Genomic DNA, 115,343 nt, shown 5'->3' on the forward strand with positions numbered 1-115,343 from the left:
ACAGTTGGCTGCATTGCTAAGTCAAATCGAAGTAAAGCTGATCGATGAACCAGCTTTAAAAGCGCAATATGATTATTTAAAAGGCTTTGAAATGATTTTTAATGAAGCTGCGATTACCGATGTCCTGTTTCAATTCGATCAGTTATTGATGAATGAAACGGCGGAGGAATTGTTTGATCTCTTAGCGTATACGGGGATCGGTTTGGTGTATGCCAGAGAAGAAGAATGGGCAAAGGCCGAGTTTTATGTGACGAAGGTCTTTGAGAAAATTTATACCTATCCGATCAAAACGATCGAAGACACGTGGCGGGTATTGAACATCGTCTTTCATTGCGGCGTCTTTTATGCCAAAGTCGATGATTTGGAAACTAGTGATACCTTGTTAAATTATGTGTTGGCGATTTGTTCCGACAATCATTTGACCTACTACTTGGCTCGCGCGGCAGCCCAACTGACCGAAAATGCCATTCGCGAACAACAGCCGAAAGAAACGATTTTGGAAATGTTACACGATGCACGAGCATATGCCAAAATCAATAAAAACGTAAAATTACTGGCGCATTTAAAAGCGGTCGAAGAAACGATCGAATAAAAATATATTTTCGACAAAAAAGATTTGTTGCGCAAATGCTTGATAACTAGCAGTACTTTCGACGACGGGACTGCTTTTTTGAATTTTCTTTATATAAAAAAATATATAATCGTGTTGACAAAAAAATATATCGGGAGTATTCTTTAATTGTGAAAAAACTAACATAATTTGAGATACATCGTTTTGGGGAGAAGGGATTTTATGAAGGCAGCAGTGAGAGAAGCCGCTCGCACGATTCAGCGGATGGGCACGTCCATTGAGTTAAAAGTCGCTCATACAAAACCAGAAAGTGTACTGGACGAGCTGGAGAATCAGCTGAAAGGATACGACCATCGCTTTAGTGCCAATGATCCGCGATCGGAATTGAATCAGCTGAATCAGTTGGCAGGACAAAAGGGGCTTGTGCTTGATCCAGAATTGTACCAGCTGATCGAAATCGGCAAACATCATAGCTGTGCTCCCCACAGTCAGCTGAATATTGCCATCGGTCCACTGGTCCAAGCATGGCGCATCGGGTTTGAAGATGCTCGCATCGTATCAGAGACGCAGGTCAAAGAATTGCTTGCGCTAACAGACCCGCAACAGATCCAATTGGCAGCAGGCAAGGTTTTTTTGAAAAAAGCTGGAATGAGGATCGACCTCGGAGCATTAGCAAAAGGCTACATCGCTGATAAATTACGCACCCTTTGCCAAGCCCGTGGCGTAGCGTATGGATTGATCAACTTAGGCGGAAATATTGTCTGTTTCGGTCCTGCACCAAATCATGCGGACGGGCATTGGCGGATCGGGATCCGAGATCCCAAAGGCGGTCGGGCAGACACCTTGGGCATTCTGCCAATCAAGGACCAAACCGTCGTCACTTCGGGGATCTATGAGCGGGTCTTGACCACCGCTGAAGGAACGTATCATCATTTGATTGATCCTCAGAGTGGCTTTCCCATCGAATGTGGGTATTTGTGCATCACGATCGTTGCAGCGACATCGTTACTGGGGGAAATCTGGACTTCGCGCTTGTTTGGCAAGCCCATTCCAGTTGTTTTACAAGAGATTCAGCAGCAGCCAGAAATCGAAGGAATCATCGTAACCAAAGAAAATGAAGTCATCGCCTCTAAAGGCATTCAGGCAAGACTTTTAAGATAGCCCAACCAGAAAGGAAGAGACAGGATGAAATTTATCGGATTCGTGGGAACCAATGCCACTCGTTCCACCAATCGCACGTTGTTGCAGTTTATGAAAAAAATGTTTGCCAATGAGGCAGAGATCGAACTAGTCGAGATCAAAGATCTTCCAATGTTCAACAAACCAGAATCAAAGGAGTTGCCCGTACAAGTAACCCAGCTTGCCGAAAAAATCGCGGCAGCAGACGGTGTGATCATCAGTACACCAGAATACGATCATGCCGTACCCGCAGCGTTGATCAATGCCCTGAACTGGTTGTCCTATGGAATTTTCCCGTTTGTTGACAAGCCAGTGATGATCACTGGTGCTTCTTATGGGACGTTAGGTTCTTCTCGTGCCCAAGCCCATCTAAGACAGATTCTGGATTCTCCAGAGTTAAAAGCACGGATCATGCCTAGCTCTGAATTTCTCTTAGGTCATTCGCTGCAAGCGTTTGACGAGCAAGGCAACTTGATCGATGAAGAGCAGATCCAAAAACTGCAAGGACTGTTCAACGATTTTCTATTATTTGTAAAAATTACCAGCCAGTTGCAGCACGCCCATGCCGCCAATCAAAAAGAAGCTGCTGAATTTTCATGGGATACCATCTAATCGCAAAAGATAGGAGCGTAAAGACAATGAAATTGATCGGAATCGTCGGATCAGCCGCTGAAGTCTCCACCAATCGTCAGCTGCTGAACTTTATCAAAAAGCAATACAAAAAGGAATTCACGTTAGAACTTGTAGAGATCAAAGACTTTCCTCTCTTTAATCAAGAGGAAGATCAAACTAAAAGCCCAGCCATCCAGCGTTTGAATCGGCAATTATTGATGGCAGACGGTGTGATCATTGCTACACCAGAGCACAACCATACCGTGACGGCAGGATTGAAAAGCTTGTTAGAATGGCTTTCATTCAAAATCCATCCTCTGGAAAACAAACCAGTAATGATCGTGGGTGCCTCTTACTACGATCAAGGAACTTCAAGGGCCCAGCTGCATCTGCGCCAGATTTTGGACGCACCGGGAGTCAATGCTTTAGTGATGCCAGGGAATGAGTTTTTGTTGGGAAAAGCCAAAGAAGCTTTCGATGAAGCCGGTGATTTGATCGATGCCCGAACGGTTGCTTTTTTAGATGCGACGATCAACAGCTTCTTGCAATTTATCAAAGTCGTTTCTGCCTTAGCGGGTCCCAAACAATTGCCGCCCGAAGACCTCTACGCCACAGGGAAAATCGCAACCACCGTGGAAGGGGTGGATATGTATGATGATCAATGGCTGGAAAAAGCCGCTGAAGCAGTCGGTGCCGTTTCTGGCAATACCTACGTCAAACTAAATCGCGGCTTGCTGACAGTCGATCAGATCAATTACTTCTTAGATTCGATGCCGATGGAATTGACATTTGCCGATAGCAACAACCAATTCTTGTATTACAATCTGCGGGAAGAAGCCCAAAATATGCTGGCAGCACGTGTGCCAGGACAAGTCGGCAATCCATTAGCAAAATGCCATCCTGAAAAATCCTTCAAAAATGTTGAGTGGGTGATCCAACAGCTGCGCAGTGGGGCGACCGACGCGGTTCGGGTCCATGTGCCGAAACAGGTGCCAGAAAAATACATCGTCCACAATTATCAAGCGATGCACGATGAAAACGGCGAATATGCGGGGATCAACGAATACATCCTTGATTTCAAGCCAATCATCGAATGGTATTTGCAACAAACCGGTCAAAAACTTGTCGGCAATGAAGACGCCATTTCCAGTGCTTCTGTGCACCAAGAACCGACCGATGCGGTCACTAGTGCCAGTACTCATGACGCACCTGCAGCAGATGCGGTCACCAGCGCTTCAGTGAAATAAGGGGTGTCTAAAAGGATAGAAGGAATCGCTAGAAGCATTCGCTTGCAATCAGTTGCCAAGCGAATGCTTCTCTTTTTGCTGCTTTTTTATGAATGAACGGTTTTCTATGAGCGATTGAGTTGATCAAGGACATCGTTGCGAGGATTTCACAAAGTTTCTGAAAAAAATTTGCATATTCATCTTTTGCTTCGTATACTAGTTTAGGACGTTGCTTATAAAACGGCTGTATCATCGTACATATTTTGTGATAGGAGGAATTGCATGAAAGACAAACGAAAAGTCTTGCGTCCGTTAGGATCAGGGTTTGCGATGGCGGTTCCTTTGTTTATAGGGATCCTCGTTCAGGACCCTTTGATAAGTTCTGTGGGGGCGATGGGGGCTTTTTCCTACTTGGCTTTTCAACATCGGTCCCTTTTTTATAATCTGCGCGCCATTTTGACCCACGGCGCTGCGCTGCTGCTGGCATTTATTTTAGGCGCTGGGACAGCACTGATTCCTTGGAGCGCGCCTTTTATCATCGGTGCGTTATCGTTTTCTGCTTTTTTGTTGTCAAAAGTGATGCGGATCCCCAAGCCCGATTATTTCTTCGTGTTGATGCTTTATGCCACCGGCTTTAATTTTCACGCAGCGCACCTTGGAGAGATCTTGCACCACAGTTCCTATTTGCTTTATGGCATCGCAGGCTCACTGCTTGCTGGACTGGTGATTTCGTTGGCTGAACAGCTGCCGTTGAAAGAAGAAAAAACGGCCTTTCAACAACTGAGCTTGCACGAGAAATATTCGCTAGCATTATCTCAGCAACCAGAAATGGTCATCAAGGCGCTGCACTTTTCTTTGATATTGTTCATTGCGACCTACATTGCCTATCTGTTGCGGGACAGCAACGGCTATTGGATCTTGATTTCTGCTGCTGCCGTCTTGGCAGGAGAACATATGGAAAAAATCAAAAATCGCACGATCGGCAGGGTACTGGGAGGAATCGTGGGGCTGCTGCTGGGTTTCTTATTGATGTCCTTGCATATGCCCCTTGAAGCAATCGCAGTGGTATTGATCATTCTAAACATATTGACGGAGTTTTTTATGCCAGTCAATTATACCGTTGCTAATTTTTTTACCAATCCGCAAGTCCTGCTGTTAATGACTATCGGTACTAGTTTTACGCCGCTGAAATTGATCCCATTGCGTTTTTCAGGGGCATTGATCGGCAGCGTGCTGGCAATGCTGTTGATCTTTCTAATGGATTGGGCAGTAAAGCAAATGGAGCAAGCACTGGGAAACAAACCAGAAGACACGATGGATCAAACAAAATAGAATGCACCATCATCGATAAGCAAGAGCTGTAGCTCTTGCTTTTTTTGCCTTTGATCCGCTATCTAAACGTTATCTCCATCGGATAGGAAAAATAAGGGAAATATGAAATAATCGAGCAAAGGTTCCTATTTCGAAATAGAAGCGTTTACATTTTTGCGAACTAAAGTGGCAGAAACATCTACTTTTTTTGTTGTAAGCGAAATCATATACTCAAATCAGAGAAGGAGAGAAAGTTGTGAAAAAACGAATCGTAGATATTTTGCATCGCCTGTTGGTGACTGATTATCCACTATCCATCGAGCAACTGGCAGAAGAGACCGCAGCCAGTGGGCGGACGATCCGCAATGATTTGAATGAGATCAACACGTTTCTTGCTGACTTACACATCGGACCGATCCAAACCCTTCGAGGAAAGGGCATCCTTTTGAAACTGACCTCGAAACAGCAAGCCATTGTTTGGCAGGCATTACACGCACAACAGTCGGAATATATGACCCGTGAAGAGCGTCGTTTTGATCTGCTGCTGCATCTGACCTTTTCAAAAGAGATTCTGGTGTTGAATAAAAAAGAAGAAGCGTACCAGATATCAAAAAGCAGCATGGATGAAGACATGCGCCGTTTGCGGGCGGACATCAATAAATATGGCATTGAGATCATTAGCCTAGGAAAAAAAGGACTGCGGTTGAATGGATCGGAACGAGCGATTCGGACGATGATTTTTGACATCATCAATCAGCGGATCGGTAGGTTGCCACTTGATAAACAGACCCCAGATTTAGTCTTTACGAAAGTGCTTTATCGCTATTTGCCGCAAAAAGAAATCAAACAGATCCAACTAGTGATGCAAGCAGTGTTGCCGCCAAATCAAAATGAGTTGTATAGCAGCCAAATTTTATTGTTTACCGCCATTTGGCTGATGCGTATCAGAATGAAGGAATTTATCACTCGCATGAACTGGTCTACTTCCAGCAATCCGCTCCAAGGGTCAGCCTATATCCAGGCGATCGCTGAAACCTTTTCGATCCAGCCACCAGAAATCGAAGTCAACTATCTTTCTTTCATCATCGAGTCACTGAACTTTAAAGATTTGTCCAATTCCATCGAATGGGCGCATGCGCAACTTTTGTCGCTGCAGCTGATCCAATTTGTCGAATGCCAAACCAAGATCCCTTTTAGTAAAAAGGAAGAAGAGCTGTTAGAGGGATTGTATAAACATATGGCCGCGCTAATCGTTCGAGCCAAGAGCGGCATTCAAGTACCCAATCCGATCAAAGAGACCGTTCGCAAAAATTATGGACAAATCTACCAAGCCGTCAAGGGGTTCGCTCCTACGATCGAAGAGATCGTCGGTCAACCACTATCAGAAGATGAACTGACATTTCTCGTGATACATTTTTCTACAGCCCTAAGTTCATTGAACCACGAAATCATTACGAGCTATAAGGCGGTCGTCGTCTGTAACCATGGAATGGCAACCGGCAATCTGCTGGCAGCCAGCCTCAAGGAGAAGTTTCCAGAAGTAGAAGTTGCGGCAGTCTTGAATTCACAAGAAGTCAATTTGATTACGAAATTCGATGTGGATCTGGTTTTTTCAACCTTTGAGATCGATTATCGAGAAAAGCCGGTATTACTGATCCCACCGATCATCAATGAAGAAAATCACCAAGTGATCCGCCGTTTCTTAAACAACAATGAACAATTCAAGCGGATAGCCTTTGACCAAAAAAATGCCACGCTGTTCTTCAATCAGTTGCTTACAGTGATTGAAGAAAGCGGCGGGACAGTCGATGCTGCCGCCTATCGCAAATTGACACACTTGTTTGAACAAAATCAATTAGTCATTAATGCAAGGGAGATTCAGCCAATGTTAAAAGATGTTTTATCCGCTAATCATATTCAATTAAACGTTCCTGTTCAAAATTGGGAAGAAGCCATTGAACGCTCTGCGCAGCCGCTAGTAAAAGAACAGATCATCGAAAAACGCTATATCGAGGCAATGGTTGCGGCGGTGGAGGAATACGGTCCCTATATCGTCATTGGCAAACATTTGGCGCTGGCGCATGCACGACCAGAAGATGGCGCCCAGCAGTTGGGTGTGAGTGTCCTCACCTTGGCGCCGCCAGTCGCATTTGGGAACCCAGAAATGGACCCCGTCAAAATCATTTTTTGCTTGGCTGCGGTGGACTCCTACTCTCATCTTGCCATCATGAAGGAATTGATCGAACTGATCAATGATGAAGAAAAAGTCACGCAGTTGCTGGCTTGCTCTACGATTGAAGCGTTTCAATCATTGCTATTTTCATAAAAAACAAGAAAAGGGGAAAAAATCATGAACAAATTATCGATCTTATTCGTATGCGGTGCAGGTCTTGGCAGCAGCTTTGCGGCTCAGATGTCAACAGAAGATGTCTTAACGAAATTAGGAGTGGAGGCGAAATTGGATCATGTCGATATCTCATCAGCGGTATCAATGAAACCAGACATCATCATTACAGCAGAGAATTTCCGAACGCAATTTGAAAAGTTTGCTTTGGACCCGACAACCGCAATCATTTATTTACGCAACATCGTTTCAAAACCAGAAATCGAAGAAAAAATCACCCCAGTATTAACGGAAAAAGGCGCACTGTAAGGAAGAGGCATGACGAAGGGAGTTTGAAAAAATGGGCATCATCAATTTTATCATTGATAATATTTTAACGCAGGCATCGATCACGATCGCTTTGATCGCGATGTTAGGGCTGCTGCTTCAGAAAAAGTCAGCAGGTCAAGTCATTTCAGGAAGTTTGAAGACGCTATTGGGCTTCCAGGTTTTAAGCGCTGGTTCTAGCATCATCGTCGGTAGTTTGACCTATTTCGGCGAGATTTTCACAGAAGGATTCGACATGCAAGGCATAATTCCTTCCATCGAAGCCATCAACGGGCAAGCGATGAATGAGTTGGGCTTGGGTCGGGACATAGCGCTGACATTTTTAGCCATCTTTGTTTTTAATATTTTATTGGCACGCTTTACAAAATGGAAATATATCTTCTTAACGGGTCAAGCCATTTTATGGATGGCGACCATGACGACGGTCTTTGGCTATTTCGCTGGTTTACGGGGCGTTGTCTTGATTCTTGTCGGTGGGTTGATTGGAGCGATCTTTGCCGTAGCGATGCCAGCGATGGCTCAGCCCATCATCCGCAAAGTCACTGGGTCAGACGACATTGCTCTCGGACATTTCTGTACGATCGGCTACCTCTTTGAAGCAGGCGTTGCCTATCTGTTTGGAGAAAGAGGCGAGAAGAAAAAATCGATCGAAGACATCAAACTGCCACGTTCTTTTGAATTTTTACAAGATACCTATCTTTCTGTCATGGTCGTGATGGTTCCACTGTATATCGTGACGGTCTTGTTTGCTGGAGAAACCTTTGCTTCTACGCTCTCTGGTGATCAAAATTACATCATGTATGCCTTCTTGCAAGCCATTCAATTCGTGGTTGGGGTCTATGTTTTGCTAGCTGGCGTTCGGTTGCTCTTAGGCGAGATCGTCCCTGCGTTTCGTGGGATCGCCATGAAATTGGTGCCTGATGCAAAACCAGCACTCGATTGCCCAGTATTCTTCCCATATAGCCCAAATGCAGTTATTTTAGGCTTCATTACTACAACGATTGGGACAGTCATCGCCATGTTCGTCTTACCAGTCTTTGGCTTGGCGATGATCTTGCCAGGGATGCTGACGAACTTCTTTGCAGGCGGTACCGCCGGGATCTTCGGCAATGCGGTCGGTGGACGTCGAGGGGCGATCATCGGAGGGATCTTTCACGGCTTCTTCATTACGTTACTGCCAGCCCTACTTGTAACGATCTTCAATGAAATGGGCTTTGTTAACGCTACGGCAACTGATGTGGATACCGTTACGGCAGCCTTGCTATATGCTTGGATCATCAGTCCCTTATTGAAAAACTTTTAATCGCTAGGAGGAAGACGCATGTTCTCTTTTTTCAAAAAAGAAAAAAAGCCCACAGAAACACCAGCGGTTGTTTTGACCGCTGAAGAAAGCCAAGAGGCAGAAGCGCTTATTGCAAATCTAGAAAGTCAGTTGCAAGCAGAAACCGACATCGACGAACAAGCAAAATTGTATGAAGCGTTAGGCTTAGCGCAGGCAAAACTTTCCCGCACAGAAGAAGCGATCGACGCATTGGAAAAAAGCTTGCAGGCGAAAAAATCGATCGGGGACGGCTACAAAATACTGATGTCCCTTTACAATGCTCAGCGTGCCGCCGCCGCACGAAACGGCGACGATGCAAAGATCGACTATTACATGGACAAAATGGAAGAAATGCGGCAAATCGCCAAACAACTTATGATCAGCGGCAATTAAACTAGACGAGGTGGAATCAAGAATGTATACAACATTAAAAGAAGTAACGAAAACAGCAGAAGCATTGAATTTTACAGTGGGGGCTTTTAATACCCATAATTTAGAAATGCTGCCAAGTATGCTGCGGGCGGCCAAAGAGATGGGGGCACCCATCATCATTCAAACAAGTATCGATACGGCGAAATACATCGGCTATGATGTCTTGGTCAATGTCGTCAAAACGATTGCCGACCACGAGCTAGTAGATGCTGTCTTGCATTTGGATCATGCCAGAGATTTCGATGAGATCAAAGCGGCGATTGATAGCGGCTATAGCTCGGTGATGTATGATGGCTCGCATTTGCCCTTCAAAGAAAACATTTTGAAAACGCGCGCAGTCGTCGAATACGCTCATGCCCATGGGGTGTCCGTCGAAGGAGAACTAGGAACGATCGGCGGCACAGAAGAAGGCATTCATGTGGAAGAAGACGATAAAGTCTTCACACGCCCAGAAGATGCGGTAGAGTTTGTCGCTGCTACTGGCGTCGATGCGCTAGCCATCGCTATCGGAACCAATCACGGTCAATTCCGCTCCAAAACCGAAGTGAATGTTGAGTTATTGAAGGAGATCCATGCAGTCGTCGACGTGCCGCTAGTCATTCATGGAGGAACTGGCGTCAAAGAAGAAGATTATCCTGAATTGATCAATAACGGCATTCGCAAGTTTAATGTAGGTACTGAATTGTTGGTCAATTGGACGAAGATTGCGAAAGAAAATTTTGGGGCAACGGAAGTCAACAAATCTTTGCGCCACAACGTGATCCCATCCAATGAAGCCATCAAAGAAATCGTCAAGCACAAGATCGGCCTTTTCATGAATACGAAAGCGCCGACTGCGATCGGCAAATAGATGGTACGCAAAAAGATGCTTGTTTTATTAGCAGGCAGCCCTGGAACTGGAAAAAGTTATTTACTGAATCTGTTGAAGAAACGTTTTCCTGATCTTTTCGCTCTTACGCCAGATGAAATCAAAGAGTGCTATGCCGAATCCCTTGGCTTTGATTCATTGGCAGAAAAAGCCCAGATCGAAAAGCAGTATGTTTGGCCTTTTTACTATCAGGCATTGGGCTTGTACATGTCTTTAGGAAAACGGTTGGTGGTCTCGGAATACCCTTTTAGTGAAAAACAGAAGCCATTGCTAACTTTTCTCGCCCAAAGCTATGGTTATGAGTGCTTGACCATTCGCTTGACTGCTTCTTTTGAAACCTTATGGGAAAGACGTTACTTACGTGATCGAGCGGATGACCGCCATTTGAGTTTTATTATGGAACGGTACCATTACGGGGATGTACTGGAAGATAGACAAGCTGCAACCAACCATATAACCAAAGAAGCGTTTCGGCAAATCATCACTGATCGCCGTTACGATGACTTTCAGTTAGGAGCGCTTATCGAAGTCAATGTGGAAGATTACGAGCAAGTGGATTATCGCCCGTTGATCGAGAGAATCGCTGAACAACTCAATGACTTAAATTGAAGAAAAACAGGCGCTACACCTGAAAAGGGCAGCGCCTGTTTTTTTAGTCTAAGCCCAAAAATTTCGAAGTTCCTTGGTTTTGGACTTGGAGGATTTCGGCTAATACTTTGGCATCAAATTGACCCTCTTTATTGGCAGAATAGACATTGACCTTGAGCTGGTAGTCGGGCAAAGCATAGTTTTCAAGACTTGCTTCAAGCTGCGCGACCGCTTGTTTCGAGAGTGGTTCACCGACGAGTTTTAATTCAAGGGATTGTTTCTGCTCATTAAGTGTTTGCTCCAGCAAATAATGTTCCCCCAGTTTGGCTTCTACAAAACGCTTGGCATGGTATTCCGCGATGGTCGTTTGGATCGTCGTATAAACGAAGAAACTCCCAATGACCGTGATCGGTAAGGCAACCACGGCAAACTTCCACCATTTTTGGTGACGGAAATCTCCATACTGCAACAGCCAGATGGTAATGAACAAGGAAAAACAAATCAAAAAGGAATTGGTGAAGAAGAGTTGAGCAGACTCCCATGAAATCGAATAGTCTTTGATCGACAGCCCATAACCCGTCACACAAAGCGGCAAAATCAGGGACGTCCCGATGGAGACACCGATAATGACATCGTTGTCGCGGCCTCTGACTTTGGCAAAAGCCAGTGCGGAACCACCGATCAATGCGATGCAAATATCCCAAATCGTCGCAGACGTCTGGGTCATGATTTCAGGTGTTGTATCTTTGACTGGCGTGAGTAAGAAAAAGGCAAATGAGATGATAAGTACGATGATGACTTGGATGCTAAAGACCAGCAGCCCTTTTTTGACTAAGCGCAAGTGGGAAAGACCTAAACCAAAGCCGATCCCGTTGATCCCATTTAAAAGTGGCGAAATCAACATCGCCCCGATAATCGTTGTCGTAGAGTTGTAGTTCAAACCAATCGAAGCAATCAGCGTTGCACAAACTAAAAGTGCATAGACGAGCATCGTTTGGTCCATATCTTTTTGAATTTTTCCAATCAATTGTTCTTTGGAAACTAAATCAGGCGTTAAGTTCACATTCATCATCCTTTCTGAGAAAAATCGTTCTGCTCTTTTCATTGTCCCTTAAATCGGCTGATTTTACAAAAATCTGCGTCTATCAGGTGATGATAGCAACGAGAATTCAATGATTGGGTTGCCAATCTTTTGCAAAACCGCCGATTTCCTCTAGAATATGAAGCATATCAGATAAATGGAAAAGGTGGGGAATGGATGAAAGACTATTTTGCGCAATACAAACGCCTGTTATCGATCGCTGAAGCAGGTTTGTACTATGGCAAAGATGTGTACGATAAGGAACGTTACCAAGAGATCAAAGAGTTGGCATTGCATTTGATGAGTACCGTCGTGGATCAAGACGCAGCTGCGTTGACCCTTTTAACAGAAAAAAATGAGGGCTATCCTACGCCCAAAGTCGATGTACGAGCATTGATCCAAAAAGACGAAAAAATCTTGCTGGTGGAAGACAGCCTGACGAAAGAATGGTCACTGCCAGGAGGCTATGCAGAAATTGGCTTGACGCCACGGGAAAACATCAAAAAAGAAGTGCTGGAAGAAACTGGCTTACTCGTTGAGGTCAAGGAGCTGCGAGCAATTTTTGATACGAATCTAAGACCAGACATTCCGCAAGTGTTTCAATACTATAAGCTGGTCTTTGCCTGTGATGTTTTGGCAGGGGACTTCATCAAAAACAGTGAAACCTCCAACAGCGATTACTTTTCGTTGAAGGAGCTGCCGAAGCTTTCCATCAAGCGCACCACCAAGGAACAACTGGAGCAATTGGTGAATGAGAAGTCGTTACACGTTGATTAAAAACAGCTAAGGGTAAGATGTTGGAAAAAGCGTTTTATTGGTTTTTTTAACTGGATAATATTTACTTGCAGATAAAGTTGGTTTATGATTGATTTCGTCGTTTTCATTATAAAAAATCAAGCAATGGCGACACCTTTGCTTGATTGCTGGAGGAGTAAAAATGAAGAATCAAATCAATTCCTTTTTTGGGCTGGATGCCTTACAAACAACGGTCAAACGAGAAATCTTAGCTGGTTTTACCACCTTTATCTCGATGGCCTATATTTTATTCGTCAATCCAACGGTCCTTGGGGCATCTGGGATGGACGAAGGTGCCGTCTTTACGGCAACGGCGTTAGCCAGCGCATTGGGCTGTATCTTGATGGGGGTTTTAGCAAAATACCCGATCGCTACGGCACCCGCATTAGGGATCAACGCCTTCTTTTCTTATTCAGTCTGTATTGGAATGGGGGTTCCATGGCAAACAGCATTAGCGGGTGTGTTTGTGGCATCACTGATTTTCATCGTGATCACGATCTTCAAATTACGGGAGCTGATCATTGATGCGATCCCTGCTGATTTAAAATACGCCATCTCTGGCGGGATCGGTCTGTTCATCGCCTTTTTGGGATTGAGCGAAGGCGGGATCATCGTTTCCGATGATTCGACCCTTGTGGCACTAGGCTCATTGAGTGTCGGTACGACGTGGCTGACGATTTTTGGTTTAGTGATCACTGCCGTCTTGATGGTTCGCAGAGTTCCTGGTGGAATTTTTATCGGGATGGCCGCAACAACTGTTTTAGGTCTTTTGACTGGCTTGATCCAAGCACCATCCAGTATCGTTTCTGCTGCACCGAGTATTTCTTCCACATTCTTAGTGGCGCTAAACCATGTAGGAGACATCAACTCCCTGCAAATGTGGGTCGTAGTACTGACTTTCTTACTCGTCACTTTCTTTGATACGGCAGGCACCTTGGTGGGACTTGCCAATCAAGCGGGCTTTATGAAAGACAACAAAATGCCGCGGGTCGGCAAAGCACTTGCTTCTGACTCCACCGCCATGCTCGCTGGTTCTTTATTAGGGACCTCACCAGTAGGCGCATATGTCGAATCCTCCGCTGGGATCGCCGTGGGCGGTCGCTCTGGCTTGACTGCCGTGACGACTGGAGTTTTCTTCTTGTTCGGCTTGTTCTTTTCACCATTGCTATCCGTTGTTACTTCCCAAGTGACGGCACCAGCACTGATCGTCGTAGGCGTGCTGATGGCACAATCGCTACGAGAAATCAAATGGCACGAAATGGAAATCGCAATCCCAGCCTTCTTGATTCTACTAGGCATGCCGTTGACCTACAGTATCTCCGATGGGATCGCCTTGGGCTTCATCTTTTACCCAATCACCATGTTAGCAGCCAAACGGGGCAAAGAAGTCTCACCAATCATGTACGGCTTGTTCTTTGTCTTTCTTGGGTTTATGTGGATTTTGAATGTGTGAGAGAGACGTTTTAATGTAAACTTAGGATAGGATTTCAAGTAATAAAAAACCAGTTAAGCGTGGCTTAGCTGGTTTTTTATTATATGTCGCTTGCTATAAAAATGTTCAGAATTGAATAAGGATTTACTATCCGTGGTTTATATGCCGACGAATCAGGGCGTTGTATTGCTTAAAAAATATACTCAATGATCTGATCGATTTTCGCCATATCTTGTAAAGGGAGGTTTTAGTTTCTCTACCATTCATTGATTGTAAGATTACTTTGAAGTGAAACTTCATTCCAAAACCGCCCATCCCAACAATTTTCACGCAAAACCTGCGCTTTTCTTTCTGTTATTGTTATAATAAAAGAAAACGCAAAGGTGGGAAATCATGACAACGATCAAGGACATTGCTGAAAAGGCGGGAGTAGCGAAAAGTACGGTTTCCCGCTATCTGAACAATGGCTATATCAGTGAAGAAAAGCGCAAAAAAATTGATCAGATCATTGCTGAAACTGGCTATCGCCCCAATACATTTGCTCGTTCGCTGAAAGCCCAAGACACGAAATTGCTGGGCGTGATCATTCCTCGACTGAATTCACCATCGACAAATGATGTGTTGAAAGGGATCGATACGACGGCACGGGAAAACGGCTATCAAATGCTGATCACCAACTCTGATCAAAGCGATGAACGGGAATTAGAAAATATCGAAATGCTGGTTAAACAAAAAGTAGCAGGGATGATCCTGTTTGCGCGCAAAATCACACCGCAGCTGCAAGCGGTGCTGGCAGAGGTTCCTATGCCTGTTTTATTGTTAGGTCAACAGTTAGCTGGCATTCATTCCATCGTCCATGAAGATTATCAAGCTGGCAAAACCATGGCAGAATATGCAGTCAGCGCTGGCCACCGACGTTATTTATTTGTTGGTGTCAGCGAAAATGATTATGCGGTAGGTGTCTTGCGGAAAAAAGGGTTTCTTGATGTCTTGGCACAAACGCCCAACGTCAAAGTCGACTTTATCGAAACGTCCTTTTCAAGAAGAGAAACGTACCAAAAAGCCCTTGAGTTCTTGAAAGATCAATCGGCAACGTACATCGCCTGTGCTACCGACAATATTGCTGTTGCTGTATTGAAAGCCGCCCATGAACTAGGGTATCAAGTGCCGCAAGACTTTTCCTTAAACGGCTTTGGCGGCTATGATTCGACGGATTATGTCTATCCGACCATCACAACGACCCAATATCCCTATGTCCAATTAGGCATCGATGCCGTCTTAACGATCCAAAAACTGACGCAAGGGGAAGAGGTTCCTGAGGTGATCGAATTACCGAATAGATTAGTGGTCAAACAGTCGACTGCCAAGCTTGACAAGCAGGAGAAATAAAGCAAACATTTTTAGAGAAAACAGGACGTCCAGTCGCGGCGTTCTGTTTTTTTATTTTCTTTGCTTGCAATTGCAAACGGTTTCTGTTAATCTACAAATGTAGAACCGGTTCCACAAATGAACCGACGATCAAAGGAGTGGGAAAAATGAAGGAACAAAAAACGATCGACCAAGTGTTAGAAGCTGTTGGCGGCAAAGAAAATGTCAAAAACTTTGAACACTGTGCCACACGTTTGCGCTTGATTTTGAAAGACGATCAGTTAGTAGATAAAGACAAAGCGGAAGCAGTTGAGGGCAGCAAGGGCTATTTTTTCAACACGGGACAGCATCAGTTCATTTTTGGAACAGGGAAAGTCAATGAAGTTTATCAAACCTTCGCAGCAGAAATGGGCAATGACGCCTCCGCTGATAAAGCTGGCTTCAAAGACGATGTCTATTCGAATCTGTCACCCGTCCAAAAAGTTGTCCGCACGTTGTCAGATGTCTTGGTGCCATTGATTCCAGCTTTGGTAACGACGGGGCTTTTGATGGGGATTCGGGGATTATTGACCGAGTTGGGGGTCACTTATAGTGCTGACTGGTTAGCTATGTTTGAAATGTTAACGGATACAGCGTTTGCCTTTTTACCTGTTTTGATCGCCTATAGTGCGACGAAAAAATTCGGCGGTAATCCGATCATTGGGATCGTGGTAGGATTGATGATGGTGGCACCGCAATTGCCGAACGCTTGGGCAGTTGCCAGCGGGGATGCAGATCCATTGCACTTATTCGGTTTATCGATCTCTGGGTATCAAGGGTCGATTTTTCCAGCAATTATTGTCGGGCTCTTAGTTTCTAAGCTAGAAAAATGGTTCCGTAAATTTGTTCCGCAAATGATGGACTTGATTGTGACACCATTCTTAACGATTGTCATTACTTTAGGTTTGATTTTGTTTGCGTTAGGACCAATCTTGCAAGTAGCTGAAAGAGCAGTCATCAACAGTATCGTCTACTTGGTGCAAGCACCATTGGGCATCGGTTATATCATTTACGGAGGGGTTCAGCAAGTGATCGTGATCACTGGATTGCACCATTCGTTAAGTATTATTGAGTTAGGGTTATTGAATACGACAGGCGAAAACGTCCTACAAGTCTTAGGTACAGCAAGTATGGCGGGACAATTTGGGGCAGCGATTGCTGCGGCATTTATTTATAAAAACAAAGTCAAACGCTCAAATGCCATCAGTGCGGCGGTTCCAACCTTATTTGGGATCACGGAACCTTTACTATTTGGGGTCAACTTACGCTCGATGCGCATTTTTGGCGCAGGCATGCTGGGAGGCGCAGTCGGCGGGTTTGCGACGTATGTCTTCCAATTAGCTGCCACTGGGATGGGCATCACTTTTATACCAGGACTGTTGTTGTATACTGGAGATTTCGGTGCCATGCTGAAATACGTTGTCGTGATTTTGATTGCCTTTGGTGTCGGTTTTGCTGGTGTCCAATTGCAGCGCAAACCGCTAGCCAAAGAGTTGAACCAATAAATAATCCCTTGCTGTTCATCGCAAGAGAAAAGAGGTACCACATTGTTAACGAAGGAATACTGGGCACAGCTTGCCCAAACCCAAAACGATTTAGCAGAAAAAATCAGTGCTGATGCGTGGCGCTTGAACTATCATTTGATGCCAGAAACAGGATGGATGAACGACCCGAATGGTCTTTGCCAATTCAAAGGCGTGGTTCATTTTTACCATCAATATGTACCGCAAACACCCCATGGCGGGGAACCACCCCACTGGGGACACAAAACGTCGACGGATTATGTCACGTTTCAAGAAGAAGCGCTGTTTCTTTCTCCCGAACACGACTATGACAAAGATGGGGTCTACTCGGGTTCTGCCTTTATCGAGAATGACACGATCCATTTCTTCTATACTGGGAATGTCAAACATCCTGGTGATCATGACTATACCTTTAGTGGACGAGAACAAAACACGGTCCATGTAATCAGCAAAGACGGCTATACCGTCGAAAAGCAAGAAGTCGTGATTCCTCATGAGGACTACCCTGAAGGATTTACCGATCATATTCGTGACCCAAAGGTTTTTGCCCACGAAGACACCTACTATATGCTGCTAGGCGCGCGTACGTTGGAAAACGAAGGCAAAATTTTGATTTATGAATCGACGGATTTAAATGATTGGACCTATCGAGGAATCTTTTTCGGTGAGGACTATGCTCTAGGCTACATGTGGGAATGCCCAGACTACTTCCATTTAGATGGCAAAGATGTGTTGGTCTTCTCACCGCAAGGCTTGGCAGCCAAAGAACATGCCTACCAAAATATTCATCAATCAGGGTATCTGATTGGTGAGGTGGATTGGGAAACCCTGACGTTTAAAGAAACTTCTGCGTTTCGTGAACTTGATTATGGGTTTGACTTCTATGCCCCGCAAACCTTTGAAGATGAGCAGAAACGTCGGATCTTGTGGGGCTGGATGGGGCTAGGGGATACCAGTCCTGAATACAGCAATCCTACGATCCCTCGCGGATGGCAGCATGCCGCAACGCTGCCAAGACAGCTTTCTGTCAAAAATGACCAGTTGTATCAACAACCTTTGCCAGAATTCCAAAAATTACGAGACAAGCAAGTCAGCCAAAAAATTGTGCTTTCAGAGAAACCGCAGCACTTGTCTTTCGATGAATTGGCATATGAGTTGCAAGTTACGGCGGAAGCCCCATTGCAGCAGTTCCAGCTGGGGCTTTTGCAAGATACGACTTTGGCTTATGAAGCTGGTGTCTTCACGATCCATCATGGCGTTTCTGGCTACGGTCGTAAACAGCGCAGTGTCAAGGTCGATGAACTGACGCAGCTGCAGATTTTTGTCGATACGTCTTCGATTGAGATCTTTCTAAATGGCGGGCAATATTGTTTGACCTCTCGCGTGTATCCCAAACGGACCGAGGCGATCGCTCTCAGCGGAACCGGCACGGTTTGTGTCAATGCTTGGGCATTGGCGAAAAATTAAAGCAACGATCCGAAAACGACAGCAAACAGTTGGTTTTTCTTGTTGCACCCCCAAGAGTCAGCTTTTTCTCTGGCTTTTAGGGGGGCATCATACCAACTATTTTGCTGTCGTTATTTGCTTGTTACTGCTTTTGTTGGTTTTGGATAAAGGTCTGCAGCGCAGGCGCATCGATCCGATAGCCGTCTGCAGTTTTTGTGACTAGTTTTTGCGTTTTGAAATCTTTTAAGGTATACGTTAAATGGCGATAGCTCACGCCTAAGTATTCTGCGGTCTCCGTCAATTTTTCTTGAAAAAGATCATCGATCGAAGCTTCCAACAGTAGATGAGCAAGGCGCCAAGCTAAGGGATAGGTTTGATTGACGGAAAAATGATCCATACGCAGCAGCAATTTTTCACCGATAGTTTTGCCTAGTGTTTGTACGAAAGCCAGGTCTTGCATGAGCCCGTGAGCTGCTGCTTGCATCGGAATGCCCAGACATGTTGTTTCACCGATCGCAACCACGGTTTTCGGTACTGTTTCGGCGCCAATCAACGTGAGATCGCCAATGCAATCACCAGGATGGAGAAACTGCAGCAAGGCACGTTTGCCGTTTTCTTGTGTTTGAATGATCTTGGCTTTGCCAGTCAATAGGACGAAAAAGACCGACATCGGCACCGTTTCTTTTTGGATCGCTTCTCGATGATCAAAGGTCCAGAGGGCACTTTGTTGTAAAATCTCCTCAGGAATCGGCAAAGGGCAGTTTTCTTTGATTGGTACCTGCTTTATTGCCAAGGCATAAGCGGTTTTTTTCACTTTTTTCCTCCGAACTAGGAGAAATCTCCTATTTGTTTTTAGCCAGTATAGCACATACTTAGAAAAGCAAAAAAGAAAGTGTGAGAGAAAAAATGAATAAAAAGCAATGGATAGGATCAGGGATTTTTTATGGGCTGAGTGCATTCGGGATCAGCTTGACCATTAAAGCAAGCGTTGGGGTCAGTAGTTTTAATGCCTTGAATGTTACGCTGGCAACGATGTCAGGAATCAAAGTCGGCACCATCACAACAGCCATCAACTTGGGCTTTTTAGCTGCCTGTTGGCTATTGGATCGGCGGCAGACATCCCTCAAACAAAAAGGCAGTGAGTACTTGATTATGTTTTTTGCTTTGCTGGCATTCGGCTATTTGATCAATGGCTTTGTTTACTACTTCTTGGCATCACTGCACTTGACGAATTATTGGAGCCAACTAGCTGCTTTGATCGGTGGGATCTTGATTTCTGGAACGGCGACGGGGCAAGTCCTACGGTTGCAGGTCTTGAAATTTCCAATCGAGCACTGGTGTCATTTGCTGGCGCAACGCAGTCGTTGGACATTTAAGCAGTACCGTTATGGCGTTGATGCAGTCTGTATTTCGGGGGCACTCTTGCTAGCGATCAGTTTGGGCTTACCGCTAGCGGTGAGGGAAGGGACGGTCATTAGTTTCTTTTTGCTGTCAGGTGCTATCGCTTGGTCGAAGGAACGTGATTTGGCAGCGGCTTTACCCATTTGGCAAAGAAACAGTTAGCCAGTAGTATTCTTGGAATTGGGAAGGCGTCGAGTGTTCTAAAAATGCAGAAAGCGTTTTTTATGCTACTCTTATTAAAAAAGCGAGATATTTAGTAGGAGGAGACAGGATGAATCGGTTGATTGAAGGGTTTCAGGAAAATTTTGCACCAAAATTGGTTAGGATCAGTGAAAATCGGTTTTTAGTTGCCGTGCGCAACGGAGTCGCCGTTACGATGCCGCTGACGATAATCGGCAGTCTCTTTTTGATTTTAGCCAATCTGCCTTTTCCTGGCTGGACCGAGTTTGTCGGGGAATTTGGCGTCAAACTAGGCGCCGCCAGCAATTTTACATTTGGAATTTTGGGACTGGCCGCTTGTATCGGGATCGCCTACTATTTGGCGGCTTCGTATGAGATCGATCGGATCGGTTCTGTCGTGTTGGCAGTCTGCGCGTTTTTGCTGCTGCAGGCGGGGGAAGAATGGACGATCGATCCAGCTTCTTTGGGGGCGTCTGGTCTGTTTACAGGAATCGTCACAGCGATTGCGACAGTAGTGATCCATCGCTTTTTTCTCAAGCGCCGCTTAGTGATTCGGATGCCAGCAGAAGTGCCGCCCGCAGTTGCCAAGAGTTTTTCGGTCTTGCTTCCTGGAGCTGCCATCATCACTGGTGCCTGGGTGATTCGGGTCTTGTTGGAATTTAATGTCAATCAATTCGTGCAAGCCATCTTTTCACCGCTGGCAGTTGGTCTAAACACATTGCCTGGGATGCTGTTGTATACCTTTTTGATTTTGTTGCTTTGGTGCTTAGGGATTCATGGCAGCAATGTGATGGGGAGTATCGGCGATCCGATTTTTCTAGCTTTATTAGCAGCCAATACCGAAGCCTACACTGCAGGCGAACCGTTACCGAACATTTTTGCAGGCGGGTTTTATATCATGTTTTTGTGCTATGGAGGCACTGGTTCAACACTGGGGCTGATCATCAACATGTTAGTTTCAAAGAAAAAAGCCTATCGTTCCCTAGGGAAGATGGCTTTGCCCTCTGCTATTTTTTGTATCAATGAGCCAATCATTTTTGGGTTTCCGATCGTGATGAACCCTATTATGATGATTCCTTTCATCCTGACACCCCTTGTATTATGTGTCGGAACGTATTTCTTGTCGGTCACCAATGTCATTGGGCGAATCATGTTCAATCCACCGTGGACCACACCGCCCTTTATCAATACTTACCTTGCAACCGGCGGCAATATCCCTGCTGTTCTTTGGAGTATCGCTTCCTTACTGATTAGTGTGGCGATCTACTATCCATTCTTTAAAATCAGCGAACGAAGTTTAACGGAAGAAGAAAAAGGCGTTACCGACGCAGTTGCCGCGAAGGGGGAGAACTAAACGCTTATGATTGGCACGTGGTGCGTTGTTTTGTCTGGCAAAGAAAACAGTGGCTGCTACTCATCAAATTGCACAGTGATCCCAGATTTCGTCAATTGTTCACATTCACGGATCGTTGGCAAGCGGCCTTGGCAAAATAGCTGATCGTCGACATACACGAGTGGCAGACAGCTGCGGCCATTGCTTGCTAATTGCTGCTTGACGGCTTGATTCGTATGAAAAGGGGCAGGATCTTCTGCAAAAAAATATTCGTCGATTGTTAAAGGTTCGTTATGAAATGTTTGATGAGCCTGGGTCCTTTCTTCATTTATTTTTAACTGGTGAGTCAAGTGTGCTTCCCAAGTATCTTCTTTCTGCTCGGTATAAACAGCAATCGTTGGCATTGCATCAAATCCTTTCATGGCAGCTGATTTGTCAAAAGTATACCTGAATTTCTTGCTACGAGCAAAAAAGAGTATCAAAAAGAAGTGAAACAACAAAAAAAGACGCAAATGCGTCTTTTTTGTTGTTTCTTATTCGTCAGCGGGTAAAAAATCGAAATTGGTCAACTCGTTGTAAGAATACGCTTGGTCGATTTGACCCTTGTCTTTCGTCCAAGCAATGATTGCGTCGAATTGCTCTTGCGGCACTGCCTGGGCATACGGATAGTCTTCCTGGCTGTCTAAGTAGGTACTCATAGCATCGGGAAATTGATAGTCTGCCAAGATGTCGGCATAGTCTTTTGCTGAATGAGCATTCATGTAATCGATGGCTTCGTTGTAAGCAGTGTAGAATGCTTTTAGGTCTTGCGGGCGATTTTGGATAACTTCGTCCATAAATTGCAGTGTGCCGCCTTTGATGCCAGCATCTTTAGAGCTGCCTAAAACAATCGCCCCTTGGGCAGCCAACATGCTGGCTTGCGGTTCCGTATAAACAGCGCCATCGACTTGGTCACTGAGCAATGCTTCGGAACGGGCAGAAAAAGAAGCGATATCCACGATGTCATAGGTAAAATCATTTTCCTGTGCAAATTGGTCCATGATGTATTCTAAAATGAAATTCGGTACAAGGGTGATTTTTTTATCCGCTAACCCTTTCATCTCAGTGATCCCTGAATTCGGTGAAGCGAGAATCTTGAAGTTTTCCAAAATATCAGAAGTGATCGTCATATCAATGCCGTTTTGCTTAAAGGTCGCTTCTGTCATGACATCGCTGATCGTACCATCCAGCTCGCCTGCCTGCACCGCCACATTGCGGTCATTCGGGGAAGTGAAGGATTTGAGTTCCACAGTCAATCCTTGCTTTTCGAAAAAGCCTTCTTCTTTTGCTAGAATGATCGGAATCGCTGATTCTGCTGGTAACACCCCGATCGTCAATGTTTGATCTGTGACCGCAGCTTCTGTACTGCTAGTGCTGGAATTGCTGGTACTTGCTGTTTCGCCAGTGTTACCGCATGCGGCAGCGCCAACAGCGAATAGTGCTAGGATACTTGCTAAAATCGTTTTTTTCATTGGTTCATTTCCTCGTTTCTAAATCGTTGTTCAAAAGCAGCCATTGGTAGTGAGAACGGGATGACTGCCCGATGGAGTTCCATTGGCTTGGTTTGTGCCGTGTTGATACCTGGTTTGGTGGTAAATGCTAGAACAAAGCCTTCCTTTTCCAAGGTAGCGATCGTCTGCGGATCATAAAAACCAAAGGGATAGGCAAAAACATCCTTGATGGCCACGTGCTGATTGCAGCTTCGTAAGTCTTGCGCAAAGGCTGCTGGTGTTTCCCACATTGAACGCCCTTGCTGGTCCTTGCGTTCGTGAAAATGATCGGTATGGTTGGCATATTCGAAGACATCGCTCATTTCGGCTAATTCGGAGCCGCTCAATGTCCGCGAAACTTCTGGCTCGTAAGGCTGAGGGGCATCAAAAAGCCAGCCAGTCACGACAAAGGCTGTTGCCTTGAAACCAGCTTCTTTCAACAGTGGGTAGGCATATTCTTTCATCGATTGATAACAGTCGTCAAAGGTCAGCAACACGGATTTTTCTGGTAGCGGCTGCTGCTGGAAATAAAAATCTTTGACTTCTGCAAGGGTCAACGTATGGTAATTTTCTGCTTTCAAAAAGTCGATTTGTTGTTTAAAATGAGAAGTGCTACTGAATAAGGGCAGAGGCAAGGCATCTTGATACCCGTCTGCGACTTTGATCGGGCGGACCTGATCATAAAGTTCTGCTTCGGGACGTATTTCATGAAATACGAGGGTCTGAAACATCATAAACCATCCTTTCTTGTCAATCACGCAAAAAATAGTATAGCATAAAATGTGAAAACCAACACAAATAATTTGAAGAAAGAAGTTTATTCTCTGATGAGTATTCTATTCGATTCCGTTTCCTTTACCTATGGAGACACCGCCATTTTTAAAAACCTTTCGTTTTGTTTTGAACAAGGCGCGACTTATGTGCTGCTGGGAGAATCGGGGATTGGCAAAAGCACGCTTTTATCCTTGATCAAAGGGTTGCAGCGACCGCAATCAGGCACGATCACTTACCAAGGCTGTTCCCCTGACAACATCGAGGTCGTTTTCCAAGAACTGCATTTGTTTCCTTGGCAAACAGTCTACCAAGCACTGGAAATGCCGCTACTCATCAACCAAATCCCTAGTGAGAGTCGTAAAAAACGGGTCGCCAGCTGTTTGGCTGAGTTGGGATTGACGCAGGTGCAGGACCGCTATCCGCATCAGCTTAGCGGCGGTCAAAAACAGCGGACCGCCATGGGGCGGGGACTGATCACACAGCCCGATGTTTTATTATTGGATGAGCCGACTGCTTCGCTGGACCAAGAAACCAAAGCAAACGCCCAAGCCATGATCGCTGCCCAACAGCAGCGCAGACAAAACAGCTTGATTGTGGTGACCCACGATCCAGAAGAGGCAGTGTTTTTGGGGCAGACGATTTTGCTGCTAAAAGATCAGGGCGTTACGCCGATCAGTAATCCATTTTACGGCAGCCAGCAGGAACGAGATTCGTTGGCTTTTTATGAAGTCGTCTTGCAGTTGAAAGAACAAATGAGGGAGGCGAGGCAATGAAACCCATCAAATCTTTTGCTTGGGGCTTCTGTTCGTTTGTCGTGGTTTGGTGGGGCGTAAGCTGGGTGACCAACAATCGCTCACTGCCTAATCCTTTAGAAACGGCCGAACGTTTTTGGGCACTGCGAGAAGTCTTACTGATCCACGCAGGTGCCAGTTTGCTGCGGGTATTTGCGGCGTTGAGTGGGGCGTTGCTAGTCGGGGTGCCGTTAGGAATCTTGATTGGGCGATCCCAAAGAGAGGATCGGCTGCTTGGTCCACTGCTTTACTTTTTATATCCGATTCCTAAAGTTGCGTTTTTACCCGTCTTTATGATTTTCTTTGGCTTAGGCAATCTCTCAAAAATTCTCTTGATTTTTGCGGTGATCGTCATTCAAGTGATCGTCTCGATTCGTGATGCAGTCACGAAGATCCCACCAGCGTATTTTCAGGTCATGAAAAATTATACCAACCAATGGCGCCATGTCTTGCGCTTCGTTATTTTGCCCGCGCTCATGCCCGCGCTTTTTGCCAGTGTGCGGGTCAGTATCGGGATCGCGTTGGCTTCCCTCTTTTTTGCCGAAAATTATAACACGACGTATGGTGTCGGCTATCTGATCTTAAGTGCGTGGTCAAAAATGGACTACCCACAAATGCTTTCGGGTATCCTCCTGATTGCTTTGATGGGCTATCTGCTTTTTGCCAGTATCGATTGGTTGGAAAAAGTGGTGTGCCGTTACCGACAATCTTAGAAAAAAATGATCGATTGATGAATGTTTGCGGCAGTTCGTGTATTTTTGAACAAAATGATTTATACTAAGGATATCTTATTGAGAATCATTCTCACTGAAAGGAAGACCTTACTATGAAAGAAATCGATCTGTCAAAAACGCTCTATGAACTTGTGGCACAATACCCTGAAATACAAGAAATCATGAGTCAACTAGGGTTTACGGCGATCAATCAACCAGGGATGCTGCAAACTGCTGGACGTTATATGACAATACCCAAAGGTGCTCAGATGAAGAAGATCCCCTTGGAAATGGTTTGTCTCGCTTTCGAAAAACAAGGGTTTCTTGTGAAAGGAGCGACGAAATGAAAACTAACAGTCAAAGACAAGAACGGATCGTCGAAATACTGAGTTTGCTTCACCAAGGCGGTTCCTTTGAAGAGGCTAAACGCTTGTTTAACGAAGAATTTGATGGTGTGGATGTGACGGAGATCACTGCTGCTGAAAAAGCTTTGATCCAAACGGGGTTGGACCCTTCTGAGATTCAGCGTTTGTGCAATATTCATGCTGCTGTTTTCAAAGGATCGATCAATGAGATCCATCACTCCAATGAAGAATATGGGCAACCAGGCCATCCTGTTCATACCCTGAAATTGGAGAACCAAGTCCTGCAATCCCTGTTGACCGATGAGATCGACAGCCTCTTAGCCAAAATCAAAACCGGTGACTGGACGCCTAAAAAGCGGCTACAAGCTGCCTGCAATGATTTAATGCAGATCGACAAACACTATGCGCGAAAAGAAACGTTGATTTTTTCTTACATGGAGAAGTACGGCATCACTGCGCCGCCAAAAGTGATGTGGGGTGTTGATGATGATATTCGGGTTATGATCAAAGCGCTCAATGAGCTTTTGGCATCCGAAAAAGCTGCCTATAATCCAATCGCTGTCCAATGGGAAGCAGTCAAAAACGAGATCGAAGAGATGATTTTCAAAGAAGAAGAAATCATGGTGCCCATGACGCTGGATGTCTTCAGTCTTAAAGATTGGGAACAAATTGCGGCTGACAGCTTTGACATCGGCTTTGCCTTTATCCCAGAACCGCTTCCTTGGAAACCGAGCCAAGAAGCCCTTGAAAAGGAACAGGCGGCAGAACCCGCACGGCAAGCGGCGATCAAACAAGCCCAAGAAACAACCGCTGGCATCGCAGCCGGTTTAGGATTCAATGACTTTCAAGTCACAGAATCGGAAGATTCGCCGCAAATTGCTGAACAGCCGACCGTTTCATTGCCTACTGGTAATCTGCAATTTGAGCAATTGGTGGCCATTTTTCAAACGCTGCCAGTGGACTTGACCTTTGTAGATAGTGAAGAGCGGGTGCGCTTTTATTCAGAAGGCAAGAGTCGCGTCTTTCCACGAACGAATTCGGTTTTAGGTCGTGAAGTCGTCAACTGCCATCCACCGAAAAGCATGCATCTCGTGCAACAGATTTTGGATGATTTTCGAGCGGGTACAAGGGAGACAGCTGAATTTTGGATCGATATGCGGGGCCGTAAAATCTATATTCGCTACTTTGCATTAAAAAATGAAGCAGGCATCTATTTAGGTTGTCTAGAAGTCACGCAAGACATTACAAAGATCCAAAAAATCGAAGGGCAAAGCCGTTTGCTGGACCAGTGAGCAGTTTGGAGAAAGCCTGATCCGTGTCTATTTGAAACGAAGCAAAAAAAGAAAAATCAATAAAACGCTTGCAACGTTTCTAGAAAAATAGTATAGTAAAGGCAATCAAATGGGTAGTTACTGATAATGCAGGCTATACCTTTTTACGTGTGTATGGATCCTACACATGTATTAAGGTATCGCCTTTTTTCATTTTAAGGAGGTGAGAAGCGTCTTGAAGATCAAAAAAATCTTAAACAACAATGCAGTTTTGGTCGGACAAGATGGCAAAGATTTTATCTGGATCGGTACCGGCCTTGGCTTCAAAATGAAACCAGGACAAACCGCCGATGAATCAAAAATTGAAAAAGTGTTTGTGCTTCATAAGAACAAAGTTTCCGAGCGGTTTTTAAGTTTATTGTCATCCATACCAACAAACTATGTGTCTTTAGCGGATGATATTATCTCACTTGCAAAAGCGGAAATAAAACAGGAGTTAAGCGAGACGCTGTATGTATCACTTACCGATCATCTGTATAACCTGTTCAAACTGCATGAACAAGGAATCACAGTTACGAACCGATTATCATGGGAAATAAAAAAGTTTTATCCGCAGGAATTTGAAGTTGGTAAAAAAGCATTGGAAATGATCGGACAAGAAACAGGGGTCGTCTTTGAGGAAGAAGAAGCAGGAAATATAGCAATGCATTTGATCAATGCACAAGTAACAGATGAGGTTGATCAGCCAAAAGATGTCCAATCGATTGCAAAAAAGATTCGCGATATTATTTCACTTATACGATTTTCAAACAAGATACAAATTGATGAAAACTCTTTGGCATTCGATCGATTTATCACCCATTTGCGCTTTTTTTTCCAACGATTGAAGGCTCGACCAGATGTGGTAAAAGCAAATCCACTATTGGGACACGTGAGTGGACAGTATGCAGACGCTTATAAGACGATGCTTTTGATTGAAAAGTATTTAGATGTTCCCTTGAACGATGATGAAAAGCTGTACTTAACATTACACATTCAAAAGTTAATAGAGAACGAATAAAGGTTGTTACTGATAATGCAGGCAAGACTGATAATTATTCCATCAAGGAATAGTTATTTGTCTTGCTTTTTATTTTTACATTGAAAGGATGAGAACGATGGCATATCAAGAATTGGTCGATGAAATTTTAAAAGGAGTCGGCGGAAAAGAAAATATCAATGGGGTGACCCACTGCATCACAAGACTGCGTTTTGATTTAAAACATGAGGAGCAAGCAGACACCGAAACACTGAAAAAGACGAAAGGGATCGTGACAGTCGTTCAAAGCGGCGGTCAATACCAAGTCGTGATCGGCAATCATGTGCCAGAGGTGTACCAAGAATTTGTTCAACATGCAGGATTGGCAGGAAATGATGCGGCACCTTCGGGAGAAAAGAAAGGACCGCTGGATGCTTTTATCGATGTGATCTCCAGTATCTTTACACCTGTATTGGGTCTTCTAGCTGCCACAGGAATGATCAAAGGATTAAATGCGCTATTTGTTTCTTTGGGATGGATTGAGAATACGTCAGGAACCTATGCGATTTTGCAAGCAGCAGGCGATTGTTTCTTCTACTTCTTTCCAATCTTTTTAGGATATACCGCAGCGAAAAAATTTGGTTTAAAGCAATTTGTCGGTATGGCGATCGGTGCTGCCCTTGTTTATCCAGCCTTGTCTGGCTTGACAGCAAATGCCGAACCGTTGTATACCTTGTTTGCAGGAACTGTTTTTGAATCGCCTGTTTATGTCACTTTTTTAGGAATACCAGTCATTCTAATGAGTTATAGTTCCAGCGTTATTCCAATCGTCATTGCTACCTATTTTGGTGCCAAATTAGAAAAAGGCATTACAAAAATCATTCCTAGTATTGTACGGAGTTTCTTAGTTCCTTTTCTAACCGTCTTGATCATGGTTCCGCTGACTTTCATTGTCATTGGTCCGATCGCGACGTGGATCGGCAATTTGTTGGGTGCGGCTGTGTTGGCGATCTATAACTTCAGCCCAATTATTGCAGGGATTGCAGTTGGTGCTGTTTGGCAAGTGTTGGTCATGTTTGGTCTTCACTGGGGAATCATTCCGATCGCAATCAACAATATTGGTGTTCTTGGTTACGACCCAGTGATGGTCTTAGGACAAGCGACTCCATTTGCGACCGCAGGAGCTGTGCTGGCAGTTATTATTAAGTCTAGAAATAATTCTATTCGGGCAATCGGGATTCCCGCATTTATTTCCAGTCTGTTTGGGGTATCGGAGCCATCCTTGTACGGTATCACGTTGCCTAGAAAAAAACCATTTATTGCGACCTTGATTTCAGCCTCGATCGGCGGATTGATCATGGGTGCCATGGGAACAAAATCTTTTATTATAGGTGGGATGGGTATCTTTAGTTTACCCAACTACATTGATCCGACAGAAGGCATCGGAAGCGGGTTTTATGGGTATGTATTAGCGATCACTGTAGCATTCGTCTTATCATTTATTTTAACGATTACCTTCTTGTATGATCCGCAAGAGGATCGGCAAGAAGCAACAGCTAGTGATAATGAAGCCTCACCTTTGATCCAATCAGAAAGAGCAGCGAAAGAAATCACTTTTTCGCTACCATTAACAGGCATCGTTTTGCCTTTGTCGGCAGTAGAAGATCAAGCATTTGCAAATGGACTATTAGGAAAAGGCTTAGCAGTTTCACCAGATGAAGGACTGGTTCGAGCACCTTTTGACGGAGTAGTTGAAACACTGTTTCCAACGAAGCATGCGATTGGCTTGAAGTCGGACGATGGCGTGGAAGTGTTGATTCACATCGGCATGGATACAGTGAACTTAGATGGTCGTTTTTTCGAAACAAAAGTCAAGCAAGGGGATCAGGTCAAGCAAGGAGAGGTATTGCTTACATTTGATAAAGAAGAAATTGAAGAGGCAGGATACTCGTTAGTGACGCCGATTGTCGTTACGAATACTTCCGCATACTTAGATGTGATCGCTGATGATAATCGAGGGGCGATAACGATCGTCAAGTAGTCGCAATGACCAAGAAAAGGAAAGAAAAGAAAGAAGGAAAGAATGCTATGCGAGCAATTATGCTGATGTTTGATACTCTGGCTAGAGATTTTTTATCAAACTACGGAAACGATTGGATCAACACGCCAAACTTTGAACGGCTAAGAGAAAAAACGATTACGTTTGACAACTTTTATGGTGGCAGCATGCCTTGTATGCCAGCAAGAAGAGAACTTCATACAGGTCGTTACAATTTTATGCATCGTTCGTGGGGTCATTTAGAACCGTTTGATTCGTCAATTTTTGATACGCTGCAGCAAAATGGTGTCTATTGTCATTTGGTAACCGACCATTCCCATTACTTTGAAGATGGCGGTGCCACTTATCATAACCGTTATTCCACATGGGAAGGATTTAGAGGACAAGAAGGTGACCGATGGGTTCCAAGAAAACAGGCAGAGAATCATCCACCGCTGAATCCGTTAAATAAAAGTGGTATTTCTGTGGAACAGCATTTTGCGAATCGAACACGGCAAGCAGTAGAAGAAGACCTGTCCACGGTTCAAACGATCCAAGCCGGCTTGGATTTTTTGGAACAGTACAAAAATGAAGATCAATGGTTTTTGCAAGTCGAATGTTTTGACCCCCATGAACCATTTTATGTGCCAGAAACCTATCGCAAATTGTACCAGGAGACACCAAATGAATCACCTTACTTTTGGCCAAAATATGGTCGTGTAACAGAAGACGTTGGCGAGCAGGATTTGATTGAGCTGCAAAAAGAATACGCAGCGTTGATCAGTATGTGTGACCATCACTTGGGACGAGTGCTGGACTTTATAGAAAAAAATAATATGTGGGAGGATACCTTGATCATTGTGAATACCGACCATGGCTTTTTGTTAGGGGAACATGACTGGTTAGGAAAAAATGTCGCACCGATGTATGAAGAAATCATCCATCTGCCCTTTTTCATCAGTTACCCACAGGCTGAATCGGGAACCCATACTCAAGTATTGAGTCAAACCATCGACATTCCAGCAACTTTATTGGATTATTTTGAAATTGAGAACACCTTAGATATGGATGGCAAATCTTTGCTGCCTGTGTTGAAAAAACAGCATTCGCAACCGCTCCATCAAGAAATTATTTTTGGTACAAACGGCGGTCATGTCAATATCTACGATGGTCGTTATGTGTATATGCGTGCATCGGTTCACCCTTCGAATGGACCAATCACCATGCAGACGCTTAGTTATGCTTCATTGCGTGGTTTTTTGAATAAAGAGGTCTTAGACAGCATGGTCTTGAAAGAGGGCAATCGATTTACAAATCATTTTCCTTACACAGAAGTTGAAGTTTCCACCTATATCGATTCTTATTCAGTAGGCCACTTGCTGTTTGATCTAAAGAATGATCCAAAGCAGTTAACACCGCTTCATGACCCACTGATTGAACAAGAAATGATTCAGAAATTGATTAAAGTAATGGATCAGATTGAAGCCCCTGAAAGCGAGTATCAGCGCTTAGGTTTAAGCAATAGTCAGAGGCAGACAATTGCACAAAAGAATTAAAAAAGCGAGGAACAACACATGAAACACATCTCCGTATTGATCAAGCCAGCATCCTCTCTTTGCAATCTGCGCTGCACCTATTGCTTTTATGCCAACGTCAGTTCCTTGCGCGAAGTGCGTTCCTTTGGCAAAATGAAAGAGGATGTAATGGAAAAGATGATTGCAAACATTTATGCAGACTTAGAAGCTGGCGATCATTTGACGTTGGCATTTCAAGGCGGAGAGCCGACGATGGCGGGGCTGAGTTATTTTAGAAAACTAACGGCTTATGTTGCGGCGCAAAAAAAGCAAGTGACAGTGCACTATGCGATCCAGACCAACGGCATGGTGATCAATGACAAGTGGTGTCGTTTTTTGAAAGAGCATCGCTTTTTAGTCGGGCTGTCGATCGATGGGCATCCGCTTGCGCACGATCGGCATCGATTAGACGCCAAAGGGCGGGGAACCTTTGCGCGGGTTTTACAGACCAAGCGGTTATTGGATGCCTATCAGATCGAGTACAATGTCTTGTGCGTGTTGACAAATCCGTTAGCAAAGGAAGCCCAGCGTGTGTTTGACTTTCTCAAGGAAGAGCAGATTGCATTTGTGCAATTCATTCCTTGTTTGGCTGATTTGGATGCCACATCAACCAACGACTATGCCTTGACACCAAGAGCCTTTTCTGGCTTTTATCAGCAGCTGTTGGCGTTTTGGCTGCAGGAATTGAAGCAAGGGCGCTACCTAAGTATCAAGCTGTTCGATGATTTACTGAATCTATTGGTGCGGCAGCAAGTAACTGCCTGCGGGATTCTAGGCAATTGCCAAGTGCAGTATGTGATCGAAGCCGACGGCAGTGTCTATCCTTGTGACTTTTATGTATTAGATGAGTTTCGCATGGGCTATATCCAAGAGCAAACGTTACGGAAATTGTTTTCTCAAGACTGTTCACAGCAGTTTTTGTGCCAGAAAAAAGACATGCCTTCGAAGTGTACGCAATGTCCTTTCCAAAAAATGTGCCGAGGAGGCTGTAAACGAATGAAAGATGCAATGTACGTGGATAGTGAGGGTTTTTGCGGTTATCAGGAGCTGTTAAAAGACTTCACACCTAGAATCAATGAGATACTGGGGCTTTTGCAAGGGGTGAGACAATGATCGGACTGATTTATTTTCTCGTGATCGTCTTAGCAAATGCCGTAGGGGCAGTTTCGGGCATGGGGGGCGGCGTGCTGATCAAACCGATTTTCGATTTTATCGGCGCCCATTCTGTTGCTGCGATCTCTTTTTACTCGGCGACAGCGGTCTTCACGATGTCCATCGTTTCGACAGCTAGACAATTAGCCAGTGGACGGAAAATCAATTGGTCGATTGCCTTGTGGGTTTCTGGCGGCGCTGTGTTAGGCGGTGTTTTAGGCAATGTTGCCTTTGAACGGTTATTGCTGGTCTTTCGAGATGACAAGATGGTTCAGCTGATCCAAATCCTTGTGACCGTGCTGACACTATTGTTTGCTTTTTTGTATACAAAATATAACTGGCGCGGGTTTGCGTTGGAAAAAGTCGGCTGGTATGCAGCTTGTGGCTTGATTCTCGGCTTTCTAGCCAGTTTGCTGGGGATCGGCGGCGGACCCATCAATGTTTCTTTATTGATGCTGCTGTTTGCCATGCCGATCAAAGAGGCGACAATTTATTCAATTTGTACGATTTTTTTCTCACAGCTGGCAAAAATTTTGACGATCGCTTTTTCGACAGGTTTTGGTGCGTATGATCTGCAAATTTTGTGGTTTGTTATTCCAGCCGCGATCGTGGGAGGACTATTAGGCGCCAAGGCCAGCAACGTCCTGTCACCGCAGCGAGTGACACTGGTATTTCAAACTGTGATCGTGCTGGTGTTACTGATCAATCTGTACAATGGCTATCAATTATTGTAAAAAGGAGGCAAACAGATGCCCACGATTCCAGCAGGAACTTATCGAATCGGCACGAATACGATGGACGGCTTTGCCGAGGATCTTGAGGGACCGCAAATCAGCCTCGACAGCCCAGCATTTGCCATTGATGCCACGACGGTGACGAACCAAGCTTTCCAAGTTTTTGTGGAAGCAACTGGATATGTCACAGAAGCCGAACGCTTTGGCTGGTCGTTCGTTTTTCACTATTTTTTAAGTGAGCAAACGAAACACCGCAGTCAAAAGATACCGAATATGGCTTGGTGGTACGCAGTTAGTGGCGCAGATTGGCGTCATCCTGAAGGACCTGATTCAACGATTGCCCAGCGGATGGATCACCCAGTGGTTCAGGTGTCTCGCAACGATGCGATCGCCTATTGCCAATGGGCAAAAAAACGCCTCCCGACAGAAGCAGAGTGGGAGATCGCTGCAAAAGGCGGGACAAGTTTTGAAAAATATCCTTGGGGAAGGGAATTTTTGGCAGAAAATACCTATCATTGCAATATTTGGCAAGGAGAGTTTCCAAAAAGCAACACGCGAGCAGACGGCTTTGCCAATACAGCGCCAGCGAAATGGTATGAGCCCAACGGCTTTGGTCTCTATCAAGTGATCGGCAACGTCTGGGAATGGTGCGTCAATCCTGCCCGCATCCCGCTGACACAGTTTCAACAACAGACGGGACAAACCTTTTGGGCAAGGAATCAAACACAAGATGATCAACTGTATGCGACTCGCGGTGGTTCGTTTTTGTGCCATGAATCCTATTGCAAACGATACCGAATTGCCGCTAGAAATGGTAATTCTGGGATGTCGGCAGCCAATAATTTAGGGTTTCGGTGTGTCAAAGACTTGGATCCGTAAACCGATAAAAGCAAAAGCGGCACCTATTCACGAAGATAGGTGCCGCTTGTTTTATTGCCATTCGGATTGATAATTTCCTTTGAGATCATAAACATAATTGATCTCAGTGCGATTACGAATCCCATTTAAACCAACGGTCCAAGTCCATTCACCTTGGAAGCCGTTTAAAATGACGATGCTGACGCCAGGGACATAGTGATCCAGCTGAGCTGCTCGTGCCTCAGAATCCTTGATGATCTTGGGAATGACGCCCCAATCGATGGCATCAAAGGCAATGGTATCTTCCATCGAAAGCTCGATCGTATCGTCGTCTTTTTTCCATTTGGTCAACAGATTTTCTGGGTAATACCAATACTCGTCTTGCAGGCCTGTGTTTGGATTGATCACTCGCGCAACTGCATAAATGCCGCTTTTTAGCGGGACATTTCGGATGTGAAAACTATAGCTGACCAGTTGCAGCTCTTTGTCCTTGAGTGAGGATTGATTCGGCAGCGCAGCCATAATTTCTTTGGCACTGGCTTCTTCTCGAAAGAGTTGGCGGTCTACAGGTAAAAAGGTGGAAACTACGCCAATACAAAAGAGAATCACTGGCAGCAAGAGCAATGAGAATAACCAATAGAATGGCGATTTTTTGCGTTTCTTGATGCCGATGATCAGACCGATCAAAAAGACCAGCAGGATCCCTGCTACCCAAAAGTAGGGGAACAAACGAATGATCTGATGCCTGGTTTCAACGACTTGGTATTCATTCAGACCAAACCAATTTTCTGCGATGGTGAGGTTATTTAAAACAATGATTCCGCCAATAATACTTAGAATAAATAAGAAAATCAATAGCAAAAGTATCCGGCCGAGTATCCGACGTATCAGTGAGGGTCTAGTAGGTGGGGTCATGAGTCACGTCCTTTTTATTTTTTCGAAAATAGTAGGTTAAATACAAGAGTAGTACAACTAGTGTTTTTTTTCAATGATTGTAGACAAAAAAACTGCATCCACAGATGCGACCTCAAAACGTTAGACCAAAAATCTAACTTTTTAGGGTCAGGATACCGCAGATGCAGGTTTTATTTTCATTTAGTCGAGTGTTTGTTGGCGGGCGATAGCTGGAAAGAATTTCAGGCTATACAAGGCGCTGATCCCAACTAGAATATAAATGACGCGGGCAATGATCGACGTGCTGCCGCCGGTGATCGCTGCGACAAGGTCAAACTCGAAGGCGCCGACCAGCAGCCAATTGATACCGCCGATGATCATTAAGGTCAGTGCGATCCCATCAAATGTTTTTAACATAGGAAACTCCTCTCTAGTTGTCGTCCCATCAACGTTCATCGTCGGTGATGGTGACATCTTTTTCTTTCTCGCCTTCTTGATTGCGCTCATTATAGATATAGACATGGCGAACGATTTTAATCAGTGGGCGAATGGTCAAAAAGACTCCGCCGATCAAATAGGCGATCGTTCCGTATATCGCAGGCAAACTAGTTAATGAAACGATACTTCCGAAAATATAAAACAAGCCCGTCAAAATATCATTCGTAAGTGAGATCAACATGTAGCGATTTTGAAAATAGATGCGAAAGCGACTTGCCTTGATGATCACATCTTCTTCTTTTCCCGGATCGAATTGATGTTCACTCCGTTTGATTTTTGGCATAGGTGCCATCACTGCTCCTTTATTTGTACTAAGGTTTCAAGACAACTTTGATGTTCTTGTCTTCTTTTTTGTCAAAAATGTCATACGCTTTGGCAGCATCTGCTAAAGGCATCGTGTGGGTGATGATCTGTGACGGGTCAAACAAACCGTCTGCAATCATGTCATAAATTTTTGGCATCAAATGGATCACAGGTGCTTGCCCGTGTTTGACATCGATGTTACGCATAAAGAATTCTTGCAATGGATAAGAAGAAGCTGGTGTCATGTAAACGCCAGTGATTTGGACGGTACCAAATTTTTTGACTGCTTTGGCGGCCATCTGGATCGGTGAGATCGTTCCACTTTGCAAGCTGACTAGGTTTTTGGCTTTTTCTTTGACGGGTTCTAAACCATCCATCCCAACACAGTCGATGATCACATCAGCGCCACCTTTGGTCAGCTCATACAGTTCATCAGCACTAGTAGCCAAATCATCCAATTGGAATGTTTCGACTTGATTGTAGCTGCTGGCTTTTTCTAAGCGATGAGCAACAGGGTCCACGGCAATCACCCGCTTAGCGCCTGCCATCACGGCAAATTTTTGGGCAAACAACCCAACTGGGCCTGAGCCTAAGACGATCACGGTATCATCCTTTTTGACGCCAGCATTTTGGACACTCCAATACGCTGTAGGTAAGATGTCAGATAAAAACAATACTTTTTCATCAGGGATCGTTGATTCAGGTACGATAAACGAGGTGAAATCTGCGAAAGGAACCCGCAAGAATTCGGCTTGACCGCCCCAGTGGTTACCGTTCATTTTTCCGAAACCGAATAAGCCACCATACAATGTATCTTCTGAAGAGTTGTCACATTGACTTTCCATTTCATTTTGACAAAAGTGGCAATGGCCGCACCCGATATTGAAAGGGATGACGACACGGTCGCCTTTTTTTAGTTTCTGTACTTGACTGCCAACTTCTTCGACAATACCCATTGGTTCGTGACCAACGACATAGCCTTCTTCCAAAACCGAGCCGCCATGGTGGTAAAGGTGGAGATCAGAGCCACAGATTGCGGTTGCGGTGATTCGGATGATCGCATCCGTCGGTTCTAAAATCGTTGGATCTTCTACACGACGAACGTCCATTTTTTGATTTCCTTGCCAGGTTACTGCTTGCATCATTTTTCCTCCTTGCTTGTTCAGATAAGTTCGGACAATCACTAATTTTTTCAACAACACGTTTTTACTTTTTTAGTAACAGATAATTTAATTCTGCAAGGATTTTAACGATTTGACAACGAAAACGCTCAAAATGGTTGATTTGTTTTTTCTTCATCAATGGTTTGAAAAAAGAAAAACAGATGATTTGCTAAAAAAGTGAAAGCGTGACACTATTAAAGGGAAGCATGCATGCGTTACGAGTATCTAACGGAACCTGCATCAACCAGTGACAAGAAATGAGGAGGGATGATCATGGATCTAACGATTCGAGGAAAAGCTTCCTGCACCAATTGCAATGAAAACTTTGATGGGAAGCTGGTCGTTCATTTACAAGAAGACAGCGAGGGGCAATTAACCATGGTACCACCGTTGGAAACGAATGAATTGGCAGAAGATGAAATCGCTATTCATTATGCTTACGGGGAAGTGAAGGAAGCCATCGAAGGAACCTTCGTATGTCCAAACTGTCAGACTGAAAATGAGGTTCGGATTGAAATTCCGACCGAGCTATTAGATGGCTCAATGAATTAAATGAATAATCAAATTGAAAAAGCTCTCTGTTCCTTGAACAGGGAGCTTTCGTTACCTATTGGTCATTGGTTTGTTTTGTGCCATCAATGATTTGGACATTGAAGTCTCGTAAGATGTCGAGTCCTTGTGACTCGTGGTTTTTACCAGCGACTAATGTTTTATTGATAGTAAAATCAGCGTCAGGAAAGGCGCTTTGGATCTCGATGGTATTGGAAAGGACACAGATGTTGGTTTCAACACCGGTGATTTCGATTTTCTTTTCTTCTTCAGGTTCAAATAGATTTTTCTTAATGTCTATCAATACCTCAGGTGGAATACTGTAATAGTATTTCTTGACGACTTTTTCATTTTCGAGAGGCTTAAGTTCTGGGATCAGCTGCAGGGCATCGGCTTCTTCATCAGGTGTTCCTTTGACTTCGATTGGAATGTCGCGGGTGTGTAAGATGTACTCCCCATCCGCCCGTGCTTGTTCTAGGCGCTTGGCGATTCGTTTGACGAGAGCGGCGCCATCTGGCACATACGCTTCGTTCTCTTCATCGAGAATTTGGTTTTGCATATCGACAATGACTAGCATGTGGTTACTCCCTTTCTATAAACATCGTTTGTCAAATGGACTGACGTGAGGTTGAAAAATAGGTGCTATTTCTATGATGCCCCACTTTTTTTATATTTTCAAAGAAAACGCTCTTCTTGTCGAGAAACGGTAAAAACGTTATTTTTTTATTCGAATCACGATGCTTTTTGTTTGCTGAAAAGAAGAAGTAGTGATAGCTTTTAAATAGTACATTAAAAATAAATGAAAGTAGGTTAGGTTAAATGAGAAAGTTATTTTATATGGGGACTTTGCTTTTTTCAGTTGGTGTACTGGCGGCAGGATGCGGCAACAGTGAAACCGCTGATTCCTCGGGGAATGAGTCAGCAGATGGCAAAACGACGTTGGACTTTTGGTCCTTCTGGGGGTCTGGTGCAAGACAAGAAGTAATTGAAGAAATTATTGATGATTTTAATGCGTCACAAGATAAAATCGAGGTCAAATACAGCTACCAGCCTTGGGGCGATATTTGGACAAAATCACTGTCGTCAATCACTGCTGGCAATCCACCTGATGTTATTGTACAAGATATCAATTCTGTTGCTCAGCGGGCAGAAGCGCAGCAAGCAACGAATTTAAGCGAGTATATCGAAGAGGGCTTTTCTGATGAATTTTATCCGCAATTATGGGATACGGTGGAGTACGAAGGGGATGCCTATGCCGTTCCATTCAATACAGATACGCAAGTGATTTTCTACAATAAGACACTCTTTAAAGAGGCTGGTATCAGTGAAGAGCAACTGCCACAAACGTGGGAGGAGTTAGAAACAGTTGCTCGTAAATTAGATGTCAAAAACGGTGATGACTTTGAGCGGATCGGCTTTTACCCATTGTGGAATTTAGGCGCTGACGTGTGGGCGTTGAATGCCGACGATGGCGTCAGCTGGTTTGACAAGGACGAGAACGTCAAAATCGATACAGACAACAAAGTGGAAGCGTTGGAATGGATCTTAGACTGGCAAGAGTATTATGGTCAAGATACCATCAATCGCTTAGAAGCTGAATTTGGTTCAGGGGTTGCCGATCCATTCATTTCTGGATTAGTGGCGATGCGTGCGCAAAACATCAACTACTACTCAAGTTTGGCGGAAAATGCACCAGATGACTTTGAATTTGGGGTCATTCAAATTCCTGAAAAAGAAAGCGGCTCTGGTCACTGGTCATGGGGCGGCGGGTTCGTCCTAGAAGTGCCATACGGTGCCAAAGATCCTGAAGCGTCCTATGAGTTTATCAAATACTTGTCGACACCAGAAGTTCAAGAGAAATTTGGTGAGAAGAGCTTTGATATCATGGCGAATCGGACAGCCAACGAAAACTTGGTCAACAACGACAATCTAGATGAAAACGGCCAAATGATCTACCAAATGGCGGATGAAAACTTTGCCAATACGGTGATCACGCCTGTGCCATTGACAGCGCCTGACTTCAGCAGTCTTGTCAATGAACAGATCGACCAAATCATGCTAGGCAGCAAAACACCGGCTGAAGGGTTGGCAGATGCGCAAAAAGCGGTGGAAGATCTTGTTGAGCAAAACAAATAAACCTCAAAACGAGCGTTTTTAAAAAAGAAGGAAAGTCCAGTCGGTTAGCGGACTGGGCTTTGCTTTCTGCTTTGCGAAGCGGACATGTTTTCTTGAACAAACAATGAGTAAAAATAGAATGGAGTGGAAGGAATGCCAAAGAAGCGTTCAAAAAGTAAACGGCAAGAAGCTCTTTGGGGCTACTTCTTCGTAGCACCATTTTTGCTTGGGTTCGTGGTGTTTATGTTAGGGCCCATGCTGTTTTCCTTCGTAGGAAGCTTTACCGATTACAATCTGACTTCGAAAATGAATTTTATCGGCTTTAAGAACTTTACCCGCATGTTCACGCAAGATACCCTGTTTTGGAAATCTCTCTATAACACGGCGTATTTTGTACTCTTCAATGTTCCCTTAACCACGTTGTTCAGTGTCTTTCTAGCCACGTTATTGAATCAAAAAATCCGCGGAATCAGTTTTTTCCGAACCACCTTTTACTTGCCAGCGATCCTTTCAGGGGTTGCCGTCTACGTCTTATGGATGCAATTATTATCTCCTTCCGCAGGATTGATCAATACCTTCTTGAGCTGGTTCAATATCAAAGGTCCAGCATGGCTGTTTGATCCTGAATGGACGAAACCAGCGTTGATTTTGATGAAGATTTGGAGTTCGGGGGGCGCGATGCTCTTGTATCTAGCTACCTTGCAAAATATTTCACCGACGCTGTACGAATCGGCTGAGATCGATGGGGCGGGAGTCTGGGCGAAATTCAAAAATATTACGATCCCTTTGATCACGCCAATCATCTTCTATGATGTGATTACTTCAACGATCGGTTCTTTTCAAATTTTCCAAGAAGCATACGTGATGACCAAAAATGGTACCGGCGGTCCTGCAAATTCGCTGCTCTTCTATAATTTGCATATGTGGAACAAAGCCTTCGTCGCCTTTGATATGGGCTATGCGATGGCCATGTCGATGATCTTGTTCTTGATCGTCTTAGTCTTGACCTTTATCAATCTCAAGCTGGCACCACGCTGGGTTCACTATACCGGAGGTGGCAGCTAATGGAAATGACGACAAAAACACGAAGCAAATCAAGCCAACAGCGAGTCAAAAAAATCATCAGCTATGTGGTGATGTCGATCATCGGGATCGTGCTGCTGATTCCGTTGCTGTGGATGGTCTTTACGTCATTGAAACCGATGGAGGAGATCGTGCGCTACCCGCCGACCTTTTTCCCAGAAGAAATCAATCTTGGCAATTATTTGGAGACTATCAACGCCTTTCCATTTTGGCAGTATGCAAAAAATACGTTATTCATTACCGTCTTAGTGGTCTTCGGGAATGTCTTATCAAATTCCTTCATTGCTTATGGGTTTGCAAAATTGGCCTTTCCAGGAAAAAATCTGATCTTTGCCCTCGTCTTGTCTACCATGATGATTCCTGGCTTTGTGACGATGATCCCGCAATATGTCTTGTTTTCCAAAATCGGCTGGGTCGGCACCTATCTGCCGCTGATCGTTCCAGCGTTTTTCGGCAACGCCTTTAACATTTTCTTGATGCGGCAGTTTTACTTGTCCGTCAACAATGAATTGATCGAAGCCGCTAAGATCGATGGCGCCAATCATCTTTATATTTGGAGCCATCTAATGATCCCATTGACGAAACCCGCGCTGATCACGATTGCCATCAACTCCTTCAATGGGGCGTGGAATGATTTCTTAGGACCATTACTGTATATTCAAAACCAAGAAAAGTACACGCTGCAGATTGGCCTGCAAGTTTTCCAAAACCAATCAACGACCCAGTGGAACTACTTGATGGCAGGAGCAACGCTTGTGCTATTGCCAACGATCTTGCTGTTCTTCCTCGCTCAACGCTACTTTATTGAGGGAATGGATCTGACGGGAGGCTCCAAAGGATGAGAACAAAAGTTACCCCGCAACGCTTAAACCAAGCGCTGTTGACTGGCATCAACTGGCTTCCGCATTTACTGGTTTTACAAGGCATGTGGCTGTTGTATTCCTTGCCTTTGATCACGAGTACCACCGCTAGTCGAGCATTGATCGAGACGTTGACGGAACTGCGTAACGATGGCTTGGAGGCAAGCAGCAAAGCTCGTTTTCAGCAAGCATTTCATCAGCAGTGGGCAACAAGAAAAGGGCAAGACCGTTTGCTCAGTCTATTCTTCTTGCTGCTTTTAGCGGACAGCTTTGTCTTTAGCCGTCTGCAGCACCCGCTGTTTCAAATCGCTAGTTACGCGTTAGCGTTCACCTTTGGCTTGTTTTGCTTGGTCTTACTTTATCAAACGAGGCTGCTTCACACCTATCCGCAGCAGTCCAGCTCATTGTTTTATAGTTTTTACCAGTTTGCTCGTTCACCCAAACGAGTACTGGCGCATCTTTTAGCAACAGTGACGCTTGTCTTGACCTTTTTGCTGTTTGGTCCAGTCTACTTATTGGTCTTAGGGATCAGCACCTTGTATTTGGTCAATGTCTTGCTCTGTGACCAAGCGCTCAAATAGAAAACAAACGGGTATCCCGAAACTTCCTTAGTGAAAAGCTAAGGAGTTTCGGTTTTTTGTGAAGAGAAGGTTGACAGGGTCAAAAATTATGCCTATGCTGAATGTAAATTTAGTAAACAGTAAACAGATGAGGTGTAGCTATGGCAAGTATGAGAGATATCGCGAAATTAGCCGGGGTGTCGGTAGCAAGTGTTTCTAGAATCCTTAACAATGATGAAACATTCAGTATCAATGAACACACGCGTCAGCGAGTCATTGAGATCGCCAACCAAATGAATTACTCAAAAGAAAAAAATCAACCCCATTCCCGTGAAGTCGGCGACCAAAACACGATTGCCATCATTACCCGCCACGATCGAGAGTCGGAAAGAAATGATCCGTATTTTATGATGATCCGCAATGGGATCGAAAAGGAAGCGGCGAAGTGGCGCTTAAAAACGATTCGGGCCTTTTCCATGCGGGAGCCTCAAAAAGATTTGGCACAATTGGCGAAGTATGGCGCAGTCATTATTATTGGAGAGATGACCAGCGATGCTTTGGCAGAGATCAGTCAGCAAAATGCCAATATTATCCTGGTGGATAATTATAGTGAAGCACCCAGCTACGATTGCATCCAAACCGATTTTGCCCAAAAGACTCACCAGATCCTCACGTTGTTAAAAGAGAAGGGCCATGAGAATATTGCCTTTGTGGGCGGTGTTGCCAGCCGAGTGACGATTTCTGGCGAAGTCGTTTACGATGAACAAGAGATTCGAGCAGGAAACTACCGCCAATGGATGCTGCTCAATAAATTGGAAAAGTTCACAACCGTGCTGCAGGGGAAATGGTCACCAGAGACTGGGTTGCATTTTGGTCAGCAGATCGCGCAAATGAATCCTCGCCCCACAGCGATCGTCGTTGCCAGCGATCCTATGGCTGTCGGGGTATACAAGGCACTCGCTGAAGCGGGGCTATCGATTCCTAAAGATGTGTCAGTCGTTAGTTTTGATGATATCGAAATGGCGCAATTTATGACGCCAGCACTGTCTTCCGTCAAGATGAAAGCTGAAGAGATGGGGCAGATGAGTGTCGAATTAGCGAAAAATAAAATCCTTGGGGTGCGGACGATGCCTGTTCGCGTCGTTTGTGGCAGTGAATTGATTATTAGAGAATCGATTGCCAAAAAAGATCAGTGACGTCTGATCTTTTTTTATTTTAGGGGTTGTGTAAACATTAACTAAACAACTATACTGATTGTAGTAAACGTTTACAGTTAAAAATAAAGGAGAAAACGAAATGAAGTTTATTGATAAATTAGCCGAAAAGATGGTGCCTTTTGCTCAGATCATTGCCAACAACAAATACTTGTTAAGTCTGCGTGATGGGTTTATGGTCGCTTTTCCTGCAACAATGTTTGCGTCAATTATGATTATTATTCAGAATCTGCCTGCTACTTTCGGACTCTCGGAAAAACTTCCAGAGGGATTCATCACGTTTCTAAACGACTTTTTTGGTCCTATCGGAAATGCGACCATGAGTATCACCGCTATTTTCGTTGTTTTTGGGATCGGCTATCAGTTGGCTGGCAAGTATGGACAAGCCAAATTATTTGCGGGTGCCATCTCACTGTCTTCGTTTTTGATGCTGCTGCCTTTTGGCTCATCCGAAGAGTTAGGTACAGTGATCCCCTTGTCGAAATTAGGGGCTGAGGGAATGTTTGTCGGAATCATCACGGCCATTATCGCTACGCAGATCTATTGCAAAATCAGTGCGGCTGGACTGACGATCAAAATGCCAGATTCGGTTCCGCCAATGATTGCAGAATCCTTTGTCGCCATCATTCCTGGGGCGGCACCGTTGTTCCTTTTCAATTTGATCCGCTACTTGTTCACCTTTACTTCATGGGGCAATGCCGTTGATTTCGTTTATGAGATTTTGCAAAAACCATTAATGGGCTTAGGCGGTACGTTGCCAGCAGTACTGATCGCCGTCTTGTTCACCCAATTTTTCTGGTGGTTTGGGATTCACGGAACACTAGTGGTCAATGCGGTGATCGATCCAATAATGAATGCGTTAGCGATCGAAAACTATGAAGCTTACAAAGCAGGGGCGGAACAACTGCCCCATATCATTAACACTACGTTTATGGGCGTGTTCGTCAATCAAGGAATGCAGCTGGGGATCTCGATTACAATGGCCTTCTTTATCGCTCGTTCGATTCGGATGAAAAAATTAATGAAGACGGTGATCGCTCCATCTGTTTTCAACGTATCTGAACCGATGACCTTTGGTTTGCCGATCGTCTTGAACCCGATCGCTTTTGTCCCATGGATCTTAGCGCCATTAGCCAGTACGACGATCTCTTACTTTGCGATTGCCGCCGGCTTAGTGCCAAGACCAATTGGAGCAACGGTTGTTTGGACGACCCCTGTTTTCTTATCTGGTTGGTTAGGCACGGGTTCTGTTGCCGGCGCAATCTTACAGTTAGTGACGGTTGCCGTAATGACCTTGATTTGGGTGCCATTCTTGATCGTAATGGATCGCGGGTACTTGAAAGAAGAAAAAGCAGAAGCGGCATTAAATGAACAAGCGGCATCTGAAATGATCAATCAAAGGGTAGAAGAAAGATAAGCCCAGAAACAGAAAGGAATGCAATAGCGCACCCTTTAGAAAGGAATTTGTGATGAGAACCGATACATTGTCTTGCAGTTATCAAATGAATACCACACCTACGGACTTTTCCCGTGTGTTATTGGTGGAACAAGAGAAATTCTTTCTAGCCAAACAAGCCCAAGAACCGTTCGGGGAAGGCTGCCGTATTGAAACGATGATCCAAACCAAAACCGCCCCGCGGTTGGTACCTGCCGTCATGACGGTCAAAAAAATTGCCGCGGATGAGCTGTGGCTTCGTACGACCCATGAAGAAGGAGTGATCGATCAACGGTACAGTTTTGCTCCAGGACGAAAAGGGAAGCTGCAAGTCACGTATTCGGAACAAAGCCGTTTTGCGCAGCAGAAAACAACCTACAGTTTTATGCTGGCGGCGCTGTTTTACAAATTCTTTTTCAATCGCGGCGTCAAAAAACGCTTGCGTTATCTTGAAGCAGCTTGTCAACGAGCAGGGACAAATGAAAAAAATGGGGAAAATTGAGGATAGCAATGATAGAAATTAGGAATGAACAACTCTTTCACTTATACAATGAAAAAATCAGTTATATCATCAATGTGTTACCAAATCAGCAACTGGGTCATGTCTATTTTGGGCCATCTCTAGGCACACTGGCGCCGTTTGATCAAGCATACCTTGAGAAAAAAGAGAATAAATCGGCAGGAACCGTCAAATTTTTTGAAGCAGACAATCTTTTTACCTTGGCGGACCGTTTTCAAGAATTGCCAACGTATGGGACTTCTGATTTTCGAGAAGGGGCAGTGTCGGTCTTTGAGGAAGAAACCCCTCTTTATGTTGATTTTAAACTTGTGGCTTTTCACTGTTTTGAGGGCAAAGAACGAATGCTGGCGCAACCAGCCAGCTTTGCTTCTGCCGATGAAAGCCAAAGCATCGTCTTTGAATTAGTAGATCAAGAGAGGCAGCTGGAAATGGCGATCACCTATACGATCTTCAAAGGATCAGGAACGATCACGCGGCAGCAAACACTGACCAATACGGGGAGCAAGCCGAGAACCATCCAGCGCTTTTTGAGTGGTGTCTTGGAGCTGAAAAATCGCGATTTTGAACTGCTGCATCTTTCAGGCGCATGGCTGAAAGAACGGCATATCAAGACGGTCCCTTTGACCCAAGGGACGATCAGTGTCGGCTCGTTAAAAGGAGCGTCTGGTCATCAGCACAATCCTTTTGTCGCCTTAAAAGAACAGCAAGCCACCAATGACACTGGTCATGTCTATGGTGCCAACCTGATTTATTCTGGCAACTTTTTGGCGCAAACGGAAATGGATGAGTGGGACAACGTTCGATTGATGTTGGGGATACATCCTGAGCATTTCAGCTGGCAGCTTTCACAAGGAGAAACCTTTGAAGCCCCAGAATGTCTCTTCACCTTCACCGCTGATGGTCTGAATGGCTTGAGTCAAGAATCCGCCCAATTTATCGAAAAGCATGTGATTGCCCCTTATTGGCAAAAGCGGCAGCGGCCGATCGTCTTTAATAATTGGGAAGCGACTTATTTTGATTTTAATGAAGAAAAGCTGTTGACCTTAGCCCAAGAAAGCAAGGCATTAGGGATGGAGTGCTTTGTGCTGGACGATGGTTGGTTTGGAAAACGCAACGACGACCGCAGTTCATTAGGCGATTGGGTAGCGGACCCTGCCAAATTTCCAAAAGGAATCGGGTCTTTTGCTGAGAAAATTCATGCCATGCAGCTGCAACTGGGGATTTGGTTTGAACCAGAAATGGTTTCGCCGGATAGTCAGTTGTACCAAGAGCATCCTGAGTGGGTAGTCAAGCATCCTTATGAGCGGATCTCTGTGGGGCGCGGGCAATACGTGTTGGATTTTGCCAATCCAGCAGTGGTCGAGGCGATTTTCGAAGCGATGCAAAAAGTGATCCTTGAAACCAAGCTAGATTACATCAAATGGGATATGAACCGCAATATCACGGAAGCTTACTCTCCCTATTTAGCAGAACAGGGATTTTCTCAGACGGAGTTTTATCATCGCTACATTTTAGGTCTTTATCGCTTATATGAAAAAATCTTAGCTGCGTTTCCGACCCTTTTGATCGAAGGCTGTGCTGGCGGCGGGGGCAGATACGATTTAGGGATCTTATTTTACAGTCCGCAGATTTGGCCTAGTGATGATAGTGATGCAGTGGAACGTTTAGCCATCCAAAGCGGAACGTTGTTAGGATATCCTTTGTCCTCTTTCAGCAATCACGTGTCGGCGGCACCAAACCACCAAGTCGGCCGGGCAACGTCTTTAGCCTTTCGGCAAACCGTCGCAATGTTTGGGCCTTTGGGGTATGAACTCGATCTCTTTCACTTGTCTGAAGCTGAAAAGCAGGCAATCAAATCCCAAATCGTCTTTTATAAAAAACAGCGGCAATTGCTGACCTTTGGCACTTTTTACCAGCTGCAACAGTTGGACCATGCCAATGAAACGACTTGGGCGGTGTATGATCCGCAAAACGAAGAAGCCTTGATTGCTTTCTTTCGCGTGTTGGCACAAGCCAATCCGACGGCGGAAGACTTTTTACCCGCAGCCTTTCTCAATGCCCAACAGGTGTACCAGGTCAATGGCGAAACTGTCTCTGGTCAGCTGTTAAGGCAATTAGGGTTGCGTAAACCCTATCAGTTTAATGCCGTCAACCATGGAACAGCACAAGTCACTGGCGATTTTCAATCATTTGTCTACCAGTTACAAGCCAAAAAAGGAGTAGAATGATGAGCAATCAATTGTTTGATCAGCAGTTTATGCATGGCGGAGATTACAACCCCGATCAATGGCTGGCTTATCCAGAAATCTTGCAAAAGGATCTTGCCTACATGCAGCAAGCCCATGTCAACACCGTCACATTAGGGGTGTTTGCTTGGAGTGCCTTAGAGCCGCAAGAAGGCGTTTATCAGTTTGACTGGTTGGATCGTGTGTTTGATCAGATCCATGGCATCTGCGGCAAAGTCATTTTGGCCACTCCTAGCGGTGGGCGGCCTCAATGGCTAAGCCAAAAGTATCCTGAAGTCAATCGGACCAACGCCCAAGGGCAAAAACATACCCATGGGTTTCGCCACAATCACTGTTACTCTTCACCGATCTATCGGGAAAAGGTGACGCAAATCAATCAGCAGTTGGCAAAACGTTACGGCAAGCATCCGGCATTAGCCATGTGGCATATTTCCAATGAGTACTCTGGGGAATGCTTTTGCTCCTATTGTCAGGAAAACTGGCGCAGCTGGCTGCAAAAAAAATATGGTGATTTAGCCACGTTGAATCATGCCTGGTGGACTTCTTTTTGGGGCGGTACGTACTCTGATTGGTCGCAGGTTTTACCGCCTTCACCTTTAGGGGAACACAAAGTGCATGGCATGGATCTTGATTGGAAACGATTTGTCACAGATAGGACGATCGATTTTTATTTGCATGAATGTGCGCCGATCCGTCAACTGACACCGGACATTCCTGTGACGACGAATTTTATGGCGGAAGGACATGCTACCCAAGATTTTATTCCTTTAGAAGGCATTGATTACAGCAAGTTCGCTCGTCATGTGGATATCGTTAGTTGGGATAGTTACCCTGATTGGAACAACAACTTTGAATCCTTGGCAGCGACAGCGATGAAATCCGCCTATGTGCATGACCAGTACTGGTCATTGAAGAAACAGCCCTTTTTAGTGATGGAATGCACTCCGAGTTTTGTTAACTGGCATTCCTTCAATAAAGCGAAAAAGCCTGGTGTCCATCAGTTGAGTGCCATGCAGCAGATCGCCCATGGCTCAGATAGTACCTTGTATTTTCAATGGCGCCAATCCCGCGGCAATTCAGAAAAATTCCATGGGGCAGTCGTGGGACATGATGATTCCACAGAGAATCGGGTCTTCAAAGAAGTTGCGGCTTACGGCAAGCGCTTGGAAAAAATCAAAGAGATTCAAGGAACCACAAGAAAAAAAGCAGTGGCGATCCTATTTGATTGGGAAAGCAACTGGGCATTGAAGCGAGGCGGCGGGTTTGGGCGACCAACAAGACGGTATCCGCAAACGTTGCAAGAGCATTATCGTTATTTCTGGGAACAAGACATCGCTGTCGATATTTTGACGCCAGAGCAAGATTTTTCTGACTATCAGTTGGTGATCGCTCCGATGCTTTACTTGATGACATCAGAGACGATGGCAAAACTTTGCCAGTACACGGAAGCTGGTGGTACCTTGATTTCCAGTTACTTTAGCGGCATGGTCAATGAAACCGACTTGTTGTATCTGGGGGGCTTGCCACAGCCGTTGCGAGCATTATTAGGCATCAACGTGCTGGAGCTAGAAACTCTTTTTGACACTGAACACAATCAAGTGGTTTTTCAAGGACAGCCCTTTGAAACACGGGACTATTCTGCAATCATCGAAGCCGAAACAGCGGAGGTACTAGGGGAGTATCAAGCGGATTTTTACCAAGGAACACCTGCGATCACCAAAAATGCCTTTGGTGCAGGCACCGCCTACTATCTGGCGGCTCGCACCAACTATGACTTTTTCGAACAGTTTTATGCCTCTTTGGTCCGTGAGCTGTCCTTGGCAGAGGAAAGGATCGCGCATGCCAATCCTGCAGTCTCGATCCAAGGCAGGTTCAGTCCAGAACGAACGTACTTTTTCATCATGAATTTTTCTGAGAAAGAGCAGACACTACACTTGATCAAAGAAGTCGTTGATTTAGAGACCAATCAAGCAGTCCCTCAAACAGCAACCTTAGCGCCGTATGAAGTGCGAGTGGTTTATTTTAACAATTAGCTGACCATTGGAAAAAACGTCCCTTTCGACAAATGCAGAAAGGGACGTTTTTTTGATGAATGGTTTATCAGAAATCATTCTGAATCGGCTGCTTGGTGCTTTTTCATCCATTGAGGCAATGCGGCACTGATTTGTGTCGGCAAAACGACATAGTGCTCTTTTGCCAGTGCTTCGCCAATCAGGCTATGGAGATAGACAGCCGCTTGGATCGTTTCCTCTGTTTTTTCAAACTGTGCCAAAAAGCTGGTGATCATGCCTGCCAGCGTATCACCCATCCCACCAGTCGCCATTGCGGGTGTTCCGAGGGGATTTTGGGTGATGCTGCTGCCGTAAATTTGTGTGCGATGGCTTTTTAAGACTACCAGACTTCCGAGTTTTTGTTGGGCTTGCTGATTGTTTTCCTCTGTCTGGTCGTCAATTGCCAGTCCGCTGAGCCGTTGCCATTCCATCTGATGCGGCGTGAAGACGACTTGTTCAGGAAAGGGAATGATCAGCGGATATTTGGCAGCCAAATTGATCGCCGAACCATCGATCACCAACCATTGGTGTTCTTTTTGGGCAGAAACAATCCGCTGCAGCAGATCAAAATTGCTTTTTCCTTCGCCTAATCCAGGACCAATCAGTAGGACGTCTGCCGATTCGGTGACCGTATCGATCAGTTCTGTTTGCTGCCAATCGACAAACATCGCTTCAGGCAAGCGGGCGTGCAGGGCGGTTCGGTTGACGCCATCGGAGATCACGGTGGTCAAACCAGTTCCCCCATACACACAGGCTTGCGCAGCCATTAAGATCGCCCCACCGAATTGGCGGTTGCCCCCTGCTAAAACGGCTCGGCCAAAAGTGCCTTTGTGGCTTTTTGTCGGGCGCTGTTGGATCACTTTGGATAAAATTGCAGAATCAAGTTGCTCCATGCAATGACTCCTTTCGTTAATCAAAATCGAGTTATATTTATTATACCTGTTTCCTAGAAATTTCATAGAAAAGACCCATGGAAAAAGGCGCAATTTTTTTTCCTTTTTTGGTTTAAGAGTGTTATCATAAATAGCGAGAACAGAAATGGAGGGAACACTATGACAATCGATTGGAAAAAAGAGGTCGAAGCCCGCAAAGACGATTTGCTGAACGACTTGATTGATCTATTGAAAGTGAAAAGTGAAAGAGAAGATGATAAAGCGACTGCGGATGCGCCATTTGGTCCTGGACCTCGTGATGCGTTGCTACACATGCTAGCTTATGGCGAACGTGATGGCTTCACAGTCAAAAACGTCGATAACTACGCTGGTCACATCGAATTTGGTGAAGGAGACGAAACATTAGGGATCTTCGGCCACATGGATGTTGTTCCTGCAGGTGACGGCTGGTCAACCGATCCTTATGATCCAGTCATCAATGACAACAAAATCTATGCTCGTGGTTCTTCTGATGATAAAGGTCCTTCAATGGCTGCCTATTATGGGATGAAGATCATCAAAGAATTAGGCTTGCCATTATCGAAAAAAATCCGTTTTGTCGTTGGTTCTGATGAAGAAAGCGGCTGGGCAGATATGGATTACTACTTTGAGCATGAAGAAAAGCCTGATTTTGGCTTCTCACCAGATGCCAATTTCCCAATCATCAATGGAGAAAAAGGAAATGTGACATTAGGGATCCATTTCCAAGGCAACAATGAAGGAGACTTCACGCTGCAAAGCTTTACTGCTGGCTTGCGAGAAAATATGGTACCAGGAACGGCAACAGCAAGCTTCATTGCTCCATCAACAGAAGAAGCATTAGCGATCGAAAAAGCCTTTTTCGATTACGTTGAAGCCAATCCAGTGACGGGCACGATTGAAACAGAAAATGAACAAGTGACGATTGAATTAGTCGGTAAAGGTGCCCATGGTGCCAGCCCACAATCAGGAATCAATGCGGGGACTTTCTTAGCAGTCTTCTTAGATAACTATGCCTTTGGCGGCGGCGCAAAACAATTCATCCATGCAGCAGCAGCCTATGTCCATGAAGATTTCTACGGTGAAAAATTAGGTGTGGCGTACGAAGACGAAAAAATGGGTAAATTGACAATGAATGCTGGCTTGTTTGCTTTCAAAGCGAACCAAGCAGGAACGCAAGCAGACAACTTTATCGCATTGAACTTCCGTTATCCTAAAGGCGTAACTGCGGAAGGACTTGAAATCGGTGTGGAACGCACCGTCGGTATGGAAGGGGCAACCGTTACCCGCAATGACCGCAACATGGAACCTCACTACGTGCCAGCAGATGATCCATTGGTAGAAACTTTATTGGCGGTTTATGAAGAACACACTGGCGAAAAAGGCTTCGAACAAATCATCGGCGGCGGCACATACGGCCGTCTATTGAAACGCGGCGTTGCCTATGGCGCAATGTTTCCTGGCTATGTCGACACCATGCACCAAGCCAATGAATTCATGAGCTTGGATGACCTCTTCAACGCAGCGGTGATCTATGCAGATGCTATCTACCGTTTGGCGAAATAAAGAGACATTGATTGGGTCTGTTCACTCGCTAAATAAATACAATTGAACGTTTCGTGCGGCATTCTCGTATCTTTTTCATGTGAGAGAATGCCGCACTTTTTTAGTATAGAATAGCGGGCTGAGTAGTAAAAAACACCTCATAGTGATGAGGTGTAGAAGCAATCAGTCTTTACATTTTTTCTTTAGGATTGCGTCAGTGAGGATTTCTGAAAAATCTAAATGCATAGTTCGTCCTAGTTTATCCGCCCATTGAGGAATCGCCAGTTTTTTCTCGACGAAGGTTTGATTCTCTAAATATTCTGAAACATCGACAAGGACCATCGATAGAAATGATTTTTCTTTATCGTAATCGAATTCAAAATCTAAATCGTCTATAAATGGATTGTTCGCTTCCAGTGATAAACAATTAATGGGGGTAGAGAGCGGAATCTCCCGATTATTTTCAATACAATCTGCCAAAACGATTCCGAGCCAATCGGATGCCATGAATAAAGCATCGGCGATGTCTAAGCCTTGAGTGCCGACTTGCTCAGGAAAATCAGGAAAAGAAATAAAATACTTCACTTCGCTTCCGTCTGTATCGGTGTAATAAAACAATGCAGGGTAACTTGCTAACATAGTGTACAACTCCTTTTTCGCGATTCTCTACAGATCTGATTACAATGGTAGCGCTCTTATTTTTTACTAGTACCCAGTAGTCTTAAGCAAGAGTTGTCGCTTTTTCAATTGTACCAGTGTCATAAATACTGAACAATAGGCAATTTTTTTAAGAGGAGAGTATCAATTCAGAAATTCTGATGATTGAAAGAACATCATCTTTTGTGGTAATTTAAAAATCTTTGTGTCTATTATCAATGAAAATGTTCTATTTTATTATTGACATCAAATCATCTGAATGATTTACTTTTTGTAAGGAGTTGAAAAGTGATGCCTGATTTGGTGAAATTTATTTTGGTTATTCTGGCGATTTGGGTGGTTTATCAAGTATTTACGACGATTTTATTTACCCTTTCCCAAAAAGCAGTTGCCAAACGAATCAAAAGCGGGAAGATGTCTGATCAGCAGTTGGCGAATTTGTACCACGCTGTAGCACGAGCAAATCAAGGAAGCAATTTCCAAGCGATTTTCTCTTATGGGCTCTTTTACCGCAGCCATGCAAAGCAAAGTGATGCGATCTATGAACTGTATCGCGCAGAAATGGCGAAAAGAAATCTGCTGTAACCAACTGTGAAGCAGCTGCTTTCGAGAATATTGCTCGAAGTAAAAAAGCCTAGGTCCTGCACAACAAGTGCAGAACCTAGGCTTTTTTGGTATTTACTGGGCAGCAAGCTGTGACAGATAAACACAGCTCCTTGCTGCAGCTATTTCTTGTCTTTGCTGCTTTTTTGATCCATGCCCGCACCGATCGCTACACCTAGTGCGATGCCTAAACCCATGCCTAATGCTAGATTGTCAAAAAACAGCAGCCCAAATGCAGCACCTAATGCCATTCCGACACCGATCCCCAGTCCCATATTGTTAGAAGCGGCTTCCTTTTCTTTAGACGTTTGCGGCGGTTTTTTCGTCATTGTGAAAAACCCCTTTCTTTTTAGTATAGAGGGGTTTCGTTTGGATGACAAATATTCGAACTGCTGCTCAGTGATATGCATCAGGAGAGTGCAACCGCTAAGTATGGCAAACGGGTTGAGCCATTGGTCTATCTTCCGCCGGGCAAATAGTTACGCTCGGGGTTGTAGCGGCGAATGATCTTATTTTCAGCGAGTACGTGCTCATAATAATAAACAGGCGCATCCTTAGTCTCTAGTCGAAAAACAAAGACGAGCGGAACCTTTAAGACGGAATAGCGCGCGGGGATCGCAATATACGATTTTTGATTGCGCTCCATCGTCAGTGCGAATTCATCAAACAAAAGCGCCACTGGTGTGGGAAAGTTTACCAATTCATAATAGTGTTTTTCAAATGCATAGGTTTCTTGTTTTGCATAAGCGATTTTTGCAGCTGGCATACACATTCACCTCACTTGAATTATACGAACGTTTGTTCTGTTTGTAAAGTGAAAAATCACCAAGCGAGGAAAAAGGGGGCGTTCTCTATGAAAAAGATGTTTTGCTAACAAGAAATTTGCTACACTAGAGAAAAGAAGGAATCAAAAAGGAGCAGATACCATGGATTACGAACGTTTCGCACGATTGCAGGCACGCTTTGCCGATGAAAAACTGCTGACCAAAGAAGGGGGCTATCGGTTGCGTTTGTCAGGGAAGGCGCAGTTCGAACTAGCCTTTATCAAAACCGGACCCTGTGGCGAGTCTGTCTACCAGCCGCTGATCAAGGGCACTTTTGCTGAAAAAGAAGCAATCCCTACCTATTTGCTGGATCTTGCGGCGCAGCCTATGACGCAAATCAGTCAGCGAACCTCCGAAAATGAAGCAGTGTTAGATAAAGCATTAGTAGAATTAATGGAAAAATGTGAGCAGGCAGTTGCCGTCAACGAAGCCGCACAAGAAGCCACACGTTAATTAGCGCGACAAAGATACAAGAGCCGCCTGAACTTGATTTTTTACACTAAGCAAAAAACGATCCTGACAAGATTCCTTGCCAAAGATCGTTTTTTATTTTCCCGTGGAAATTAGTGTCCTCATTCGCCGAAGTGGTCTGAGAAGCCTTGTTGCTTCATAAAGGCAGCGACATCTGGACGTCGCGGTTCACGGAAAAATTCCGTCATTTTCGTTTGCCAATTGGTTTGCTGTTGATTACTGCTGCGTTGTGCATAATAGGCTTCTGTCGTTTGGTTGTACTGGGCTGTTTGCTCCTGCGTCAGCGGTTGATACTGATCGACACTTACGATCGCTTCTTGGGGCAAGCGGACTTTCGGCTCATTTCTGTGTTGCGGATAGCCGATCGTTAAACCGAATAACGGAAACGTCAATTTTGGTAAGCCGACAAGTTCTGCGATACGAGACAAATCATTGCGGATGCCGCCGATGTAACAAATTCCTAAGTCTTGCGCTTCAGCGTAAGCTACCATGTTTTGGGCAGCGATGGTCGTATCAACGACAGACACAATAAATGGTTCCATCGTGGTTAAGTGGGTATCAGGCACCCCTGCTTGGGTCAGCAGCTGCTGATGTTTATGTAAGTCGGCGACAAAAAGATAGAAGACGCCCGTTCGAGTGATGTAATTTGGGGCACCGGCAATTTCTTCGATGGCAGCCAGTTTTTCAGGATCACTGACCTCAATGATCGAATAGGCTTGAACAAAGTTCGAACTGGAACCGCTCTGGGCAACCGTTACTAATTTTTGCTTGAGTTCCTTTGATAGTGGGCGGGGTTGAAAATCTCGGACAGAGCTGTGGCGGGTAAAAGTATCAAAAAGATCCATCGTTTTTCCTCCTGTAACGTACAAATTTCTTTCTTCCTTAGTGTAACAGAAAAAAAGGAATGGGAACAAAAAGAATGTTTTCAAAAAATTTTCAAATTGATGTTTTATAGTTGCCAAGCACAAAAGTTTCCGTTATGATAATGATACATTCTTATTATTATTCCTTAGGGGAGTAACCGGTGGCGCAAGCTGCGATAATATCAACAGTAAGTAAGCTGGCGACAGCTTTCTGGTATTATTTGAAATGGTGAGACCTAAGACAAGCGTATACTTGTCTTAGGTCTCTTTTTTTCTAGCAGAGTGCCTAAGGAAAATAAAATTAAAAGGGGCAAAAAAATTGGCGAAAGAAATGTATCAAAAAGAAATCTCGGAAATTATGGCAGAGGTCCAGAGCAGTCCAGAGGGGTTGACGCAGCAAGAGGCAGCCAAGCGGTTAGAAAATGGCTTGAACCAGCTGAAGGAAGCACCTAAGAAATCTAGCTTTGCCTTATTCTTAGATACCTTCAAAGATGCGATGGTGATCGTCTTGCTGATCGTGGCAATCATCCAAATGGTTATGGGTGCCCACGTTGAGTCGATCGTTATCTTCGCAGTACTCTTGTTGAATTCCGTCGTCAGTGTGATTCAAACGAAAAAAGCCGAAGGGTCGTTAGACGCTTTGAAAAGCCTGTCGGCACCAGATGCTAACGTCATTCGGGATGGCAAAGAACAAAGTGTGCTGGCGAAAGAATTGGTTGTCGGCGATATCGTTATTTTAGAAGCTGGGGACTATGTACCAGCAGATGGTCGATTGATCGAAGAGGGTTCTTTGAAGGTCGATGAAGGAATGCTGACTGGGGAATCAACGCCAGCGGAAAAAGAATTAGGTGTGATCGATCGTACCGCACCGATCGGCGACCGTGACAACATGGTCTTCAGTGGAACGATCGTCACTTATGGACGTGGTCGGTTTATCGTAACTGCGACTGGTAATGTGACGGAAATCGGTCAAGTGGCTGGCTTATTGGAAAGTACAGTTGAACACAAAACACCATTGCAAAGAGGATTAGACAGCTTCAGTAAAAAACTGAGCTTGGCGATCTTAGTCCTTTCATTGATTATTTTAGGGGTTCAAGTCGCACGGTTGTTCTTAGGTGACGGAACAGGTGATATGACACAAGACTTAGTCAACGCCTTTATGTTTGCGGTAGCCGTAGCCGTTGCAGCGATTCCAGAAGCCTTGCAATCGATCGTGACGATCGTTCTTTCGATCGGAACAAAACAAATGGCGAAGCGTCATGCCATCATTCGAAAACTACCAGCGGTTGAAACATTGGGTTCAACGAGTATCGTTTGTACCGATAAGACCGGGACTTTGACTCAAAACAAAATGACCGTTGTTGACTACTATTTACCAAATGGGCAAACGGGCACGTTCTCCGATGAGCCAACTACCTGGTCATTGCCTGAAAAACGCTTAGTAGAGATCAGTGTCTTGGCCAATGATGCTGCCATCAGTGAAGATGGGGCGAAGCTAGGAGACCCTACTGAAATTGCTTTTCTGGATTACAGTGAGAAACTAAATCAGCCTTATCGGGCGATTCGTCAACAGTTTCCTCGTTTGCAAGAATTGCCTTTCGATTCTGATCGTAAATTGATGTCTACCTTACATGAGATCGATGGCGAACATTTATTGTTGACCAAAGGTGGGCCAGACATCGTCTTTGGCCGCAGTACCAAAGTCTTGATCGATGATCAAGTCGTGCCTTTAACAGATGAAATCAAGCAGAAATTGCAACATCAAAACGAAGAATTCTCAAAACGGGCCTTACGGGTCTTGGCGTTTGCTTACCGTCCATTGACCGATGCCCAATCACGAGAATTGACACTTGAGGATGAAAATGAGCTGATTTTGGTTGGTTTGATGGCAATGATCGATCCTCCTCGTAAAGAAGTCAAACAAGCCGTAGCGGATGCCAAATCTGCTGGTATCAAAACAGTTATGATCACAGGGGACCACAAAACGACAGCCGTGGCGATCGCACAAGAGATCGGTATTTCAGCCGAGGGCGACTTAGCCTTGACTGGTACGGAATTGGATGCTCTTTCTGAAACCGAACTAGCGGATCAATTAGACAAAATCACAGTCTATGCTCGTGTTTCGCCAGAAAACAAAATCCGTATCGTGCGGGCTTGGCAAGACAAAGGTAAGATCTCTGCCATGACCGGGGATGGGGTCAATGATGCACCCGCCTTGAAACAAGCGGATATCGGGATCGCAATGGGAACCGGAACGGACGTTGCCAAAGACGCAGCGGCGATGGTCTTGACGGATGACAACTTTGCCTCGATCATTCGTGCAGTAGAAGTTGGCCGAAACGTTTTTGACAACATCAAAAAAGCCATTTCGTATTTGTTTGCTGGAAACTTAGGTGCGATCATTGCGATCGTCTTTGCCTTAGTGATGGGTTGGGACAATCCATTTACTGCCTTGCAGCTGCTCTTTATCAACCTAGTCAACGACTCATTACCAGCGATTGCTCTAGGAATGGAAAAAGCCGAACCAACGATCATGCAGCGCCAGCCAAGAGATCCAAATGCTGGTATCTTCACTGGAAAAACATTGATCTCAGTAACGTATCGTGGTATTTTGATTGCCGCTGTCGTGATTTTGGCACAATGGTTAGGAATGAACCAATCACCTGAATTAGGTGTTGCGATGGCCTTCTCAACACTTATCTGGAGCCGAACATTGCAAACATTACCAGCACGCTCAAACACTGAGACTGCTTGGCAAGCTGGCCTTTTTGCCAATAAAATGGTATGGCTGGCGATCGTCGTTTGTGGTGGACTATACAGCATTACCTTGATTCCTGGCATCCGTGAAGTCTTTGCGATTCCAGCAACCTTCACTTTAGGACATGTCGGTCTATGTATCGCAATGGCTGCTGTGGCAGTTGTTTTGATGGAAATCACGAAACTGATTATTATTGCCGTTCAAAAACGTCAAGGAAACGCCTAAAGCAAAAAACGTATCGATCGTTTGATCGATACGTTTTTTTGTCGTTTATCCTCACTGCTTAGTTGATTTTTTTCAGCTGACTGATTTGGGCAGCGACTTGCTTCAAGAAGGCTTCTTGACCAGCCGGCTGTTCTTGGCTGTAAAGGTAGGCTTCGTATTGCTGCGTCAAGCGGATAAAATCACCATGGAACAGTGGATAGAATGCTTCGAGTCGTTGGGCATAATCGATCAACGGCTCCGCCTCGTTACGGTACAGAACTTTCGTCGTTTGCCGTAAAAACAAAGGATAGGCAGCAACTAGCGGCTGTTTGTTAAAGCGGCAGATCAACCATAAATGAATACGGAAAAACGAATGGCGGAAATAGAAAAGTAGGCCAAGTCCTAGGATAGCTAAGCCTCCAAAGAAGCCATTGCGCAGCGTTTGTTTCAACTCCTCAGTCAACCAAACGTCATCGGTAACCGCGGCTGTTGCAGAACTGCTGGTCGTGGTTTCGCTGCTTTCTGTTTCCCTGCTGCTCGATGGTGTTGTTTCGCTGCTAGCGGTCGGTGTTTCTTCGGAGCTAGTAGATTCTTGCGTCAACACGGGACGATCTGGATTTTGGAAACTAGGGGTCGGTTCAAAAGGTACCCAACCGTAGCCGTCAAAGTAGACTTCCACCCATGAGTGGGCATTCAAGTTGCGAACGGTATAGGTAGTAATGCCGTTTTCTGTTGCAGGAGATCCAGGAGAAAAGCCTTTTGCCCAGCGAGCAGGGATCTCTAAACTCCGTAGTAGCACGACCATTGCCGTGGAAAAATTGTCGCAGTAGCCGACTTGTGATTCAAATAAAAATTGATCAACATAATCTTGCTCTTCTGCAGGCACGACGGCATCGGTTTTGGAATAGCGGAATACTAGCGGATCTTTCAGATAGCTTTCAACCGCCGTGACTTGATCAAACAGACTGTTGCTGTCAGCGGTGATCTCAGCTGCGAGATCTCGTACCCGCTGCGGCAAAGAATCGGGTAACTGGATATAATCGATCGGAGAATCCGGATAGATCAAAGGCAGATTTTGGAGATTTTCTGCGGCAAAATCTGGATGGTCCCAATCGAGGGTCAAGGTGGTGTCTGGGAGTGGATCAATGAGATCGACCCGCTGGATGGCGTCGCTGATCTGAAACCCGCGAGCACCGTTTTCAAGGGACAACGTGCTGCGTCCATAGGGCAATGGGACATAGTCTCCATGGTTTTGAAATTGGACCCGAACAGACTCGTTCTCAAGATAGGCTTGCTGATAGCTTTGATCCGCTATCGTGACGCCCTCTGCTTCTAAGCGAGCCTCTTCGCGGCTCGTACTGATCCAGCCTTTACCAGAATAAAAATCTTTGCTTTCCACCCGCCAGTAATGCGGGGTTTCTTGTTGTGCTTCAAATAAAATCGTCGCATCATCCAGTAGTGGTCCACCTAATTGACGGTCATTTTCACTGAATCCAGTGCGAGAGCCGCTGGGCGTGCCATGTTCTTCAATAAATTGATAAAAACCCAGCTGATTCAGATTTGTCCGTATAGGCGTGGAACGGGCTGCCAACTGTTCCCGCAGGCTCGTTTGCGGCAAGTAGACAGCAGTGACGGCTAATCCACCAATCAATAGCATCACAGCGAACCAGGGAGCGATCGTTTGACTGGATTGAAAGACGCTGCGCTGGATCAGTGAAGAAGCCAAGGCACAAAGAAAAATACCCATCAAATGCCACGTCAGATCAAATTGATTAAAAATCACGACTGTTAGCAAGTAGCCGATCATGGTAGCGTAAATCAAGAAAAAGCGTTGATAAGCGATCGGTAAGATCGCTAAAAACAAAACCCAACTAACGATCAATGTCACCGCCGCCAGTTCGGTGATATAGCCGACTTCACCGCTGAGGATCTCTTGAAAGGCACGGTGCAGGTCTAGCCAAAAACGCAGCAGCCAATCAAAAGAAAAGGCAGTCCCATAAGGAAAGATCCGATACAAGACGATCAGCCAAGCGGCTGCCAGCAAAGGCAAACTGTAACGGACTTTCGGCACCACGGTCAAAATCAAACAGACACTAAAGGCATAAGTTAAAAGGGTGAACTGATTGCCAAGGTCATAAACTGCGATAAACGGCAAGATCACCAGTGATAGACTGAGAAAGGTCAGAAGACCAATCAGCGCTTTCTTAATAAATCTCATCCTACCGCCTCCTCAAGTTTATTCAACTGCCTCATTAAATCAGCGTAGGTAAACACTTGGCAGCTGTTTTTTGCTTCCAACTGACTGAGGTAGTCTTCCAGTTGTGGGGTAAAAACCGGGGTAATGAAGACAAGATGGCTGCCAGTCAAAAGCGGTACCCCTTCAGGAACTTTCTCGAAGGGAAGGATCTGGGCATAGGCAGCGGCATCCGTTTGGTAAGGAGAAGTCAATCCGTCACCAATCAAGAGCGGCTGAAAAAGTCGTTGATTTTGCGAGAAATGGTGGATCGAATAAAACAGTGTCAAAGTCTCTTCAAAAGCAGGATGATCTTCTCCCCAAAAGAGCAGAACGATGTCTTGTTCTTCTTCATGTTCTCGTTCGCGATAGATCAATTCCTGTTGTTTGCTGGATAATTTCCAATCGATATTTTTTAATGAATCCCCTAACTGGTATTGACGGAACTGTCGAATAGAAAAATTGGGTTCTCCGTGGGTTTGGCTGCGGACTTGCTGTTTAAAAAATGGCAGCAGGGTAACGGCTTCTGGCGCCAATTTAGGCAGGATCAAAATCGATTGTTTCGCAACTGCAGCGTAGCTTTTTTCAAAAAAGCCAAAGAGATCCTGGCTGTACAATTGAACGGGTAATTCTTCATAGATGCCTCGCTCCTTTGGGGTCCAAGGCAGCTGCAGCCGAATCAGATTGCCTCGATAAAAGGCGCTGTGATGACTTTCCTTGAAACGATCGTCAAATTGTAAGGTGAAATCGACCAGCGGCAGCAGCGTCGGGCGATACTTGAAGACTTGCAGCGGTAAGGTGATCGCTGTGTGTGTTTCAGCTTGGATCGATTCTTCTAAAATGATTTGGACCTTCTTGAGGGAGGGGAGCAAGAATACTGCATCAAGCAACAATAACAAAGTCAGTAAAAACCAAAGGCTCCAGCCAGCATTATTATTGAAGATCACACAGTAAGCCAGCAGCAGAAAATAGGCAGCGCTAAACAACAGGAGGCGCAGCAGGCGTTCAAGCTTCTTTTTCTTCATCGCTATCTCCTCGTTGGGACAGGCACTCGTTGGATCATCTGTTTCATCAAGTCTGAAAGGGTCTCCGTGCTGGCATGAACGCCACCTTTCAGTAATAAACGATGACCGAAGACTGCTGGTAAAATTCGCTGCAAGTCTTGCGGCGTGACAAAGGTCCGACCTTCCGTCAATGCTAACGCTTTGGCCCCTTTTAAGAAGGCGATCCCACCACGAGGGCTGATACCAAGGTCAATGGCATTATGCTGACGGCTCGCTTGAACCAGCTGCAATGCGTAACGGGCGACCTGCTCATCGACATACACGTCATCGACCATCGCTTTTAAAGCGGTCACTTCATCAGCATGTAAAATGGTTTGGATCTGATCCAAGCTTTGCTGTCGTTTTCCAGTCAAGAGGGCGAGCTCATCTTGAAAATCTGGGTAACCGATATGCAGGCGGAACAAAAAACGATCCAATTGGGCTTCAGGCAAAGGATACGTTCCTTCATACTCGATTGGATTTTGCGTGGCTAAAACAAAAAAGTGGGGACTCAATGGGTACGTTTGATTGTCGATGGTGACATGATTTTCTGACATGGCTTCTAAGAGTGAGGCTTGCGTCCTTGGTGTGGTTCGGTTGATCTCATCTGCCAAGAGGACGGAGGTGAAGATCGGGCCAGGACGAAACTCGAACTGGTGGCTTTGGGAATTAAAAATCGACACACCTAACACATCGTTAGGTAAAAGGTCTGGGGTAAACTGTACCCGTTTGTAGTCACTTTGAATGGCTTTGGCTAACGATTTGACCAACATCGTTTTCCCAACACCAGGGATATCTTCGAATAAAACGTGTCCGCCAGCAAGCAGCGCAGCCACGGTAAATTGGATCACATCTCGTTTGCCTAAAATCACTTTTTCCACTTCTGCGATCAAGGCATCTATTTTTTGTAATTCAGCGGTCATCTGATAACCTCCCTACGTTCGTTTCTTCCATTGTAACGGTTTTCTAGGACTGTCGCAATTTTCGTGTAACAATTAAAGAAAATTTCAAGAATATTCAAAAAAAGAAAAATCCTTTCTGCGGATTTGCGAAAGAAAAACAAAAAACTCCCGAAGCGTTTCCTCGGAAGTTTGCGTTTGATAGAAAAGAAGCGACTAGAAGGTGTGATGCAAGAGGTCATTGGCGATCTGGTCCGCCTGCCGTAAATTCCAAGCATCGGTTCCTGGCTGAGCAGTGGCAGCCGTCAGCCAGTGGATGCCTTCTGTGGGAATCCCAAAACAATAGAGGGTAGGGTAAGGACGGTCATCTGGTCCAAGGATCTGATTGGTCTCAGGATCGATGGCGATCGCACCCGTCTCAAAAGGCACCTCATTGGGGATCGCCAACTGGTGCGGGTGAATGATCCGATCGTTTAGCAGTTGCCGCAACAAGGAATTGTTGGTTCGACGAATCGCTGTCGATGGAATGCGAGCCTCAATTAATTGCGTCGCGTGATAGTGTGTGTCGTCAAATCGCTTTGAATACGTACAGTAAGCCTCCTCGATCTCAACAGTCATGTCAGGACCTAGTAAGGTCACCACTCCCGCTTCCATCAATGCCACCAGTTCCTGCAGTCGCTGAACTGGCGGTCCGATCGATAAAAAGCTGTTCAAGGGAACGAAAGACTGCCAAAAGAGTGTTTTCAGGTCTTGTGCTGGCATTAGCTGATGATCGAGAACAAACCGAATCGGGTCCCGCAGATCTTTGAAGACTTCCAAGGCACTGCTGATAGGTCCTGTTAGATTGCCTTTTTCGGCATCTTGGATTTGGGTACGTAATAGTGCAATGAAAAAGTCTTGAAACGACTGTTGCTTTTTCTGAGCAAAGGGGTCGGCTAGTTGTTGCCATGACCACCACTCCGTCGTAGGAAGCTGCCATTTTTTCAGCAAGTCTTCAGATCCTTCAGAGGCAACAAAGGCGGCGGTAAAAGCGGCAAGCTGATCTTTGTCCAGCAGCTGTTTTTCTAAAAGCAGCGTCTCATAATAGACGAGTTCTGCCTCTTTTTTTAAATAGAAGAGCAGGGTCTTACCAGCAACCGTTTTGGCTGCTTGCCAAGCAGCGAGGCGTTCAGGGGTCAAAAAAACGGGCTTTCGCTGCTGCGTCGGTGTTTTTTGATTGCGGCCACGAGGATGATACGGGACACCCCGACGAGAACCTGCGATGATTTGCGGTTCTTCACCAGAAGGTTGATAGACGAGGGATCCATTGACTTTGACGAAGGTTCCGCCCCGACCGCTGGTCAAGCGGGTGACGTAATCGTAAAAGGCAAGTCCTAGTCCCCGTAAAATCACAGGTTCGCCAGCTTTCACCGCCGTTAGATCCGTATCTGCCGCATTGGCTGGCGGTGTATAAAACCAGCCATTATTTTCTGCGGCCGCCGCCAATCGTTGTTCTGCTGCTGACAGTTGGGCTTGTGAATGGCCTGTAGCTAAGACGACGGCATCAACAAGAAATGTGTGGTGAGCCGTCGTCAACTGGTAGCGATTTTTGGAAAGAGGGGTCAAGGAGCTGACACTGTCTGACAGATGGTTGACGGTAATGGATTCAGGCAGATCTTTTAATAGCTGCTGATAAAACCACTGCTGATAGAGGCCATATAACGCCCGCGAGCAATGCCCGTTAGGATCAAGTGAATCAAGTGCTGTGCATTCCGCAACGAGTTCAGGAGCATGCGTGGCTGCGAAATGTTTCCCTTCTGTCACTGCCCATTCGTATAAGGTAGGACCTTTGACCACGGGACCGCCGGTGCTTAATGTGTCATCCGTGAAAAGGGTGACTTGACTGGTTACAGAATTCAATAGCAGATCCGCCGATTGGTCCGTGCGCCAAACTGCCCCAGGAAGAAAGGGATCAAACAGCAGCAAGTCGATGGCTTGTTTGTTTTGTTTGCTATGAGCGATCAGTCGTTCTGAAAGTGAAAGTCCACGAGGACCAGCACCAATGATAGCTATTTTCATATCACACCGCCTCTATTATTCTATGGTCATTGTGTCATCAACGGGCTAAGTCAAAAGGTGTCTTGCGGAAAATCAGCCAGTGCATGCCTAGCACCATGGCTTCCTCGATGGCATCGATATAATGAAAAGCAGGCTGATTGGGTTGTTGCTGCAGCAATGGATTTTTTTGGATCGCGTCTAAGAGATCGGTTTTTACTGCATCACTGCTGGCTAAAATAATACAGTGGGGGGCAAAAGCTGCATTGTAAAATGGCAGTAAGCTTGTCAGGCGCTGAACCAAAGCCGTGCGGTCTTGCGGTGCCCCTTGATCCAAGTAGCCGGGCAAAAATTTTGCCTCTCCCGCTAGGGCGTCTTTTCCTTCTAAAAGTGCACCATTGACCAGGAGCGTGATACCAGGCATGCTTTTTTCGGGATTGTACATGCCGACGATGTTTTGCTGCAAGGGTATCTGTTGGGCGATGCAATAGCCGATCGTTAAAATATGGGCATCGTTTTGACAGTAGAAGGGCAGTGCAGTGACCTCTGCCACGAGAGCTGCCAGCTGCCAGCCATTGAATTTTTCATACCAGCTGGAAGTCACGGTTCCTCCACTGATTTTTCCTGGTAAAAAGAGGGCGATCTGTTCCACAGAGGGAAATAATGCTAGCTCGTTCGTTACACATTCTTGAAAGCGATGAGGGGCAACATCAGGAAACGGCTGGTCGTGTTTTGCCAAAACCTTCCCCTTGCGGTCGATCAGCATGGACCAAAGAGCCAAGGAACCATCGTGATCAATAAAGCTAAGCAAAAGAGAATGGCCTCGGTCTTGGTTGAGCTGATAGGTCACAGCAGGCCGCCCTAGCTCTTTTTGCTCCAGCGGACCTTTAGTGATTTCCCCCTCTGCCAACAATTCTTTTAATAATGAGTTAGTGGTGACCATGCTGATGCCCGTTTTCTTTACTAAATCGGAGGCGAATAATGCCCCGTTTTGAAATAAGGTTTTTAAAACCAGCTGTTTGTTTTGCTGACGAATGGAATGGGTGGTAGAAGCCATAGGTGTTCTCCTTAATGAAGTGATTTAATTAAGTATACCGACGGGATGAAACGATGTAAAGTTTTTAAAAGACTGACTTGACGGAAAACTTGAAAATAAGTATACTTAATTAACAATGTTAATTAAGTGAGTCGCCATAAAGAGGACACGAGGTAGAGGGGAAGAGAAACGTATGATCAAATTAGTCATCACAGATTTAGACGGCACATTTTTGAACAGCCAAGGCAGTTTTGATCGGCCTTATTATGAACAAGTCAGCCAACAAATGAAAGAAGCGGGTGTTGCTTTTGCTGCGTGTACCGGCAAACAGTGTGAACGAGTGGAAGAACTGTTTGGTGAAGTAGCAGCGGATGTTTGGATTCTTGGGGATAGCGCGACCCGCATCAAACATTAAGGCGAATACATCTTTGAATCACTGCTGCCAAACGAATTAGGGCGGCGGATCATTGCGAAGCTCGCTGCGATTGCGCAAGATCATGTGATCATCGCCTGTACACCGACTGCGGCGTACATTGCCGAAACGACCAATGAAGCAGATGCCCAGAAAGTGCGCGGCTCTTATCGGGTGGTCAAAACGGTGGCGGATTATCAAACCATCACCGAAGATTTTGTGAAGCTCACTATTTTTGATCCCAAACTACGTTGCTTTGAGCATGTCCAACAGTTAGGCGAGTTTACAAACGACGCCTACATCGTGGCTTCGGAAGCCGCTTGGATCGATATCACCAATCAAGGCGTCCACAAAGGAACGACTGTGGCACACTTGCAAGAATTGCTGCACGTCACACCAGAAGAGACAATGGTTTTCGGCGATGGCTTGAACGATTTGGAGTTGATGGCAGCTGGCACGTTTAGTTTCGCCATGAGCAATGCCTTTGAGGAAGTCAAGACAGCGGCAGCGTTTGTGACCAAGTCAAACGATGAAAATGGCGTGCTGAAAACCATCGAACGTCTGTTACCGCTACAAATGAACCAATAAAAAAACCGCTCCCTAGCAGGGATAGCACGTACTTTCATTTGATTGAAAGTAGAGTGCTGCCTGTTGCTAAGGAGCGGTTTTTTCGTTATGCATGTGGTTGACTGACGCTATAAGGATAGGCATCGGCTGACCACTCTTTGCTGCGAGGGACGATACCTAGCTGGAAGTTCAATGTACCACCGGCAGTCAATTCTTGGTGGGTGAAAAACAATCGCTCGAAGGGTTCTTCGTTCAATGTGATTTTATCCACGAAGAGCTGTTGCGGCGCATTGGGCGTGCTCTTGATCACTAAGTCTTTGCCTGAAGCAAGATGTAGTGTTGCTTGATCAAATAATGGCATGCCGATGATATATTCCCCCGTCCCTGGTGTGACTGGATAAAAGCCCAAGGAGTTGAAAATGTACCAACCAGCCATGCTACCGTTGTCTTCATCGCCAGGAAAGCCTTTGGGCGAGTCATTGAAGCATTGTGTCAATAGCTGCTTAATCAAGGGCTGTGCCATTTCTGGTTTGCCCAAATAGCTGAATAGATACGGATAGTGGAAGCTTGGCTGATTGGAGATCGCCAGCTGACCAAAATCGAGTGCGGCCATCTCACTCATTTCATGGATCTCAAAGCCGTAGCCTTCTGTCGTATAGCGAGGTTCTTGATTGCACAAGTCGATCAGTTTTGCTTCAAAGGCCGCTTTGCCGCCATGTTCGGCGATCAAACCAGCGAAATCATGATAAACAGCAAAACTGCTTTGCCACGCACTGCCTTCTGCATAATCTAAGCCCCAGCGTATGTCACTGAATTCTGGACGAAAGGCACCATCGGGATCTTTTGCCCGCATAAAGCCAGTTTCCTGATCGAAAATGTTGCGGTAGTTTTGCGATTGCTGCTGATAATAGTCTGCTTGCTCGTCACCCAGCTGTTGTGCGACTTGTGAGATACAAAAATCACTGTAACAATAATCAAGGGTGTGATTGACCGATTCATGATGCGTCAATGGCACATACCCGTAAGACAAATAGTCCGTCGTGCCGCGCCGACCATAATTGGGATTTTCACTTTGGACGGTGGCGCCTTTTTTCATCGCTGCTAAAAATTCGGGCATCAAATCGAGACGAATGCCTTTTACTGCGGCATCAGCGATCACGGCATCGATCAGCGTCCCTGGCATCAATCCACGCTCATCTGGCGATAGCCATTTTGGTAAAAAGCCGCTTTCGCGATAACTGTTCAAAAAGCCTTCCAGCATGTCTTCCAATTGTTCGACAGCCAAGAGTGAAAAGAGCGGGTAGACAGTTTTATACGTATCCCAAAAGCCGTTGTTTGTATACAGTGGTCCTGGTTTGATTGCTTTTGCCAAGGTATCCCAATGCATTTTGCGGCCCTCTTGATCGATTTCAAAGAAGGTTTGAGGAAACAAGAATAAGCGATAAAAATTATGATAAAAAGTAGAAACTTGTGTTTGATCGTGATGCTCGATCTCGATTTTTTGCAAAAAATGATTCCATTGCTGTTGGACAGAAGCCAGATAATCGGCAGGAGCCCATTGCTGTTCCCGTTGCAAGTTCAAACAAGCTTGTTCGCGACTGAGAAACGAGGTCGCAAAACGGATCGTCTGTGTTTGGCAAGCCCCAAAGCGGAGAACTACGAAGGCTTCTTTGCCTGTCAAGGCACCTTCGATCGCAGTGATGGGTGTTTCAAAACGATAGACGAAATGGAAGGTGAAGCGTTCATCTTCGCACCCTGAAAATACGATCAGTTGACCAGCCACTGTTTGTTCATCCAACTGTTCTAAGACATAGTCACCCGGCAGTGACAAGCCAAGACCTGGCTGATCCCCGCAGTTTTCAATAGTCAGCACACCGCCATACATACTGGGGATCAAAGTCGTTGTTGTTAAATACCGCTGCGTCTTGATTTTAAGAAAGGCTGGATTAAAGGTGCTTTCTTCGGGACGATACGAGCTTTGCGCATGGAAAAGGGTATTTTCAGAAAGCGTGCCGTTTATCGGCAGCATCGTCAGATGGCTGAAATCTCCCATCCATGGGCTAGGCTGATGGGTGATGCGAAAGCCCTGAAAGGTTCGATCTTCTGGATGAAACCACCAACTGCCGCGTTGATCGCTGGTTTGCGGGGCAAAGTAGTTCATGCCAAAAGGAACCCCTGTATAAGGCAGGCAGTTGCCGTGGGAAAAACTATATTGGTTGTCTGTTCCGTGTCGTGTGTCGATCATTGATACGTTCACTTGGTTCACTCCTTTAATTGGGTTGATTCTCTTTTGATCAAAGAAACCGCCACTAGATGGGTGGTCGTCTCCGTTGGTACTGGTGTTGCTGCCTTCGCAGCGTTGATTTTCTCAATCACTTGGTTTCCTGCCAAGCGCCCCATCTCGGCAAAATTCTGCCCGATAGTCGTTAGTGCTGGATCAACGAGGGCTGCGGCTTGGATATTATCGAAACCAACTAGGGAAATGTTGGCAGGGACGTGCAAATCTGCTTGGCGCAAAGCACGCATCAATTCAATGGCGATCAAGTCATTTTCACAGACGGCTGCCGTGACCTGATGTTCTTCCAAGTAGGCAAGCGCATTTGCGATGCTGGCAGCCGTGTCGTCGAGCTTGGTGCGAAAGGTTCTTTGGGCTTTTTTCAGCGCATCGATGTAACCTAGATAACGCTGACGGACGGATTGCGGATGATGGGTATCACCAAAAATATAAGCGATCCGGTGATGCCCCAACGCAAGTAAATGCTCTGTGGCTAGCTGTCCACCTTGAAAGTTATCTGGCATCACCGCTGGGAAATTAAACTCATGCAGCTTTTTATCTAAGGTCACGATAGGAAAGTGCTTTTCAGCACATTCGAACAGCAAGTCATAGTAAGAAAACGTATTGCTGGCGTAATAGATCAGGCCGTCGAATTCTTGCATCAGCTCAGCTGCCGTCGTTTTTTCCAAATAATCCACTGGTGTCATCAAAAGTTCAAAGCCGTGTTCTTGCATCACGGGGTAAATGCCTTCGGTAAAGTTTCCTAAAGAGAGATCATTGGCAAAGGGCAAGACAAACAAAATTCGTCCAGTCGCTTTTTTTTCCTTCAATTCTCGGACAAAGCTGCCGCTGCCTTGCACGCGATAGATCAGCTGATTTTGTTCCAGTTCCGTCAAGGCTCTTTTAGAGGTGATCCGACTGACTTGGTATTGTTCAGATAGTTCTTTTTCAGTAGGGACACGACTGCCAGGCGCTAATCGCCCTTCAACGATGGCTTCGTGAAGCTCCGCGTAAATTTTTTTATATAATGGTTGTTTCATAAGAAAACCCCTTTTGATATATCATATTTGTTAGCATACCATAAACCAATAAAAATGAAAACCCTTTAATTATTTTGGAAAAGCGCTAGACATTCAGATAATTCATGATATACTAGGTTCGTAAATTGATATATCAAATCAGGGAAGGTGATGGAATGGTTTATAAAGAAATACCAACTTCAGTAGCAACATTTATGGAAACGATTACGGATCTATGCGGAGAAACGCATGCCGATTGGGCGAAAAATTTTAACGCAGCTTTCGCCAATACACTATTAACGACGGTCAAGCGTCATGAGGATGGCACGACCTTTTTACTGACGGGGGATATTCCAGCGATGTGGCTGCGAGATTCCACTGCACAAGTTCGTCCGTATTTGGTGATCGCCAAAGAAGATGAAGACTTAGCAAGCATGATCAGCGGGTTAGTTAAAAAGCAATTCTACTATATTACGATCGATCCTTACGCAAATGCCTTTAACGAATCAGCCAATGGCGCTGGCCACCAAACAGACGATACTGAAATGAACGATTGGATCTGGGAACGCAAATATGAGATCGACTCTCTATGCTATCCGATCCAACTGGCCTATCTGCTATATAAAAACACAGGCAGAACCGATCAGTTCAATGATGATTTTGTAACAGGCATCAAAAAAGCCTTGGAGGTGTTTGTGACAGAACAAAACCATGAGGAGTCTCCATATCGCTTTGAACGGGATACCTGGCGAAAAGAAGATACCTTGACTCATGACGGCAAAGGCGCACCAGTGAAACCCGTCGGCTTGACTTGGTCAGGCTTTCGACCAAGTGATGATGCCTGCAAATACGGCTATTTGATTCCCTCCAATATGTTTGCGGTGGTGGTCTTAGGCTATATCCAAGAAATCTTTACGACGGTTTTAGAAGACGCAGCGATCGTGGCACAAGCGAAAAAACTACAAGCAGACATTGAAGCAGGGATTAAAGCATACGGGTTGACCACGAACCAAGCTGGCGAAGAAGTCTACGCCTATGAAGTGGATGGATTCGGCAATGGCACCCTGATGGATGACAGCAATGTGCCGAATTTGATCGCCGCCCCTTACTTGGGGTATGGCAGCATGGAAGATCCCCTTTATCTTCAAACCCGTAAAACGTTGTTGAGCAGTGAAAATCCGTATTTCTATGAAGGGAAATACGCCAAAGGCATTGGTAGCTCTCATACGCCAGAAAATTATGTGTGGCCGATCGCCATGGCAATGGAAGGGATGACCACCACTGACAAAGAAGAAAAGAAACGAATTTTGGATCAGTTAGTTGCGACAGATGCGGGTACAAATTTGATGCATGAAGGGTTCGATGTCGATGATCCTTCGCAATACACGAGAGAATGGTTCTCGTGGGCGAATATGATGTTTTGTGAATTGGTTATGGATTATTTCGATATCCGAGTGGAAAAATAAGCAGCACGACCCATCACCATTCGAGTGACACAAAAAGCAGTCCAACGACGCAAACAGCGAGGAGTAAAAATCAATGAAGAAACAAGTTTATATCATCTCACACAGCCACTGGGATCGGGAATGGTACATGCCTTACGAACAGCATCACATGCGGCTAGTGGAATTGATGGATGATCTTTTAGAATTAATTGAAAATGACCCTGAGTTCCACAGCTTCCATCTAGATGGACAGACGATCATCTTGGATGACTATTTAGAAGTGCGGCCTGAAAAACGCGAGGCGGTCAAAGCGGCCATCAAACAAGGGAAATTACAGATCGGTCCGTTTTATATTTTGCAAGATGACTTTTTGATCAGTGCCGAATCAAACACCCGTAATATGCTGATTGGAATGGCAGAAAGCAAAAAGTGGGGCACCCCCGTTATGTTGGGGTATTTCCCAGATACCTTCGGCAATATGGGACAAACTCCGCAAATGATGCTACAAGCCAATCTTGAAAGTGCTGCATTTGGGCGTGGCGTCAAACCGATCGGCTTTGACAACGAAGTTTTACCCGATGATCAATTTACTTCCCAATATTCTGAAATACATTGGGAAGGTCCAGATGGCAGTCAAATCTTTGGTCTACTTTTTGCCAACTGGTACTCCAATGGCAATGAGATTCCAGTGGATAAAGCAGAAGCCAAAGCTTTTTGGACACAAAAACTGCAAGATGTAGAAAAATTTGGAGCCACCAATCATTACTTAATGATGAATGGGGTCGATCATCAACCCGTCCAAAAAAATATTTCGGCAGCGATTCGTACAGCCAACGAGCTTTTCCCAGAGTATGAATTCAAACACGCCAGCTTTACCGAATACCTTGAAGCGGTGCAAGCAGATCTGCCAGATGACCTAGGAACTGTCACAGGTGAATTGACCAGTCAAGAAACCGATGGTTGGTATACTCTAGCCAATACCGCCTCTTCCCGAGTTTATCTAAAACAATGGAATACAAAGGTTTCCCGCCAATTAGAAAATGTTGCGGAGCCATTAGCAACTATGGCTTATGAAGCAAGCGGCAGCTATCCTCATGATATGTTGGATCATGCGTGGAAAACCCTGATGCAAAATCATCCTCACGACAGTATCTGCGGCTGTTCAGTGGACGAAGTACACCGAGAAATGATGCCGCGCTTTGAAAAAGCCAATGAAATCGGCAAGTTCGTGGCAGATGAAGCGTTACGCAATTTAGTAGCCGCCATCGACACGAGCCAGTTTCCTGAGGAGAGTCGCCCTTTCGTGGTCTTCAACACCACTGGCAGCACCCGTTCTGGTTTAGTGGAAGTCGTGATCGAACTTGAGCGTAAAACATTCCGTGAAGGATTGCCAAGCAAGCTTTACCACGAATTGTTGGCGAAGCCAAAAGGTTCTTATTCGGTGATCGATGAACAGGGGAACCCTGTTGCTGCGATCATTAGTGAAGAAGAGGTCCTTTTTGACTATGAATTGCCTAAAGATGCTTTTCGGATTCCTTTCATGAAACGCTTTGTCAAGGTCCAAGTTGAAGCAAACCAGTTGCCAGAATTTTCATGGCAGACCTTTGCCCTAGTAGAAAAAGCCGCTACGCCAGTAGAGAGCGCCCCGATCGTTTCAGAAGGAGGGCGCAAACTTGCCAACGCACATTTGGAAGCCGTCATTACTGAAAACGGCAGCTTGACGATTACAGACAAAGTAACCCAAAAAACGTATCGCAATTTACTGGTTTTCGAGGATGTGGGGGATATCGCCAATGAGTACATCTTCAAACAACCAGAAGGGGATCAAGCAATCTTATCGACACAATTTCCGCATCACGTGACGATCGAACAAAACGATCCACTGGTGGGGATCGTGCGACTGACGCAAGAATTGCAGATTCCCGTTTCAGCAGATGACCGTTTGTTAGAAGAACAAAAAGCTGTCGTCGATTTCCGTTTCCGTAAGGCACAGCGGAGTCAAGAATTGGTTGCATTCAAGATCGAGACGGAGATTCGCTTAGAACGAACCAGCAACCGCTTGGCATTTAAAACCACAGTCAACAACCAAAGCAAAGATCACCGACTGCGAGTGTTATTCCCAACAGGGATCATCACGGATTTCCATGAAGCTGACAGCATTTATGAAGTCGTAAAACGGCCGAATCAGGTTTCCAGTCATTGGGAAAACCCAACAAATCCGCAGCATCAGCACGCCTTTGTCAACTTGCATGATGAAACTAGCGGCATGACGGTTTCTAATTTTGGTTTGAACGAATATGAAATCGTGAAGGATCAGATCTGCTTGACCTTGTTGCGCTGTACGGGAGAGCTAGGCGATTGGGGCTACTTCCCAACACCAGAAGCGCAATGCTTAGGCAGCCACACCTTTGAATACGGCGTAGCCTGTCATGGAGCTCCTGAAGAACGTTATGAAACGTATCGCCAAGCACAAGCTGCCCAAGTTCCTTGGACGGCAAGCCAGACCGACAAGCATCAAGGCAAGCTAGCCAGCAGCAACCAATACATGGAAGCTCATGGATCGACGGTAGCTATCACCGCCTTAAAACGCAATCGCCAAGACCAGCAGATCGTTTTGCGGGGCTATAATTTGGCGGATCAAGCCACTGCCTTTCACGTGCAAAAAGAGCAGGCGACGCTCTGTCTGTTGAACCTTTTAGAGGAAGAACAAGCATCGACCGTCAATCAGCAATTACACCCATATGAAATTCGTACCATTGGAGTAAAGGAGTGAGTAATGATGGTTTATGGAGGAATTGAAGCCGGCGGCACAAAAATGATCTGTGCCGTTGCCGATGACCAGTTGACGATCATCGCCCAAGAGTCGATCCCAACGACAACACCAGAGGAAACGTTAGCGGCGATCTTTGCCTTTTTCGATCCCTACGATCTCGTGTCATTAGGGGTCGGTTCCTTTGGTCCGATCGGGATCGATCCAACCCAAGCGACCTATGGCCACATACTAGCGACGCCGAAACAGGGCTGGCAGCAGTTCGATTTTCTCGGTGCATTGAAGAAGCGCTACCCAGAGACAGCATTTGCTTGGACAACAGATGTCAATGCTGCCGCTTATGGGGAATTACGTCAAGGAGCTGCGCAAGGCAAAGACAGCTGTGTCTATTTGACAGTAGGAACCGGCATTGGCGCAGGAGTCGTTCGTGAAGGAAAGATTTTCGAGGGGATCGGTCATCCAGAAATCGGTCATACCTATGTCAAACGCCACAGTGAAGATACGTATGCTGGTACATGCCCGTATCACGGCGACTGTCTGGAAGGATTAGCCGCAGGGCCTTCTTTAGAAGGACGTACGGGGATCAAAGGACAAGACTTGCCGCAAGCGCACGAGATTTGGGGGTTGCAGGCCTTTTATCTAGGGCAAGCGCTGGTCAATATCACGTTGACCTTAGCACCTGAGAAAATCATTTTAGGCGGCGGGGTCATGAATCAGCCGCATCTACTCGCTCAAATCCAACAAGCCTTCCAAAAACAAATGGCAGGCTATATGGAGACACCACCAGTGGAAGACTACATCGTCACTTGGGGATTGCCGAACAAAAGCGGGATTATCGGCTGTCTCTTGTTAGGCAAAGAGCAGGTGACTGCCCATGACTAACCTGCATTTTCCTAAAGATTTTTGGTGGGGAGCCGCTGCCAGCGGTCCGCAAACTGAAGGACGAACGGCCGATGATGGCAAAGGCGATTCGATTTGGGACTATTGGTACGCAACGGAGCCAGAACGTTTTTATCAAAAACGGGGACCAAAAGATACCGTCCAGCTGCTGCAGCGTTACCCAGAAGATGTGGCGTTGATGAAAGAGATCGGCTTTAATTCTTTTCGAACCTCGATCCAGTGGAGTCGCTTGCTGCCAGAAGGAAGAGGGGCGGTCAATCAACAAGAGGTGGCGTTTTATCGCGAGTACTTCGCCACTTTGATCGAAAATGGCATCGAACCCTTCATCAATTTGTATCATTTTGATATGCCGATGGCACTGCAAAAAGAAGGCGGCTGGCTCAATCGCGAGACTGTCACAGCATTTGCAGATTATGCCGCTTTGTGTTTTGAGTTGTTCGGTGATCAAGTCCGTCATTGGTTCACGCAAAATGAACCGATCGTGCCAGTGGAGATGGGGTATTTGTATCAACAGCATTACCCAGCAGAAATCAACTTGGCACATGCGGTGCAAGTCGGCTACCATGAAGCACTCGCCAGCGCCTTAGCGATCCAACGCTTCCGTCAATCTCAGCAATCAGGCGAAATCGGCATCATCTTGAATTTGACACCGACTTATCCGAAAGATCCGAACGATGAAAAAGATGTCCAAGCTGCGCAACTGGCAGATGCTTTTTTTAACCGATCCTTCTTAGATCCAGCGGTCAAAGGCACCTTTCCTGTAGAATTGATCGCTGTCTTAAACGAGTTGGCGATCATGCCAGAAACCAGAGCAGAAGATTTGCAGATCATTAAAGAAAACACGGTCGATCTCTTGGGGGTCAACTATTATCAGCCACGGCGGGTGCAGCAAAAGCGTTCTGCCAAAACAGCGGACACACCAATGCCAGAAGATTACTTCGATGTGTATGATTGGCCAGAAAAGAAAATCAATCCCCATCGAGGCTGGGAGATCTATGAACGAGGCATCTATGATACCTTGATCAACCTACGTGACAATTACGGCAATATCCCCTGTTATATTTCAGAAAACGGCATGGGGGTCGAAGATGAAACACGCTTTATCGATGCCAGCGGTCAGATCCAAGATGAGTACCGCATCACCTTTATCAAAGATCATTTGCGGTATGTTCACCAAGCCATCCAAGAAGGCAGCCAATGCCGCGGGTATCACATGTGGACCTGCATGGACAATTGGTCTTGGCTGAATGAATTCAAAAATCGTTACGGGTTTATTGCTGTCGATTTGGCTACCCAAAAACGGACCATCAAAAAGTCTGGTGAGTGGTTCCACGAAGTGATTCTACAAAACGGCTTTGTCGACTGATCATTCATAAAAAACAAATCAATGAAGCGTCCTATCTTGCAAAAGGTAGGACGTTTTTCAGGTTTTTAGAGAATAAAAACAAAATATAAACAAAGACCTTTAATTTGTTTCATTTTATCTTTAGTTTGTTCCTTATTTTTTAGGGATGAAAGCGTTATTCTAGTAGCATGAAGGAGATGATGAGATGTGAAGAAAAAGGGGTTTTGGAGGAATGTCTGGCAATACAAAGCATTGATATTGATGGCTTTGCCAGGTGTTGTCTGGTTTATCTTTTTTTTCTATATACCTGTATTCGCAAATGTGGTGGCGTTCAAAGATTTCCACATTTCACCAGACGGCTTTTTTGCCAGTTTGAAACAAAGCCCATGGGTCGGCTTTGATAACTTTAAATTTTTATTTGCATCCAATGATGCTTGGCTGATCACTAGAAATACCCTACTCTACAATATCGTATTTTTAGCATTCAACCTATTCTTTGCGATTGCCTTTGCCATTATTATGAGTGAGCTGCGCAATAAGCGCTTGGTAAAAGTGTATCACACGATGTCCCTGTTGCCGTACTTCCTTTCTTGGGTGGTTATTTCGTACTTTGTCTATGCCTTTTTGAGTCCAGACAAAGGGATCATCAACCAATGGATCACCGGTATGGGCGGTGAAGGAATCAACTGGTATGCTGATCCGAAATGGTGGCCGTTTATTTTCGTCTTTATGAATGTCTGGAAGAGCTTAGGCTACAACAGCATCATCTATTATGCGTCAGTGGTCGGGATCGATCAGACGTATTACGAAGCCGCGATGGTCGATGGCGCCAGCAAATGGCAGCAGATCAAAAATGTGACGTTGCCACAGCTGATTCCAATGATTTCTGTTTTGTTGATTTTGAACATCGGTGGGATCTTCCGTGCCGACTTCGGACTTTTCTATCAAGTCCCACGAAACTCTGGGGCGTTGTACCAAGTCACCTCCGTTTTAGATACGTACATTTATAATGGACTGACTGCCACAGGCGACTTCGGGATGACCGCAGCTGCTGGCCTTTATCAATCAGTGGTTGGGGCATTATTATTACTAACAGCGAATTTGGTTGTTCGTAAACTAGAACCAGATTCAGCATTATTCTAAGGAGGATGGATAAATGAAGAAAAAAGTAACGAAAGTCGAGATCCGCTCCTTTAACCCAACGGTCAACCTGATTTTTAATATCGTGATCGGTCTGTTCGCGATTTCCTGTGTCTTGCCGTTTCTCTTTGTGATCGCGATCTCATTGACCAGTGAAACCTCTTTGGCAGAAAACGGCTATCGCTTTTGGCCACAAGAATTTTCGTTCGCAGCGTATACCTACCTGTTTAGCGGACAAATGAGCAGCAAAATTTTCCAAGCATTTGGCGTATCTATTTTTATCACTGTTTTTGGTACCTTCGTCAATGCAACGATGACTTCGCTATATGCCTATGTCATCTCTCGCTCAAATTTTCCATTCCGTCGTTTCTTTACGATCTTCGCTTTGATCACCATGTTGTTTGCGCCAGGGATGGTTGCCAATTACTTAGTGATGGTCAACTTGATCCAATTGAAAGACACGATTTGGGCGTTGATTTTACCCCTTGCCTTAGGGCCTTTTAATATCCTTGTTATGCGGACCTTCTTTAAAAAGACGGTACCAGATAGTATTATAGAATCTGCGCGCATCGACGGTGCCAGCGAAATGAAGATTTTTCTGTCCATCGTGTTGCCGTTAGCCGTTCCAGGGATCGCAACGATCAGTCTATTTGCCGCTCTTGGCTATTGGAATGACTGGTTCAATGCATTGTTGTATATTCAAAAAGACTCTTTAGTGCCGTTACAAGCACTTTTGATGCGGATTCAAAGCAACTTGGACTATCTAGCCAAAAGCTCTGGTATGGCTGCCCAGATCCAAGGTGGTTTGGCCGCTTTGCCAAGCGAAACTGCTCGCATGGCAATCGTTGTTGTTGCAACCTTACCGATTGCGATCACCTATCCATTCTTCCAACGGTATTTTGTCGGTGGTCTGACAATTGGTGGCGTCAAAGAATAATCAAATAAGTATAGGGAGGAAACAAAAATGAATTTGTGGAAAAAAACAGCTTTTGCTGGGATGGCCGCAGCGGCAACTTTGGGAATGGCTGCCTGTGGGTCGAACGGCGCAACATCCGATTCAGAAAACAATGCAGATGGCGTAACGACTTTATTGATGTATCAAGTCGGGGACAAGCCAGAAAACTTTGATCAATTAATGGAGATCGCCAATAAACGCATTGAAGAAAAAACCAACGCTCGCATCGATCTGCAGTATATCGGCTGGGGTGATTGGGATCAAAAAATGAGTACCATCATTTCATCGGGTGAAAACTACGATATTTCCTTTGCCTCAAACTATGTTGCGAATGCGCAAAAAGGCGCGTATGCAGATTTGACGGAGTTAGCACCAAAATATGCCAAAGAAGCGTATGATCAATTAGACGAATCTTATATCAAAGGCAATACGATCGACGGAAAATTATATGCCTTTCCAGTCAACGGCAATATTTATGCCCAACAAGTCTTGACCTTCAATAAAGAGTATTTAGATAAATATGATTTGGATATTAGCGGGATCGAATCTTATGCAGATGCCGAAGACGTGTTGAAGAAGTTTAAAGAAGAAGAACCAAACATCGCACCGTTTGCGATCGGACAAACCTTTAATGTTTCTGGAAACTATGATTATGTGATCGGGAAAGATTACCCATTTGCTGTTAAATTGGACGGCGATACAACGAAGATCATCAATCAATACGAAGATGATGAACAAATGGAAAACTTGAAATTGATGCACAAATGGTACAACGAAGGCTTGATCCCAACTGATGCAGCCACTAATACGACTGGTTACCCATTAGAAGGCAACACATGGTTCATGCGTGAAGAAACCCAAGGACCAATGGATTACGGCGATACGATCTTAAGCAATGCCGCAGGTCATGAATTGGTTTCACGTCCAATCACGAAACAATTAAAATCAACAGGCCAAGCGCAAATGGCAAACTTTGTCGTAGCGAATGTTTCGAAAAACAAAGAAAAAGCAGTGGAAGTGTTGGGCTTGTTGAACAGCGATCCTGAATTGTTGAATGGATTGGTTTGGGGTGTCGAAGGCGAAGCATGGAAAAAAATCGAGGGCGAAGATAACAAAATCCGTCTCCTTGATGGCTACTTGCCAAATACCCGCATGGCTGCTTGGAACACTGGGAACAACATGATCCTTTATACACAAGAATCCATCACAGACGATATGATCAAAGAGCGTGATGAAAATATTGCTAACGCTGAAGCATCACCAATCTTAGGGTTCAACTTCAAGACTGATAATGTGAAAACAGAAATCACGAATATCGCCAATGTCATGAACCGTTACAAAGCAAGTTTAGCAACGGGAACGATCGATCCAGAAGAAAATGTTCCGAAACTAAACGAAGAATTAAAAACCGCTGGCTGGGAGAAGGTCCGCGATGAAATGCAAAAACAATTTGATGAGTATCGTGCAAGCCAAGAATAAGCAACAGGCGCCGCTCACCAATCAATAAATCAATTAAGCCGGAGGCTAAACGCATCAGGACCAATGGTTCCCACGTCTAGCTTCTGGCTGCTTTTTCTTTAAAGTAAGTAGCGAAATCTTTGATGAAAAAATAACGTTACTTTTGTTTTTTAACCTTCAAGCAGCAAGCATAGTGCCTCTAAAACGTACATAGCATTAAAAGATTCTCAGGTAGCTTGAGTAGGAAGCTAAAATCATGCTACATTTTCGATAGGGAACAAATAAGGGAGGAATTTTAAATGGAAGAAACAGCAAATAGTGGGTTGGTCAAGGGCTTTCGCTTGATTTGGGCGATCGTGAAGTTGAATTTGTTTTTCGTCGTATTGACATTGGCAGGTGGCGGAATCTTAGGGATCGGTCCAGCGTTTCATACCATTAGTACCTTGATCCGTGAAGACGGACTAAATTATGAGCATCAAAGCTTTCGCAGCGCATGGCGCATTTGGCGCAGCGTCTTTGTCAAAGCCAATAAACAGTTTTATCTTTTCTTCCTACTGACAGGTTTCTTAGTGTATAACTTGTATTTAGCTACCCAGATCCAAGGCTTGATTTGGCTGATGATCTCTTTTGTTTTAGTTGTCGTCAGCGGATTGAGTATCTTACTGTACTTACTAAGTGTGGTTTTTGACACATCCTATGAGATTTCCCTGTGGAATAACCTGAAATTGTCCTTCGTGTGTCTGTTTCTTCATATGGCGACCTTTCTAAAATTGTTAGTGGGGATTGCCAGTATTTTCGCTTTTACTTGGATGATGAAAGGGCTCTTGCTCTTTGGAACCTTCAGTCTATTGATTTTGTGGTGCCACGTGGCGATCAGTCAGGAAAAAACCGTCATTGATCGGGACTTGGCACATGACTAAGCAGCGCTTTCGTTTGTTTAAACATGACTTTTTGATCAATCAGTTGATGCAGTTGTATAGCGTCCTTTTGGTGATCATCTCGATTATTATCATGCTGGTTCTGACGGCATATACTGGGGCAGACCGCTTCAATAGCAGCGAACGCCTCGTGGAAGCAACCAGTATGCAGCTGGATGCATACGTGCAGGATCAAAACGCGGTCGTCTCAGCGGTATTAGGCGAATTTACCAGTTCGGATACTGCTTTTGAATCGCTGCGCAATTATTTACAGCTTTCATTGCCAGACTATTTTTCCTATAGTAATGATATTTTTCGCCAGACGGGACAAAGTGTGTATTTGCCAAACATCCTCTATCGCTTGATCCGTAATCATCCTAGTATCGAAGAGATCATTATTCAACTAGATGAAAGCAATGAGACACTAGTGGCAACCCCAGATACCCCTTATGGAGAAAAACGCAGCGGCAAGCAGATCGATTTGAAAAATCGTCTGTTTTTTGTTCGTTCGATCGCCCAACCAAGTAATTATGCGCAACCGTTAGGGCAAGTCTACGTGATTTTTCACTCAGACGATGTCTTAGCCAATCGACAAGAAGACAACCAAGCGCATGGTATTAACAGTTTTTTGTATACCTCCAATGGTCAGCGACTATACAAGGATGCCGCGAACCTTAGCAAGCAGACCTTAGCGAAAATTGATCAGGCGGTGGCTCATGGAACTATTCACGACACTCTGTCGAAAGACTTTTATATCAAAAAACAAACGACCGTCAGCGGAGAGTTGTCACTGATCTTGTTGTCAAAAGGTGTGATCTGGCGGGATATTTTTTCTAGCGCCATTTGGATCTTTAGCTTTGGGATTGGGATTCTCTTATTGGTCCTATGGGTGCTCCATCGGACCTTCAAGCGCTATACCTCGCAAGTACAGCAGATCGTCTATGCGACGAAAGAAGTCAGTCAAGGGAATTTTGATAAGCGGATCGATACCGCCAATGTCCAACAAGAGCTGAAAGAAATCGCAGAAGCCATCAATCAAATGACTTACAGTATCAACGAGTATATCAAAGATATCTACACGTTAGAGATCAAGCAGCGAGACGCCGATATGCGGGCGCTGCAAGCACAGATCAATCCGCATTTTCTGTATAACACGTTAGAATACATTCGAATGTATGCCTTGAGTCGCAACCAAGAAGAGCTGGCGGATGTCGTCTATGCCTTTTCGGCACTGCTACGGAACAATACGACGCAAGAAAAGACGAAGACCTTAAAAGAAGAAATCGATTTTTGTGAAAAATATGTCTACTTGTTTCAGATGCGCTACCCAGATAAGATCGCCTATCATGTAACCATCGATTCGGCATTAGAACAGTTGGAATTGCCGAAGTTCACGCTGCAGCCGCTTGTCGAAAACTATTTTGTTCACGGCATCGATTATCAGCGCAATGATAATGCCATCAGTATCAAGGCTTATAAAGAAGTCGAACAGATCGTGATTGAGGTCAAAGACAACGGCAAAGGCGCAGATGCACAGCAGTTGGCGATGATCCAAGAAGAACTGCAAAATCAGCAGATCGGAGCCCAAACCTCGATCGGGATCAAAAATGTTCACGAACGGTTGCGGGGCATGTTCAACGGCGCCTATCAAATGGACGTTACGTCTCAGGCAGGTGCTGGGTTTACGGTCAAGATCCGCTTAGATGAGAAACGTTTGCAAAGGGGGCATGAGACAGATGTATAAAGCAATGTTCGTTGATGATGAATACATGATCTTGCAGGGGCTGCAAATGATCTTGCCTTGGCAAGAACTGGGCTTTGAAGTGGTGCATACAGCGAAAAGTGCTAGTGAAGCCCTCGAGTACTTGCAAGAGCATTCCGTTGATTTGCTGATCACGGATATTCGGATGCCAGAAATGAACGGCATCGATATGATCCGCCAAGCACAAGCGTTTGGGAATCGATTTTTCTCGATCATTCTGTCAGGCTATCAGGAGTTTGCCTTTGTCAAACAAGGCATGGCGTTAGGTGTGCGTAATTATCTCGTCAAACCTGTTAACAAAGAAGAACTACGCAGCAGTGTACAAGCGATTGCAGCTGAGTTAGAGGAGCAGCAAAAACTGTTGGCAGAAAAAGAACTGTATCAAGAATCAAGCCTGCTGCTTTGGTTGAATGATGAATTGAACGAAAGCGAGTACCTCCATTTGCTGGCGCAACAGCGGGTGCCACTAGCAGCACCCTTTACCGTTTTGCAGTTCAATGGGACTGCTGAGATCTTACAAAAAATCACGACGTTTTTTCAGCAACACGATCAGCCATTGATCTTACCAGGGCGATTAGATGAAAACCAAGTGATCATTACTGCTGCTGGACCAAGGCAGCAAATCAACGCTGACCTAAAAGCACTGGCACAGCAGCTCAATAGTACAGACTGGCAGTTGATCATGAGCGAAACCATCAACGAGTGGGAGAATTTGTATAAAGCCTATGAAAAAATCAAACAGGTTCAGTCACTGCAAGCCTTCTACCCAGATCTGTTCTTACAAGAACAGACGATCCACGTGGATATTTTAGAGCGAAACGAAGAACTTCCGTTTCTGTCTTTTAACAAAGCACTGACCATCGGGGATGTCAAAACGATCCAAAATGAGTTGGATAAAATGTTCGCTATTTTGGAACAAACCCAAGCAGACCCTGAGCATGTTCGCTATGTTTCGTTCTTGTTGTTCAATGATATTTATCGGCAGCTGCCAGTACTTTCCCATGAAAACCATGAGCAGATTTTGGCACGGATTCGTGAGTCTAATACACTGGCAGATTTGCGGCAGCTCTTTGATGATGTGCTGGAGCTGGCGAAATCGCAGCCGCCGCAAAAACGCTATTCGGAGATCGTTCAAAAGACGATCCAACTGATCGAAGAAGGCTATACCCATGATTTGACGGTCAAATCAGCGGCAGAAGAACTGCATGTCAGCGTCGTTTATTTGGGTCAGCTCTTTAAGAAAGAAACGGAAATGAGCTTTAATCAGTACGTCAATCTGGTGCGGATCAAGCAAGCCCAGCAGCTGCTGCTTCATTCGAAAGCCACGATCAGTGAGATCGGCGATCGTATTGGTTACAACAATACCAACTATTTTTCCAAAATGTTTAAGAAATTGAATGGTCTGACCCCCAAAGAGTTTCGCGATACCTATGAACAGCATTATGAATCCCTTGATTGAATTTAGATTTCTTCAAAAAAAATCTCGTTTTTGTGATTAAATGATAGTAATTGTGATGCTTTCACGGTAAACTAAGAGAGGAAAAATAAAGAAGAGAGCGTGATGTTGTGAAAGAAACCAAAAAATTTGCACAAGTTTTGATAGGTACCGGGCTGATTGCGTTGGCCATTTCCTTATTGATCACCGCCCATCAAGGTTATGATACGATCAGTACGTTTTTACTAGGAATTTTGAATTTTGTTGATGTCCCTTTTTGGATTGCCAGTTTGTGTTTTAATATTATTGTTTTGTTGATCGTTGCAGTCTTTGATCGTGCCGAATTAGGCATTGGCAGTTTTATCAACGGGATCGGCTTAGGCCTGTTGATTGGGATCTTTGAACCAGTGATGGACAAAGTATCGATTCATTTGCCTTTCTACCCGTGGATCGCTATTTTCGCAGCACCGATCTTATTTGGGATCGGCGCTGGTATCTACGTTTCTTCCAACAAAGGATCAGCGGCGTTAGAAGCCTTGACTGCCTTGATCTACAAACGAAGCAAATTGACGCAAAAAACGATCCGTATCGGATTGGATGCAGCCATGGTCTTGATCGGTTTTGCGTTAGGCGCCAGTGTTGGGTTAGGTACTCTCTTGTGTATCGTCTTTATTGGCCCAATCTTTGAAGCCACCATGAAAACCATCGCTGCTCGGAAGAAAAACGCCTAGCCTTGAGAATAAGTCGGAAAAAGCTGTCTGTGAGGACAGCTTTTTTGCTGCTTCCATTTAAGGGAATTATCTGAGGGAAGAAAAATCCTGATTTCCTTAAGATTCTCTGGGTAAAAAAAGTGTTTTCTCCATGGTTACTGTCTTATTGGACTTGGTATACTGATAAGACGAGTAAAGGAGAAGTGAAAATGAAAAGTTATCGTTCGACGATTGCGGCTTGCTTTGTAGGGTACATCGTTCAAGCCGTCATCAATAATTTTGCCCCCTTATTATTTTTGACCTTTCAAAGCCAATACCAGCTACCGATCAGCCAGATTACTTTGCTGGTTAGTTTTAACTTTTTGACCCAGTTAGCCGTCGATTTTGCAGCAATCTTTTTTGTAGACCGCATCGGCTATCGAGTGTCGATCGTAGCCGCGCATTTTTTTGCAGCGATCGGCTTGATTGGTCTAGCCGTTTTTCCCTTATGGTTTCCGACCCCGTTTAGCGGATTGTTAGCAGCGGTTTTGTTGTATGCCATTGGCGGTGGCTTGCTGGAAGTCTTAGTCAGTCCCATCGTTGAAGCCTGTCCAACGGAACATAAGGAAAAAACGATGAGCATGCTGCACTCGTTTTATTGCTGGGGGTACGTGGGGGTCGTTTTGTTCTCAACGGCGTTCTTCATGGTGTTCGGTATTCAACAGTGGCCGATTTTGGCGATCATCTGGGCGCTGATCCCGTTGGTCAATTTGTTTTTCTTCACCAAAGTCCCGTTGGCGCCAATCGTTGCCGAAGGAGAACGAGGGTTGACCACTCGGCAGCTCTTTTCCTTGAAAAGCTTTTGGCTGTTTCTGGTGATGATGGTCTGTGCTGGAGCCAGCGAACAAGCAGTCAGCCAATGGGCATCGACCTTTGCCGAACAGGGCTTAGGCGTTAGTAAGACGCTAGGCGATTTAGCAGGGCCAATGGTTTTTGCCTTGATGATGGGGATCTCCCGCTTGCTTTACGGCAAGTTCGGGGAACGCATCGATTTGAAACGCTTTATGTTTTTGAGTGTTTTGCTTTGCCTACTGGCGTATATGATGATCGGCTTTGCTTCATTGCCATTGATCGGGTTCCTTGGCTGCGGCTTAAGCGGTTTTGCCGTAGGGATCATGTGGCCAGGGGTCTTTAGTCTTTCTGCGCAATACATTCGCAACGGCGGAACGGCGCTATTTGCTTATTTGGCATTAGCAGGAGATTTAGGGTGTTCAATCGGACCCGCTGTCGTCGGCAGTATCGTCGAATGGACGGGACAACAGCTGCAGGTTGGGATTCTAGGGGCGATCGTTTTCCCGATCATCTTGCTGGCAGGAATTTATTTGGTTCAACAAATGCACAAAAAACGACAGCTTCCGTTGCTGGTTTTTCAAGAATCCACAAAAGAATAAAAAAATTTTGGAGCAAATGCCGTCTTTTCATGGTATTTGCTTTTTGTTTTCTGAAATTCCTCTAGTCAAGATAGTTTCTATCCGCTATACTTTGACTTATTCATTTAAAAAGGAAGTGATGTTGTGAAAAGTCAATTGAAAAAAGAAATCAGTTTTTTTGGGGCATTATCGACAGTAATGGGAACGGTGATCGGCGCCGGCGTGTTTTTCAAAGCAGCGGCTGTGGTCCAGCAGACCCAATCCACCGGTTTGACCTTGTTGGTCTGGCTGCTTGCCGGCTTTCTAACGATTTGCGGCGGTTTGACGGTGGCGGAGTTAGCGACGGCGATTCCTGAGACTGGCGGACCCATTCGATATATTGAAAGAATTTATGGGAAATTACCCTCCTTTTTATTAGGCTGGGCACAAAGTATCATTTACTTTCCAGCAAACGTGGCGGCTTTAAGTATTATTTTTGCGACCCAGTGTTTGAACTTATTTCATCTACCCAGCAATTATTTGCTTCCTTTATCGATTTTGACCGGAACGAGTGTGACCTTGATCAATCTTTTGGGAACAAAAGCCGCTGCTCAAGTCCAGTCCGTCACGTTAGCAGTCAAGCTGATTCCGATTGCGGTGATCATCGTGGCGGGCCTGTTGACACCAGGGCAAGTATCGGTCTCATTGGTGGATTTTTCTTCCAATACTCAAGGATCGCTTGCAGCTGGCATCAGTAGTGCCCTCTTAGCAACCCTTTTTGCTTATGACGGCTGGATGGGAGTCGGTAATGTCGCTGGGGAAATGAAGCGACCCGAAAAAGATTTACCAAAAGCCATCATCTTTGGGTTGAGTTTTGTTACCTTGGTGTATGTGTTGATCAATGTTGCCTTTTTAAAAACATTGCCGATCGATCAAATCGCTGGTAATTTGAACAGTGCCTCAGAAACTGCGATGGCCTTGTTTGGCAGCTTTGGCGGAAAACTGGTCACGATCGGTATCTTGATCTCTGTTTATGGCGCATTGAACGGCTATACAATGACTGGCTTGCGGGTCCCATATGCCATGGCGTTGGAAGATGAGATTCCTTTCAGCAAGACCTTTGCCACTTTAAGTAAAACCACCAATGCACCCTATGCGGCGGCTTTTTTACAATTAGGGATCGCATGTATCATGATGCTTTTAGGTACCTTTGATCTCTTGACCGATATGCTGGTTTTTGTTATGTGGTTCTTTAGTGTATTATTGTTTGTAGGGGTTTTTCGTTTGCGAAAAACAGAACCGCAGATGAAGCGTCCGTATAAAGTTCCCTTCTATCCAATCATTCCCTTGATTGCGATCTTAGGTGGCTGTTTTATCTTGATCATGACCTTGATCACTGACACGTGGTTAGCAGTCGTGGGAATTGGCGTGACGTTACTAGGAATTCCCGTTTTTTATGGAAAAGCAAAAGGAAAAGCGAGAGGAGCGAAAGAATGAAGATCGTTGTACTTGATGGCTATGCGTTGAATCCAGGAGATTTGTCTTGGCACGGGTTTGAAGAATTAGGAGAGGTGACGGTGTATGATCGTACCTCGTATACAGATAAACAAGAAATTATTGAGCGAATCGGCGATGCCGAAGCAATTTTGACAAATAAAACACCGATCACCGCAGATGTGCTTAAAGCATGTCCGCAATTGACCTACATTGGGGTCTTGGCAACTGGATACAATGTCGTTGATTTGGCAGCAGCGAAGGAACAGGGAATCACCGTGACCAATATTCCTAGCTACAGTACCAATGCAGTGGCACAAGCGACCTTTGCTTTGCTGCTGGAAGTGACGAATCAAGTGGGACACCATAATCGTTCCGTGCATCAGGGCGACTGGCAAACCAGCAAAGATTTTTCTTATTGGCAGACACCATTGATGGAATTGGCAGGCAAAACGATTGGGCTGATTGGATATGGTGCGATTGCTCAAGCAGTTGCCACGATCGCTCATGCGTTTCAGCTGAAGGTGATCTACTTTAATCATCGACCAAAACCAGCACAAGCAGATTGGGCAAAACAAGTTTCGCTGGCGGAATTGTATCAAGAAGCAGATATCATCAGCCTTCATGTTCCGCAGTTTCCTGAGACAGAAAAAATGATCGATCGCACCGCATTGGCACAAATGAAATCTTCTGCGATCCTGATCAATACCGCCCGTGGCGGCTTGATCGATGAAGGGGCAGTTGCTGAAGCGCTGCAAACTGGGCAGATCGCAGCCTTGGCGGCAGATGTCGTTTCAAAAGAACCGATCGAAGCTGACAATCCCTTATTACAGGCGCCAAATTGCTATTTGACACCGCATATCGCTTGGGCACCCGTCGAAACGCGGCGTCGTTTGATGGGGATTGCTGTGGCGAACTTAAGCGGCTTTAAAGCAGGTACACCGCAAAATGTCGTGTAAGCAAAACGAGCAAGTAAAAGGACTTTGACAAAACAGGCGACTAGCAAAGCAGTTAGTCTCGCCGACACAGTAACCATTTCGACCAGTCATCCAGCCTCACAAGGTGATTGGTCGTAGGACTGGTGATTTGTCTAAGTCTTTTTTTGCTGAAAATGAAAGGAGACGGTCTTGAAAAAGTATTATTATCTAGCGGCCTTTGTTAGCGTGCTGGTCTTGAGCTGGCTGATCCAAACCCAAAGCAGCCGCTTTTATGCACAGCCGATCATAGAAGTACAAACGGTTCAAGTCGCCGCCGACCAGCAGCAGATCCAAGGGATCGTTCGTAACGGAGAAGAAGCGGGGGTACTACGGACAGTCACTACGCAATACACCCCCAACGGTGCGATTCATCCGTTGTATCATACCGGACAACAGCTGCTTTTGCAAAAAGAAGGGGATGGCTGGCAGGTACAAGCACAAAAACGGGATGGGTATCTCTTTTTCTTCCTTGCCTTATTTTTGATGGCAGTAGTCGCAATTGGTGGCAAAAAGGGCTTGCGGGCTTTACTTAGTATCTTTGTGAATACTTGCTTGCTGCTCCTTTTTCTTTGGTTTCACAAAAGCAACAGCTCCTTTTCATTGGTCTTTTTGATGATCGTTTTTACGATCGTCTCGTTGGTTTTGACGATGGGGATTTCCTATGGCTTTCGTACGATCGACAGCCGCAAAATCATTGCCTCGTTAGCCAGCGTCCTCTTGGCGTTTTTTCTCTGTCGGTTCGCCATGGATCTTTTGCAAGATCATGGGTTGCGCTATGAAGAAATGTCGTTTCTGACCCGTCCGTATCGCAGTGTCTATCTAGGGAGTCTGCTGATTGGCGCGATCGGTGCCAGCATGGACAATATTGTCATGCTGATTGCCAGTCTAGATGAGATCCAGCGCATCAATCCCCAGACTAGCCGCAAGGAACGATTAGCGATCGGTCGGTCCATCGCGCAAGATACGACTTCTTCGATGATCAATGTCTTGTTGTTTGCTTATTTAAGTGGGAGTATGCCAGCGCTATTGTTTTACCTAGCAAATGGCTGGCTGCTGTCGCAAGCATTGCCGATGCATCTTTCTTTAGAAATAGTGCGTACATTATGCGGCGGCTTTGCGCTGGTTTTATCGGTACCGTTGACGCTCCTTTGCTTTGAACTACAAAGGAGGAAAGCAAAATGAATGTTTTGTTTGTGTTGATCTTGCTTTTTCTCTTGCTGACTTTCGCTGTTTTTCGGATCGAAGGGCTGTTTCAAGTCACTGGTCTGTTTATGAATGTGGCTGTCTTTCTAGCGCTGCTGGTCCTGATTGACCGAGGGGCACCGATCTTACCAGCGGCTTGTGTTGCCTTTTTAGCCGTGGCGGCGATCACCTTGTTTTTCGTGAACGGCGTCAATCAGAAAACCAAAATTGCCTTTGTCTGTGTGTTGGTCTTTCTAGGGCTTTTTCTACTACTATTTCCGCTTGTGCTCTCTGCAATGAATCTGCATGGGTTTTCGGCAGAGGAACTGGATGAGTTGGCGATGCATTCCTTTGATGTAGCCATCGATTTTAAGACATTGATGACTGCGATCATTTTGATGAGTTTTTCGGGGGCGGTGGCAGATGGGAGTATGGCGATCAGCACTGCGACCTATGAACTTTTTCAAGCAAACCCGCAAGTCTCGATCAAGGCATTAAGTAAAAGTAGTATGACCGTGGTATCAGACGTATTGTCTTCAACGATCAATACCTTATTGTTTGCCTTTATGGGAAGTAATCTGGCGTTGATTGCGTGGTTTCAAGATTTGTCGATCTCCTTTGGTGAAATGATCAATTCGAAGGCGTTCGTCTCAGAATTGGTCGTTTGTTTGATCACGGGTCTGGCAGCGGTGATTATTTTACCCATCACCGCATGGGCAGCGAGTTGGTATTTTTTGAAAAGAAACCGAATGGAATAGGAAGGAGCGCAACCACCATGGAACCACTAATTGAAACTAAGCGATTAGTGCTGCGAGAAATGAGTCATGACGATCGACCAGCGATTGAAAAGATTTTGCAAGATCCAGAAGTTATGATTGCCTATGAAGGACCCTTCAGTGAGCAAGAAGTCACTGGTTGGATCGACAAACAGCTGCAACGCTATCAAAACGATCACATTGGCTTGTGGCTAGTGATTGAGAAAGCATCAGGGCAAGCGATCGGTCAATGCGGGTTGACATGGCAAGACGTCAAGGGAGAAGCCGTTTTAGAAATTGGGTACTTGTTTCAAAAGAACTTCTGGCATCATGGGTTTGCCACAGAAGCCGCCCAGGCTTGTAAAGACTATGCGTTTGCAACGCTGAATGCCGCCATTGTTTATTCGATCATTCGTGAGACCAATCAAGCCTCCATAAATGTGGCATTGCGCAATGGAATGAAGCTGGTGGATCGCTTTGTCAAACACTATCGGCAAGTGGACATGCCGCATCTTGTGTATGCTGTGGCGAAAGAGATGTGAAAAACGTAAGAATGCTTTTTTCGATTTAGACAATGAAACGCCCTTAGAAAGTTAGCTTTTTCTAACTTTCTAGGGGCGTTTTTTATGCTTGCGTAAAGCTTTTTCGTTCGATGAGTTCAGCACCTAAAAGGACTGTTTTGGTGATCGCTCGAGGATGAACGATCTGATCCACCAATAAATCGATCGCGGTTTTGGCGATTTCCTCCACATCAATGTTAAACGTTGTTAGAGGGGGAGCCACAAATTTTGCGATCTCATTGTCGTTGATACTGATTAATTCCAAGCGATCAGGAATGATGATGGATCGTTCATTTAACGCTTGGAGCACACCAACTGCGATGGTGTCAGAAGCCACAAAGAGCGCCTCTGGCAAATTATCACCAAGGGATTCCACCATTTTTTTCGCCAAACGATAGCCGGTTTCAACGGAAAAATTGCCACCACTAAATAAGAACGCCTCATCGAGCGCATCTCGACGAGCCAGCGTTTGACGGAAGATGACCTCGCGACTATCCATTTCTGCACGTTGGGTATCAGGATTTAGATAAGCACCACCAATAAAGCCGATCTTTCGGTATCCTTTTGTTAAAAATAGCTCGATCGCCAGTTGCGTCATTCGATCAGTATCAGGTTTGACCGTATCGAACAGCTCTGGACAGGGGTTGATTTCCAAAAGGACGCCATAGGGGCAAACGGATTTGAACTGCTGCGTTTCTTTCTCAGTGAAAGAGCCAATCCCAATAAATCCGGCGACTTCTTGCAGTGTTTCTAAAACATCATCTTCATGGGTGATCAGTTGAATTTCCAAATTGTTGATTTTCGCATATTTTTCTAAAGAGATACGCAATTGTCGAAAATAGACATCTTGCAGCTCTTCTTGTTCTGTCAGCCAGAAAAGGACGGCGATTTTTTCTAGTGTTGTTTTTATTTTTGAGCGATCATAACCTAGTGATAAAGCGGTATGAATAATTTTTTGACGCGTATCGGCTGCGATCGACAACGATTCGTCGCCTTTCAATAATCGGGAAACAGTCGCTTGTGAAAAGCCTGATTGCTCGGCAATTTTTTTTATTGTAACCAATCTTCTTCACCTCTTTCTTCTAGTATACGCTAACAACTTTACCAAGTAAATGAATTTACTAAATATATTTACTCAATAGTGAAAGTTTAGAGCGTGGAGGTATTTTGAAAAATTATTTGTGAGATAAACCTTGATTTTATCCGTTTATTTACTCCGTTGGAGAAATTAATTTAGTAAAACTATTTACATATTAAGTAAAATAATTTATTATAAACGAGAAGATAGCGTTTGCAAAATAAAGAAAAGGTGGAGAAATGATGATGAAAAAAATGTCTCGAGTTCTTTTTTTAAGTGTAGCAGCTTTAGGATTAGGTGCTTGCGGTCCACAAAGTGAAGGGACAGATAGTACTGCAGCAAATAGTGGCAGCAATAAGGACTATGATCTATTGGTCTGGGAGGACCAAGCAAAATCAGCTGGGATTGAAGAGGCAGTCAAACAATTTGAAGAAGAACACGATGTGACGATCAAAGTGGTCGAAAAAGCCTATGGTGGACAGATCGAAGATTTACGATTGGATGGACCCGCTGGTACAGGTGCGGATGTCATCACGATTCCTGGCGATCAAATCGGTACAGCCGTTACCGAAGGTTTGTTGAAAGAATTAACAGTCGATCAAACGCTACAAGAGCTGTATACAGAATCAGCAATGCAATCGCAAATCGTTGACGGCAAAGTCTACGGCTTACCAAAAGCGGTTGAAACACAAATTTTGTATTATAACAAAGAACTAATTTCCGAAGAAGACTTGCCACAGACAACGGATGAGTGGCTGGAGTATTCCAAGTCTGTTTTAGGTGCTGACAGTTATGGGTTACTGGCATTATGGGATCAAATTTATTACGCACAAGGTGTATTGAGCGGTTATGGCGGTTATGTTTTTGGCGAGAATGCCGATGGATCCTATGACCCTGAAGATATTGGATTAGCTAATGAAGGCGCGATCGAAGGGGCAGACTATATCCAACAATTTTATGATGCAGGTGTTTTTCCATCCGGATTGGTCGGTGAACAAGGAATCAATGTGTTGGACTCTTTATTTACGGAAGGAAAAGCTGCAGCTGTCGTCTCGGGACCATGGAACTTGTCTCCTTATAAAGAAGCGGGCATCGACTATGGTGTGAAAGAATTGCCATTATTAGGCAATGGTGAACATATGGGCTCCTTTATCGGTGTCAAAAGCTACAACGTAAGTAGCTATTCCCAAAACCCTGAATTAGCGGAAGCGTTCGTCAAATTTATCAGCAATGAGGAAAATTCAAAAGTTCGTTATGAAAAAACACAGGAAGTACCAGCGGTTGCTTCATTGGCAGATGATCCAGCAGTTCAAGAAAGTGAAAGTGCTGCAGCCATTGCCGCTCAGTCCCAACACGCAGAACTAACGCCTGGGATCACTGAAATGAATTCAGTATGGGAACCAATGGATGCCGCATTGCAAACTATTGCTACTGGAAAGGCTGAACCGAAAACAGCTTTACCACAAGCAGTCGAACAGATCAAATCAGCCATTGCGGCAATTCAAAACTAGAAAGTCGTCTCAAGGACAAACGTTTCGGATGGTCATTCATCATTAGGAATCAAGTAAGGCCGAACGAAACGTTTGTCAGCGGCTTTTTCTTACAGGGGGCGAAAATGTGAAAATCACGCAGTCGTATGCAAAACGAGCAATGCTATTCTCGATAATACCAGGATTCGGTCAACTCTATAATCGGCAAAAAATCAAAGGCGCTTTATTTTTCTTCTTTTTTGCTATGTATCTTGTCGTCTTTAAAGATTTATTTAATATGGGACTTTGGGGCATCGTGACATTAGGCGTGGAAGTGCCGAGAGACAATTCCATCTTTTTATTAGCAGAAGGATTAGTTGCCTTGATCGTCATCGGTTTTGGTCTGTTGTTCTATTATTTAAACATCCGTGATGCCTATAAAAACGGTGAATTAAGAGACAATGAGCTACCAGTCAACTCTATCCGTGAAAGCTACCAGGCACTATTAAGAGAAGGCTATCCTTATTTAATGAGTAGCCCAGCATTTTTCTTACTCGTGTTTTCTGTTATTTTTCCGATTCTCTTTAGTATCGCGTTAGCTTTTACGAACTATGATCTGTATCATTCTGCACCTGCCAATTTAGCAGATTGGGTGGGATTAGAGACCTTTAAGAAGATTTTTACTGTCGATATTTGGCGTAGTACCTTCTTCAATGTTCTGGGCTGGACAGTTATCTGGACCTTGATCGCCTCAACGTTACAAGTTTCTATCGGAATATTTTTAGCGGTGCTGGTGCATCAAAAAGAACTACGACTCAAAAAGTTCTTTCGAACGATTTTGATCCTCCCATGGGCAGTTCCGGGATTTGTTACGATCTTGGTGTTTTCAGGAATGTTCAATGATTCCTTTGGTGCGATCAATCATTCGATTTTGAATTTCTTCCAGATTTCACCGATTCCTTGGCTAACGAGTGCGAATTGGACCCGTTTAGCTTTGCTACTGATTCAAGGCTGGCTAGGCTTTCCGTATATTTTTATCGTGACTACAGGGACGCTGCAATCCATTCCTGATGATTTGTATGAGGCGGCGACCATCGATGGTGCTTCAGCTTTACAAAAATTTCGCCGAATCACATTGCCATTACTGCTTTATGCAATGGCACCGATTTTGATTACGCAATATACGTTTAACTTCAACAATTTCAATATTATTTATCTGTTTAATTCTGGTGGACCAGCAGTTCCTGGTTCGACCGCTGGTGGTACCGATATTTTGGTTTCGTGGATCTATAAGCTCACGATGCAAAATAGTCAATATGCACTGGCAGCAGCGTTGACGATTCTCTTATCGATCGTCGTAATCGCGATTGCTTTATGGCAATTCCGCCGAACAAATTCATTCAAGGAGGTTGGATAACATGAAGGCAGCAAGTATGAAGAAACAAAAATTTGTCCGCCTATCCTTGACGTATCTCATACTGATTTTTACGGTAGTAGTGATCGTCTACCCTTTACTTTGGACGATCGGTGCTAGTTTTAATCCTGGGAACAGTTTAGTAAGTACGAGTCTGATTCCGACGAGTCCGACATTAAGTCACTACACGAAATTGTTTGCTGGTGACAACTCGCTTTATTATAGTCAATGGTATTTGAATTCATTAAAAATCAGTGTATGCACCATGTTCTTGTCACTGATTTTTGTCTCCATGACGGCGTATTCCTTTTCACGGTTTCGTTTTACAGGCCGTAAAAATGGGTTGATGCTGTTCTTACTACTACAAATGATTCCGCAGTTCTCTGCCTTGATCGCAATTTTTGTATTGGCGCAAATGCTCGGCTTGATCAATAGCCATTGGTTGCTGATCTTGATTTACGTTGGGGGCCAGATTCCCATGAACACGTACTTATTGAAAGGGTATTTTGACTCGATCCCGTTAGATTTAGACGAGAGTGCCAAGATAGATGGCGCAAGCAATACGCGAATATTCTGGCAAATTTTGATTCCTTTATCACGACCAATGCTGGCAGTCGTTGCCATGAATGGCTTTACTGGACCACTTGGAGACTTTGCTCTGTCTTCTGTGATTTTACGTAATCCTGAGTACTATACACTACCCATCGGGTTATACAAATTAGTCACGGATAAAATGGGAGCCAGCTATACGACTTTTGCGGCAGGGGCTATTTTGATCAGTATTCCGATCGCACTCGTCTTTATTGCATTACAAAAACATTTTGTCTCCGGTTTGACCGCTGGTGGCACAAAAGGATAGGAAGAGAAGATGACAAGATATAACTTAGAAGAACGCTTTTTACATGGTGGGGATTATAATCCTGACCAGTGGCTAAATTATCCCGAGATCTTAGCCAAAGATTTAGAACTAATGGAAAAAGCTCATGCTAATACATTTTCCCTTGGTATTTTTGCTTGGAGTGCCTTAGAGCCAGCAGAAGGGGTGTTTCAATTTGAATGGTTAGACAAAATCATGGATGAGCTCGCCGAACGAAACAGCAACGTCATTTTAGCGACGCCAAGCGGCGCGCGTCCTGCCTGGTTGTCTAAAGCATACCCTGAAGTTCTACGGACCAATGAAAAACGGGAAAAAATGTTACACGGCGGGCGTCACAATCACTGCTTTTCTTCACCGATCTATCGTGAGAAAGTGGCGATCATCAATCGGAAATTAGCTGAACGCTACCACGATCACCCAGCACTATTGATGTGGCATATTTCCAATGAGTATTCTGGAGATTGTCATTGTCCCATTTGCCAAGAAAACTTTCGTCAGTGGGTCAAGCAGAAGTACCAAACATTAGCAGCCTTGAATGAGGCCTGGTGGGGACCTTTCTGGAGCCATACGATCACCGATTGGTCGCAAATCGAATCTCCTTCACCGATCGGCGAAATGCAAGTTCATGGACTAAATCTAGACTGGCATCGTTTTGTGACCGATCAGACCATTGATTTCTATGAACATGAGATCAAAGACATTCGTCGTTTGTCTCCAGATGTGCCGATCACAACGAATTTCATGGCAGATACCCGAGATTTGATTCCCTTTTATAGCCTTGATTATGGAAAATTTGCCCAGCATGTAGATGTCATTAGTTGGGATTGTTATCCTGCTTGGCATAATGATTGGGGAACGACCGCTGATTTGGCAAGTAAGGTTGGGTTTATCAATGATCAGTACCGTAGCTTGAAAAAGCAACCCTTTTTGATCATGGAATCAACCCCTAGTGGTGTGAATTGGCATCCAGTCAATCGCACGAAACGCCCCGGGATGCATCTGTTGTCTTCTATGCAATTTATTGCTCACGGTTCAGATAGTAATCTTTATTTCCAATGGCGAAAATCTCGAGGCTCATCTGAGAAGTTCCATGGGGCCGTCGTGGACCATGACAACGACGAACAGAATCGTGTTTTTCAAGATGTAGCAGAAGTGGGAAAAGCCTTAGAAGAAATCAAAGAAATCAAAGGATTGCACAAAAAAGCCAAAGTGGCGATCATCTATGATTGGGATAACAATTGGGCGCTCAATGATGCGCAAGGTTTTGGTTTGGAGAGCAAACGCTACCCACAAACGTTGCAAGAGCATTATCGCTATTTTTGGGATCATGACATCGCGGTTGATGTCATCACGAAAGACCATGACTTTGACTCTTACCAATTGATCATCGCTCCGATGCTTTACCTTTTACCAAAAGAAACTATGAAAAAGTTTCAACAGTATACGAAAAATGGCGGGACGCTGGTTTCCACTTATTTGACGGGGATCGTGAATGAAACGGACTTGACCTATTTAGGGGGCTGGCCCCAAGAGTTAGAAGCACTGTTTGGTGTGTCTGTGAAAGAAATCGATACGTTATATCCGAAACAAAAAAATCTGCTTTTAATGAAGGAGCAGCAGTACCAAATTCATGATTATTGTAGTGTTGTTCAAACAAACACTGCCCAAACGTTAGGGGTCTACGGTGCTGATTTTTATCAAGGTCAAGCTGCAGTGACCGCAAATGATTATGGCGAAGGAAGTGCCTACTATCTTGGGGGACGGACGGATCAAGCCTTTTTGGAAGACTTCTATCAAGAAGTAACACAACAGCTTCGCTTACAAAATGAGTGGGTCCGTCAAGGTTCAACGAGCGTGTCGATCCAAAGTAGAGAAAGTCAGCAAGAGCAGCTCGCTCCGACCACCTATTATTTTGTGATGAATTTTTCCGAAGAAAATCAAGAAGTAGAGGTAGCAACTTCAGGAATCGATTTGCTTACTGGAAAAACGACAAACCAAAAGCTTCAGTTGGCGCCTTATGAGGTGCAAATTATCAAAGTGACAGCACCAGAACAATAAAAACTATTGTGTCAATTATATGAAAAAAGAAGTACTTACGTTGATGAAAAAAACGTAAGTACTTCTTTTTTATAGAGAGTGTTTTAATTTTCTTGCGCAAATTCGGCAGCTTTTGTTCCTGCTTGGCGTCCGAAGATGATGATATCGGCAACGGCATTACCGCCAATTCGGTTTTCACCATGCAACCCACCAGTTACTTCACCGGCTGCAAAAAGACCTGGAATGATCTCGTTATCCGTAGCGATCACTTCTGTGTTGGTGTTGATCTTCACGCCGCCCATCGTGTGGTGGATACCAGGAGCGATGGCAATAGCATAGTAAGGTCCTGTTGACAAATCGTTGTCCATTGCTGTGCTGCGTCCAAAGGCTTCGTCTTCACCAGCAGCCACACTGCTGTTCCACGTAGCGATCGTGTCAGCAAGCGCTGCTTCTGGCATGTCCAATTCTTTTGCTAATTCTTCGATCGTGTCAGCGGATTTGACTAACCCTTGTTGCTCGTAAAAATCAATGGCTGTCACGCGTTCTTTGACACCTGCATCAAAAACTAACGTTGCTGATTTTTCAGGTAGGGCAATGATCGCTTCAGAGACTTTGTCTCGTGTTTCCATTTCATTGAAGAACCGTTCGCCTTCTTGATTGACCAAGATCGCGCCTTCTCCACGGACAGCTTCAGTGATTAACAGTGATTTAGACTGATCCACTGTTGGGTGGATTTGGATTTGCTCTAAATCAACCGTTTGTCCACCTAATGCTTCGATCATTTTGATCCCATCACCAGTCGAACCCTCTTGGTTCGTTGTCACGTAGTCTGCCAATTCTGGTTTGTATTCGGTGATCATGTCGAAATTGGCACCGAAACCGCCTGTTGTAACGACAACTGCTTTGGCATCAATGGTTTGTTCGGTTCCTTCTACTTCAACGGTCACCCCGTTGACTTGACCATCTTCTTCATTGATTTCTTTGACATCGGCATTCACAAAAATTGGGATTTCCAATTCATGGATGTTGCGCATCAAACCATCAACTAAGTATTCCCCAACAGCAGAACCATCCGATGGACGGTGCGTTCTTTTTTCACTCATCCCGCCAGTCGTTGTTAAGTTGTCTAAAGTGATACCCATGGAATCTAACCAATCGATTGCTTCTGCTGAATGATCCACAAAGTAGCGCAACAATTCTTCATCATTGGTGTTGTGACCACCAGCTAATGTTTCTTCATAAAATAGATCGTTTGAATCTTCGATGCCTTCTGCTTCTTGGAATTTGGTTTCTGAAGCGTTCATTCCTGCTGAAGATTTCAATGTATTCCCACCAGAAATTGGCATTTTTTCTAAAATAACTGGGTTTGCGCCAGCTTCTTTTGCTTGGATCGCAGCGGCCATTCCAGCGCCACCTGCACCGACGATCACGACATCGTAGCTGTCTGCAAGTTCGCTAGGGTCTGTGTATTCTTGACCAGATGCAGCAGAAGTTGCATCTGTTTCTTCATTAGCAGATGAACCAGTACTTGAGCTGCTGCTTGTTTGTGAATCAGCGCCACAAGCACTCAAAGTTGCTAACGAGGTTAGGACTAATAGTGTTTGGAAAATTTTCTTCATTGTTTTTATTCCTCCTAAAACTTTTTCCAAATCAAAGACTAACATAGTTGTCATGTTATTTTTAGCTTTTGTTCGAAAAATCACATAATAATTAGAAAAGTTTAATTTATAAAGCGTTTTAGTCTAGATGAAAGGGTTTCTTGGTCATCATAAAAAAGAGTGAATTCGTGAATTTGTGGAAATAGAAGAATTATTGATTCTTTGATTTGTTTGGTATTAATCATGAAGGGAGAAAGCGAAGAGGCTTTGATTCGCCTCTCTTCTGTTATTGAAAAAACGTACGTCACTGAGGTGCCGAGGAATGATCTCTTTTATTAAGAATAAATCAAATGCTTTGCGCTCAAAAGATAGAAAGAAATTGATGGCATCCGTGTTTGTGGGCACCAACTTTTACTCAATAAATAAAGATAGAATCTTAGTTTTCAAGAGTCATTGCCAAGAAATTGCGGTGTTTCTTAAAAAAATCAAGAGAACTGTCTTGCAAAACAAATCCTTTCTTGTATAATAAAAATAAGTTAGGTCTACCTAAAAAATAAATAAACTATCCTTAACTATGGAAATGGAGTGAAAATAATGATTACTTTTTCAGAAATATCCGCAGCCTATGATGGCGATCATCAAGTGATCTCGGATTTGTCGTTTCAAGTAGAAAAACCGTCGATCGTAGGGATCATTGGTCCAAATGGGGCAGGGAAGTCGACGCTGATCAAAGCGGCGTTGAAATTGATCCCTTCCAGTGGGAACATGAGTGTCGACAAAAAAGCGTTAAAAGACTTTCAAAAGGAAATTGCCTATGTCGAACAAAAGACTGCGGTTGATTACACGTTTCCGATCACAGTCAAAGAAGTCGTATCTTTAGGCTTGTATCCTAAGATGCGCATGTTCCAAAGGATGTCGGCAAACGATTGGCAGAAAGTGACAGCCGCTCTGGCAGCGGTAGAAATGGAATCCTTTGCGGAACGTCAGATTGGGGAATTGTCCGGCGGGCAGTTTCAGCGGGTCTTGATTGCTCGAACGTTGGTTCAAGATGCCAACTATATTTTCCTCGATGAGCCCTTTGTAGGGATCGATGCCACCAGTGAAGCGATCATCGTCGGCCTGTTGCGTAACTTGCGAGATGCTGGCAAGACGATTTTTATCGTTCACCATGATCTGGGGAAAATCACCGAATACTTTGATTACTTGGTTCTGCTCAATCAAACCCTGATCGCTGCGGGACCAGTCAGTGAAGTCTTTACCGAGAGCAATTTGAAGCAAACATTTGGCGATGCGATCATCGTGAAAGGAGGCGTTTAACATGTTGACAAGCTTTTTTACGAGTTTAAGTAACTATCATTTCTTGCAAAATGCCTTGATCACGGCAGTCGCGATCGGGATTGTGGCAGGGGTGATCGGTTGTTTTATTATCTTACGAGGGATGTCCTTGATGGGGGATGCAATCTCTCATGCGGTCTTACCAGGGGTAGCCTTGTCTTATATCTTCGGCGTTCATTTTTTTGTCGGGGCGATCTTCTTTGGGATCTTGGCTTCCATGATCATTACCTATATCGCCAATAACAGCCTGATCAAAAGCGATACGGCGATCGGTATCACCTTTAGTTCGTTTCTAGCTTTAGGGGTTATCTTGATTGGAGTAGCAAATAGTTCGACTGATTTGTTTCACATTTTGTTTGGGAATGTGCTAGCGGTGCAAGACAGCGACAAATGGCTGACGATCGCTATCGCTATCCTTGTGCTGGCAGTGATCATCCTCTTCTTCCGTCCACTGTTGATCACGTCTTTTGATCCGATGATGGCAAAGGCCTTTGGGATGAAAGTGCAAGCCTATCACTATTTATTGATGTTCTTGTTGACTTTGGTTTCAGTGACAGCGATGCAAAGCGTCGGAACGATCTTGATCGTGGCTCTGTTAGTCACTCCAGCAGCAACGGCTTATCTTTATACAAAACAATTGAAGCATATGATGGTCATCGCAGGGGTTTTAGGTGGTTTCGCCTCATTTATCGGCTTGTTTATCGGGTACAGCTTTAATATTGCCGCAGGATCAAGTATCGTTTTGACCGCAGGAGCCTTTTTCGTGATCGGTTTCTTGTTCTCACCAAAACAAAAGACCAGTCCAGTCAAACGCTGGTCAGCGACGGCGGTTTTAGCAACGGCAGCTGTAGCTGGTGGCTTCTTTTTGGCACAACAAAACGGACAGATGGCCCAAACAGAAGGGAAACTTTCAGTAGTAGCGACCAATTCGATCATTGCTGATATTACGGAAAACATTGCCGGTGATCGAATCGATCTTCACAGTATCGTACCAGTGGGGCGTGATCCCCATGAATATGAACCTTTAGTGGAAGATGTTCGAAAAGCGACCGATGCCGATCTTATCCTTTACAACGGCTTGAATCTAGAAACTGGCGGCAATGGCTGGTTTACCAAATTGATGAACAATGCCAATAAGGTAGAAAATGAAGATTACTTTGCCGTCAGTGATGGCGTGGATGTGCTTTATCTTTCTGATGATGAAGACCACAGCAAAGCCGATCCTCATGCCTGGTTAAATCTAGAAAACGGTATGATCTATGCCCGCAACATTGCTCAACGTTTGAGCGAAAAGGACCCTGACAATCGCTCTTTCTATGAAGAAAACCTTGAACGCTACTTGGCTTCATTAGAAGAACTGGATCAGCAAGCGAAGGAAAACTTCCAATCGATTCCCGAAGAGAAGAAATTGATCGTCACCAGTGAGGGAGCCTTCAAATACTTCTCCAAAGCCTACGGTGTACCGTCTGCCTATATCTGGGAAATCAATACCGAAGAAGAAGGAACCCCTGCGCAAATCAAGAACTTAGTGGATCAGCTGCAAAACTCAGCCGTCGCTTCCTTATTTGTCGAAAGCAGCGTCAATACTCGTCCGATGCAAAGTGTTTCTCGTGATGCAGGTATTCCGATATTCGGAACCGTCTTTACCGATTCGATTGCAGAACCGGGAGAAGAAGGCGACAGCTACTATAACATGATGAAGTGGAATCTCGATACGATTTATCAGGGCTTGAATCAATAATGCAAAAAACATCCTTAGCTCGTTCTGGCTAAGGATGTTTTTTCGTCGTATTTTTGTGCTGGAGAAAAGCAAAGAGATAAAATCCGCAGCCCATCAAAGCAGCAAGAAAAGCGATGACAGGAAAGTACAACCCCTGACCGTATACATAGGCTGTATAAGCGAAGAAGGCGATCAAAAACCAAAGCGTTCCCGAGATGAGCATTTTTTGGTTCCTCCTAATTGTTGAAAAGTGTTTATTTAGTATATTTTAACACGGTAGGCGCAAAAAGAAAATCAGCGAATCGAACGTTTGCTGAAACGAGTCGCTGATTTTTTCCCAATTGCACCGATGAACAGTTAAGAAACGTTCAATTGCTGTTGCGGTTCTAAATGGTAATAAAGGATCTCAGGTGGGACACCGAGTCGGGCGGGAATCTTGGTCATACCAACCCCGCTGGAAACACTTAATAAGGTCTCATTGCCTAAAAGGTAGAGCCCATCGGTATATTTCAACGCGCCCTTTGTTTTCGCATAATAAAAAGGCAAGCGAATCTGCCCGCCATGGCTATGGCCAGAAAGAATCAAGTCGTAGTTTGGCAGATTGGTGATCCGAGAAACATAATCGGGTTCATGGAGCAAAAGCAACTGCCATTCTGCTAAGGTTGCTTCATAGGTAAAACTGACTTTCGGACTTTCTATATCGATACCGACAATATTCATCGACGTTTTGTCATCAGAACCAAAAACCGACTCATTATCAAGTAAGGTAAACCCTGCATGCTGGTATATTTCCTTAACAAAGTAATGCCCGTCATTCAAATGGTCATGGTTCCCCATAACTGCGATCTTACCCAGAGGCGCTTGCAATTTTTTCAGCTTTTCGATCAGTCGCTTGGTTGAACGATGCGGCCATTTTTTATAATTATCGATCAGATCCCCCGTGATGATGATCAGATCCGGCTTATTTTGGATCGTTGATCGAATGATGCGATTCATTCGCCGTGGTTTGTACCAACGAGAAAAATGAAGGTCGCTGATATGGGCGATCACGAGATTGCTTTCTGCTTGATAAAGATCGTAAGCCTTTGAAATATCTAAGACGGTGCGCTTGTCTTTTTTTATGAGGTAGTGCCGTTGTTTGAGAAGATGCGGTTCAATAATAAAGGAGTAAACTAGCAAGCCCGTAAGGAGGAATGCAATAAGAATGAGGGTGTACATGGCGTGGCTCCTTTTTTGATTTGCTAGTTTCTAGCATAGTAGATTCTTACAAAAAAAGCAATCATGCGAAAGCAAAAATAACAAAAAATATCCATCGTATTTCGTTTGTTTCTTCCATGAAAAAAAGATACAAAAGGGGCGGCAATAGCCGATCTTTTGTATCCTAGATCGCAATTATTTGATTTTCACCAAACGTTTAAAGCGTGCTTTGTGTTTGACGGGGATCAAAGCCATGACACAATCATAAGGGACGGAGATGATCGCCCATGCGAGACTTTTACTTGAAGCAAAGGGATAGTTTTGCTTTAAGACAAAATGGCCACTGATCAAGGCAAAACCGATACTGCCGACCCACAGCCATTGCGGGTTCCAATTCGTAAAGTGTTGGAGGGCTGTGATGACAAACGGATAGCCGTAAAAGTACAATGCAGTCAAAACGAAAGTGACATTTTTGGTTAATTGACGCAGGGTCAGTAAGAAAAATAAGCCAGAAAGAACGATACCCAATGGCGGGAACAGACTAACTAAGAAGGAATACACGATGCCCCATACGATCATGCCAGGTCCTTTGACGAGAGCGGCTAAGACAAAGACAAAAAGTAGGAATAAGAGCTGTTGCGAAAAACTTGCTGCTGTCAAAAGTCCGAAGAAACCAACCAATAACCAGTGAGAAAAAGTCGTTGTTTGATTCTTTTGTGGTGTCTGTTGCTGCAATTTTAGCCAGGTAGCAAAATTCGGGAAATCATGCTGGAAATTTCGCTGAAAATCGCTGTTGAATGCTTGATGGGCATTTTGCTGCCGATAGTAATGATATTGATGTTTTAACGTGCCTTTCGTGGCTGCTTTTTGGCCAGAAAAAAAGCGGCCGGGATCAATTTTTGATCGTTCCATATTTCCACCTCCATACGATTTCGTTACCCTCAGTATAGAGAAAATCAGCTTCGGCGTCCTCCAACTTTGGGCGGATTTTTTTTGCTTGCTGAAAGTTTTCTTAAACTGCTGAAAAAAGCGAAGAGGATTCGTTTCTTAAACCGTCAAAATATGCTAGAGTATAGAAGGACTAAGGAGGAGATTTCATGATTTTTGATTCTCATACACATTTGAATGCAGAACAGTTTAACGAAGACATTCCCGAAACGGTCGCCCGTGCGCAAGAACTAGGAGTAACGGAGATGGCGGTCGTCGGTTTCGATCAGCCAACGATTGAAAAATCGTTAGCATTAAGCAAAGAATATCCTGGCATTTACAGTATTATCGGTTGGCATCCAACCGAAGCTGGTTCTTATACCCCACAAGTGGAAACCTATTTGCAAGAGCGCTTGGAACAACCAAAAGTCGTTGCCCTAGGTGAAATCGGTTTAGACTATCACTGGATGGAAGATCCGAAGGAAGTTCAAGAAAAGGTCTTTCGTCGGCAAATGGCGATCGCCCGTGAACATCAGCTGCCTATCAGTATTCATACCCGTGAAGCCTTAGAAGATACCTATGCGATTTTAAAGGATGAAAAAGTCCAAACGATCGGCGGCATCATGCACAGCTTTAGTGGGGACGGCGAATGGGCGAAAAAGTTCTTGGACCTAGGAATGTATATTTCCTTTAGTGGTGTCGTGACCTTCAAAAAGGCGACGGAGGTACAAGAAGCTGCGCAAGTCGTGCCACAAGATCGGCTACTCGTTGAGACTGACGCGCCGTATTTAGCCCCTGTTCCTTATCGTGGCAAGCGCAATGAACCGGGCTATACTCATTATGTAGTGGATAAAATCGCGGAGCTGCGGCAAGAAGCGGTGGCTGATGTTGCGGCCTACACGACAAAAAATGCCCATCGCTTGTTTAGGATCAATGACTAATAAACCGAAAATCGAAGAAATCATTGTCGTCGAAGGCAAAGACGACACCCGCCGATTGCAAGAAGTGTTCGATGTAGATACCATCGAGACGATCGGTTCGGCGATCGATGACACGATCCTTGATCAAATCGAGCACGCCCAAGAGACACGAGGGGTCATCGTGTTTACCGATCCCGATTTTTCGGGAGAAAAGATCCGCAAAATCATTATGGAAGTCGTTCCTGATGCCAAGCATGCCTTTTTACCGCGCAGCCAGGCAGCACCGAAAAGCAAGGGCAGTTTAGGCGTGGAACACGCCAGCCATGAAGCGTTGAAAGAAGCCTTGCGAAAAGTCGTAACCCCGATTGCTTCAAATGAAGTCAGTGAGGGGACCATTGATCGGCAACAGTTGTTAGCGTATGGCTTGATCGCAGGGGCTGGAGCGAAAGAGAAACGAGAGCGGTTGGGGGATCTTTTACGCATCGGCTATACGAACGGCAAACAATTAGAGAAGCGGCTGACAATGTTTCGTATCACCGATGCAGAGTTGGCAGAAGCAATGAAAATAGTGGAGGAAGAATTGTGAAGGAAGAACGGGATATAGCAACCCCCTCAAGAACCAAAGAGATTTTAGCGAAACATGGCTTTACCTTTAAAAAAAGTTTAGGGCAAAACTTCTTAACAGAACCGAATATTTTACGGAAAATCGTAGAAACTGCAGGCATCGACGAGACGACAAACGTCATTGAGGTTGGTCCTGGAATCGGTGCGCTGACCGAACAGTTGGCAAAACATGCCAAGCAAGTGTTGGCGTTTGAAATTGATGATCGGTTGATCCCAGTGTTAGCCGACACAATGCAGCCATATCAAAATGTGAAAATCATTCATCAAGATGTCTTGCAAGCAGATCTGGCAACGACCATTCAGTCAGCATTCAGCGATACGGCTGCTTCATTAAAAGTTGTCGCAAATTTGCCCTACTACATCACTACGCCAATTATGATGCACTTTTTAGAGTCTCAGGTAAAAGTAGATGAAATGGTCGTGATGATGCAAAAAGAAGTGGCAGATCGAATCTCAGCAGTTCCCGGGACTAAAGCCTATGGCTCTTTGTCGATCGCTGTGCAATACTACATGGAAGCAAAACTGGCATTCATCGTCCCGAAAACCGTTTTTGTGCCCCAACCGAATGTTGATTCGGCTATTTTGAAATTGACGCGTCGATCACAACCAGCAGTCGCAGTCACCGATGAAAAAGAGTTTTTCAAATTAACGAAAGCAGCCTTTCAACTGCGTCGTAAAACCCTTTGGAACAATTTGCAAAATAGCTATGGAAAAGATGAAACAACCAAACAGTGGTTGGCAGACAGCTTAGAAGCAAGTGGGATCGATCCGAAACGACGTGGAGAAACGCTGTCGTTAGCGGAATTTGCCAAATTAAGCAATGAAATGCAAGCGCGTAAAGGATAACTTCAATAAAAACGGATGTTGAATAAACATTCGTTTTTTTGTGTCTTGACACCTCGTGGAAATACCAGTAGAATAAGCAAGACAGAACTGTCATGACACATTGAAGGAGAGAGTATAAATGAAAAATCATTCCATCCGCCATTTAACGATCGCTGCATTGTTGATCGGCATGGGGATCGTCATTCCCATGGTAATGCCCAAAATCGTCATCGGACCAGCATCTTTTACCTTAGCTAGCCATGTGCCCGTCTTTGTGGCGATGTTCTTTTCACCTGCGATGGCGATCGCGGTAGCTTTAGGAACGACCTTTGGCTTTTTCTTAACACTGCCACCAATCATTGCTTTACGGGCATTGTCCCATGTTGTTTTTGCCGTCATCGGTGCCTTTTATTTACAGAAGCACCCAGATATTTTACTAAAAAATGGCAAACCCTCTTTATTGAATATCAAATTTCAGAGCTTTAACTTGATTATCGGACTGATCCATTCTGCCGTAGAAATGGCAGTCGTTGCCGCCTTTTACTTCACAGGAAATGTACCAGGGACCGCATTCGATGGTAATTTTTACTATTTCTTGTTCGTTTTGATGGGGATCGGCGGTTTGATCCATAGCTTGATCGATTTCAATTTGGCTTATTTTGTTGCAGGTGCCTTAAGCAAACAATTTGATATTCGTTCGTTTTCGAAAGCAAAAGGACGCTTTATTCAGAAACAGAAGAAAGTGGCATAAGCGCCAGTTTGAATAGACCCGCTGCTTAAACGGGTCTATTTTTTTTTGTTTAGATTAAGAAAATACTCCTTCCTAAAAAGTTTATTATAGTGAAATAATAAACAGAAATAAGTTATAATATACAAGAGGAGGAAGTAGATAAAGAAGAAAAAGTTAAAACGGTTACTTTTAGGTATGTTCGTCTTGATGCTCTTCTTTCTGCTGATTTTTTATGACAGTAAGAACGGGCAGTCCCCCTTTGAAAAGATAGAGGATGAATTGACACTAGCACTTTCGGATGAAGAACAAACACCAGAGCCTGAATACAGTGAGGTTATTCAATTGGATGTTCCGTTAGAAAATCAATTCGATGAAGTGGCGTTAGGGAACGGCTGTGAGGTAACGGCTTTATCGATGCTCTTGAATTTTTACGGATTTGATACCAATAAAAATCAATTGGCGGAAGAATTAGCGTATGTCCCGCTTTATGAGGATTATTATCACCATGGAGATCCACGAGAAGGCTTTGTTGGAAACATCTATGGCGGCGATAGCGCGATGGGGGTTGACGTAGAACCGATCACCGATGTCGCCGAAAGGATTGTAAAAGAGCAATACGAAGTCATTAGTGGACGAGACAAAAGCTTTGATGAGATCGTCAAAGTACTACAATCTGGGAAACCAGTTTGGATGATTGCGACGTTAGAATTACAAGTACCGACCGATGCTGATTTCTTTCAGTGGAATACCCAAAATGGCGAAATTCTTGTGACGGCATTGATCCATTCGGTGGTGATCACAGGTATCGATGGTGATACGATGTATGTCAACGACCCTTATGGGCATAAGGATCGTGAAGTCAGCAAAGAAGACTTAGCAACGATCTATGAAAAAATGGGTCAGCAATACTTATATTTAGAAGAAATCTAAGAAAAATCCCTAACTTGCCGTTGACAGTAAATGAAAAAACAATTATAATTTTTTAAAATTAAACAAAGAAATCGAAAACGTTGAAGAGAAGAGTAGCAGATCAACAAAGGTACAGAGACTCCGGTTGGTGAAAAAGGAGACATGCGGTGATCAGTGAAGATGAGCTCTGAGTTTTTTTGTTGGTTCACGCCAGCAAAACGGCATGCGCCCGTTACAGCGCCAAGTATCATAGTGTACTGTTGAGGTGTTATTTGTGAGAATAGCACGAATTAGGGTGGTAACGCGCATCAAGTCGTCCCTTTTATCCGTAAGGATAAAAGGGCGGCTTTTTTTGTTTTTCACAGCTGAAACTATTCGCCTTCTCTTCAACAAGAAATTTAACTGTAAGGAGTTGAAGCAATGCCGATCATTATTCCCAAAGAACTACCCGCTGCAGCGGTCCTGCAAAAAGAAAATGTCTTTGCCTTACTGCAGCATAAAGCGGCGAAACAAGAGATTCGTCCCTTGAAGATCGCAATCGTCAATTTGATGCCGAAAAAGATCGCCACAGAAAATCAATTGCTGCGCCTGCTTTCCCAAAGTCCGCTGCAAATTGAAGTAACTTTATTGAAAATGAAGTACCACGAAAGTAAAAACACGTCTGTCGATCACATGGAAAAGTTCTATCAAGAATTCTCAGTGATCCAGTCCCAACGATTCGACGGCTTGATCATCACTGGTGCCCCTGTTGAAAAAATGGCCTTTGAAGCCATTGATTATTGGCAAGAACTGCAAGAGATCATGGATTGGAGCCAGACGAATTGCACTTCAGTCCTGCATATTTGTTGGGGGGCACAAGCTGGTCTTTATTACCATTATGGTATCGACAAAGTGTTGTACCCAAGCAAATTGTTCGGTGTCTTCGAACAAGCAGTCACACATTTTCATCCGCTCGTTCGCGGTTTTGACGACGTCTTTTATACGCCCCATTCGCGCTATACTGGCATCGATGAAGGCCAGCTCGCCCAGACGCCTTTAGAAATCTTGGCAGCGGGTGTTGAAACAGGGCCTTCCATCTTCGTATCAGAAGATCATAAAAATGCCTTCTTGCTAGGGCATTTTGAATACCACACAACGACCTTGAATGAAGAGTACTTGCGAGACATGGAACGGGGCTTAGCTACCGCATTGCCTAAAAATTACTTTGCCTATGACCGTTTAGGCGGAAAGATTACCAACCGTTGGCGGGGACATGCCTCTTTGTTTTTCAGCAATTGGATCAATGAAACCTATTTGCGAACGCCTTATGACCTGTCCGTCACGCCGACGAAAGAAGGTTACCGAATTGGCAGTGAGCCAGAAGGTCGGGTGAGTATCAATGACGATTGAGCATTTTCTCTCCCACTATGCTAGACAGCGAAAAGGCACTGATTCTTTAAAATGGGATCTTGTGGATCAACGGTTCCAAGGAGAAAAGCTTTTGCCTTTATGGGTAGCTGATATGGATTTTGCTGCGCCAAAGGCAGTGGAAGAAGCCTTGCAGCAACTGGTTGTTCAAGGAACCTTTGGCTATGCGATTCCCCCCTCAGGCTATTTTTTAGCCTATCAAGCTTGGCAAGATCGCCACTGGGGGACGAAATTCGAAGAAAAATGGCTCTCGTTTTCCACAGGGGTCGTCCAATCTTTGGTTGATTTGCTTCATTGTTTCACAGAACCAGACGATGGCATCTTGATCCAGCCGCCCGTCTATTATCCCTTTTTTGACAGCATCAAAGAGACGAAAAGGCGCTTGATAGAAGCACCCTTACAAAAGGTGGGGAATTCTTATCAAATCGATTTTGCTGCTTTTGAAGGCAAAATCATTGAAGGAAAAGTGAAACTATTTATTCTCTGCTCCCCCCACAATCCAGTAGGGCGGGTCTGGCAAGAGAAAGAACTGCATCAGTTATTGGCCATTTGCCAAAAACATGAGGTTGTCGTGATCGCCGACGAGATCCATTGTGAGCTGATACTCGGTGAGCAGCAATTTGTTTCAGCCGTGACAGTGGCACAGGGGGTCGGCTTTGAGAAGCTGATCGTTCTGGATTCGCCCTCAAAAACCTTCAACTTAGCAGGATTATTGCTCTCTCATGTTTGGATTCCTGATTTAGAGATGCGCAGAGCCTATGAGGAGTGGTGCCGACAATACAAGCAGACGGAAGTCAATCGTTTGGGATTGGTGGCTGCGAAAGCCGCGTATGAATCGGGGGATCAATGGCTAGCGGACCTGCTTTTGGTGATTGCTGCCAATGAACAAATGGTCCGCCAGCAACTGCAAGAAGCATTTCCCAAAATTGAGCTCCTGCCATTAGAAGGAACCTATCTTCTCTGGGGCGATCTGCGGCAAGTCATTGCCAAAGAACGAACCAAGCACGTGATCCAAGATACTGCCGGTCTGGCAGTCGACTATGGGGAATGGTTTTCACAAGACGGTCAGGGCTTGATTCGTCTGAATCTTGCGACAACACCGACGATCATTCAAGAAGCCCTTGATCGCATGATCGAGGCAATCAAAAAGGAGGAACGACATGACGATTGATACAGCAACTTTTCTGGCACAATTAGGCAATCATTCGGATCAGCAAACTGGGGCGATCAGCCCACCGATCTATCTTTCCACGACCTTTGCTCATCCTGCGTTAGGGCAAAGTACAGGCTATGATTATACCCGTACCAAAAACCCGACCCGTGATATCTTAGAAGCAGGTCTTGCTGAATTAGAAAAAGGAGCTCGGGCAGTAGTGACCAGCTCTGGCATGAGTGCGATCGCTTTGATTTTTGACTTATTTACCAGCGGGAGTCGCTTTTTGGTTTCTCGTGATTTGTATGGCGGTAGCTTTCGCTATTTTGCGGAATTGGAAAAAAGCCAACGGGCATTCTTCGATACCTTCAGCACTGTAACAGAATTAAGTGAAAAACTAACTGACGAGGTAACGGCTGTCTTTTTAGAGACCCCAACGAATCCTTTGATGACCGTGACGGATATTGCTGAAACCGCCAAACTTGCTCACGACCATGGGGCGCTACTGATCGTAGATAATACCTTTTTGACGCCGTTACGGCAGTTGCCCTTAGAAGAAGGCGCGGATCTAGTGATCCATTCAGGCACCAAGTTCTTATCAGGTCACAATGATATTTTGGCTGGCGTCGTCATCGCCAAAGATGCGCAAGTAGGGGAGCGCTTGAATTATTTAGCCAATACTTCAGGCCCGACCTTGAGCAGCTTTGATACGTGGTTATTCATCCGAAGTTTAAAGACGCTGCCGTTGCGCTTTGAACGGCAAGAAGCCAACGCCAAGGAAGTTGGCCGCTTTTTACGAGCCCATCCGGCGATCAAAGAGGTGCTGTACCCAAATGCAGGGGCGATGATCAGTATTCGGGTGCTTGATGAAACCAAAATCAGCGGCTTCTTAGCGGCATTAAAGGTCTTTACCTTTGCGGAAAGCCTGGGTGGTGTGGAAAGTCTCATCACGTATCCAACGACACAGACCCACGCAGATATTCCTCAAGAGGTACGAGAATCTTATGGATTGACGCCGGATTTTTTACGGATCTCCATTGGGATCGAAAGCAGTAAAGATTTGATCGATGACTTAGAAAATGCACTGAAGATATTCAAATAACCCAACCACAGATCAGCTAGTGAAAAACTTACTTTTGTAGAGTAATTTTATTGACAGTTTTAGTTGTATAGGATAAAGTTACACTACATATGAATAGTGAGTCCGATGTTTTCGGTTGACGGCAACAGGGATTAACCATTTCTCCTTTGAAAAAGTAGGTTGTTTTGAGAAACAGAGGGGAAATTGGTCTAGTTGGGCCATTCGACAAGGAAATAGGACGATTGATCTGAGGAGGGAACAAAAGGGGAAAAAAGGGATGAAAAGAAATGTAGTAAATGTGTTGACGACAGGAGTGATTGGGCTGCTTGCCTTGTTTAGCTTGGCTGCCTGTGGCACCAACCAAGCGGATGAAGAAACGACCGTCGTCAAATTAGGTGTCGTTGGCGAACAAAATGAAGCCTGGGAACATGTGCAGGAAGAATTGAAGGAAAACGAAAATATCGACTTGCAACTGGTGAAGTTCACCGATTATCGCCAACCAATCGTCGCACTAGAGGATGGGTCAATCGATCTTCACGCAGCATTGACGGAAATTTTTATGGATAATGTCAACGAAGAAAGTGGTTATTCCAACACGACGATTGCGTATACGACATTAAACCCACTTGGTATTTATTCCGATAAAATCACTGATGTCAGCGAATTGGCAGATGGTGCTACGGTGGCTTTACCCAATGATGTGTCAAATGAAAGCCGCGCACTATTACTCTTACAAACGGCCGGTTTGATCAGTTTGGATGAATCAAAAGGGTTACTGCCAACAACCAGTGATGTCACTGAGAATCCCAAAGCCTTGAAATTTGAGCTGCTTGATTCCAATCAAACGGCTCGGGCAATGACCGATGTCGACATCTCTTTGATCAACAACGGCATGGCAGTCGATGCTGGCTTGGTTCCTACAGAAGATGCGATTTTCTTAGAAACTGTGGCTGACTCCTCCACGCCCTATTATAATGTCATTGCTGCGCGAGCAGACGAAGCAGAAAATGATGTGTACCAAACGGTCGTAGCGTATTACCAGACCGATGAAGTAAAAGCAATTATTGACGAAGTTACCAAGAAATCAAGTATCCCTGTTTGGGAATAAAAAGCAAAAAATCTACTATAATTATATAGGAACAGGAAGTAGGATGGAAAAATGATCAATTGGAAAAAAGGTTTAGCAAGTGTTGCCGTCGTCGGACTAGGATTCGTTCTAGCAGCCTGCGGTGGATCAAATACAGAGGAAACGGCAACCAGCAGTGCAGCTGGTACTGGCGATGATGCAACATTCACTTATGCCATCAGCGGGGACCCATCGTCCACCAACCCGATCAACACCAGTGATCGCTGGGGCTTGACAGTGACAAACATGATCTATTCTCCACTCGTTACAGTGGAAGCAGATGGAACAACACAAAATGCGTTAGCGGAATCAGTGGAACCGGCGGAAGACGGCCTTTCATTGACCGTGCATTTGAAACAAGATGTCAAATGGTCAGATGGCGAAGATTTTACTGCCGATGACGTTGTTTTCACGTATGAACAAAAAGTCAAAAAAGAAAACGGCAATGCCGATTCGCTTTGGGTCGACGACCAGCCGATCGCGATCGAAAAAGTGGATGAATACACCGTGAAATTTGTGTTGCCAACACCGAGTGCAGCAGCAATCAGCAATATCGCAACCGAAACATACATCATTCCAGAGCACATCTTTAAAGATGTTAGCGACTTTTCGGTCAGTGAACTGCCTGAAAAACCAGTTGGTACGGGTCCATATCAATTGAAAGAATACAAACGTGGTGAGTACTTTACTTTTGAAGCCAATGAAAACTATTATGGCGGCAAGCCTTCGATTCAAAACGTGACCTTGCGGATCATTGAAAGTACTGATACGGCCAAAGTTGCTTTGCAAAAAGGGGAAGTTGACGCAGCCGTTGTTTTGCCTTCAGATATTGAAGACTTAGATGATACGCAAATTTCTGTTTATCCCTATACAGAAAACCGCATCGGATACTTAGGCTTAAATACTCATTCAGATGCATTACAAGATGTGAAGGTTCGTCAAGCAGTCTTGTATGCTTTGAACAAAGATGAATTAAATCAAGCAGCGTATTTAGATGAAGACTATTATGCAACACCGTATTCATTCTTACCACCGAACAATCCATACGTTACCGAAGATGTCGAGAAATATGAAACAAATGCTGAAAAAGCAAAAGAGCTTTTACAAGAAGCAGGTGTCACTGATTTGTCATTGAACTTGGCGTTTAACTCAACTGACCCAGCTCAAACGATCCAAGCTACGTTGATCCAACAACAATTGCAACAAGCAGGCATTACAGTTACCCTTGAAGGGGGCGATGGTACTGCGATCTTCACTGAGTTGAAAAAACCTGATTCAACGAAATACAACCTGTTCCTTGGCGGGTATATCATGGGGAATGACCCTGACTTATACGGCAGTTTATTCGAAACTGGCGGCAGTGCCAACTACTTCCAAAGCAATAGCGAAACCATTGACAATTTGTTTGCGCAAGCAGCAGTTGAATTGGACACAGACAAGCGTGAAGCATTGTACGATGATCTGCAAAAAGCCATTGCTGACGAAGCGATCATTTACCCAATCGTTGACAACAAGAAAATCTTAGCGGTCAATAACCGAATTGGTAATGTAGAAGATGCAGGATTGATCCCAATCTATACATTCGAAGATATGTCTAAATTGACAATCAAGTAAATCCATTGGCTGTGATAAAGAGGAATCTTTTTTATCACAGCTTTTTTCTATGAAAAAGAAAGAAGGTCAA

The 115,343-nt window shown here is 44.8% G+C and carries 102 protein-coding genes and 1 pseudogene (1 of these 103 only partly in view); 76 read left to right on the forward strand and 27 right to left on the reverse strand.

Going from position 1 to position 115,343, the window contains the following annotated elements; all coding sequences use genetic code 11:
• The 11 genes from ECA1_RS03800 to ECA1_RS03855 form a co-directional block, all read left to right on the forward strand.
• Window positions 1-592, forward strand: partial view of a helix-turn-helix domain-containing protein gene (locus ECA1_RS03800; protein WP_015509261.1) — the 3' portion only. It extends 260 nt beyond the left edge of the window; the window shows 592 of its 852 coding nt (coding positions 261-852); its start codon lies beyond the left edge, outside the window; its stop codon occupies window positions 590-592.
• 201 nt (window positions 593-793) lie between these two features.
• Window positions 794-1,732, forward strand: a complete 939-nt coding sequence (locus tag ECA1_RS03805; RefSeq protein WP_060791778.1) for an FAD:protein FMN transferase — start codon at window positions 794-796, stop codon at window positions 1,730-1,732.
• Between the two features lie 24 nt (window positions 1,733-1,756).
• Complete coding sequence (locus ECA1_RS03810; RefSeq protein WP_060791779.1) at window positions 1,757-2,362, forward strand: NADPH-dependent FMN reductase; 606 nt, start codon at window positions 1,757-1,759, stop codon at window positions 2,360-2,362.
• Between the two features lie 26 nt (window positions 2,363-2,388).
• On the forward strand, window positions 2,389-3,609 hold the full coding sequence (locus ECA1_RS03815; protein WP_060791780.1) for an NAD(P)H-dependent oxidoreductase: 1,221 nt from the start codon (window positions 2,389-2,391) through the stop codon (window positions 3,607-3,609).
• A 261-nt stretch (window positions 3,610-3,870) separates the two neighbouring features.
• Window positions 3,871-4,920: an FUSC family protein gene (locus ECA1_RS03825; RefSeq protein WP_060791782.1), complete on the forward strand. Its 1,050-nt coding sequence runs from the start codon at window positions 3,871-3,873 to the stop codon at window positions 4,918-4,920.
• A gap of 235 nt (window positions 4,921-5,155) precedes the next feature.
• Complete coding sequence (locus tag ECA1_RS03830; protein WP_060791783.1) at window positions 5,156-7,225, forward strand: BglG family transcription antiterminator; 2,070 nt, start codon at window positions 5,156-5,158, stop codon at window positions 7,223-7,225.
• 24 nt (window positions 7,226-7,249) lie between these two features.
• On the forward strand, window positions 7,250-7,552 hold the full coding sequence (locus ECA1_RS03835) for a PTS sugar transporter subunit IIB (RefSeq protein WP_005225455.1): 303 nt from the start codon (window positions 7,250-7,252) through the stop codon (window positions 7,550-7,552).
• Between the two features lie 31 nt (window positions 7,553-7,583).
• Window positions 7,584-8,873, forward strand: coding sequence for a PTS sugar transporter subunit IIC (locus tag ECA1_RS03840; protein ID WP_060791784.1), 1,290 nt, complete (start codon window positions 7,584-7,586; stop codon window positions 8,871-8,873).
• 18 nt (window positions 8,874-8,891) lie between these two features.
• Window positions 8,892-9,284 (forward strand): hypothetical protein, encoded by a 393-nt coding sequence (locus ECA1_RS03845; protein WP_060791785.1) that lies wholly within the window; start codon window positions 8,892-8,894, stop codon window positions 9,282-9,284.
• Between the two features lie 22 nt (window positions 9,285-9,306).
• A complete protein-coding gene (locus ECA1_RS03850; protein WP_010747730.1) occupies window positions 9,307-10,173 on the forward strand; it encodes a class II fructose-bisphosphate aldolase in 867 nt (288 codons plus the stop codon).
• Window positions 10,174-10,800, forward strand: a complete 627-nt coding sequence (locus ECA1_RS03855) for a P-loop nucleotide/nucleoside kinase family protein (protein ID WP_026008045.1) — start codon at window positions 10,174-10,176, stop codon at window positions 10,798-10,800. It abuts the gene before it with no gap.
• A gap of 43 nt (window positions 10,801-10,843) precedes the next feature.
• Here ECA1_RS03855 and ECA1_RS03860 read toward each other — a convergent pair whose 3' ends face one another.
• Window positions 10,844-11,848: a DUF389 domain-containing protein gene (locus tag ECA1_RS03860; RefSeq protein ID WP_225582142.1), complete on the reverse strand. Its 1,005-nt coding sequence runs from the start codon at window positions 11,846-11,848 to the stop codon at window positions 10,844-10,846.
• Window positions 11,849-12,037: 189 nt separating this feature from the next.
• On the opposite strand from ECA1_RS03860, the gene ECA1_RS03865 reads away from it, so the two are divergent.
• The 5 genes from ECA1_RS03865 (at window position 12,038) to ECA1_RS03885 (ending at window position 18,484) form a co-directional block, all read left to right on the forward strand.
• Entirely contained in the window at window positions 12,038-12,637 is a 600-nt protein-coding gene (locus ECA1_RS03865; RefSeq protein ID WP_010747733.1) for an NUDIX hydrolase N-terminal domain-containing protein, read from the forward strand.
• Between the two features lie 160 nt (window positions 12,638-12,797).
• Window positions 12,798-14,108: an NCS2 family permease gene (locus ECA1_RS03870; RefSeq protein WP_016610053.1), complete on the forward strand. Its 1,311-nt coding sequence runs from the start codon at window positions 12,798-12,800 to the stop codon at window positions 14,106-14,108.
• A 372-nt stretch (window positions 14,109-14,480) separates the two neighbouring features.
• Window positions 14,481-15,476 (forward strand): LacI family DNA-binding transcriptional regulator, encoded by a 996-nt coding sequence (locus ECA1_RS03875; protein WP_060791787.1) that lies wholly within the window; start codon window positions 14,481-14,483, stop codon window positions 15,474-15,476.
• 146 nt (window positions 15,477-15,622) lie between these two features.
• Window positions 15,623-16,999, forward strand: a complete 1,377-nt coding sequence (locus tag ECA1_RS03880; protein WP_060791788.1) for a PTS transporter subunit EIIC — start codon at window positions 15,623-15,625, stop codon at window positions 16,997-16,999.
• A gap of 42 nt (window positions 17,000-17,041) precedes the next feature.
• Entirely contained in the window at window positions 17,042-18,484 is a 1,443-nt protein-coding gene (locus ECA1_RS03885) for a glycoside hydrolase family 32 protein (RefSeq protein ID WP_060791789.1), read from the forward strand.
• A gap of 121 nt (window positions 18,485-18,605) precedes the next feature.
• On the opposite strand, the gene ECA1_RS03890 is transcribed toward ECA1_RS03885, so the two are convergent.
• Window positions 18,606-19,277, reverse strand: coding sequence for a cyclic nucleotide-binding domain-containing protein (locus tag ECA1_RS03890; RefSeq protein WP_010747738.1), 672 nt, complete (start codon window positions 19,275-19,277; stop codon window positions 18,606-18,608).
• A 92-nt stretch (window positions 19,278-19,369) separates the two neighbouring features.
• Between ECA1_RS03890 and ECA1_RS03895 the strand changes: the two genes are divergently transcribed.
• Both ECA1_RS03895 and ECA1_RS03900 read left to right on the forward strand, forming a co-directional pair.
• On the forward strand, window positions 19,370-20,026 hold the full coding sequence (locus ECA1_RS03895; protein ID WP_010747739.1) for a YczE/YyaS/YitT family protein: 657 nt from the start codon (window positions 19,370-19,372) through the stop codon (window positions 20,024-20,026).
• A 109-nt stretch (window positions 20,027-20,135) separates the two neighbouring features.
• The gene (locus ECA1_RS03900) at window positions 20,136-21,398 is read left to right on the forward strand and encodes a PTS sugar transporter subunit IIC (RefSeq protein WP_060791790.1); all 1,263 of its coding nucleotides are present in this window, start codon (window positions 20,136-20,138) and stop codon (window positions 21,396-21,398) included.
• 56 nt (window positions 21,399-21,454) lie between these two features.
• Here ECA1_RS03900 and ECA1_RS03905 read toward each other — a convergent pair whose 3' ends face one another.
• Genes ECA1_RS03905 through ECA1_RS03915 form a run of 3 tightly spaced genes read right to left on the reverse strand, consistent with a single transcriptional unit; the run spans window position 21,455 to window position 23,637 of the window.
• Window positions 21,455-21,859 (reverse strand): arsenic metallochaperone ArsD family protein, encoded by a 405-nt coding sequence (locus ECA1_RS03905; protein WP_060791848.1) that lies wholly within the window; start codon window positions 21,857-21,859, stop codon window positions 21,455-21,457.
• Between the two features lie 51 nt (window positions 21,860-21,910).
• Window positions 21,911-22,888, reverse strand: coding sequence for an ABC transporter substrate-binding protein (locus ECA1_RS03910; protein ID WP_060791791.1), 978 nt, complete (start codon window positions 22,886-22,888; stop codon window positions 21,911-21,913).
• Window positions 22,885-23,637: a polysaccharide deacetylase family protein gene (locus ECA1_RS03915; protein WP_172462565.1), complete on the reverse strand. Its 753-nt coding sequence runs from the start codon at window positions 23,635-23,637 to the stop codon at window positions 22,885-22,887. Before ECA1_RS03915 ends, ECA1_RS03910 begins: the two co-directional genes overlap by 4 nt.
• A 96-nt stretch (window positions 23,638-23,733) precedes the next feature.
• On the opposite strand from ECA1_RS03915, the gene ECA1_RS03920 reads away from it, so the two are divergent.
• From ECA1_RS03920 to ECA1_RS03965, 10 genes are all read left to right on the forward strand, one after another.
• The gene (locus ECA1_RS03920; protein WP_236596070.1) at window positions 23,734-24,453 is read left to right on the forward strand and encodes an ABC transporter ATP-binding protein; all 720 of its coding nucleotides are present in this window, start codon (window positions 23,734-23,736) and stop codon (window positions 24,451-24,453) included.
• Window positions 24,450-25,184 carry an ABC transporter permease gene (locus ECA1_RS03925; protein WP_060791794.1) on the forward strand — a complete coding sequence of 245 codons (735 nt, stop codon included), beginning with the start codon at window positions 24,450-24,452 and terminating at the stop codon, window positions 25,182-25,184. Before ECA1_RS03920 ends, ECA1_RS03925 begins: the two co-directional genes overlap by 4 nt.
• A 113-nt stretch (window positions 25,185-25,297) precedes the next feature.
• Complete coding sequence (locus tag ECA1_RS03930; protein WP_010747746.1) at window positions 25,298-25,531, forward strand: DUF1858 domain-containing protein; 234 nt, start codon at window positions 25,298-25,300, stop codon at window positions 25,529-25,531.
• Entirely contained in the window at window positions 25,528-26,841 is a 1,314-nt protein-coding gene (locus ECA1_RS03935) for a DUF438 domain-containing protein (RefSeq protein WP_060791795.1), read from the forward strand. The genes ECA1_RS03930 and ECA1_RS03935 overlap by 4 nt, the downstream gene beginning before the upstream one ends.
• A gap of 214 nt (window positions 26,842-27,055) precedes the next feature.
• Window positions 27,056-27,880: a PRD domain-containing protein gene (locus tag ECA1_RS03940; protein ID WP_205820711.1), complete on the forward strand. Its 825-nt coding sequence runs from the start codon at window positions 27,056-27,058 to the stop codon at window positions 27,878-27,880.
• 97 nt (window positions 27,881-27,977) lie between these two features.
• On the forward strand, window positions 27,978-29,879 hold the full coding sequence (locus ECA1_RS03945; protein ID WP_060791796.1) for a beta-glucoside-specific PTS transporter subunit IIABC: 1,902 nt from the start codon (window positions 27,978-27,980) through the stop codon (window positions 29,877-29,879).
• A 47-nt stretch (window positions 29,880-29,926) separates the two neighbouring features.
• Entirely contained in the window at window positions 29,927-31,432 is a 1,506-nt protein-coding gene (locus tag ECA1_RS03950) for a sulfatase family protein (RefSeq protein ID WP_060791797.1), read from the forward strand.
• A gap of 18 nt (window positions 31,433-31,450) precedes the next feature.
• Window positions 31,451-32,563, forward strand: coding sequence for a radical SAM/SPASM domain-containing protein (locus ECA1_RS03955; RefSeq protein WP_060791798.1), 1,113 nt, complete (start codon window positions 31,451-31,453; stop codon window positions 32,561-32,563).
• Window positions 32,560-33,336 (forward strand): sulfite exporter TauE/SafE family protein, encoded by a 777-nt coding sequence (locus ECA1_RS03960; protein ID WP_010747752.1) that lies wholly within the window; start codon window positions 32,560-32,562, stop codon window positions 33,334-33,336. The genes ECA1_RS03955 and ECA1_RS03960 overlap by 4 nt, the downstream gene beginning before the upstream one ends.
• A gap of 15 nt (window positions 33,337-33,351) precedes the next feature.
• Entirely contained in the window at window positions 33,352-34,215 is an 864-nt protein-coding gene (locus ECA1_RS03965; RefSeq protein WP_060791799.1) for a formylglycine-generating enzyme family protein, read from the forward strand.
• Between the two features lie 51 nt (window positions 34,216-34,266).
• On the opposite strand, the gene ECA1_RS03970 is transcribed toward ECA1_RS03965, so the two are convergent.
• The 4 genes from ECA1_RS03970 to ECA1_RS03985 all read right to left on the reverse strand — a co-directional run bounded on the left by ECA1_RS03970 (window position 34,267) and on the right by ECA1_RS03985 (window position 37,031).
• Complete coding sequence (locus ECA1_RS03970) at window positions 34,267-35,109, reverse strand: hypothetical protein (protein WP_060791800.1); 843 nt, start codon at window positions 35,107-35,109, stop codon at window positions 34,267-34,269.
• A 180-nt stretch (window positions 35,110-35,289) separates the two neighbouring features.
• Window positions 35,290-35,505, reverse strand: a complete 216-nt coding sequence (locus ECA1_RS03975; protein WP_236596069.1) for a DUF378 domain-containing protein — start codon at window positions 35,503-35,505, stop codon at window positions 35,290-35,292.
• A gap of 28 nt (window positions 35,506-35,533) precedes the next feature.
• Window positions 35,534-35,878 (reverse strand): YrhK family protein, encoded by a 345-nt coding sequence (locus ECA1_RS03980; protein WP_015509287.1) that lies wholly within the window; start codon window positions 35,876-35,878, stop codon window positions 35,534-35,536.
• A gap of 19 nt (window positions 35,879-35,897) precedes the next feature.
• Window positions 35,898-37,031 carry an alcohol dehydrogenase catalytic domain-containing protein gene (locus ECA1_RS03985; RefSeq protein ID WP_060791802.1) on the reverse strand — a complete coding sequence of 378 codons (1,134 nt, stop codon included), beginning with the start codon at window positions 37,029-37,031 and terminating at the stop codon, window positions 35,898-35,900.
• 288 nt (window positions 37,032-37,319) lie between these two features.
• Here ECA1_RS03985 and ECA1_RS03990 point away from each other — a divergent pair, with 288 nt between their 5' ends.
• Entirely contained in the window at window positions 37,320-37,604 is a 285-nt protein-coding gene (locus ECA1_RS03990) for a hypothetical protein (protein ID WP_026008050.1), read from the forward strand.
• 55 nt (window positions 37,605-37,659) lie between these two features.
• On the opposite strand, the gene ECA1_RS03995 is transcribed toward ECA1_RS03990, so the two are convergent.
• Complete coding sequence (locus ECA1_RS03995) at window positions 37,660-38,178, reverse strand: isochorismatase family protein (protein WP_010747758.1); 519 nt, start codon at window positions 38,176-38,178, stop codon at window positions 37,660-37,662.
• A gap of 242 nt (window positions 38,179-38,420) precedes the next feature.
• On the opposite strand from ECA1_RS03995, the gene ECA1_RS04000 reads away from it, so the two are divergent.
• The 9 genes from ECA1_RS04000 to ECA1_RS04040 all read left to right on the forward strand — a co-directional run bounded on the left by ECA1_RS04000 (window position 38,421) and on the right by ECA1_RS04040 (window position 49,667).
• Entirely contained in the window at window positions 38,421-39,737 is a 1,317-nt protein-coding gene (locus tag ECA1_RS04000) for an ABC transporter substrate-binding protein (RefSeq protein ID WP_008379010.1), read from the forward strand.
• Between the two features lie 132 nt (window positions 39,738-39,869).
• Window positions 39,870-40,781, forward strand: coding sequence for a carbohydrate ABC transporter permease (locus ECA1_RS04005; RefSeq protein WP_005234717.1), 912 nt, complete (start codon window positions 39,870-39,872; stop codon window positions 40,779-40,781).
• Window positions 40,781-41,641 (forward strand): carbohydrate ABC transporter permease, encoded by an 861-nt coding sequence (locus tag ECA1_RS04010; protein ID WP_005225484.1) that lies wholly within the window; start codon window positions 40,781-40,783, stop codon window positions 41,639-41,641. Before ECA1_RS04005 ends, ECA1_RS04010 begins: the two co-directional genes overlap by 1 nt.
• On the forward strand, window positions 41,638-42,240 hold the full coding sequence (locus tag ECA1_RS04015; protein ID WP_060791803.1) for a hypothetical protein: 603 nt from the start codon (window positions 41,638-41,640) through the stop codon (window positions 42,238-42,240). Before ECA1_RS04010 ends, ECA1_RS04015 begins: the two co-directional genes overlap by 4 nt.
• Window positions 42,241-42,380: 140 nt before the next feature.
• On the forward strand, window positions 42,381-43,415 hold the full coding sequence (locus ECA1_RS04020) for a LacI family DNA-binding transcriptional regulator (protein ID WP_060791804.1): 1,035 nt from the start codon (window positions 42,381-42,383) through the stop codon (window positions 43,413-43,415).
• A 100-nt stretch (window positions 43,416-43,515) separates the two neighbouring features.
• On the forward strand, window positions 43,516-44,850 hold the full coding sequence (locus tag ECA1_RS04025; RefSeq protein ID WP_005234719.1) for a PTS sugar transporter subunit IIC: 1,335 nt from the start codon (window positions 43,516-43,518) through the stop codon (window positions 44,848-44,850).
• Between the two features lie 52 nt (window positions 44,851-44,902).
• Window positions 44,903-45,370, forward strand: coding sequence for a hypothetical protein (locus tag ECA1_RS04030; protein ID WP_060791805.1), 468 nt, complete (start codon window positions 44,903-44,905; stop codon window positions 45,368-45,370).
• An 8-nt stretch (window positions 45,371-45,378) separates the two neighbouring features.
• Window positions 45,379-47,616, forward strand: coding sequence for an alpha-galactosidase (locus tag ECA1_RS04035; RefSeq protein WP_060791806.1), 2,238 nt, complete (start codon window positions 45,379-45,381; stop codon window positions 47,614-47,616).
• A complete protein-coding gene (locus tag ECA1_RS04040) occupies window positions 47,613-49,667 on the forward strand; it encodes a beta-galactosidase (protein WP_081091707.1) in 2,055 nt (684 codons plus the stop codon). Before ECA1_RS04035 ends, ECA1_RS04040 begins: the two co-directional genes overlap by 4 nt.
• A 74-nt stretch (window positions 49,668-49,741) precedes the next feature.
• On the opposite strand, the gene ECA1_RS04045 is transcribed toward ECA1_RS04040, so the two are convergent.
• Complete coding sequence (locus tag ECA1_RS04045; protein ID WP_060791808.1) at window positions 49,742-50,578, reverse strand: NAD(P)H-hydrate dehydratase; 837 nt, start codon at window positions 50,576-50,578, stop codon at window positions 49,742-49,744.
• 159 nt (window positions 50,579-50,737) lie between these two features.
• Between ECA1_RS04045 and pepV the strand changes: the two genes are divergently transcribed.
• Window positions 50,738-52,162 (forward strand): dipeptidase PepV, encoded by a 1,425-nt coding sequence (gene pepV, locus ECA1_RS04050; RefSeq protein WP_005225493.1) that lies wholly within the window; start codon window positions 50,738-50,740, stop codon window positions 52,160-52,162.
• A 162-nt stretch (window positions 52,163-52,324) separates the two neighbouring features.
• Here the strand turns inward: pepV and ECA1_RS04055 are convergent, their stop codons facing one another.
• Entirely contained in the window at window positions 52,325-52,780 is a 456-nt protein-coding gene (locus ECA1_RS04055) for a type II toxin-antitoxin system HicB family antitoxin (protein WP_060791809.1), read from the reverse strand.
• A gap of 309 nt (window positions 52,781-53,089) precedes the next feature.
• On the opposite strand from ECA1_RS04055, the gene ECA1_RS04060 reads away from it, so the two are divergent.
• Window positions 53,090-53,383: a hypothetical protein gene (locus tag ECA1_RS04060; protein WP_060791810.1), complete on the forward strand. Its 294-nt coding sequence runs from the start codon at window positions 53,090-53,092 to the stop codon at window positions 53,381-53,383.
• Window positions 53,384-53,523: 140 nt separating this feature from the next.
• On the opposite strand, the gene ECA1_RS04065 is transcribed toward ECA1_RS04060, so the two are convergent.
• Complete coding sequence (locus ECA1_RS04065; RefSeq protein WP_010747766.1) at window positions 53,524-53,730, reverse strand: glycine zipper domain-containing protein; 207 nt, start codon at window positions 53,728-53,730, stop codon at window positions 53,524-53,526.
• A 128-nt stretch (window positions 53,731-53,858) separates the two neighbouring features.
• Complete coding sequence (locus ECA1_RS04070) at window positions 53,859-54,167, reverse strand: DUF5960 family protein (protein ID WP_008378984.1); 309 nt, start codon at window positions 54,165-54,167, stop codon at window positions 53,859-53,861.
• Window positions 54,168-54,327: 160 nt separating this feature from the next.
• Between ECA1_RS04070 and ECA1_RS04075 the strand changes: the two genes are divergently transcribed.
• A complete protein-coding gene (locus ECA1_RS04075; protein WP_060791811.1) occupies window positions 54,328-54,678 on the forward strand; it encodes a hypothetical protein in 351 nt (116 codons plus the stop codon).
• Window positions 54,679-54,797: 119 nt separating this feature from the next.
• On the opposite strand, the gene ECA1_RS04080 is transcribed toward ECA1_RS04075, so the two are convergent.
• On the reverse strand, window positions 54,798-55,541 hold the full coding sequence (locus ECA1_RS04080; protein ID WP_060791812.1) for an NADPH-dependent oxidoreductase: 744 nt from the start codon (window positions 55,539-55,541) through the stop codon (window positions 54,798-54,800).
• Window positions 55,542-55,890: 349 nt separating this feature from the next.
• Between ECA1_RS04080 and ECA1_RS04085 the strand changes: the two genes are divergently transcribed.
• Window positions 55,891-58,542: a cation-translocating P-type ATPase gene (locus ECA1_RS04085; RefSeq protein ID WP_060791849.1), complete on the forward strand. Its 2,652-nt coding sequence runs from the start codon at window positions 55,891-55,893 to the stop codon at window positions 58,540-58,542.
• Between the two features lie 58 nt (window positions 58,543-58,600).
• Here the strand turns inward: ECA1_RS04085 and ECA1_RS04090 are convergent, their stop codons facing one another.
• The 5 genes from ECA1_RS04090 to ECA1_RS04110 form a co-directional block, all read right to left on the reverse strand.
• Window positions 58,601-60,739, reverse strand: coding sequence for a transglutaminase-like domain-containing protein (locus tag ECA1_RS04090; RefSeq protein WP_060791813.1), 2,139 nt, complete (start codon window positions 60,737-60,739; stop codon window positions 58,601-58,603).
• A complete protein-coding gene (locus ECA1_RS04095) occupies window positions 60,736-61,779 on the reverse strand; it encodes a DUF58 domain-containing protein (protein ID WP_060791814.1) in 1,044 nt (347 codons plus the stop codon). Before ECA1_RS04095 ends, ECA1_RS04090 begins: the two co-directional genes overlap by 4 nt.
• Before the next feature lie 2 nt (window positions 61,780-61,781).
• Window positions 61,782-62,720 (reverse strand): AAA family ATPase, encoded by a 939-nt coding sequence (locus ECA1_RS04100; protein ID WP_060791815.1) that lies wholly within the window; start codon window positions 62,718-62,720, stop codon window positions 61,782-61,784.
• A 192-nt stretch (window positions 62,721-62,912) separates the two neighbouring features.
• A complete protein-coding gene (locus ECA1_RS04105; protein WP_060791816.1) occupies window positions 62,913-64,754 on the reverse strand; it encodes an FAD/NAD(P)-binding protein in 1,842 nt (613 codons plus the stop codon).
• 37 nt (window positions 64,755-64,791) lie between these two features.
• Window positions 64,792-65,787, reverse strand: a complete 996-nt coding sequence (locus tag ECA1_RS04110) for an ROK family protein (protein ID WP_060791817.1) — start codon at window positions 65,785-65,787, stop codon at window positions 64,792-64,794.
• A 172-nt stretch (window positions 65,788-65,959) separates the two neighbouring features.
• Between ECA1_RS04110 and ECA1_RS04115 the strand changes: the two are divergent.
• Window positions 65,960-66,766 (forward strand): annotated as a pseudogene (locus tag ECA1_RS04115) (HAD-IIB family hydrolase).
• 85 nt (window positions 66,767-66,851) lie between these two features.
• Here the strand turns inward: ECA1_RS04115 and ECA1_RS04120 are convergent.
• Window positions 66,852-69,002, reverse strand: coding sequence for a GH92 family glycosyl hydrolase (locus ECA1_RS04120; RefSeq protein WP_060791818.1), 2,151 nt, complete (start codon window positions 69,000-69,002; stop codon window positions 66,852-66,854).
• A 5-nt stretch (window positions 69,003-69,007) separates the two neighbouring features.
• Window positions 69,008-70,060 carry a GntR family transcriptional regulator gene (locus ECA1_RS04125; protein ID WP_010747776.1) on the reverse strand — a complete coding sequence of 351 codons (1,053 nt, stop codon included), beginning with the start codon at window positions 70,058-70,060 and terminating at the stop codon, window positions 69,008-69,010.
• 155 nt (window positions 70,061-70,215) lie between these two features.
• On the opposite strand from ECA1_RS04125, the gene ECA1_RS04130 reads away from it, so the two are divergent.
• From ECA1_RS04130 to ECA1_RS04210, 17 genes are all read left to right on the forward strand, one after another.
• The gene (locus ECA1_RS04130; RefSeq protein WP_015509307.1) at window positions 70,216-71,505 is read left to right on the forward strand and encodes a glycoside hydrolase family 125 protein; all 1,290 of its coding nucleotides are present in this window, start codon (window positions 70,216-70,218) and stop codon (window positions 71,503-71,505) included.
• 73 nt (window positions 71,506-71,578) lie between these two features.
• Window positions 71,579-74,257 carry an alpha-mannosidase gene (locus tag ECA1_RS04135; protein ID WP_060791819.1) on the forward strand — a complete coding sequence of 893 codons (2,679 nt, stop codon included), beginning with the start codon at window positions 71,579-71,581 and terminating at the stop codon, window positions 74,255-74,257.
• Between the two features lie 3 nt (window positions 74,258-74,260).
• Window positions 74,261-75,136 (forward strand): ROK family protein, encoded by an 876-nt coding sequence (locus ECA1_RS04140; RefSeq protein WP_081091708.1) that lies wholly within the window; start codon window positions 74,261-74,263, stop codon window positions 75,134-75,136.
• Window positions 75,129-76,520 (forward strand): glycoside hydrolase family 1 protein, encoded by a 1,392-nt coding sequence (gene gmuD / locus ECA1_RS04145; protein ID WP_060791821.1) that lies wholly within the window; start codon window positions 75,129-75,131, stop codon window positions 76,518-76,520. The genes ECA1_RS04140 and gmuD overlap by 8 nt, the downstream gene beginning before the upstream one ends.
• A 240-nt stretch (window positions 76,521-76,760) precedes the next feature.
• Window positions 76,761-77,642, forward strand: a complete 882-nt coding sequence (locus ECA1_RS04150) for an ABC transporter permease (protein WP_086294872.1) — start codon at window positions 76,761-76,763, stop codon at window positions 77,640-77,642.
• Between the two features lie 13 nt (window positions 77,643-77,655).
• Window positions 77,656-78,576, forward strand: a complete 921-nt coding sequence (locus ECA1_RS04155) for a carbohydrate ABC transporter permease (RefSeq protein WP_005225516.1) — start codon at window positions 77,656-77,658, stop codon at window positions 78,574-78,576.
• Window positions 78,577-78,603: 27 nt separating this feature from the next.
• Complete coding sequence (locus tag ECA1_RS04160; RefSeq protein ID WP_060791822.1) at window positions 78,604-80,073, forward strand: ABC transporter substrate-binding protein; 1,470 nt, start codon at window positions 78,604-78,606, stop codon at window positions 80,071-80,073.
• Between the two features lie 278 nt (window positions 80,074-80,351).
• Complete coding sequence (locus ECA1_RS04165; RefSeq protein ID WP_060791823.1) at window positions 80,352-80,972, forward strand: DUF624 domain-containing protein; 621 nt, start codon at window positions 80,352-80,354, stop codon at window positions 80,970-80,972.
• Window positions 80,965-82,713 carry a sensor histidine kinase gene (locus ECA1_RS04170; protein WP_060791824.1) on the forward strand — a complete coding sequence of 583 codons (1,749 nt, stop codon included), beginning with the start codon at window positions 80,965-80,967 and terminating at the stop codon, window positions 82,711-82,713. The genes ECA1_RS04165 and ECA1_RS04170 overlap by 8 nt, the downstream gene beginning before the upstream one ends.
• Window positions 82,706-84,190, forward strand: coding sequence for a response regulator transcription factor (locus tag ECA1_RS04175; protein WP_060791825.1), 1,485 nt, complete (start codon window positions 82,706-82,708; stop codon window positions 84,188-84,190). The genes ECA1_RS04170 and ECA1_RS04175 overlap by 8 nt, the downstream gene beginning before the upstream one ends.
• 107 nt (window positions 84,191-84,297) lie before the next feature.
• Entirely contained in the window at window positions 84,298-84,897 is a 600-nt protein-coding gene (locus ECA1_RS04180; protein WP_005225521.1) for a YczE/YyaS/YitT family protein, read from the forward strand.
• Window positions 84,898-85,085: 188 nt separating this feature from the next.
• Window positions 85,086-86,306: an MFS transporter gene (locus ECA1_RS04185; RefSeq protein ID WP_010747782.1), complete on the forward strand. Its 1,221-nt coding sequence runs from the start codon at window positions 85,086-85,088 to the stop codon at window positions 86,304-86,306.
• 123 nt (window positions 86,307-86,429) lie between these two features.
• The gene (locus tag ECA1_RS04190) at window positions 86,430-87,761 is read left to right on the forward strand and encodes an APC family permease (RefSeq protein ID WP_010747783.1); all 1,332 of its coding nucleotides are present in this window, start codon (window positions 86,430-86,432) and stop codon (window positions 87,759-87,761) included.
• A complete protein-coding gene (locus tag ECA1_RS04195; protein ID WP_060791826.1) occupies window positions 87,758-88,717 on the forward strand; it encodes a D-2-hydroxyacid dehydrogenase in 960 nt (319 codons plus the stop codon). The genes ECA1_RS04190 and ECA1_RS04195 overlap by 4 nt, the downstream gene beginning before the upstream one ends.
• 168 nt (window positions 88,718-88,885) lie before the next feature.
• Complete coding sequence (locus ECA1_RS04200) at window positions 88,886-89,917, forward strand: YibE/F family protein (protein WP_060791827.1); 1,032 nt, start codon at window positions 88,886-88,888, stop codon at window positions 89,915-89,917.
• The gene (locus tag ECA1_RS04205) at window positions 89,914-90,675 is read left to right on the forward strand and encodes a YibE/F family protein (protein WP_060791828.1); all 762 of its coding nucleotides are present in this window, start codon (window positions 89,914-89,916) and stop codon (window positions 90,673-90,675) included. The genes ECA1_RS04200 and ECA1_RS04205 overlap by 4 nt, the downstream gene beginning before the upstream one ends.
• Window positions 90,676-90,692: 17 nt before the next feature.
• On the forward strand, window positions 90,693-91,214 hold the full coding sequence (locus ECA1_RS04210) for a GNAT family N-acetyltransferase (protein ID WP_034857670.1): 522 nt from the start codon (window positions 90,693-90,695) through the stop codon (window positions 91,212-91,214).
• Between the two features lie 82 nt (window positions 91,215-91,296).
• Here ECA1_RS04210 and ECA1_RS04215 read toward each other — a convergent pair whose 3' ends face one another.
• On the reverse strand, window positions 91,297-92,295 hold the full coding sequence (locus ECA1_RS04215; RefSeq protein ID WP_060791829.1) for a LacI family DNA-binding transcriptional regulator: 999 nt from the start codon (window positions 92,293-92,295) through the stop codon (window positions 91,297-91,299).
• 254 nt (window positions 92,296-92,549) lie between these two features.
• On the opposite strand from ECA1_RS04215, the gene ganS reads away from it, so the two are divergent.
• From ganS to ECA1_RS04235, 4 genes are all read left to right on the forward strand, one after another.
• The gene (gene ganS / locus ECA1_RS04220) at window positions 92,550-93,821 is read left to right on the forward strand and encodes a galactooligosaccharide ABC transporter substrate-binding protein GanS (protein ID WP_081091709.1); all 1,272 of its coding nucleotides are present in this window, start codon (window positions 92,550-92,552) and stop codon (window positions 93,819-93,821) included.
• A gap of 106 nt (window positions 93,822-93,927) precedes the next feature.
• On the forward strand, window positions 93,928-95,196 hold the full coding sequence (locus ECA1_RS04225; RefSeq protein ID WP_282956820.1) for a sugar ABC transporter permease: 1,269 nt from the start codon (window positions 93,928-93,930) through the stop codon (window positions 95,194-95,196).
• A gap of 1 nt (window position 95,197) precedes the next feature.
• Window positions 95,198-96,052 (forward strand): galactooligosaccharide ABC transporter permease GanQ, encoded by an 855-nt coding sequence (gene ganQ, locus ECA1_RS04230; RefSeq protein WP_081091710.1) that lies wholly within the window; start codon window positions 95,198-95,200, stop codon window positions 96,050-96,052.
• Between the two features lie 9 nt (window positions 96,053-96,061).
• Window positions 96,062-98,128, forward strand: a complete 2,067-nt coding sequence (locus ECA1_RS04235) for a beta-galactosidase (RefSeq protein WP_060791830.1) — start codon at window positions 96,062-96,064, stop codon at window positions 98,126-98,128.
• An 83-nt stretch (window positions 98,129-98,211) separates the two neighbouring features.
• On the opposite strand, the gene ECA1_RS04240 is transcribed toward ECA1_RS04235, so the two are convergent.
• Entirely contained in the window at window positions 98,212-99,726 is a 1,515-nt protein-coding gene (locus tag ECA1_RS04240) for a flavocytochrome c (RefSeq protein ID WP_034857667.1), read from the reverse strand.
• A 573-nt stretch (window positions 99,727-100,299) separates the two neighbouring features.
• Here ECA1_RS04240 and ECA1_RS04250 point away from each other — a divergent pair.
• Together ECA1_RS04250 and ECA1_RS17985 are read left to right on the forward strand one after the other, a co-directional pair.
• On the forward strand, window positions 100,300-101,022 hold the full coding sequence (locus ECA1_RS04250) for a metal ABC transporter ATP-binding protein (protein WP_060791832.1): 723 nt from the start codon (window positions 100,300-100,302) through the stop codon (window positions 101,020-101,022).
• A 1-nt stretch (window position 101,023) separates the two neighbouring features.
• Complete coding sequence (locus ECA1_RS17985; RefSeq protein ID WP_005225531.1) at window positions 101,024-102,781, forward strand: metal ABC transporter permease subunit; 1,758 nt, start codon at window positions 101,024-101,026, stop codon at window positions 102,779-102,781.
• A 28-nt stretch (window positions 102,782-102,809) separates the two neighbouring features.
• On the opposite strand, the gene ECA1_RS17610 is transcribed toward ECA1_RS17985, so the two are convergent.
• The 3 genes from ECA1_RS17610 to ECA1_RS04265 all read right to left on the reverse strand — a co-directional run bounded on the left by ECA1_RS17610 (window position 102,810) and on the right by ECA1_RS04265 (window position 104,869).
• Window positions 102,810-102,983, reverse strand: a complete 174-nt coding sequence (locus tag ECA1_RS17610; RefSeq protein ID WP_010747796.1) for a hypothetical protein — start codon at window positions 102,981-102,983, stop codon at window positions 102,810-102,812.
• 134 nt (window positions 102,984-103,117) lie between these two features.
• Entirely contained in the window at window positions 103,118-103,978 is an 861-nt protein-coding gene (locus tag ECA1_RS04260; protein ID WP_015509322.1) for a metallophosphoesterase, read from the reverse strand.
• A gap of 174 nt (window positions 103,979-104,152) precedes the next feature.
• Window positions 104,153-104,869 carry a hypothetical protein gene (locus tag ECA1_RS04265; protein WP_060791833.1) on the reverse strand — a complete coding sequence of 239 codons (717 nt, stop codon included), beginning with the start codon at window positions 104,867-104,869 and terminating at the stop codon, window positions 104,153-104,155.
• Window positions 104,870-105,054: 185 nt separating this feature from the next.
• Between ECA1_RS04265 and ECA1_RS04270 the strand changes: the two genes are divergently transcribed.
• The 10 genes from ECA1_RS04270 to ECA1_RS04315 all read left to right on the forward strand — a co-directional run bounded on the left by ECA1_RS04270 (window position 105,055) and on the right by ECA1_RS04315 (window position 115,273).
• Window positions 105,055-105,825 carry a TatD family hydrolase gene (locus tag ECA1_RS04270; RefSeq protein ID WP_005225534.1) on the forward strand — a complete coding sequence of 257 codons (771 nt, stop codon included), beginning with the start codon at window positions 105,055-105,057 and terminating at the stop codon, window positions 105,823-105,825.
• Complete coding sequence (gene rnmV, locus ECA1_RS04275; protein ID WP_016608225.1) at window positions 105,818-106,390, forward strand: ribonuclease M5; 573 nt, start codon at window positions 105,818-105,820, stop codon at window positions 106,388-106,390. The genes ECA1_RS04270 and rnmV overlap by 8 nt, the downstream gene beginning before the upstream one ends.
• The gene (gene rsmA, locus ECA1_RS04280) at window positions 106,387-107,274 is read left to right on the forward strand and encodes a 16S rRNA (adenine(1518)-N(6)/adenine(1519)-N(6))-dimethyltransferase RsmA (RefSeq protein ID WP_005225536.1); all 888 of its coding nucleotides are present in this window, start codon (window positions 106,387-106,389) and stop codon (window positions 107,272-107,274) included. The genes rnmV and rsmA overlap by 4 nt, the downstream gene beginning before the upstream one ends.
• 118 nt (window positions 107,275-107,392) lie before the next feature.
• Window positions 107,393-108,004, forward strand: coding sequence for a hypothetical protein (locus ECA1_RS04285; protein WP_060791834.1), 612 nt, complete (start codon window positions 107,393-107,395; stop codon window positions 108,002-108,004).
• Window positions 108,005-108,142: 138 nt separating this feature from the next.
• Window positions 108,143-108,913 (forward strand): C39 family peptidase, encoded by a 771-nt coding sequence (locus ECA1_RS04290; protein ID WP_060791835.1) that lies wholly within the window; start codon window positions 108,143-108,145, stop codon window positions 108,911-108,913.
• Between the two features lie 399 nt (window positions 108,914-109,312).
• Complete coding sequence (locus tag ECA1_RS04295) at window positions 109,313-110,281, forward strand: homoserine O-succinyltransferase (RefSeq protein ID WP_060791836.1); 969 nt, start codon at window positions 109,313-109,315, stop codon at window positions 110,279-110,281.
• Window positions 110,271-111,470, forward strand: coding sequence for a MalY/PatB family protein (locus ECA1_RS04300; protein WP_060791837.1), 1,200 nt, complete (start codon window positions 110,271-110,273; stop codon window positions 111,468-111,470). The genes ECA1_RS04295 and ECA1_RS04300 overlap by 11 nt, the downstream gene beginning before the upstream one ends.
• Complete coding sequence (locus tag ECA1_RS04305) at window positions 111,460-112,554, forward strand: aminotransferase class I/II-fold pyridoxal phosphate-dependent enzyme (protein ID WP_060791838.1); 1,095 nt, start codon at window positions 111,460-111,462, stop codon at window positions 112,552-112,554. The genes ECA1_RS04300 and ECA1_RS04305 overlap by 11 nt, the downstream gene beginning before the upstream one ends.
• A gap of 256 nt (window positions 112,555-112,810) precedes the next feature.
• Window positions 112,811-113,641, forward strand: coding sequence for a MetQ/NlpA family ABC transporter substrate-binding protein (locus tag ECA1_RS04310; RefSeq protein ID WP_060791839.1), 831 nt, complete (start codon window positions 112,811-112,813; stop codon window positions 113,639-113,641).
• 51 nt (window positions 113,642-113,692) lie between these two features.
• The gene (locus ECA1_RS04315) at window positions 113,693-115,273 is read left to right on the forward strand and encodes an ABC transporter substrate-binding protein (RefSeq protein WP_060791840.1); all 1,581 of its coding nucleotides are present in this window, start codon (window positions 113,693-113,695) and stop codon (window positions 115,271-115,273) included.
• The last annotated feature ends 70 nt before the right edge of the window (window positions 115,274-115,343 follow it).

Origin of the sequence: Enterococcus casseliflavus NBRC 100478, from assembly GCF_001544095.1 — a bacterium.
GTDB lineage: Bacteria > Bacillota > Bacilli > Lactobacillales > Enterococcaceae > Enterococcus_D > Enterococcus_D casseliflavus.

Excerpts from the sequence above, each read along its gene's own strand:
- ECA1_RS03805 (WP_060791778.1), top strand. The coding sequence starts at position 794 with ATGAAGGCAGCAGTGAGAGAAGCCGCTCGCACGATTCAGCGGATGGGC.
- ECA1_RS03810 (WP_060791779.1), top strand. The coding sequence starts at position 1,757 with ATGAAATTTATCGGATTCGTGGGAACCAATGCCACTCGTTCCACCAAT.
- ECA1_RS03815 (WP_060791780.1), top strand. The coding sequence starts at position 2,389 with ATGAAATTGATCGGAATCGTCGGATCAGCCGCTGAAGTCTCCACCAAT.
- ECA1_RS03825 (WP_060791782.1), top strand. The coding sequence starts at position 3,871 with ATGAAAGACAAACGAAAAGTCTTGCGTCCGTTAGGATCAGGGTTTGCG.
- ECA1_RS03835 (WP_005225455.1), top strand. The coding sequence starts at position 7,250 with ATGAACAAATTATCGATCTTATTCGTATGCGGTGCAGGTCTTGGCAGC.
- ECA1_RS03840 (WP_060791784.1), top strand. The coding sequence starts at position 7,584 with ATGGGCATCATCAATTTTATCATTGATAATATTTTAACGCAGGCATCG.
- ECA1_RS03845 (WP_060791785.1), top strand. The coding sequence starts at position 8,892 with ATGTTCTCTTTTTTCAAAAAAGAAAAAAAGCCCACAGAAACACCAGCG.
- ECA1_RS03850 (WP_010747730.1), top strand. The coding sequence starts at position 9,307 with ATGTATACAACATTAAAAGAAGTAACGAAAACAGCAGAAGCATTGAAT.
- ECA1_RS03855 (WP_026008045.1), top strand. The coding sequence starts at position 10,174 with ATGGTACGCAAAAAGATGCTTGTTTTATTAGCAGGCAGCCCTGGAACT.
- ECA1_RS03860 (WP_225582142.1), bottom strand. The coding sequence starts at position 11,848 with ATGAATGTGAACTTAACGCCTGATTTAGTTTCCAAAGAACAATTGATT.
- ECA1_RS03865 (WP_010747733.1), top strand. The coding sequence starts at position 12,038 with ATGAAAGACTATTTTGCGCAATACAAACGCCTGTTATCGATCGCTGAA.
- ECA1_RS03870 (WP_016610053.1), top strand. The coding sequence starts at position 12,798 with ATGAAGAATCAAATCAATTCCTTTTTTGGGCTGGATGCCTTACAAACA.
- ECA1_RS03875 (WP_060791787.1), top strand. The coding sequence starts at position 14,481 with ATGACAACGATCAAGGACATTGCTGAAAAGGCGGGAGTAGCGAAAAGT.
- ECA1_RS03880 (WP_060791788.1), top strand. The coding sequence starts at position 15,623 with ATGAAGGAACAAAAAACGATCGACCAAGTGTTAGAAGCTGTTGGCGGC.
- ECA1_RS03895 (WP_010747739.1), top strand. The coding sequence starts at position 19,370 with ATGAATAAAAAGCAATGGATAGGATCAGGGATTTTTTATGGGCTGAGT.
- ECA1_RS03900 (WP_060791790.1), top strand. The coding sequence starts at position 20,136 with ATGAATCGGTTGATTGAAGGGTTTCAGGAAAATTTTGCACCAAAATTG.
- ECA1_RS03910 (WP_060791791.1), bottom strand. The coding sequence starts at position 22,888 with ATGAAAAAAACGATTTTAGCAAGTATCCTAGCACTATTCGCTGTTGGC.
- ECA1_RS03915 (WP_172462565.1), bottom strand. The coding sequence starts at position 23,637 with ATGTTTCAGACCCTCGTATTTCATGAAATACGTCCCGAAGCAGAACTT.
- ECA1_RS03920 (WP_236596070.1), top strand. The coding sequence starts at position 23,734 with ATGAGTATTCTATTCGATTCCGTTTCCTTTACCTATGGAGACACCGCC.
- ECA1_RS03925 (WP_060791794.1), top strand. The coding sequence starts at position 24,450 with ATGAAACCCATCAAATCTTTTGCTTGGGGCTTCTGTTCGTTTGTCGTG.
- ECA1_RS03930 (WP_010747746.1), top strand. The coding sequence starts at position 25,298 with ATGAAAGAAATCGATCTGTCAAAAACGCTCTATGAACTTGTGGCACAA.
- ECA1_RS03935 (WP_060791795.1), top strand. The coding sequence starts at position 25,528 with ATGAAAACTAACAGTCAAAGACAAGAACGGATCGTCGAAATACTGAGT.
- ECA1_RS03945 (WP_060791796.1), top strand. The coding sequence starts at position 27,978 with ATGGCATATCAAGAATTGGTCGATGAAATTTTAAAAGGAGTCGGCGGA.
- ECA1_RS03950 (WP_060791797.1), top strand. The coding sequence starts at position 29,927 with ATGCGAGCAATTATGCTGATGTTTGATACTCTGGCTAGAGATTTTTTA.
- ECA1_RS03955 (WP_060791798.1), top strand. The coding sequence starts at position 31,451 with ATGAAACACATCTCCGTATTGATCAAGCCAGCATCCTCTCTTTGCAAT.
- ECA1_RS03960 (WP_010747752.1), top strand. The coding sequence starts at position 32,560 with ATGATCGGACTGATTTATTTTCTCGTGATCGTCTTAGCAAATGCCGTA.
- ECA1_RS03965 (WP_060791799.1), top strand. The coding sequence starts at position 33,352 with ATGCCCACGATTCCAGCAGGAACTTATCGAATCGGCACGAATACGATG.
- ECA1_RS03970 (WP_060791800.1), bottom strand. The coding sequence starts at position 35,109 with ATGACCCCACCTACTAGACCCTCACTGATACGTCGGATACTCGGCCGG.
- ECA1_RS03975 (WP_236596069.1), bottom strand. The coding sequence starts at position 35,505 with ATGTTAAAAACATTTGATGGGATCGCACTGACCTTAATGATCATCGGC.
- ECA1_RS03980 (WP_015509287.1), bottom strand. The coding sequence starts at position 35,878 with ATGGCACCTATGCCAAAAATCAAACGGAGTGAACATCAATTCGATCCG.
- ECA1_RS03985 (WP_060791802.1), bottom strand. The coding sequence starts at position 37,031 with ATGCAAGCAGTAACCTGGCAAGGAAATCAAAAAATGGACGTTCGTCGT.
- ECA1_RS03990 (WP_026008050.1), top strand. The coding sequence starts at position 37,320 with ATGATCATGGATCTAACGATTCGAGGAAAAGCTTCCTGCACCAATTGC.
- ECA1_RS03995 (WP_010747758.1), bottom strand. The coding sequence starts at position 38,178 with ATGCTAGTCATTGTCGATATGCAAAACCAAATTCTCGATGAAGAGAAC.
- ECA1_RS04000 (WP_008379010.1), top strand. The coding sequence starts at position 38,421 with ATGAGAAAGTTATTTTATATGGGGACTTTGCTTTTTTCAGTTGGTGTA.
- ECA1_RS04005 (WP_005234717.1), top strand. The coding sequence starts at position 39,870 with ATGCCAAAGAAGCGTTCAAAAAGTAAACGGCAAGAAGCTCTTTGGGGC.
- ECA1_RS04010 (WP_005225484.1), top strand. The coding sequence starts at position 40,781 with ATGGAAATGACGACAAAAACACGAAGCAAATCAAGCCAACAGCGAGTC.
- ECA1_RS04015 (WP_060791803.1), top strand. The coding sequence starts at position 41,638 with ATGAGAACAAAAGTTACCCCGCAACGCTTAAACCAAGCGCTGTTGACT.
- ECA1_RS04020 (WP_060791804.1), top strand. The coding sequence starts at position 42,381 with ATGGCAAGTATGAGAGATATCGCGAAATTAGCCGGGGTGTCGGTAGCA.
- ECA1_RS04025 (WP_005234719.1), top strand. The coding sequence starts at position 43,516 with ATGAAGTTTATTGATAAATTAGCCGAAAAGATGGTGCCTTTTGCTCAG.
- ECA1_RS04030 (WP_060791805.1), top strand. The coding sequence starts at position 44,903 with ATGAGAACCGATACATTGTCTTGCAGTTATCAAATGAATACCACACCT.
- ECA1_RS04035 (WP_060791806.1), top strand. The coding sequence starts at position 45,379 with ATGATAGAAATTAGGAATGAACAACTCTTTCACTTATACAATGAAAAA.
- ECA1_RS04040 (WP_081091707.1), top strand. The coding sequence starts at position 47,613 with ATGATGAGCAATCAATTGTTTGATCAGCAGTTTATGCATGGCGGAGAT.
- ECA1_RS04045 (WP_060791808.1), bottom strand. The coding sequence starts at position 50,578 with ATGGAGCAACTTGATTCTGCAATTTTATCCAAAGTGATCCAACAGCGC.
- pepV (WP_005225493.1), top strand. The coding sequence starts at position 50,738 with ATGACAATCGATTGGAAAAAAGAGGTCGAAGCCCGCAAAGACGATTTG.
- ECA1_RS04055 (WP_060791809.1), bottom strand. The coding sequence starts at position 52,780 with ATGTTAGCAAGTTACCCTGCATTGTTTTATTACACCGATACAGACGGA.
- ECA1_RS04060 (WP_060791810.1), top strand. The coding sequence starts at position 53,090 with ATGCCTGATTTGGTGAAATTTATTTTGGTTATTCTGGCGATTTGGGTG.
- ECA1_RS04065 (WP_010747766.1), bottom strand. The coding sequence starts at position 53,730 with ATGACGAAAAAACCGCCGCAAACGTCTAAAGAAAAGGAAGCCGCTTCT.
- ECA1_RS04070 (WP_008378984.1), bottom strand. The coding sequence starts at position 54,167 with ATGCCAGCTGCAAAAATCGCTTATGCAAAACAAGAAACCTATGCATTT.
- ECA1_RS04075 (WP_060791811.1), top strand. The coding sequence starts at position 54,328 with ATGGATTACGAACGTTTCGCACGATTGCAGGCACGCTTTGCCGATGAA.
- ECA1_RS04080 (WP_060791812.1), bottom strand. The coding sequence starts at position 55,541 with ATGGATCTTTTTGATACTTTTACCCGCCACAGCTCTGTCCGAGATTTT.
- ECA1_RS04085 (WP_060791849.1), top strand. The coding sequence starts at position 55,891 with ATGTATCAAAAAGAAATCTCGGAAATTATGGCAGAGGTCCAGAGCAGT.
- ECA1_RS04090 (WP_060791813.1), bottom strand. The coding sequence starts at position 60,739 with ATGAGATTTATTAAGAAAGCGCTGATTGGTCTTCTGACCTTTCTCAGT.
- ECA1_RS04095 (WP_060791814.1), bottom strand. The coding sequence starts at position 61,779 with ATGAAGAAAAAGAAGCTTGAACGCCTGCTGCGCCTCCTGTTGTTTAGC.
- ECA1_RS04100 (WP_060791815.1), bottom strand. The coding sequence starts at position 62,720 with ATGACCGCTGAATTACAAAAAATAGATGCCTTGATCGCAGAAGTGGAA.
- ECA1_RS04105 (WP_060791816.1), bottom strand. The coding sequence starts at position 64,754 with ATGAAAATAGCTATCATTGGTGCTGGTCCTCGTGGACTTTCACTTTCA.
- ECA1_RS04110 (WP_060791817.1), bottom strand. The coding sequence starts at position 65,787 with ATGGCTTCTACCACCCATTCCATTCGTCAGCAAAACAAACAGCTGGTT.
- ECA1_RS04125 (WP_010747776.1), bottom strand. The coding sequence starts at position 70,060 with ATGAAACAACCATTATATAAAAAAATTTACGCGGAGCTTCACGAAGCC.
- ECA1_RS04130 (WP_015509307.1), top strand. The coding sequence starts at position 70,216 with ATGGTTTATAAAGAAATACCAACTTCAGTAGCAACATTTATGGAAACG.
- ECA1_RS04135 (WP_060791819.1), top strand. The coding sequence starts at position 71,579 with ATGAAGAAACAAGTTTATATCATCTCACACAGCCACTGGGATCGGGAA.
- ECA1_RS04140 (WP_081091708.1), top strand. The coding sequence starts at position 74,261 with ATGATGGTTTATGGAGGAATTGAAGCCGGCGGCACAAAAATGATCTGT.
- gmuD (WP_060791821.1), top strand. The coding sequence starts at position 75,129 with ATGACTAACCTGCATTTTCCTAAAGATTTTTGGTGGGGAGCCGCTGCC.
- ECA1_RS04150 (WP_086294872.1), top strand. The coding sequence starts at position 76,761 with ATGGCTTTGCCAGGTGTTGTCTGGTTTATCTTTTTTTTCTATATACCT.
- ECA1_RS04155 (WP_005225516.1), top strand. The coding sequence starts at position 77,656 with ATGAAGAAAAAAGTAACGAAAGTCGAGATCCGCTCCTTTAACCCAACG.
- ECA1_RS04160 (WP_060791822.1), top strand. The coding sequence starts at position 78,604 with ATGAATTTGTGGAAAAAAACAGCTTTTGCTGGGATGGCCGCAGCGGCA.
- ECA1_RS04165 (WP_060791823.1), top strand. The coding sequence starts at position 80,352 with ATGGAAGAAACAGCAAATAGTGGGTTGGTCAAGGGCTTTCGCTTGATT.
- ECA1_RS04170 (WP_060791824.1), top strand. The coding sequence starts at position 80,965 with ATGACTAAGCAGCGCTTTCGTTTGTTTAAACATGACTTTTTGATCAAT.
- ECA1_RS04175 (WP_060791825.1), top strand. The coding sequence starts at position 82,706 with ATGTATAAAGCAATGTTCGTTGATGATGAATACATGATCTTGCAGGGG.
- ECA1_RS04185 (WP_010747782.1), top strand. The coding sequence starts at position 85,086 with ATGAAAAGTTATCGTTCGACGATTGCGGCTTGCTTTGTAGGGTACATC.
- ECA1_RS04195 (WP_060791826.1), top strand. The coding sequence starts at position 87,758 with ATGAAGATCGTTGTACTTGATGGCTATGCGTTGAATCCAGGAGATTTG.
- ECA1_RS04205 (WP_060791828.1), top strand. The coding sequence starts at position 89,914 with ATGAATGTTTTGTTTGTGTTGATCTTGCTTTTTCTCTTGCTGACTTTC.
- ECA1_RS04210 (WP_034857670.1), top strand. The coding sequence starts at position 90,693 with ATGGAACCACTAATTGAAACTAAGCGATTAGTGCTGCGAGAAATGAGT.
- ganS (WP_081091709.1), top strand. The coding sequence starts at position 92,550 with ATGATGATGAAAAAAATGTCTCGAGTTCTTTTTTTAAGTGTAGCAGCT.
- ganQ (WP_081091710.1), top strand. The coding sequence starts at position 95,198 with ATGAAGGCAGCAAGTATGAAGAAACAAAAATTTGTCCGCCTATCCTTG.
- ECA1_RS04235 (WP_060791830.1), top strand. The coding sequence starts at position 96,062 with ATGACAAGATATAACTTAGAAGAACGCTTTTTACATGGTGGGGATTAT.
- ECA1_RS04240 (WP_034857667.1), bottom strand. The coding sequence starts at position 99,726 with ATGAAGAAAATTTTCCAAACACTATTAGTCCTAACCTCGTTAGCAACT.
- ECA1_RS04250 (WP_060791832.1), top strand. The coding sequence starts at position 100,300 with ATGATTACTTTTTCAGAAATATCCGCAGCCTATGATGGCGATCATCAA.
- ECA1_RS17985 (WP_005225531.1), top strand. The coding sequence starts at position 101,024 with ATGTTGACAAGCTTTTTTACGAGTTTAAGTAACTATCATTTCTTGCAA.
- ECA1_RS17610 (WP_010747796.1), bottom strand. The coding sequence starts at position 102,983 with ATGCTCATCTCGGGAACGCTTTGGTTTTTGATCGCCTTCTTCGCTTAT.
- ECA1_RS04260 (WP_015509322.1), bottom strand. The coding sequence starts at position 103,978 with ATGTACACCCTCATTCTTATTGCATTCCTCCTTACGGGCTTGCTAGTT.
- ECA1_RS04265 (WP_060791833.1), bottom strand. The coding sequence starts at position 104,869 with ATGGAACGATCAAAAATTGATCCCGGCCGCTTTTTTTCTGGCCAAAAA.
- ECA1_RS04270 (WP_005225534.1), top strand. The coding sequence starts at position 105,055 with ATGATTTTTGATTCTCATACACATTTGAATGCAGAACAGTTTAACGAA.
- rnmV (WP_016608225.1), top strand. The coding sequence starts at position 105,818 with ATGACTAATAAACCGAAAATCGAAGAAATCATTGTCGTCGAAGGCAAA.
- ECA1_RS04285 (WP_060791834.1), top strand. The coding sequence starts at position 107,393 with ATGAAAAATCATTCCATCCGCCATTTAACGATCGCTGCATTGTTGATC.
- ECA1_RS04295 (WP_060791836.1), top strand. The coding sequence starts at position 109,313 with ATGCCGATCATTATTCCCAAAGAACTACCCGCTGCAGCGGTCCTGCAA.
- ECA1_RS04300 (WP_060791837.1), top strand. The coding sequence starts at position 110,271 with ATGACGATTGAGCATTTTCTCTCCCACTATGCTAGACAGCGAAAAGGC.
- ECA1_RS04305 (WP_060791838.1), top strand. The coding sequence starts at position 111,460 with ATGACGATTGATACAGCAACTTTTCTGGCACAATTAGGCAATCATTCG.
- ECA1_RS04310 (WP_060791839.1), top strand. The coding sequence starts at position 112,811 with ATGAAAAGAAATGTAGTAAATGTGTTGACGACAGGAGTGATTGGGCTG.
- ECA1_RS04315 (WP_060791840.1), top strand. The coding sequence starts at position 113,693 with ATGATCAATTGGAAAAAAGGTTTAGCAAGTGTTGCCGTCGTCGGACTA.